Genomic DNA, 113,200 nt, shown 5'->3' with positions numbered 1-113,200 from the left:
TCGAGTGTTCCACCGGCCGCGCGCACTGCCTCCCGGGTGGACGGCTCATCCATGGCAGTTGCCACCAGCGTCGCCAGATAACTCACTCCGCCGGCATCGACCAACCCGTTCGAGTTGACCTGAACCGACCCCGTACTCGACGTCTGCTGAGTTTTCGTGCTCGGTGCGGTCAACCCGACCGAGACGTTGCCGAAGAACACCGGGGTGACACCCGAATAGTTGTTGTAGGCGATCGCAATGCTGATGGCCACCAGTGGAATGAAGACAAACCATCGGCGTGCGCAGGCGCGCAAGACGTCGAACAAATCCACGCGGGAAGCCTCTCAATACGTTCGTTCAGCTGATGCCGAGAATAGCCTGCTCGGGTAGCCTCACGTGAGGTCCGATCAGCTGTATTGGATCACGTGACGCACTGGCTCGCATGTCGATCCGTTAACGGACAGTATCGAAGAAACTCCGATCGTTGATCCGCTCAACCGTTCGTCATCCGTTCAAAGGACAGCATTTACATGACGGTTACATTGCCGCCGAAAAAGATTCAACTCCTGGGCGTGACCGTCGATGCATTGGATCATTCGGAAGCATTGCGTACCGTGGAGAAATTGGTTGCACGTCCCACAACCGACCTTATTGCATTTGCCAATGCACACCTTTTGAATACTGCATGGCGAAACTCGGCGTACCAGACCGCACTGGCCGGCCACGCACTAGTGCTGAACGACGGGATCGGCGTGTCGATGGCAGCCCGGATGTACGGTTTCGAGTTCCCCGTCAACCTCAACGGCACCGACTTCAGCCCAGCGGTGCTGGCCATGGCGGCCGAGCGTGGGTGGCGGGTCGCCTTCATCGGCTCACCCCCCGGTGTGGCGGAGAATGCGGCACGGGTCCTCGCTGGCCGTATCCCGGGGCTGAACGTGGTTGCGACGCATCATGGTTTCGTCGACGACGCACAGTCCATGACGGTGGCTGACGGTTGGGCCGATGCCGACATCGATCTGCTGCTGGTCGGGATGGGGTGTCCGCGTCAGGAGTTGTGGGCCGCCCGCTTCTCGGCTCGGTGCGGTGCTTCCGTGACGATGTCGATCGGCGCCTTCTTCGACTTCGCCTCTGGCACCGTCCCCCGCGCACCCGAGCTCGTGCGCGATTTGCACCTGGAGTGGCTGTACCGGTTGCGGCAGGAGCCGCGCAGACTGTTCCGTCGGTATGTCCTGGGAAACCCCGTCTTCCTCTACCGGGCGGTGCTCTGCAGGTTGCGACTCCAGCCATCTCGCCATTCGGCGCGGCGCGCGTAGAGCTCCCCCCACTGCAGGCCCCTGTCGGCGACACGCTCCATCAGCGCGCGAACGGCGACGCCAATGATGAGACACCGCTTCTGCGCGGCGCGCACGGCTCCCGTGGTGTTCTTGTCGATGAGTGTGACTTTGCCGCGGTACATCATGATCTGCTTGTCCACCAGCCGGCTCGACGATTCGCCGAGCGCATGGGTCGCGCACGCGTCGTTCGTGACCGAGGGACGAAATCCCATCGTTCGAGCGCGCTTACACAGATCGGCGTCCTCGCCGTACATGAAGTAGTCGCTGTCGAACCCGTCGAGGTGGCGCCACAGGTCGTGGTCGACGAGGAGCATGCACCCGGTGACCACGCCCACCTCCCTCGGCGTGCTGCGGTCCCACCGTCCGAGTCCCTCGGGGTTCAGCAACCCACTGTGCGGGAACAGTGCCGACAGGCCTGTGGCGTAGCAGAGCAGGCTCCACGTGGTCTGTTCGCCGAAACACGACCCGCGGTCGAGGTCCCCCTCCGGTGTGAAGATCCGGCCCCCGACGATCCCGCGTCGTGGATCCTCGTCGAGGTAATCGAGTAGCTCGTCTATCGCGCCCTCGGCGACCTCGGCGTCCGGGTTGAGAAGGAGTAACGTCCGTCCTCGCGCCAATCCGGACGCGTGATTGACTCCGCGCCCAAACCCGATGTTCTCGGTGAGGAATTCGACGGTCGCGTCAGGGCCGGCCCACTCGAGCAACTGCTCGGGCTCGACTTCCGGCGACGCGTTGTCGACGACGATCAGCTCCCACGAATGACGCTTCACCCCGGCCGGTACCGCGGCGAGCGAACGTCGTGTCCAGTCCGCGGCGTTGTAGGTCACCATCAGGATCGACACGTCGACAGAGCCTGTCGGCTCGTCGCGGGAAGCCAGGGCGGGGTTCGTCATTCGTGCTCCTGCAGGACTCGTGAGGTGACGTCTGTCGACCACTGCGCGTGTGTTCCGCGAAGGCGTCGAACTCGGGCCACGGCGAAAGCGGCTGCCGTGATCCACACGTAGGCAGCGACTTCGCCGACCGTCGCTTCCCGCCTCCGGACGATGCGGAGCAGAGCCGAACGCGTGGTGGAACGTCCGGAACCCGTCACCATCTCTTCGACGGCCTCGTTCCCGATGTGTACCCGCGCGCGGCGCCGGACCAGCGCGGCGACCGTTCGTGGCGCTGCGACGATGAACACCCCCGGAGTCGTCAATCGCTGGTCCGGACCGAAGACACCGCGAACGTACGCATCGTCGTTCATCACGTCGGGGAAAGTGCCCTTGACGGCTCCACCCGCTTCGTTGACCGCATAGATCCCCGCGCCGATGACCCCGTCCTCGGCGTAGGGGAGTCGCGTCCACACGTTGTGATATGCCCTCAGCGCCCAACCGCATCCGCGGGTGTCAACGACCATACGCGGAGCTCCGACCGCCGGCTCAGCGTGGTCGGCGAGCACGCGGGCGAGATCTGTCAGTGCGCGCGCCGACACCTGGATGTCGGCATCGAGGTACACCCTCGGGTATGTCTGCGCGATCTCGTCCCCGCGGCGCAGAGCCGCGATCTTCGACGCAGTCGGGATGACCTCCACCACCGCTGCCGGGTGATGCCGCAAGTGGTCGACGGCGACGTCGCCGGTGCGGTCGGAAGAGCCATTGACGACCACGACGACCTCGAAGCTCGCCTGCGAATCCGACCGGATGCGGTCGAGGCATCGTCCGATCACCGTGTCCTCGTTGTGTGCTGGGATGATGATAGACGCGACTGGCAGGAACGACTCTGAGTGGTCGGCAGCGTTCATGGGCGGATCCGGTGGCCGTAGTCCCAGATGCCGGCGCCGGCGTCAGGCTGAGGAGCCGCACCCGAGATGTCTGTCACCGCAATCCACGATCGTCCTCGCGCGATGGACATCCCGCTCACAGGTGACGCGTGCCAGGCGATCACGCCGACCTCCTGTTCGGGCCACACGCCTGTCGTCGTTCCGTCCATCCGGCCCTGCTCGTACAACCCCACCCGAACCGAAGCGCTGTCGTACTCCTTCGCGAAGTCCTCGACACCGGTCTCGCCGACGAGAATCGCAAGACCCTTGCTCCGTGTCTCGGCGACATAGGCGCGCATCCTCGCGGCGAGCTTCTCGTCGCTGATCCTCTCGTTCGTGGTGTAGTCGCGGGGCCAGCGACTGTAGACGTGGATGGAGAAGATGACAGGACCGAAGCCCCGCGGTTCACCGAACTGCTCGACCAACGATCCACCGTGGCGGAGGACGAAAGAATCGACCTCGCGAATCGGCCCGTCGCCGATGTCGGCGTCGTTGGGGATGTCGTTGGCGAAATTCGCTGCGTCGAGGACGACTGGTGTGAGAGGGGCGACCGCCCGGATCCGGGTCAGCATCCGCGTGTACTGGGCGGCGAGCCCGTCGATGTCGCGCTGGGGTTCGTTGATCGGGTTGATCCACACCCGCGGGTTGTCGCGATAGCGTCGGGCCACCTCGATCCACCAGTCGGTGGTCGCATCCTCGACGCTGCGTCCGGTTCCGTCCGGTGCGCTACCCGACCGCGTGGACAGCAAGCCACCAGTAGAGTCGTTCGGCGACGCGCCCAGCCCCTTGTTGAACTGGGCCAGGATGACCACGATGCCGGCGCGGGTGTATTCGTCGACGATGCGGTCGAGGTCATTGTTCGTGAAGAACAGGTGGCCCTGCGCCCCGCTGACCGCCCCCCAGTCACGAAAGCCGCATCCGACGCGGACAGCCGTCATCCTCCAGTTGTCTCGTGCGTCATCCGCGCCGCCGAGAACTGTTTCATTCCAGAAGAAGTCAGGACCGGACACGTTGACGCCGACAGGAATGAACTGTCTCCCGTCCGGATCCAGGATCTTGCCTTCGCGCGTGGTGAAACCTGGTGGTGAAGCGGTGCCGGCCAACACCCGTCCTGTCTCCTGCGTCGTCGTCTTTCCCCACGCGCTCACCGCCTGCAGCGTGAGCTTCTGCTGAATCTGGCCTGCCGGCAAGTCGATCGTCGTCCGCGGCCACGGCGCCTGCGCGGCGAACTTCCCGTCGACGAAGACGTTGACATCGCACCTCGACCGAGCTGACCAGGACACGGTGGTGTCGTCTACCGAAATTTTGTCGAGGGCATCGGGGCCCGGGTAGGACCGCGGCCACGAACGGTAGTACGCCGCAGCGCGGACCGAGTTGATACTCCGTCCGAGAGTCGACCCGGTTGCGTCGACGGCTTCCACGAAATACTCCCCGACCGCGTCCGGAACGACAGGACCCGCGAGGCACCACATGGCAGCGGGCGCGTCAGCGGTCCTGGCGGTTGTCGCTACCGGGCGCTCGAGGCCTTCTTTGCGGAGCCGGTATGAGTCGGGGTCGGGGCCGGAGTAGCTCTGGTCGAGCGTCCAACGAAACTGGATCCTGGTCGCGGCGGGAACGGCCTCGACGACAAGAGGTAGTGACGCGACCGCAGCCTCACCCACGCTGAACACCGACTCCGGCGTACGACGCGATGTCGAGCCGTCGGCGTCCAGTGTGGCGATGGCTATCGAGTGCGGACCGTCGGACAAACCGCTGATCGTCACCGCCAAACTCTTCGATGTCGGTCCGGGGCGGCCGTCGACGAAGAGTTGATAGGTGGGAGACCCACCGCGAGTACTTCCGCCAATCCACGACGCGCGAACAGTCCGCGCCCCGTTCTGACGTACCCGGAATTGCGTCGGAGGCTGAAGCGGATCGAAGAGGTCAGAGAGGGGAAGGGCGTCGGAATCCGGGACGGGTGGCGCATCTGTCGACGCGACGGGTCCTTTCGATCCTGTGCAGGCTACGGCGACGGCGCCGACAGCCGCAGCACCGACCCCGACAACGAAGTGCCGACGGGTGATCGGCCCGAAGCTGGACAGGTGGTCGGTCATCCCGTGAGACCCAACAGATCGGCGAAGACGGCCGCGCGATTGCCCCAGCTGTTGTCAGCCGCGATCGCCTTGCACTCTTCCGCCCGCGTACCCCTCGACCGACACGCGGCGATCGTCGCCCTCACGAATGCTTCGGTTTCTCCCTCGATGTGGATGACGTCATGCCCGAGCCACGCCATCGCGGGCAGGGGCGTGGACACTATCTGCAAGCCGGCGGCCAGGTATTCGAACGCCTTCAGGGGGAAGCTCGAATCGTTGAACTCCGAGCGCACGTAGGGGATGAGTCCGACGTCGCAGTGCTGCAGCACGGCATGGAGTTCGGTGCCTGTACGTGAATTCAGGTGATGAAATGCTGGTCGCAACAGGAGGTCTGCGAGTTCGGCGTGTTTGGTGAACGTGTTCTGTACCGGTCCGACGACCACGACCGAGATGCCTGCCTCGAGCAGAGCGGCCATCAGCGCGAGATCGATCCGGTCGGAGACCATTCCGATGAAGACAGCGCGGGGGTTCTCGACCCTCACGAGATCGGCCGGCTCGGGGTGCGTCGTCTCGTCCGGAGAACACCCTGCCGGGACGACCGAGGACCGGATCCCGCGGCGGACGAGAATTTCCCGGAGGTGCGGAGACACCACGCACACCGCGTCGGCTTGTGCCATCCGTGCGGTGAATCGTCGTGACACCAGGGCCGCGTCAATGCCGATCAGGTCTGCTCCTGCGATGTAGTTGTCCTTCACCAGGTGGACGCTCCGTGCACGCGGGAGGGCGCGCAATGTCATGGCAGATGCCGCGATGACGACGTAGCGAACCTGTCGTCGGTTCTTCGTGCGTTTGCGCATCTCCCAGCGAACTCCGACGCCGACCAGAAAGCCGGTCAGCGCGAAAAGCGGACGCCGTTTGCCGAACGGAAGCATTCGCGGTGAGACGACGGCCGTACCACCTCGTTCGGCAACGCCTCTCCCGCCCGGCCGGGGGCGTCCGAACGCCCGCGGCGGGTCGACGTAGACCACGTCATAGTTGGTGGCCAACGCTCTTGCCAGGCGTTGATCGTAGAGTTGGTGCCCGTCGAACGGGGTCGACGCGAGGATCACCACCAGCGGTCGTGTCGTCACGCGCCGACCAAGAAGTCGATGAGCGGTGCGTGACGAGTTCGCCAACTCATGGCCTCGACCAACGCGAGACGTTCTGACTCAGATAGCCGACCCCGCGATGCCGCGGCGCGTGCGCGTTCACCGAAATCGTCTTCGGGGTTGACCAATACGAGTTTCCCCGCGAGGTCGGGGTCGTTCGCGAAAGGGGGCAGCGCGGTCGCGACGACTGGAGTTCCGGAGCAGAGATATTCGAACAGCTTGAGCGGGGACATCGCCTCGGTGAGTGGTGTTCGGTGGTGCGCCAAGAAGCAGACGTCTGCTCCGGAGAGCAGACCTGGGATGACGTCTCGGCTGAGATTGCCTGTGAGGGTCAGTCCGGTGATTCCCCGGAGGTCGCGAACGACTTCCTCGTCTCGTACCGGGCCAGCGAGCGTCACGCAGAACCCGGCCTCGACGAGTGACCGCACTGCGTCGGTGTCCAGACGGCTGTCGACCGTTCCCACGTAAACGGCACGAGCTTTTCCACCGGCGTCGAACGATGTGCTTGGTTGTGCCGGTTGCTCCCATAAGGTGGGGTCGACGCCATTCGGTATCACGTGGCCGACGCCGTCAGGAACGATGCGCGCCAGCAGTTCCGCACTGACAGCGCACACCGGGATGCCCCGCGCAGCGATGGCCCGGTAGGCGTCTGTGATCCGATCGCGGAGATGACGCAGGCGAGGGATCTCACGCTCATCATCCTGAGCGTAGAAGACGACGCGGGAGTAACCCGTCAAGTCGCCATAAGCCGCATGCCACAGGTTGAATGTCACCAGGGCCGGTGCGGAGGTCTTGCGCTTGGCTGCACAACGCTGAATCTGCCTGTCGTAGAGGCGATAGCGAAGTGTGACCGCGCGAGACGTGTTCGGCAGACCGGTGCGCAACGTCAGTGGTCGTACACCGTCGACCGTCGGGGTGTGCGGGGCCGGCCGGTCTCCTCGGAGGCGGCGAACAGCTTGAGACAACAGGCCGCGAGGGTGGTCTGCGACCACGATTCGCGAAACCCTGCTATCCGCCATCATGGAGAGGAACAGCTGATCGGCGGTTGAGTAGAAGCCGCGCCGAAGAGTGTCGGTCCACGTGTCCGAGACCATCGCAAGAACGACAATCCGTTCGGGCACCGCAGAACTGTTCACCTCTTGACCGTCCCCCTGTCCGATTGGCATCAGTATGCGGTGACATCAGGTCTCCTGCATTCTGACCGTGACCGGCCACCCGCAGAATGCGGCTTCCACGGCCATATGCTGGGACTCCTGGTGCGGTCAGCAGCCAGGATCATCCATTCGGACCACATTCTTCACGGCCGAACCGCTCGATCTGACGAGTCCGACGGGGTCGGTTATCGTTCGAGCCATTCAGTCAGTCGTGGCGTCCCAGCGAGCGCGAATGGAGTTTGGTGTGTCTGCAGTCTTCGGTGTCGCTTTCACGGGAGATGCTGAGGATCGAACTGCGCGATCGGGCACACCGTACGGCGTTCTCAGCGGGTTGCGGTCCCTCGGCGTCGAGGCTTTTGCTTTGAAGGCGACGATGCCGACGAACGTCGACCGCGCGCTCGCTGCACTGGATGGCATCACCCACCTGGCGCAGAGACGAGAGTGGCCCTCTCAGGGGAAGTTCAAAGCGGCCTATCAGGGAGCCCACCTCGGCCGGGCAACGTCGATCACGCGCAGTCTCGCAGCGCGTGCGCGGACCGTTCGCCGCGATGTGACCGGCGTGATTGCTCTGGGAAGCGGTTACACCGTGGGCATTGATGTTCCCTACGTGATCTACGACGACATGACCGTCAAGCAGGCAATTGATCTCGGGTATCCGGCGTGGAGGGCCATGCGCGAAACCGATCGCCAATATCGTCTTCGGCAACAGGTTTCCGTCTACTCCAGGGCCGTGAAGTGCTGCATGACCACGCAATGGGCCGCGGATTCCGTCGTATCCGACTACGGAATCCCTGAGTCGAAAGTGGTGGTCGTCGGTGCTGGTACACATGAAGAGCGAAGGAACAAGGCGCGCGACTGGTCGACACCGCGTTTTCTCTTTGTCGGCAAGGATTGGCAGCGCAAGAACGGTCCGCGGGTTGTCAGAGCCTTCGGGTCAGTTCGTGACCGCTTCCCCGACGCGACGCTCGACGTCGTAGGAGGGCACCCAGTGCTCGACGAGCCGGGTGTCCGCACCCATGGAATGCTCTCGCGCGACGACGCCGGGGACCGTGCCACGCTTGCCGGGCTGTACGAAAAAGCCACGTGCTTCGTGATGCCGTCGATCCACGAACCAGGTGGTGTGGTCCTTGTGGAGGCAGCGGCTTCTGGAGTCGGGTGCATCGCCGGGTCTCGCGGCGGATCCAGGGATTTCGTGGGGGATGGGGGACTTGTCGTCGACCCCTTCGATGACGCGCAGATCGTGGCCTCCATGGAGCGATTCGCGGATCCTGAATTCGCTGCTTCCCATGGCTCTGCGGCGTTCACGCGGTCCGCTCATTTCACGTGGCCGCGCGTTGCCGAGAGGCTGCTCCACGCTCTTGTGGAGGACGGGGGAGTCACCCGGTCGACGGCTTCGAGATGAGGGCGCATTGACCGCAGCCCTCGGTCGCACCGCCACTCGGGGCGTCGTCGTCACCCTGGCATCGCGGTGGGGCAACACCGTGACGATGTTGTTGTCCTCGGTGTTGCTGGCCCGCCTCCTCTCGCCGGAGGACTTCGGCATCGTGGCGATGGTCACCGCGATCAGCGGATTCGTGGTTCTCTTCCAAGATCTGGGGTTGACCTCGGCTGCGGTGCGGGCCAGGGAGCTCACGCGTCCGCAACAGACCAGCTTGTTCGGGCTGAACGTCCTCCTCGGGTTGACGCTCGCACTCACGATGTTGTTGATCGCTCCGCTGCTCGCCGCCTTCTACAACCGACCAGAGGTGGCGGATGTCGCCCGGGCGTTGTCGGTCACCTTCGTGATCACCTCCCTCGGCGGTCAGGCCCGGGCTGATCTCCTCCGCGACCTCCGTTTCGGCGTCCTCGGAATCACGCAGGTCCTGGGAGGGATCCTCCAGCTCGGTGTGACCCTGGGATGCGCTCTGGCCGGTCTCAACTACTGGTCGTTGGTGATCGGCAGCATCGTGGTGAGCGTCTGGTGGGCGTCGTCCCTGGTCGTCGCCTCACGCTTCAGACCGACGCGACCTGCCCCGTTCTCCGAGGTGTCCGAGCTGATGGTGCAGGGTGCACAGATCACGTTCATCCAGGCGACGACGTTCTTCTCCCGCAGCCTGGACGTGATTGCGATCGGCCGATTCCACGGTGCCTCCGAAACCGGTCTCTACAACCGCGCTTCGCAGGTCGTCAGCCTGGTCGAGCAGCAGCTCATCGCCGCGGTGAATGCGGTTGCTCTTCCGGTGCTGTCTCGGTTGCAGGACGACGAGACCGCCTTTCGGTCGGCGCTCAGAAGAGGCGTCTCGGCGATGGGCCACGTCCTGTCTCCCATGTTCACCATCCTCAGCCTGCTTGCGGTGCCGGCAGTTCAGCTCGTCTACGGCGCGCAATGGAGTGCCGCAGGGCACCTGCTCGTCGTGCTCGCGCTCGCAGGGACTGTTCGCGGGCTGTTCGGACTGGTGGAATTGGCAGCAACTGCGTTGAATCAGATGAAGAGGCAGATCGTCGCCGCGCTCACCACTCAGGTCGCGACCGGTGTCGCCGTGTTCATCGCGTCGGCGCACAGTGTCTACGCGGTCGCGGTCACCTACGTCGTCAGCATATTCGGCTCGGTACTCCTGAGCGTCTGGTGGATCTCGCGCGGCAGCTTCATCAGGATGAGTGATGTGGTCAGTTCTTTCGGTCCGACCCTGGTGGTATGGGGTGTCGCCTACGCGGTGGCGCAATTCGTCTCCAGCACAGTGGTATCAGCGAGTCCGTGGGCCAGTGCCGGTATCGCCGTCGTCGTCGAGCTGGCGGTGGCTGCGGTCCTGCTGCTGAGTATTCGTCGGCTGCGACGTGAGCTCTTTGATTTGGTGGCCATGGTCGCGGTCGCGGTCCGACGGGGGACCTCAGAGGCAGAGGACCGGAATCGGGCGTGAATGGCTGTGGAGAACGAACGCCGCAGTCCGCCGCTGAGGTCACGGTGCTCCGCCAAGCCTTGCGATCGATTGCTCATGATCGGAAGCCCGCGGACGGCGTCGATGACGCAGCAGCCCTTGCCGACCTGCTGCTTCTCTACAGGTTTGCGCAGCGCGATGTGGGTTCGAGGAGGTCGGTTCAGACCTCACGTGAAGTCGGCGAGGCCCAGCTCCGTGTGGTGGAGAGACGTCAGATCTTGTTTGCCGTGAAGCGCGCACTCAACGATGCCGATGTGCGGTGGATGGTGGTGAAGGGACCCGTCATCGCCGCACGTTTCTATCCCGCCGAGTGGACTCGGCAGTACAACGACATCGACATCGTCGTCCATCCTGACGACGTCGGCGGCGCCATCGATGCGCTGTGCGACGCGGGCGCGAAGATGCTCGATCGGAACTGGGGGATGATCGCGCGCAAGCGACAGGGAGAGGTGTCGCTTGTCTACGGGTCGACGCTCCTCGATCTCCATTGGCATTTCTATTCGTCACCCTCGATCCGCCGTCGCTGTGGCGTAAACATGCGTGCGGTGCTGAACCGCCGCCGAGAGACGAACCTCTCGGGCCTCACCGTCCCGATCATGGACGATCTCGATGGGCTGATATTCCTGGCGACCCACGCCGTCCTCTCGGGTGGGCACAGAGCCAAATGGATGCTGGATTTCGCTTTCGCGTTCCGGACGCTGAATCCACCGCTGGCGGAGCTTTTCGTGAGGGCGCGCGAGCATGATGCCGCGCTTCAACTGGCAGTGATGATTCAGCGTGTCGAGGATTCGCTCGGAGTCGCGATCGGCAATCCCCAGCGGTTCCTGAGCCGCCCCGAGAACCTGTGGATGTGCCTCTGCGCCACCACCGGCCGGTATGCCCCCGTGGAGAGTTCGCTCTCCGGCCGGGTCACCGGGCGTGCCGTGTTCAGTGCGACGCGTGATTCGCTGACGACCAGCGTCCTTGCAATGGTCGAGAACCTGATCGACGCGGGAGAGGGGCGCCTTCGTGGTCGATCCGAGGCTGACGTCGACCGCACCGTCCTCCACAGCCCCGGTGGGACCGAGGAAGATCGTGAAGAGTGGCTTCGGGTAGCAAGTGCGGAGGGCGGCGGCGTGACCCGGTGGTCCCGCTGAGCGTGCGTGCCAGGTTCAGTGGGTGGCGTCCCACAACCCGTTTCCTGTGTCCGGCATCGGACTGGTGTCGGACCGGCCGGTGACCGACGACCAGAGCGTTCTGTCGGCTGTGATGGGCATTCCGCTCAGTGTCGATGCATGCCATGGGAAGAATCCGATGCCCTGTTCGCGCAAGACGCCAGTTGTCTGACCGCCCACCGTGCCCTTCTCGTACAGGGCCACCCGAACGCACGCCGAATCTGCGGTGCGCGCGTACGCCTCGACGCCGAGCTCTCCGACAAGTAGGGGTAGACCTGCCGCTTTACAGCGTTGGATGTAGTCCCTCAGCCGCGTCGCCAGCTGGTCGTCGGTGATCATCCCACCCGGTCCCCAGTTCACCGTCCACCGAGCGTAGAAGTGGATCGAGAAGACGATCGGCCCGTAACCTGCTGCGGGGCCGAAATCGTCCATGAGGGCCGGTCCGTTGGAGAGGACGAATGAGAGGGCGGGGTCGACAGGTCCTGAACCCATCGTCGTGTTCGTGGGGATGTCATTGGCGAACGCCGCTGCATCAAGGACTACCACGGAGGTTGGAGCTATCGCTCTAATGCGCGCGAGCATTCGTCGATACTGAGCCTCGAGTGCCGAACGGTCGGTCCCGGGTTCGTTCACCAGGTTGAACCAGGCTCGTGGGTTGGTGCGGTACCGATCCGCGACGGCCACCCACCAATCGGTGATCGCCTCCTCGGCGGAGCGTCCGGTCGGGTCGCCGGCGCTCCCGGCAACAGTCGGTAGGTTCTGGCCTGCTCCGCCGCCGAGGTGAGAGTGCTGATCGATCATCACCACGATCCCGGCGGCGGTGTAACCGGAGACGATCGCATCGACTTGGTTGTTCGTGAAGTAGAGGTAGCCGCCGGACAGTGCACCGCCGTCGCGCATGCCGCAGTTGAGTCGCAGTGCCGACCACATCCACGCGTCGCGCGCAGCGGCCTGCATCCCTGTCGTCCTCTCGGACCAGATGAAGTCCGACCCGTTCACGTTCGCGCCATGCGGGATGAACGTGGAACCCGAGGGGTCGAGAATCGTCCCGTCGGTGCCCACACGGAACGGCGTTGTCGGGGTCTCAGATGCTCGCGTGCCCGATCCTGAAGGCGTCACCCGCACGCCATTCGACAGTGGGGAGCTGTACCCCCATGTCGACACGGCAACAGCGGTGATGGTCTTCGGGTTGCCTGCGGTCATCCCGCTGATCTCTGCCGGAGACGTCCGCACCTGCCCCAAGAACTTGCCGGAGGAGAACACATTCCATCCGGCCACACCCGCGGCGCCGGGCTGACTGACGCTGATTCGGATTCCTCGGTTGAGCGCGGTGACCGTGATGGTCGGCGCCGCGGGACTCGAGCGATCAGTCGGTACAACGCGCGTGTAGGGCAGGACGACTACCGAATTCTGTGGCGTGATGGTCTGTGGACCGCCACGACCCTCGAGTCTGAGCCGAGTGGGTTGAGTCGTGCTCAGGCCGGTCACCAGTGCGCTGGTTTCCCCACCATCGACGGTGACGAGTTCCCGTCCGCTGTCCGCGTCCACGACGACGAAGGAGCTCGGAGCTGTCGTGGGTTTCGGCCACCTCAATTGGGCTCCGCCGAAGGTGTTCTCGGCCGACAGCCATTGCAGTCGAGAAGTCGATGCGGAGTCTGCTGCAGCTACCGAACGAAGAAGCTGCGCGGTGGACTCGGATTCGACGCCGGTGCTCGTGTCGACGCTGGTGAGCCGGACCGATATCGGTCGCGAGATGGTCAAACCCGTGAGTGTGCGCAACGCACCGGCTGTCGTGGCGACCAGCGCGTCGTCGACGTAGATGCGAGTGGACAGATTTCCGCTTTGCGCGACCCCGGGGAACCAGTACAGCGTGAGAGACCCTGCCGCAGCGCATTTCTGCGTGACCTGCGAAGGCGGGAGGCACGCGGTGAAGTCCGAGAGCAAGGAGAGCGCCGGCCCCGCGGTCGGCGCGCTGCGAGCGGGCCCGATCCCGCGGATGCCAGCGAGCGCGGTCGCCGCTGCTGCGCCGAGGACGCCGACGAGGAATGTCCGCCGTGAAGTTCCTGCCGATCGATCGGCATTGCGTCGCATTAGGGGACTCCTGTTCATCCCCCCGGAGAACGAATTTTCACGAGTAAATCACGGCACCGGATGAAGTGCTCAATCCACAAGAAAGTCAACGATTGGAAATTACTGCGACATGTAATTCATCGACTGCAAGCGGAACAACTCGGAGTAGCGTCCGCCGGTCTGCATCAGCTCGTCATGCGTCCCACTCTCCACGACACGCCCCTCGTGGAGCACATAGATCCGGTCGGCGAGTCGCACGTTGGCGAATCGATGGGAAATGATGAGCGCGGCTCGGCCGTCCAGTGTCGCTTTGACGTCTTCGAACAGTTCGCTTTCCGCGCGAGGGTCGAGGGCGGCGCTCGGCTCGTCGAGAACCACAAGCGCGCTGTCTTTGTACAACGCACGTGCCAAGGCGAGCCGCTGCCATTGCCCGCCGGACAGGTCGACGCCGGTGTCGATGTCGCGACCCAGGACCGTGTCGAACCCGTCCGAGAGACCCTCCGCCGTGCGGAGGAAGTTTGCGCGTCGCGCCGCGGCTCGGATTGGCCAGTCGTCCGTTTTCGACCAGCCGGACACAGCAATGTTGTCTCGGACCGAGAGGTTGAACCGTCCGAAATCCTGGAAGAGTGTCGCTACGGACGCCCGCATGTCATCGGGCTCGATGGGGGCTCCGTTCCACAGGACATCCCCTGAATCAGGCCGAAAGAGTCCGCCGACGATGCTTGCGAGGGTGGACTTTCCGGAACCGTTTTCTCCCACCAGTGCGACGATCTCGCCCGCGCCGATGTCGATTGAGACACCGTCAAGCGCGGGACCCTCATTCTGTGGGTAAGTGAAGCTGATGTCCCGCAAAGCCATTCCGCCGCTCAACTCGGTCGGTGCGCCTGTCCGCAATGGGTCTGCCGGTGTGACCACGAACTCGCGTAGCTGGGTCAGGAACGGTGCCGCCTCGATGAGGCCGCTGTAGGCAGCGTAGAGAGACGACAGCTGACCACCGAGCATCCGTGCCGCCACCGCGGCCGCCCCGGCGGAGGCGAGGGTGATCGACCCGTTGTCAACCATTATCGCGATTGCGATCAGTGCGGCGAGTAGGGCGACGGTCGTACCCACGATCTGGAAGAAGGCGAGCCACGACCGCCGTCGCACGTGGACGAGAAGCATGTCGAGGAAGCTTGCGTCAAGGCGGTCGTGGATGTGCATGAAGTGGTCGGCGGCGTCGTATGCGCGTACCTCGGCGGCGAATTCCCGCTCGGACAGGACGCGTCGGAGGCGTTCGCGTCCGATATACGTTGCTGTAGCAGTTTTCTGAAAAGCGAACTCGTGTCGGCTCGCCAGCCGGGAGACGACGATCGCCGGAATTGCGCCCAGTGCAAGGATCGGTATCAAAATCGGAGCTATCGTCGCAACTGCTGCTACGAGAAGGGCGGTCGACAAGACGGACCCGACGAGTGAGAACAGGGATCGTGTCATGGGAAGCGGTTGCATCAGCCCGCCGCGCTCGACCTGTGCATAGCGCGTGATGAAGCCGCGTTCCTCGAACCGGATCAGCGGAACCCGAGCGACGACTGCAAGAACTTCTCGCCAGACTCGTTGGCTGACTGCCTCGGCCAGTCGCCGCTCCTGCTGGGTTCGGATTGCTGCGAGCCCTGAGATCAGGGAAGCCGATGCCGCGAGGATCACGATCGGCCAGAGAGACGATTTTCCCGCGGACAGAAGAGCTTCGGCGACGTATTTGACAGACACGACGAGCATTGCAGTCGCAACCGCACCCATCACCTGTCCCACGCCGATGACATAGGTGCCGCGGCGATCAGATTCCACGCACAGGCGTAGCGCATACCGGGAAGCGCTTGCCACCGATCCGACCGAACCAGCTCTCAGCCGGCTGCGGCCGGTCTCATTGCTCGTCTGCAAATTGGTCACCTGACGATGGCACGCGAACACAGCAACGGCCTGACCACGTTTGATGTGGTCAGGCCGTTGTGTAAGGGCTCAGGACGGAACGGCGACAACGCTACCGTTCTCAGTGAACGCGTCGCTGCCTCGGCCGACCTTGAGGGTCAATTCTTGCAGCGAACCCAAATCGATCACCGTCGGCCGGGTGTACGCGCCGATCAAGACGGGATGATGATGACGTTGCCGGCCAGTCGACCACCCATGCCGTCGATCTTGCGGCCTTCCTTGTTGATCTTGTCGAGGGTGAGGCCGGCCAGCGAGCCGAGCTCCGTCAGGGTGGGTGCGGTGTAAGGCATATGTTTGTCTCCTGGGTCTGTTGTAGGAATGCTGGAAGCGTACCCGCTCATCAACCTCAGCGCAGTACTCCGACTGAACTATAAAATGGCTGAATTTCCAACGATGCGGCATTGTTAGTCATCGTTGCGAATTGAGCCACGCACTTTGCAGCAGGGCAATAGATGAAATGGTGCGATCGACCGGCGGCAGGCGCCATTGCGCATGAAGAATTGTCGGATTGACGAAACGAAGATCTACCCCGGACCCATCCCAGTGAGCGATGAAGTTCTCCGCCTCCGGACCCCATGGTGTTGCGGTGAAGTCCGCCTTGGTCGTCCGGCGTGTGACCTCAATCGGCAGCAGGCCATCAGCTAGTTCTTCGAGAATCGACGACCGGGTGGGATAACCCTGAAACGGTCTCGAAGCTGCCAACGCCGCCAACGTCCGGCGCTCCCACAGCGGATGAAGCACATCGACGCCGTAGGGTGCCGCTAGCGCCGACAAAGAACGGGTCGTCAGGACCAGGTGCTTGCTACGAGCGAATCCTGATATACGTCTATCCCACCGGATCGACTGGCCGCCTTCGAGAGTCGCCAACTCGCGGCGGAGAGCGAGATCAGCCCGCCGGGTGAGCCACGGCGAGACGAAAAAGTAATCAGTCGGCTTCTTCGCTAGTGTTCGGACCCTCCGTGCAGCCGACGCCGCCACGGGCAGACGGGCGGCCAATCTCGTCCGCCATGGTGCAGTGCCCGTCGAAAGCGCACGCGCCGCCCACTGTGAGTTCGCCGCGTTGCCCAACTCGTCGCCGCCGCTGCCGGTGAGAAGGGTGCCGCCCGATGTCTCTCTGGCGAGGCGTACTACAGAACTCGCCGCGGCTGGGTACGTGACTCCGATCCGTTGCAAGGCTTCGATTCCGTCCGGGCCGAAGATCTCTTCGTCGCCAGCGTGCACCTCCATGATGATTCGCTCAGTCACCCCCAGGTGATCGAGAACAAGTTCCTGCCATTCTGATTCGTCGGCGCTTGGGAGGTCCGGCATGATTTTTGAGACCGGGATCGGCAAGGCGAGATCGGCCTCGCGCGCGACGTCCACTGCTATCGCGAGAATCGTCGATGAATCACGGCCCCCTGAGAATGCAACAAAGCACGGCCCATGCTCCAATGCCCCACGGATGACGGCGCGGACCGCGGTGCGAGGCGTCTCGGGACCGAACTCATCGAGTGCGATCGCCGGTGTTCCGGGGTCTGTGCCGATCACTGATCCGAGTGCGAGTTCGAGATCGGTCAGCGGCGAAGGAGGAACCGTGATCACACGGGGCCTTTCAAACGCGAAGGGACTCGGTGGATCTCTCGGTAGACAGCAGTGACCTTAGGGTCGTCGGTACTGAGCCATGCGTGGGCGGTGAAGCCGTCGGACGCGTCGACGCCGATCACGACCTCCACTGGTCGGTCGTGGGCTCGCCACCATTCCTGTCGGATCAGTGCGCTTTCCAGGCATGTCGCCCGCGTCCGGCGCAGGACGGCTTCCATCCCGCGCGACGCCGCCGACGGCAGTCGATGCGGGGCGGATGGGCATCGCGTGCGAACACCATCACGCTTGAGTCGCCGCTGGACGATCGGGTAGGTGACCGCCGTCCATACGGCGGCAGCGATGTTCGCGGGACCGAAACGACGTGCCTTCGTCTCTCGAACGGGATTCAATGCGTCGCTCCCGCTTGCGCGGTCACGGAAGTCGCGATCTCGCTCATCAACTCGCCCATCGCCACATCGATCCGCGCCCACGATTGTGGGCGGGCAAAGTGAATCAGCCGCTTGGCGAGCACGCCCATCCACGCGACGGGGTGTTGCTGTCGGACGAAAATTGCCCTGTGTGGACTTATGACTGCGGCGCGATCAGCCACAGCCGCGTCGTCGATCCATATCTCTGAACTCCAACGAGGGACGATCCATCCACCCAGGGGATACGCCGGCTCGCACATGTCGGTCCGTACCCGCCAGCGGCGCCGTCGTCCCACCACGCCGATATCGATTCCCAGGCCGAAATGCTTTGCGGCGCCGGCTCGAAGATCGAGGCAGCGCGGCCCAGCCAACACCTGCGCGCCGTCCGTGACGACGATGTCGTCGGTGATGACGGGCAGGCCGTTCTTGACGCACCAGCCGACAAGCGAACTCTTGCCGGCGCCGCGATCACCGAGAACGCCCCACGCTCGTCCGTCCGGAGCGACGAACGCCCCGCCATGCAGGGCGACGCGCCCCGACCAGTCGGCGGTCACGATCGCCGTCGACGCCAGCAGCGGATGCGCCATCGCATGGTCGCCGCGTTGCGCGTTGACGATGGTCGTCGAGCGCGTCCGACGGTCGATCTCGGAATGTCCTCGGGGAAGATGAGGAATCAGGGCGGTCTCTTCATCGACGTGGGCGGTCACCTGGCCTCGTTCGGGATCATCAATGCGAACGACAGACCACTGCGGCCAGGTAGCCGGGACGTCGGCGACGAGGTCGTCCTCGCAGACGTCGGGCAAACGGAGTCCATATGCCCCGAACGTCATCTTTCGTTCTCACTCATCTGAGGCGTCACCCCGCGTCTGCGGCGGAGCCGGAACCCAGCCGCACCAGTCCCCGCTCGGCGAGGTGGTTGAGCAATGCCGCCACGTCAGCGCGCGCGGTCTCGACTGGGATCTCCCACTTGTCGGCCAACGAGGTCGCGAGTGCTTCCTCGTCTGAGCCCTCCGTGATGAGCGGCCAGATCGACGCGGCCGAGTCGTTGATGGAGTAGTACTGCGACCCGGCCAGGTCGAGGATCACATAGCCCGTGTCCGACTCCGTCCACGTGATGTCGAGACCGTCGACCGACACCGTTCGTGACACCTGATTCCCCTCGATCACTCTCGCGCCCCGACCGGTGTCCCCGTCACACCTGCGGCTTCGTTCGCGACGAAGAAGCGCACAACGGATCAAGAGTGCTGTGCATCACGCACTCGCGCAAGCCGAACGTGCAGTCCACCGTGAAATCGTCCGGTCGGACGACGCGGGCTCGGACGCTCAGCAGCCTCCCTGCAGCCACGCTCGCACAAAGCCCGCGGTCTGGTAGGCGTACATCCAGGCCCTATATGGCACGGACAGGTGCGTCCGGAAGTCGAGCATGGTGACCTGTCCTGAGAAACAGCGGCCGACGATGTAGCCCGCGCGCACCACGTGGGGGGTGTTCGTCACTACGAGAATCGACTTCCAGCCGCGACGTGCCGCCTCCTGACGGACAGACCGCGCTTCGCCGCGCGTGGTTCGTGGCGAGGGGTCGAAACAGATCACCTCCACGCCGTGTGGCTTGTCGCAGACCGATCGGATGTAGGCGGTCGGGCTGTTGTAGGGGTTCGACACAAAGACAGTCGGCGCGAAGCCCTGCTGAGCGAGGGACAATGCGTAGTACTCGCGTCCGTCCTGAAGGCCTCCGAGAACAACTATTGCGTCGGCCTTGTGGGGCTTTCCCGCCGTGGCGGGGTACACGTACAGAGGAAGGCCGGCGAGGGCGAGGAAGACGACGACCACAACTGAGACGAGAACGGTCCGTCGCAACACGCGCATGGGCTCAACCCAACCACCCAGCGTGGGGACACGCCGGTCGTGATGGCTCAGCAACCGACCTGCAAGAAGGCCCGCACGAAACCTGCTGTCTGGTAGAGGTACATCCACGCCCAGTAGGTGATCGAGAGCCTCTCCCGATAATCGACCATGACGAGATCGCCTGTGAAGCAACGGCTCACGATGTAGTCGCTCCGAGCGATGTGCGGGCTGAATGTGACCACCATCGCCGAGTTCCAGCCATTCATCTTAGCCTCGTCGCGAAGGAAGCGAGCCTCCCCTCGCGTCGTGCGCGGCTGTGGGTCGAAACAGATGACGCGGACTCGATGCGGAACATCGCAGACCGCCTCCATATAGGGATCGGGACGCGTGTACGGGTCAGAGACGAGGACCGTCCTGGCGAATCCCTGTTCGGCGAGTCGGATCGCGAACTGCTCCCGCCCGTCCTGCCGGCCGCCGAGGACCATGATGACGTCGACGGATCGTGGGCTTTGTGCAGCTGCGGGGAAGACGTACAGCGGCAGACCGCCGAGAACAGCCAGCATCAGCATCACGAGGCCGCCCGCCAGAGCCCGTCCGATGGTGCGCGCCACGACATGAGACTAGGCACTCGGCGGCAATCGGCCGTGCCTCGGCGTACGTTCGGCGCACTTCTGCGGATCAGGGTTCAATGTTGGTGCCGAGAGGGGCGACGCACGAGGTTCACCGGGGGTCAGCACAGTGACAGGAGTTCACGACACCACTTCGCAGCGCTACGCGGATGCGCGACTGAGTGGCCGCGAAATCGAGGTGCTGCGGGTATGGGCGATCGCGCCATCGAGGTGTGACGCCGCGCGTCGTCTCTCGGTCTCAGAAGCGACGGTGGCCACGCACGTGTCGCGTATCCGGGCGAAGTACGCCTCTGTGGGCCGACCGGCCACCTCTACCTGCCAGCTCCTCGCTCGCGCGTTGCAGGACGGCCTCGCCGACCTTCGAGACCTCTGACGTCGGTTTCGTGCGCGGTCCGGCGACGCACCGTCAGTAGTAGTACGGGAACGCGGTCCAGTCTGGGTCGCGCTTCTCGAGGAAAGCGTCGCGGCCTTCGACGGCCTCGTCGGTCATGTAGGCCAGGCGGGTGGCCTCGCCGGCGAAGACCTGCTGGCCCATCAGCCCGTCGTCGGTGAGGTTGAAGGCGAACTTCAGCATGCGCTGGGCGGTGGGGGATTTGCCGTTGATGGCCCGCGCCCACTCGACGGCGGTGTTCTCCAGGTCGGCGTGGTCGGCGACCTCGTTGACCGCGCCCATCCGCTGCATGGTCTCGGCGTCGTAGCTGCGGCCGAGGAAGAAGATCTCGCGGGCGAACTTCTGGCCGACCTGCTTGGCGAGGTAGGCGCTGCCGTAGCCGGCGTCGAACGAGCCCACGTCGGCGTCGGTCTGCTTGAACCGCGCGTGCTGGCGCGAGGCGATGGTCAGGTCGCAGACGACGTGCAGCGAGTGCCCACCGCCGGCGGCCCAGCCTCCGACCACCGCGATGACGACCTTCGGCATGGTCCGGATGAGCCGCTGGACCTCGAGGATGTGCAACCGCCCGCCCTCGGCGGCCACGCGTGCGGAGTCGACGGAGTCCGCAGTCTCGCCGCCGGCGTACTGATACCCCGACCGCCCGCGGATCCGCTGGTCACCACCGCTGCAGAACGCCCAGCCGCCGTCGCGCGGACTCGGTCCGTTCCCGGTGAGCAGCACCGTCCCGACATCCGGTGTCCGGCGGGCGTGGTCGAGGGTGCGGTACAACTCGTCGACGGTGTGCGGGCGGAAGGCGTTGCGCACCTCCGGACGGTCGAACGCGATCCGCACGATCCCGTTCTCGCGACCGTCGCCGGTGTGTCGGTGATAGGTGAGGTCGGTGAGGTCGTCGAACCCCTCGACGGTCGCCCACTGCTCGGGCACGAACGGGGACTCGGTGGCGTCGCTCATCCTGCCGAGCCTAATGACGCGCCTATCGGGCCCCTGACGCGCTACCGATAGCGTGAGGCGATGAGTGACAGCGGTGCGACGACCACCCCCGACGAGTCCCATGAGGGCGGCTTCCGCAGCGACATGGCCATCAACACCGACCGCGGTGGCCCGCGGTACGGCGAGTTCATCGATTCCGTCCGCCTGTTCATGGACCGGGTGCGCGCGGCCGAACCGGGCGAGGAACTCGTCGACCGTGTCATCGCCACCCTCGCGGAGTTGAACGACGAACTGGGTGCCGTGGCGATCGACGAGTGGAACGCGCCGTCGGGCACACGGATCGACCTGCCGGCGCGCGGCAACCTGACCCTCCCGCCCTACGAGGTCGTCAAGGCCGACGAGAACGGCGTCGAGGCGATCGTGCGGTTCACCCGCTTCCACCTCGGCGGCAACAACGCCGCGCACGGCGGATACATCGGTCTCGCATTCGACGATCTCCTCGGAATGACCGGCGCACTCTCGTCGGGAAAAGTGACACGAACCGCATATTTGACGGTGAATTACCGATCGATCACGCCGCTTTATCGCGATCTCACCGTTCGTACCGGAATCGACCGTATCGACGGACGTAAAATCTTCGTCACGGCGACAATGCATGACGGTGACCGGCTGTGCGCCGAGGCCGACGGGCTGTTCGTCGCACTCAAGCCCGGGCAGCCCTAGCAGCGGTTTTCTTCATCCTCCGTACATCTTGCAGTCCAGCGGACGACGTCCGCCCGAGACTCGCTGTCCCCCCAACGGATGGCTTCCCGCACACCTGTTGCAGCGATGGTTGTCAGCCGTTACCGTCATCCTGTCAGGCTTCGGGCAGGAAGCCGTGAACTGAGCGAAGCGCAACGCAGCGCGGCATTAACGACTTTAGCGGCATTAATTTTCGCTAGAGTTCGCGTTATTGGTAACGCCCGCGGTGCCGGGCGGGGGGGAACACATGACCGCGGAAACGGAATCGCGGACCAGGTCGGTCGGTCGTCTCTCCCCACGCCGGGTGGTTCGCCCGCGGACCCGGGAGCGGTTGTCCACCTGGGCGGATCTCTACCGCCGCAGACTCCTCTTCACCGACGCCGTCGTCGTCGTGGTGGCGGTCGTAGCTGCAGAGCTCGCGCGGTTCGGCACGGAGTTGATGATCCCCGTCGCGCGCCTTGAGATCCCGGCGGTCTTCGTCGCGGCGGCGATCGCCGGCTTGTGGTTCGTGCTTCTGAACATCATGCGGGTGGCGGATCTGCGCATCATCGGGGCAGGGCCCACCGAGTTCAGCCGCGTGGTCAGTGCCAGCGTCACTCTGTTCGGTCTCCTGGCTATCGTCGACTTGCTCTTCAAGCTGAACATCGCGCGAGGTTTCATCGCGCTGGCTCTGCCACTGGGCACGTTCGGACTGCTGCTGTCGCACTTCCTCTGGCGCGTCAACCTCAAGGCTGCCCGGCGTCGCCGCGCCTGCCTCGACCACGTACTCGTCATCGGCGGCGAGCGGTCCGCGCGTCAGCTGATCGCCCACCTGAATCGCAACCCCGAGTTGGGCTTCGAGGTCGTCGGTGTGTGCCTCCCCAGTCCCGGGATGCGCACCGAGATCACCATCGGCAACCATCGTGTGCCGGTCCTCGGGGAGTTCGCCGATGCCGGCGACGCCGTGGTCGCATCACGGGCGACGACGGTCGCGGTCACCTCGGCCGAGGTCCTCGGCCACTCGGCGATGCGCGAATTGTCCTGGCAGCTCGAGGGTCTGCACGTCGACATGGTGGTCGACCCCGGTGTGATCGACGTCGCCGGTCCGCGCATGCTGGTGCGGCCTGTCGCCGGCCTACCCCTGCTGCACGTCGAGAAGCCGACCTACCAGGGCGCCAACCGCATCATGAAGGCCACTGTCGACCGGTGCGGCGCGCTCGGCGCGCTGCTGGTCGCCGCGCCCGTCCTCATCGCGTGCGCGATCGCGGTCAAACTCGACTCGCCCGGGCCGGTGTTCTACCGCGCCCAGCGGATCGGGCTGAACAACGAGCCGTTCTCCATGTGGAAGTTCCGGTCGATGTGTGTCGACGCCGACGCGAGACTGGCTGACCTGCAGGCGAAGAACGAGGGCGCCGGACTGCTGTTCAAGCTGCGCGACGATCCCCGCGTCACCCGCGTCGGGAAGTTCCTGCGCCGCTACAGCCTCGACGAGCTACCGCAGCTGTTCAACGTGCTCGGCGGGTCGATGAGCCTCGTCGGGCCGCGGCCGCCGCTGCCGTCGGAGGTCCAGCGCTACACCGGCCCCATCGCCCGCCGCATGCTGGTGCGTCCTGGTATCACCGGGCTGTGGCAGGTGTCCGGCCGCTCCGACCTGAACTGGGAGGAGTCGGTCCGGCTCGATCTCAGCTACGTCGAGAACTGGTCCATCGCACAGGATCTCGCGATCCTCTGGCGCACCGTGCGGACCGTGGTGTCGAGCCGCGGGGCCTACTGACGCCGGAGCCCGATCAGCCAGTCGGCGAGACGCTCGACGAGCGGGCCCAGTTCACTCGCGACGCGGTCGAAGTCCGCGCGCGGGCGACCCATCGGGTCGGCGATGTCGAGTTCAGGGCGGTTGCGGTCCCCGGGGAATCGGGTCGCCGCGAGATCAGCGGTCCCGGCCACGATCGCCTCGTCGAACTCCCGGGCCACAGCGATCCGCTTCCACCGCACCGGCGCCTTCGTGGTCGCCGCGTCGCGGTGCTCGCGGGACATGCCCAGCACGATGTCGGCGTCGGCCAGCATCGCCGGGGTGAGGTAGCGCGCCGCGAACCCGTCGGTCGCGATGCCGCGGTCGGCGAGGACCTCCGCGGTCAACGGGTGCACCGGGTGATCGACGAGGGCCGCCACGCCTGCGCTGCTGACCTGCGCCGCGTCGGGGTGGTCGCGAAGGCGGTGTCGTAGCAGGTATTCGGCCATCGGCGACCGGCAGATGTTGCCGGTGCAGACGAACAGGACGCGGGGCGTCACCGCGCTCAGGCCGCGGTGCCGGCGCCGACCGGTCCCGCGGTCAGCGTCATCCCGGCGTTGCGCAGGCGATCGACGAGCGCATCGCCCATCGCCGCGGCCGGGGTGAGCACGCCGGTGCGGTTCGGCAGCTCGTCCCGGTCGAGGGCGAGGGTCAGCGCGCTCTCGGCGAGCATCACCGCAGTCGCCTTGTAGCCGGGATCGCCCTTCGCCGACACCCGCGACGAGAACCGCTTGCCCGTGGTCGTCGTCGTGAACACGTCACACGTGAAATGGCCTGTCTCGCGAACCTTCTCGCTGGGACCGGAACCGGGGGAGGGGAGGATGCGGTCGAGGATCTTGCGCGTCGGCGTGAACGCCATCGCCGCGAGGAACGCGCCGAGCCCGCCGGCGACCGCACCTGCCGCGATGGTGGAGACGACCGGTAGGGACCCCACCGACATGACCTCCGAGTACCGGAACTTCTCGCCGTAGGCGTTGTCCAGCAACGCATTGCTGCGTCGGACGATGCGGGTGTTGTGCGACGCCATGACGAACGGCGCCAGCGTCCCCTTCAACGACGGGTCGACGCTCGACGCGGCGACCAGCTTCGTGTCGCTCGGCTCACCCGCGCGCCGCAGACGCGGCTCGCCGGGGCCGGTGGACAGCGCGTGCTTGTCCAGCAGGGTGCGCCGCGTCTCCGGGTCCTTGGCCTCCTGCGCGATGACGCGCATCGAGTCGATGGTGCCGCCGGAGACACCGCCCTTGAACGACTTCACGACGAGGGTGGTGTCCGTCAGCTCGCCCGCACCGGCTTCCTCGACAGCGCGGTGCAGGACGTAGACGCCCATGTCGGACGGGATGGAGTCGAAGCCGCAGGAGTGGACGATGCGGGAACCGTTCGACGCGGCCTGCTCACCGAACTTGTCGATCGACAGGCGCACGAACGGGACCTCGCCGGTCAGGTCGACGTAGTCGGAGCCGGCGTTCACCGTCGCGGCCAGGACCAGTTCGCCGTACTTGAGGTACGGGCCGACCGTCGTACACACGACGCGGGTGCGGGCGGCCATCGCGTCCAACGACGACGCGGAGTCGGCGTCGGCGACTATCAGCGGCCAGTCGTGGGCGGATTCCGGCAGAGTCCGGCGGACCGAGGCGAGTTTGGTCTCGCTGCGACCGGCGAGCGCGACCCGGGTTCCGGCGGGGGCGTTGCGGGCGAGGTAGTCGGCGGTCAGAGCGCCGACGAAGCCGGTGGCTCCGAACACGACGACGTCGAATTCCCGGGACGAATCGGTCATGGGCCGACCCTACTCGGGACGACCGTGCACCCGGGAGGGCCTCAGAGGTGGGCGGGCTCGCGGACGTCGCCCGTGCTGCGGGCCGCTCGTGTGGTCCGCCAGCGGTGGTACGCGCGGGCCGCGAACGGCGCGACGAACAGCATCATGAGCACTCGCACGATCTGTGACGCGAGCACGAAGGTGATGTTCGAACCGGACGCTGCCGCGGCCGCGAGCACCGCGTAGATGCCGCCCGGCGTCGTCGCGAGGTAGCTGTCGAACATGCTCTCGCCGGTCCAGACGCTCAGTGCCGCACCGAGTCCCGCGGATCCGACCCCGATCAGCAGGATCAGTGCGACCGCGTACGGGAGGATCTTCCCGATCGCCTTCATCGCCGACATGGTGAACCCGAGTCCGGCCTGCCACCCGATGACGGCGTACGCGACGGTGACCAGGATCGTCGGGACTGCGGCCGGTCCCGCCCATCCGGTGAGCTCGGCGACGACGGTCACGATCAGCGGACCGAGCAGTCCGGCCGCGGGCAGCCTGATGAGACGTCCGACAGTGAGCCCGATCCCGATGCCGACGGCCAGCAGCACCAGACCCCACGCCTGATCGGTGAGACCCGCGCCGGCCTTCGGTGACGATCCACCGGACGTGTGCGCGCCGAACACGAGCGTCGCGACGATCGGCATGGAGACGGTGACGAGTCCGACGCGCACGTACTGCACGACGGCGACCACGCGCTCGTCGCCGCCGAGTTCACGGGTGAGTGCGACGAGGCCCGACGCGCCGCCGGCGACGAGGGCGAGCGATCCGGTGAGGGAGTCGACGCGGCGGTTCAGGCCGAGCAGAGCGCCGCCGCCGACAGAGAGGACCAGCGTGCCCAGCGCGATCACCACGACGGGCAGCCACGAGTCGGCCAGCCCGCCGAGGACGTCGGGCTGGACCATGGTGCCGATGTAGACGCCCAGAACGCCCTGACCGGCGATGCCGCAGGCGCGCGGCATGGGCGGCTTGGCGGGGGAGTCGTCGTCGCGACCCGGACGGGCTGTCGGGGCCCAGCCGAGCAGCGCCAGGGCTGCTGCGACGACGAGTCCGGCGAACAGTGCCGCGGACGGGACGTCGAGCTGGTCCAAGCCGAGGGTGGCGACCGCCGTGACGGCGATCAGGACACCCCAGCGGATCAGCATGATGCCAAGACTACTCTTGGTATCTCCCCGATGTGCACCTGGTGGAGGCGGGTGATTCTCGCAGAATTGTCGTCTATCCTCTTGCCATGTCCGACTCCGACGCCACCCGCCTGCGCGAGGCCGTCATGGGCGTCGCCCGAGCGGCGCGCCTGCACCGGCCCGACCACGGGCTGACCCTGACGCAGGTCACCGTGCTCGGGTACCTCGACCGTCTCGGCACGACGACCGTCGCCGAGCTCGCCGACCGCATGCACGTCCGCGTGCAGTCGCTGACGGTGAGCATGAACAAGCTGACCGAGGCCGGACTGATCGAGCGGACCACCGATCCCGACGACCGTCGTCGCCAGCTCGTGTCCCTGACCAGCGACGGTGTGAACCTCCTCACCGAGGATCGGGCGCTGCGCGACGTGTGGCTGGCGCGTGCCGTCGACGAGCAGCTCGACGAGACCGAGCGTGGCCTGCTCATGCTGTGCGTTCCCCTGCTGGAGCGGCTCGCGTCGACCGAGGCGATCGGTGTGCCGAAGCACATGGGGGATTCGTCACGACGGACCGGCCCCCGGTCGGGGGTATCTACCCTGGACTGATGAACCCGTCCACGCTGCAAGCCCGCGTCATCGTCGACGAGATGGTGCGCGGCGGCGTGCGGGAGGCCGTTCTGTGTCCGGGGTCGCGGAACGCGCCGCTCGCCTTCGCCCTCCACGCTGCCGATCGTGCCGGGAAACTCCGTTTACACGTCCGGATCGACGAGCGGACCGCGGGCTTCCTCGCCCTGGGTCTCGCCGCGGCGTCGCGGAATCCCGTGCCGTTCGTGATGACCAGCGGGACCGCCGTCGCCAACGTCAGCCCCGCGGTGTTCGAGGCCAACTACGCCCGGGTGCCGCTCGTCGTGATCAGCGCGAACCGGCCCTACGAGCTGCTGGGATCGGGTGCGAACCAGACCATCGAGCAGTTCGGCATCTTCGGCACGCAGGTCCGCGCGGCCATCAGCCTGGGCCTCGCCGAGCAGGACCTCGACACCAACTCGCAGTGGCGGTCGGGGGTGTGCCGCGTGCTGGCCGCCGCCCGCGGGGCGCGCACCGGCAACGCCGGTCCGGTGCAGTTCGACATCCCGCTGCGGGAGCCGCTGGTGCCGGAGGCCGGCGTACGCCCCGACGACGACCTCGGCGCGTTCGCCGGTCGCGCCGATGGCGCCCCCTGGACCACGGCAGCCGTCGGGCGGCTCGACGTCCCGCTCGACATCGACCTCACCGAGGACACCGTCGTCGTGTCCGGGCACGGCGCGGGTGTGCGGCCGGAACTCGCCGGAATCCCGACCGTCGCCGAGCCCACCGCGCCGTCCCCCGAGACGCCGCTGCATCCGCTCGCGCTGTCGGTGCTGCGGCCCAAGCAGGCCATCATCTGCGGTCGGCCGACGCTGCACCGGCAGGTGTCACGGCTGCTCGCCGATCCCGAGGTACGCGTCTACGCGCTGACCACCGGGCCGCGGTGGCCCGACGTGTCCGGCAACGTCCTCGCGACCGGCACCCGCGCCGTCGTCGCGGGGACGCCGTCGGAGGAGTGGTTGAAGGCCTGCGACGACGCGCAGCAGCGGGCGGTCGCGTCCGTCGATGCCGAACTGGACCGCGAGGGTCTCGCGACCGGGCTGCACGTCGCGCGGACGGTGAGTGCGGCGATGCGACCCGGGGAGCAGCTGCTGGTGGGGGCGTCGAACCCGATCCGCGACGTCGCGCTGGCCGGGCGGGTGTCGTCGGAGGTGCGGGTGATGTCCAACCGTGGCGTCGCGGGCATCGACGGGACGATCTCGACGGCGATCGGCACCGCGCTGGCCCACGACGATCGCCGGACCGTCGCCTTCATGGGCGACCTGACGTTCCTGCACGACGCGTCGGGCCTGCTGATCGGGCCGGGCGAGCCGCGGCCGCGGGACCTGACGATCGTGGTCGCCAACGACGACGGCGGCGGGATCTTCGGGCTGCTCGAGCAGGGTGAGCGGCGGTTCACCGGCAAGGACTGGGACGGCGCGTTCGAGCGGGTCTTCGGCACCCCGCACCACGCCGACATCGGTCGTGTGTGCGCGGGCTTCGGCGTCGACCACCAACGCGTCGACCTCGCCGACCTGCCCGCCGCCCTCGGCGAGCCGGGCTCCGGCATCCGGGTGATCGAGGTCCCCACCGACCGCGACCGCCTCCGCGACGTCCACGCTGCCATCGCCTCCGGCATTCGGTAGTTTCCGCCCACTCGGTGGTGATTTTCGGCCCACTCGGCGGTGCTTTAGTGCCCGCTCGGCGGTGATTTTGTGCCCGCTCGGCGGGGTTGCCCGGGTGACCCCGCCGCCGAGTGGGCCAACATCCTCCGCCGACTGGGCAGTAGATCTCGCCGAGCGGGCAGAAAAGTCACTCCGAGCGTGCACAGGGTGCGCCGGTATCGTGTCGCGCATGCCGACTGCGCTGCGACGGACGCAGATCACGCTGCTCATCGTCGGCGCGATCGTCACCGTCATGATGTGCGTCGTCGTCGCCGGGTGTTACCGCGACGACGCCGCGATCGACGCACACAGGGGCACGGCCATCGCCGACGTGGTCACCGCCGGCGCCACCAAGTCGACCGTGCGGTTCTACACACCCGACGGCGAACTCCGCAGCCCCCGGCTCGGCGTCTTCTATCCGACCGACCTGACGGCCGGCCAACGGATCAGCGTCGAATACGACACCCGCAACCCGGACACTGTCCGCGTCGCCGGGCGCGACGCGAGCCTGTCGATCATCCCCGCGCTCTCGGTGGTCGGGTGGACCTGGGCGGTGCTGCTCGCCGCGATGGTCGGGATCGCGGAGTACGCGCGACGGCGTCGGCGCCGCGGCTCCGACGACGTCGACGACACCGGCGGGCAGACAGCGGGTGAACCGCGCACGGACAGTTCACCGTCCATTACGGGCGGGGTCACGTCGGAGAGCGATCCGGGTCAGGTGCACTCACCACACTGAGGCTCGTGCGTACAGCCATCGTGACGGAGAGTTTCCTGCCGAACACCAACGGCGTCGTGAACTCGGTCCTGCGGGTCCTGGAGCACCTCGACCGTCGCGGCCACGACGCCATCGTCATCGCGCCCGACACCCCACGGGGTTCACAGCCGGCGCCGCGTGAGATCAACGGTGTCCCTGTCCATCTCGTGCCGTCGGTCAACGTCCCGAAGATCTCGTCGCTGCCCGTGGGGATGCCGCATCGCACGCTGTACCGGGCACTCGCCGACTTCGGCCCCGACGTCGTGCATCTCGCGTCACCGTTCGTCGTCGGCGCGGCCGGAGCGCACGCGGCCAACCGCCTCGACATCCCGACGGTGGCCGTCTTCCAGACCGACGTCGCCGGATTCGCCGCGAGCTACGGCATCGGGCTCACGACGCGCGCCGCGTGGGCGTGGACCCGACGACTGCACGCCTCATGCGATCGAACTCTCGCGCCGTCGTCGGTGTCGGTGAAAGCCCTTCAGGATCACGGTGTTCCGCGCGTCTTCCGGTGGGGCCGCGGTGTCGACGCCGAGAAGTTCGCGCCCACCCGCCGCGACGACGCGCTGCGCGCGCGGTGGAGCCCGACGGGTGCACCGATCGTCGGGTTCGTCGGCCGGCTCGCCCCCGAGAAGCACGTCGAGCGGCTCGCCGTGCTCGCGGGTCGTCGTGACCTGCAGATCGTGATCGTCGGTGACGGTCCGGAACGTGCCCGCCTGCAGCGGCTCATGCCGAATGCGGTGTTCACCGGCGAGCTGTCGGGACTGGACCTCGCCGCGGCCTACGCCAGTTTCGACGTGTTCGTCCACGCCGGCGAGCACGAGACGTTCTGCCAGGCCGTGCAGGAGGCGCTCGCGAGCGGCGTGCCGGTGATCGGACCCGACGCGGGCGGACCGAAGGACCTGATCGCGCCGATGCGGACCGGGTACCTGCTCGACGTCCCGTCGTTCGAGCAGCGACTTCCCGCGGCCGTCGACGCCCTGCTCGACCCGACCGTGGGACCGGCATTCGGCGCCGCTGCCCGTCGTAGCGTCGCCGGCCGCACATGGCCGTCGATCTGCGACCAGCTGCTCGGCCACTACGAGGCCGTCGTCGATCGCGCCGGCAGCCTCGCCGTCTCCCGCCGCACCGCCTGATCTACACGGTCGACGGGATGTACCGCACGGTCGACGGGATCTACCGCCCGCTCGGGGGTGGGTTTCGGCCCGCTCGGCGGTGAGTTTCGGCCCGGTCGGGGGTGAGGATCGGCACGCTTTGGCAAGGGACCGGGGGCAGTACCGTGGTGGCATGAGTGCAGCCACGTCCCGGGCCGGTCTGGACAAGCAGCCGTCCGAGGTCGCCGCGATGTTCGACGGCGTCGCCCGCCGGTACGACATCACCAACACCGTCCTGTCGTTCGGTCAGGACCGGTTGTGGCGCAAGGCGACCCGCGAGGCGCTGGCACTGACCCCCGACGACGTCGTCCTCGACCTCGCGGCCGGGACCGCCGTGTCCACCGAGGAACTCGCGACGTCGGGGGCCCGCTGCGTCGCCGCCGACTTCTCGCTGGGCATGCTGCACGCGGGGTCGTCGCGACCGGTCCCGAAGGTCGGTGCGGACGCGCTGCACCTGCCGTTCGCCGACGGAGCGTTCGACGCGGCGACCATCTCGTTCGGACTGCGCAACGTCAACGACGTCGACGTCGCACTGGAGGAACTGCGCCGCGTCCTGCGGCCGGGTGGACGGCTGGTGATCTGCGAGTTCTCGACGCCGGTGTTCTCCCCGTTCCGCACGGTCTACATGGAGTACCTGATGAAGGCGCTCCCGGCCGTCGCGACGCGGGTCTCCAGCAACCCCGACGCGTATGTCTATCTCGCGGAGTCGATCCGGGCGTGGCCGGACCAGGAGGCACTCGCCCGCCGCATCGCCGACGCCGGGTTCACCGGGGTCCGCTGGCGCAATCTGACCGGCGGGATCGCCGCGCTGCACAGCGGCATCGCGGACTAGCTGAACGGCGGGCGCTGGTCGACCACCGTCGACACCTTTCCGGCGGCGTGCCACGCCCGCGCGACGAGGTCGCGGTCCTCGGCGGTGATGAGGTTGCCCATCACGCGCACCACCATCGACATCAGCGTCTGCGACCGGATCCCCGGGCGTCCCAGGACGGGTACCGCCTTCGGCACGGTCAACACGCCTGCGAGCCGACGCGCGGCGGAGAACGCGGTGCCGTAGTGGTCGGTGAGCAGCGCCGGCCAGTCCAGGGTGTGGTCGGGCTCACGCAGACGGTCGGCGGCGAAGCGTCCCGTCTCCAGTGCGTAGTCGATGCCCTCGCCGTTCAACGGGTTCACGCACGCCGCGGCGTCACCGACGAGCATCCAGTTCCGCCCCGCGACGTTGCTCACCGCGCCACCCATCGGCAGCAGCGCCGACGCGATGCGCTGCGGCGCACCGTCGAGCTGCCACCGATCCCGTTGGGACACCGCGTACTGCGTCAGCACCGACCGCAGCGCGATGTGCGCCGGTCGACGCGATGTCGCGAGCGCACCCACGCCGAGATTCACCGTGCCGTCGCCGAGTGGGAACACCCAGCCGTACCCGGGCAGCAGTTCGCCGTCGGCGCCGTGCAGTTCGAGATCGGAGCCCATCCACGCGTCGTCGGATCGGTCCGACGTGACGTACGACCGTGCGGCGACGCCGTAGGCGGTCTCCCGGTGCCATTCCCGACCGAGGGCCTTGCCCAGCGGTGATCGCACCCCGTCGGCCACGATGACCTGCTTCACCCGGATCGACGACGGGCCGGCGTCACCGACCACCTCGACGGACCGGACGCGGCCGTCGCGCACATCCGCGCCGACGGCCCGCACGCCGGACACCATGCGGACGCCGCGCTCGAGAGCCACACGGCGGATGGCGTCGTCGAGTTCCGTGCGCGCAACAGCGCTGCCGTGCGCGGGGAATCGGCCCGACGGCCACCGAACTCGTTGCGACGCACCCCAACCGCGCATCGCCAGCCCGACGATCTGCGGGCGCTCGGCCAGGTACCCGCCCAGACCGAGGTGGTTCATCTCCGCGACGGCGCGCGGCGTCAGACCGTCGCCGCAGGTCTTGTCGCGGGGGAACGTCGCGGCGTCGAGGAGGACGACATCGTGGCCGGCTGCGGCCGCGTACGCGGCGGTCGCGGAACCTCCCGGCCCGGCGCCGACGACGAGCACGTCGGCGGACTCGGGGACGGCATCCCCGCCGCGGGAGTCGGTCTGCGCCGGTGCGACATCGCTCACCTGATCCAGTATCACCGACAGCGCGCGTGACCCATTACCCTCGAACACAGGTGCCCGGCGGGCCCGGGCCGCGCCGCGGCGGGCCGCCACCGCAGCCGGGCCGAGGAGATGGAGCCGTCCGTGTACAGGGGCAAGGCGCGCCGATGAAGACCACGTTCGCCGGCATCGAGATGGGCTCGGCCGAGTTCGCCGACGAGGTCGCCGGCTCGCTGCGCCGCGTCGAGGACCTTCTGATCTTCGAGCTGTCGTCGGGCGAGGACTTCCTCACCGAGGCCGCCACCCACCTCGCCAAGGCCGGCGGCAAGCGGTTCCGACCGCTGTTCGCGCTGCTGTCCGCGCAGTTCGGGTCGAACCCGCGCGCCGACGAGGTGATCACGGCCGCGACGGTGATCGAGCTCATCCACCTCGCGACGCTCTACCACGACGACGTCATGGACGAGGCGACGATGCGCCGCGGTGCGGTGAGCGCGAACGCACGCTGGGGCAACAGCGTCGCGATCCTCGCCGGCGACTTCCTGTTCGCGCGGGCGTCGCGGCTCGTGTCGACGCTGGGCCCGAACTCGGTGCTGATCATCGCCGACACGTTCGCCGAACTGGTGACCGGTCAGATGCGCGAGACCATCGGCAGCACCGTCGGTGCGAGCGCCGTCGACCACTACCTGAAGGTGGTGTGGGAGAAGACCGCCGTGCTCATCTCCGCCGCCGGGCGGTTCGGCGCGATGACATCCGGCGCCGACGACGCGACCACCGATCGCCTCGCGCGGCTCGGCGGGATCGTCGGCACCGCCTTCCAGGTGTCCGACGACATCATCGACATCAGTTCCGTGTCGGGCGATTCGGGCAAGACGCCCGGAACCGACCTGCGGGAGGGTGTTCACACGCTGCCCGTGCTCTACGCGCTGGACGATCCCGAGTGCGTCCGGCTGCGCGAGCTGTTGCTCACGCCGTCGGGGGAGCGGCGGCCGGTCACCGACGACGCCGAGGTCGACGAGGCGCTGTCGCTGCTGATCGCGTCGTCGGGCATGGGCCGTGCTCGTGAGACCCTCGCCGACTACGCCGAGCAGGCGCGTGCCGAGCTCGACGCCCTGCCCGACAACGACGCCAAGGCCGCGTTCAGCTCACTGGTGCGCTACACCGTCGAGCGCAGCGGCTGACCGGCGGGAACCGCCGGCCGGGGTGACTCGTTGACCCGGTGACAGGACCCTGACCCGCGAGGAGCTCACGACATGCACGGCCACGCCAACGGACTGAAGACCGTCCTTCTTCTCGGCGTCATGTCGGCGATCATCGTCGCGATCGGTGCCGCGTTCCGCAGCCCTGCGATCCTGCTGGTCGCGGTGCTGTTCGCGGTCGGCATGAACGCCTACGTGTACTTCAACAGCGCGAAGATGGCGCTGAAGGCGATGCATGCGCAGCCGGTCACCGAGGTGCAGGCGCCGGTGATGTACCGGATCGTCCGTGAGCTCGCGACCACCGCGCGCCAGCCGATGCCCGCTCTGTACATCAGCCCCACCGACGCGCCCAACGCGTTCGCGACCGGCCGCAACCCGAAGAACGCGGCCGTCTGCTGCACGCAGGGCATCCTCGGCCTGCTCGACGAGCGCGAACTGCGCGCGGTGCTCGGCCACGAACTGAGCCACGTCTACAACCGCGACATCCTCATCTCGTCGATCGCCGGTGCGCTCGCCGCCGTCGTCTCGGGTCTGGCCAACTTCGCGATGTTCGCCGGCATGTTCGGCGGGAACCGCGAGAACGGTGCCAACCCGTTCGCGCTGATCCTCATCGCGCTGCTCGGTCCGATCGCGGCGACCGTCGTCAAGCTCGCCGTCTCGCGATCGCGGGAGTACCAGGCCGACGCCTCCGGCGCCGAGCTGACCGGTGACCCGCTGGCGCTCGCATCGGCCCTGCGGAAGATCTCCGGCGGCGTGCAGGCCGCGCCGCTGCCGCCCCAGCCCGACCTGGCCGCGCAGAGCCACCTGATGATCGCCAACCCGTTCCGCAACGGCGAGCGCATCGGTCAACTGTTCTCGACGCACCCGCCGATGGAGCAGCGGATCGCGCGCCTCGAGGAGATGGCGCGCGGGCGCTACTGACCGCTCAGCGGTAGTTCACGAACTGCAGGGCGATCTCGAAGTCCTTGCCCTTCAGCAGTGAGATGACCGCCTGCAGGTCGTCGCGCTTCTTGCTCGACACCCGCAGCTCGTCGCCCTGGACCTGCGCCTTCACGCCCTTGGGGCCCTCGTCGCGGATGGCCTTGGTGATCTTCTTGGCCTTCTCGGTGTCGATGCCCTGCTTGATCGAGCCGGTGATCTTGAAGCCCTTGCCCGACGACTGCGGGTCCCCGGCCTCGAACGCCTTCAGCGAGATGTCGCGGCGGATCAGCTTCTCCCGGAACACCTCGAGCCCGGCCTGCGCGCGCTCCTCGGCGTCGGAGGAGATGACGATGTTCTCCTCGCCGGACCACTCGATGGCGGTGTTGGTGCCGCGGAAGTCGTAGCGCTGCGAGAGCTCCTTCGCCGCCTGGTTCAGGGCGTTGTCGACCTCCTGCCGATCGACCTTGCTCACCACGTCGAACGATGAATCAGCCATGGCGTCAGCGTAACGACCACCCCGCACCCGTCTCGACGCAGTTCGCACGCGATGTCGTGGATTCGCCCGCGTCGTGGGCGGTTCGCCACCACATGGCTGGTCCGCCCGCCGAATCCCGCGGGCGAATCGTCGACGGAGTGGCGAAGCGGCCGTCCACAGGTGAGCGCGCACCCACAGGGCGGCGATGTCCCCGCCTCTCGCGCCGGGTGCGCGTCGCGTGCCGCGGCGACGCTGCCACGATGACCGTCGATCTCGTCTCCCTCCCGGCCGCCGTCCGTCGCAGCCGCCTCCTGGAGCTGGGTGCCGGCCCGGCCGACATCGCCGCCGCTGTGTCCGCACGTGAACTCGCCGCCATCGGCGGCGGGTACTACGCGCCCCGCCGCCTGCTGAACGGGTTCCCCGAGGAGCGTCACCTGGTGCTCGCACGGGCCCTGGCGACGGACTCGACCCCCGGGGTGGGACTGGCGAACGTGAGCGCCGCGGCGCACCACGGGCTGCCCATCCCCGACGCGGATCTGTCGCGTGTACAGCTCGGCAGGCCCGGTGTGGGTGCGTCCGGGAGCAGGGCCAGCGGGGTCGCGCTCATGCACCGCAACGTCGAGGAGTCCGACCTGGTCTTCGTCGACGGCGTACTGGTGACGACGGCCGCGCGCACCGTCGCCGATCTCGCACGTACGGCGCCGCGGCTGACGGCGATCGCCGCGGGAGACGCGGCGCTGCATCGCGGTCTCTGCACGGTGGAGGAGATAGCCACCCAGCTGGGTCGAGGGCGACACGGCTCGCGCCGCGGCCTCATGCTCCTGAGACGGATGGATGCGGCCTGCGAGAGTCCGGCCGAGACCCGCAGTCGGCTCCTCGTCATCGATGCCGGCCTGCCCGTGCCGCTCACCCAGCAGGACATCTGCGACCGGGCGGGAACCTTCCTCGGTCGGTGCGACTTCCTGCTCGACGGCGACCTCATCGGGGAGTGTGACGGCGAGGGCAAGTACTTCGGGCGGTACTCCGACCGCACCGTCGAGGAAGTGCTCGAGGACGAGAAGTATCGGCAGCAGCGGTTCCTCGACGCGGGTCGCCGGTTCGTCCGATGGAGCGCCCGGGAGGCGCGTGATCAGCCCCGCCGCGTGGTCGCCCGGATCGCCCGGGCCCTCGGTTGGTGAGTCTCGCCACCGGATGACTGTTTCGCCCGCCGAATCCGGCGGGCGAAATCGGACCACGGTGGCGACGAACCCAGAACGCAGGCGAGGCCGTCAGATCGCGGGCGAAACCCGACAGATGGTCGCGACGTGCGGTTTTCGCGGGGGCGGGGGTCACGTTGTACTGTTTCCAGTCGTCGCGCGACAGCGTTCGCGCGGTGCACGGCACGTTGCCCGAGCGGCCAAAGGGAGCGGACTGTAAATCCGTCGCGCAAGCTACGAAGGTTCGAATCCTTCACGTGCCACCACCGAGGTCACAGCGATTTGGTCACCCATCGCAGCGGTGTGTAACCTCGACACGGCTCTCAGGGCGGTTCGCTGCCCTGCGGGACCGGCCCCCTTAGCTCAGTCGGTAGAGCGTTTCCATGGTAAGGAAAAGGTCAACGGTTCGATTCCGTTAGGGGGCTCGCTGGACTCCCGGGACCAACCCCCCGGGGTGCCATGGCGGTGTAGCTCAGTTGGTTAGAGCGAACGACTCATAATCGTTAGGTCGCCGGTTCGAGTCCGGCCATCGCTACCCCCTGACAGACATGCGAAAGGCGAGAGAACAATGGCTTCCTCGACCGATGTGCGGCCCAAGATCACCTTGGCCTGCGAGGTGTGCAAGCACCGCAACTACATCACCAAGAAGAATCGTCGGAACGACCCCGATCGTCTCGAGATCAAGAAGTTCTGCCCGAACTGTGGCAAGCACCAGGGTCACAAGGAATCGCGCTGACGTAGCCCACCACGTGGCCATCGCCGTTCTCGGCGGTGGCCACTTCGGCTAGGGAGAACAGCGAGAGACAGGGGTTTCGGGTGACCAACACGAGCGAGCAGTCGATCAACTCGGTCGAGGACCGGTTGGCCATCATGGCCAACCAGAACAGCCTGTCGGCCGAGGAGATCGCCCAGCGGACGGCCGCCCAGGTGGGCTTCCACTACACGGTGGAGGACTACTACGAGGTGGGCCGCGAGAAGGTCCGCGAGTATGCGCGTGCCGTCCAGGACGGTCACCCCGTGCACTGGAACGAGGCCTCCGCGAACGCGAACGGTCACCCCACCCTGATCGCCCCGCTGTCCTTCGCCGCGATCCCCGGCATGATCGCCCAGCGCCGTCTGTTCGAGGAGATGGTGGAGGGCTGGGACCTGTGGAAGATGATGCAGACCGATCAGCGTCTGGTCTTCCACAAGCCCGTCGAGGTCGGCGACCGCCTGATCTGCGTCGTGTCGCTGGACTCGTACCGCCAGATGGGCGGCGCGGACATCATGGTGACGAAGAACCAGATCCACAACCAGCACGACGTGCCGGTGATGACGACGTGGACGACGCTCGTCGCGCGCGCCGGTGAGGCGCCCGACCCGTCGTTCATGACGACCGTCGCCCACACGATGCTGGTCGAGGGCGCCTTCTACGACCACGGCCGCACCGTCCCCGACCACAGCGGGTTCTTCACCGAGCCCGACCCCGTCGTCGACCCCAAGCCGTACGGCGCGATCAGTTTCGACGACGTGCACGTCGGGCAGGAACTCGCGCCGCGCACCGTCAAGCTCACCCGCGGCAACCTGATCAACTACGCGGGCGTGGCCGGCGACCCGAACCCCATCCACTTCAGCGACGAGATCGCGAAGATCGCCGGGCTCGAGACCGTCGTCGCGCACGGCATGCAGACGATGGGCATCGGTGGCGGCTACCTCTCCGCCTTCATCGGCGACCCCGGTGCGGTCTACGAGTACAACGTCCGCTTCACCAGCCCGGTGTACGTCCCGGCCGACGGCTACGGGCAGATCGACCTCACCGCGAAGGTGAAGTCGCTGGACCCGGAGACCCGTCGTGGACAGATCGCGATGATCGCCAAGTCGAACGGCAAGAAGATCTTCGGACGCGCGTTCGCCAACGTGCAGTTCTCCTGACACGGCCCGGCGCTTCTCCACCCCTGCTGACATGGGCGGATTGGAGTTGGCGGGATCGGGTGTCGTACACTCAAGTGTCTGTGGTCCTCACGCTGCGCGCTGCCATCATGGCGGCGCGTTGGTCGTGTGAGGGCCCGAGATAGAGGGGCGTAGCTCAACTGGCAGAGCAGCGGTCTCCAAAACCGCAGGTTGCAGGTTCAAGTCCTGTCGCCCCTGCACCCGGTCGGCACCGTCCGGCCGTCACGCCAGACGACGGAGAGGAACACGGTGAGCAAGCGCGATAGGGCTGCCCGCGCCAAGGGGGCCGCCGATGCCGACGCCACCGACGTCGAGGCATCCGAGGTGGGCACCGACGCCACCGAGTCCGCCGACGACCTGCGCCCGTCGGGCAAGCGGTCGTCCACCCCGCGCGGCAAGCGTGGGGCGGCGACGGTCGGCGGCGACGCCGATGACGACAGCACGGGCGGAGGTGTCGCTCTCAAGGAGCGGCCCGACGCCGCGCCGGAGAAAGAGCGCCGTCGCAACCCGTTCGCGCGACTGTGGGTGTTCCTCACCCAGGTGGTCGCGGAGATGCGGAAGGTCATCTGGCCGTCGCGTCAGGAGATGATCCAGTACACGATCATCGTGTTGATCTTCGTCATCGTGATGACCGCGTTCATCTCCGGGATCGACCTCGGGTTCGCCCGGCTCGTCCTGTGGTTGTTCGGCTGACGCGACCCGCGCGCGACACCACGACGAGAGCGCACGCACGCCGCGTGCGAGCGAGCACGACCAGCAAGGAAAGGGAGCGTGGGCTGCAGTGAGCACCCCCGAGAACGATCCGGCCACGGCCGGTGAGGACGTCGTCGAGACCGAGGCGATCCAGGACGCCGATCGCGAGATCGTCGAGTCCGACGCCGATCCGACACAGGCCCCCGTCGACCCCGAGGCGGCCGCCGAGCTGACCGACGCGGTCGCCGGGTCCATCACCGAGCCCGTCGAGTCGGCCGACGCCACCGACGAGCCGGCCGAGGAGGTCGACCCCGTCGAGGAGCTCAAGAAGGAGCTCCGCCGCGCGCCCGGTGACTGGTACGTCATCCACTCCTACGCGGGGTACGAGAACAAGGTGAAGGCCAACCTCGAGACCCGCGTGCAGAACCTCGACGTCGGCGACTACATCTTCCAGGTCGAGGTGCCGACCGAAGAGGTCACCGAGATCAAGAACGGCCAGCAGAAGAAGGTCAACCGCAAGGTGCTGCCGGGCTACATCCTGGTGCGCATGGAGCTGAACGACGAGTCGTGGGGCGCCGTGCGCAACACCCCGGGTGTCACCGGGTTCGTCAGCCAGGTCGGCAACAAGCCGTCGCCGCTGTCGCTCAAGGAGGTCCTGAAGTTCCTCCTGCCGCGCGTCGAGGCGAAGAAGTCGACCGCCGGCAAGTCCGGTGCGGGCGCCGAAGGCGTCGAGGCCGCCGCGGCCGCGTCGACCATCGAGGTCGACTTCACCGTCGGCGAGAGCGTCACCGTCATGGACGGCCCGTTCGCCACGCTCCCGGCATCGATCAGCGAGGTCAACGCCGAGCAGCGCAAGGTCAAGGTGCTGGTGTCGATCTTCGGTCGCGAGACACCGGTCGAACTGGGCTTCGGTCAGGTCGAGAAGATCTGATCGGGCCTCCCACACTTCGCGTCTCCAGCGGACGCGGACGCCCGTCGAGTCACCCGGTGCGATCGGGTGGATGACACGGGCACACACGAGGACAACAAAAGGTAAGAGAGATGCCCCCCAAGAAGAAGAAGCTCGCCGGGATCATCAAGCTCCAGATCCAGGCCGGCGCGGCGAACCCCGCCCCGCCGGTGGGTCCGGCGCTCGGTCAGCACGGCGTGAACATCATGGAGTTCTGCAAGGCCTACAACGCGGCGACCGAGTCGCAGCGTGGGTCGGTCATCCCGGTCGAGATCTCGGTCTACGAGGACCGCTCGTTCGACTTCAAGCTGAAGACGCCGCCGGCGTCGAAGCTGCTGCTGAAGGCCGCCGGCCTGCAGAAGGGTTCGGGAGAGCCGCACAGCAACAAGGTCGGCAAGGTCACCATGGACCAGATCCGCGAGATCGCCCAGACCAAGCAGGAAGACCTCAACGCCAACGACGTCGAGCAGGCCGCGAAGATCATCGCCGGCACCGCCCGGTCGATGGGCATCACGGTCGACGGCTGAGCGCAGCGAAGCCGTCCACCAGGACACCGTCGGCTGTCCGCCGACACCAGAAACCACACGTGGGAGGGCCGGCTCGGCCCGTCAACCACCGATCCGCGTGAGCTGCGGAGAAGGAACTGAGCAATGAGCAAGAAGAGCAAGGCATATCAGGCCGCGGCCGAGAAGGTCGATCGCGACAAGCTGTACAGCCCGCTGGAGGCTGCAGCGCTGGCCAAGGAGACGGGGTCGGCCAACTACGACGCCACCGTCGAGGTCGCGATCCGTCTCGGTGTCGACCCCCGCAAGGCCGACCAGATGGTCCGCGGCACCGTGAACCTGCCGCACGGCACGGGCAAGACCGCCCGCGTCATCGTATTCGCCGTCGGTGACAAGGCCGCCGAGGCCGCCGCTGCCGGTGCCGACGAGGTGGGCGCCGAGGACCTGATCGAGCGGATCCAGGGCGGCTGGCTCGATTTCGACGCGGCCATCGCCACGCCGGACCAGATGGCCAAGGTCGGACGCATCGCACGCGTCCTGGGCCCGCGTGGTCTGATGCCGAACCCGAAGACCGGCACCGTGACGCCGGACGTCACCAAGGCCGTCAACGACATCAAGGGCGGCAAGATCAACTTCCGCGTCGACAAGGCCGCCAACCTGCACTTCGTCATCGGCAAGGCCTCGTTCGACGAGACCAAGCTGGCCGAGAACTACGGCGCCGCGCTCGACGAGATCCTGCGCGCCAAGCCGTCGGCGGCGAAGGGCCGGTACCTGAAGAAGATCACCGTCTCGACCACGACGGGCCCGGGCATCCCGGTCGACCCGTCGATCAACCGCAACTACGCACTGGCGTCGGAAGCCTGATCTCCGCTCCGCGGAGGGAGGCCTGAGTCTCCAGCGTCGCGACAGCCGCGTCGGATCCCCGTGATCCGACGCGGCTGTCGTCGTCTCACCGGTTCACCAGGCTGTCGAGGTACCCGGCGATCTCCGACGGATGCGACAGCATCGCCATGTGTCCGCCCGGGACCTCGTCGGGGACGACGCCGGGCAACCGGTCCGCGACGACCTCGCGGATGAGGGACTCGGGGAAGAAGCGGTCGTCGCGGAAGATCAGGAACCGGGTCGGGACGTCGGGCAGCGCGGCCCCCGGCCAGGGCAGCTCCGACGGGGTGTCGGACTGCCTGCGTTCGACCTCGGTCGCCACCACCTCGGGGGGGACACCGTTGTAGAACAAGCCGTCGATGTCCTCGAGGTCCCACCCACCCTCCCGGGCGGCACGTGCCTGGTGGGCCTCCGCGCCGGTGTCGTGCCACCAGTCACCCGGGCGCTCACCGGGCCGGGGGATCATCGCCTGGGCGAAGACGAGCGCAGAGGCGCCCAGGCGCTCGGCGAGCAGCGGGCCGGTGAATCCGCCGAACGAGTGGGCGACCACGACAGGCGTGTCGACGTCGTCGGGGGTCTGCGCCACCGCGGCGTCGACGTACTCGGCGAGGCCCGCGTCGTCGTCGTCGCAGGGCAGGTCGATCGCGACGCATCGATGGCCGAGGTCGGACAGAGCGTCGACGACGAACCGCCAATAGCGTGGGTCGGAGCCGGCGCCGGGTATCAGCACGAAGGTGGCCACGGCCGCCACCCTAATGCCGCGAAACGGACAACGCCGGGGTTCGTGGCCATCCACGAACCGCCCGGTCGGTGGAACCGACCGGCGTCTGACAGAGTCGAATGGACATGCGAGACGACAAGAACCTGACCCGCATCGCGAACCTGCTGCGGCAGGCCGAGGGCACCGACAACGAGCACGAGGCGGCGACGTTCCTGCAGGCGGCGCAACGCCTGGCGACCGCGGCGTCGATCGACCTCGCGGTGGCCCGCGCGCACGATCCCGCCGGTGCGCCGTCGGGGCCGACCGTGCGGCAGATCGCGATCGGGACCGCGGGCAAACGCGGACTGCGCACGTACGTGGCGCTGTTCGTCGCCATCGGACACGCCAACGACCTCAAGGTCGACGTGGCCCACAACTCGACGTTCGTGATGGCCTACGGCTTCCCGGGGGACATCGACGCGACCGAGACCCTGTACTCGTCGCTGGTGGTGCAGATGGTCACCGCCAGCGACGCCTACCTGAAGTCCGGTGCCTACAAGGAGGAGGTGGCGGCGAAGGTCGTCACCGACCGCGACGGGTGGCGGGCGCGCCGTCGGGTGGAGTACACGCCGCTGTCACCGATCACGGCGCGGCTCAACTTCCAGTCGGCGTTCGCCGAACGGATCGGGACGCGTCTGCGGGAAGCCCGGGACCAGGCGCGCGACGAGGCGCAGTCGGCGGAGAAGGGGCGGTCGACGTCGACGCAGATCGCGCTGCGCGACAAAGAGATCGAGGTCGTCGACTACCATCGCTCGGAGTCCACGGCGCGCGGCACCTGGCGGGGGTCGAGTGCGTCGGCCGGCTACTCGGAGGGTGCGCGACGTGCGGGCGACCGTGCCGGCCGCCGCGCCCGGATCGGGGAGCAGGAGCGTCTCGGCGGCCCGCGCGCGGCGCTCGGGGAGGGCTGATGCGGCCGTGACCACCGGCGATCGCGACGCCGGTCGCGCCGCCCTGTACGCCGCGGAACGCATGGCGCACCTCGTGTTCGAGGCGCCGGGGACCAGCACGCGGATCGGCGGTGTCACCATCACGGTCCCGCCGGAGGCGCGATTCGCGTCCGTGGACTCGGTGGCCGACCACGTCGGACGAGTTCTCGCCCGGCCGTCGATCCGGGAGCGGTTCCCGCGCGCCGTCGAGCCGGTCGCGGTGCGGGTGCGTCGGGGACCGGTGAGCGCCCACTACGAGGCGGGCCCACCCGCGGTGATCGCGGTGCCCGAGGACGGCGACGGGCGGTGGGCGTTACGGGAACTCGTCGTGCTGCACGAGCTGGCCCACCACCTCGACGACAGCGGGGGACCGGCCCACGGTCCGGGTTTCGCGGCGACGCTGATCGACCTCGTCGCCGACGTCATCGGTCCGGAGGCGGGTCTGATCTACCGGGTGCTGTTCAGCGAGAGCGGCGTTCTCATAGTTTGACCGCGAGCAGACATGTGACCCACACCAGAGCGGTGTCGCCATGTCGGCGTCTCCCCGAACCCGCTGCTAACGTCAGACCGTGCCGAGTGCTGGGGGAACGACGACGGGTCGAGTAGGCCGCCGCATCCGACGAATCGGCGTGGTCGCCTGCGTCGCCGTCTGCCTCGTCGTGGCCCTGGCGGGCCCGGCAGCGGCAGCCCCGACCTATCCGGTGAGCTACGACATCGCGCGTGCGGTGGTGACAGGGTTCTTCCGACCCGATGTCCCGCCACCGGGCGCCAACAACCCTCGCTGCCGGTCGACGACGCACCCGACCCCGGTCGTGCTGGTGCACGGGACCGGTGTCAATCAGAACAGCAGCTGGCAGGCGATCGCGCCGGAGTTGGCGAACCGCGGATACTGTGTCTACACGACCACGGTCGGCTACCTGTACGGGGCGCGGAACGTCGGCGAACTCGACTCGGTCACCACGTCGGCGACCCAGCTCGCCGCATTCGTCCAGAAGGTCCGAGGGTGGACCGGCGCGGAGAAGGTCGACCTGGTGGGGCACTCCCAAGGGGGCACCGTCAACCTGTTCTACCTCCGCTATGACAAGGGCTACGAATACGTTCGGCGCGTCGTCGGTCTCGCTCCGGCGAACAACCCGCCCACCTTCTACATCGACCTCGTCGACCTCATCCCGGGGCTGAGAGCTCTGCTCCCGAAGGTCATCCCGGCGACAGGGCAGCTGTTGTCCCCGGCTGCGTTCCAGGCACTCGTCCCGAGAACCTATCCCGGAGTGGAGTACTCGAACATCGTCAGTCGCTACGACGAACTCGCCGTTCCGCCCACGGTGGCGTTCCTCCCCGCGGGACCGAACGTCCGCAACATCCTGGTGCAGGACATCTGCCCCGCCGAACACGTCGGACACCTCGGCATGATCGCCGACCCGAACGTGACCCGGATGTTGATGAACGAGCTGGACCTTGAGAACGCGACGCCGGTGAAATGCGGCCCCAGCGGCATTCCGTTCTGACGCGCGCGCCGGTCGGTTGAGGCCGAACCGTCCGTCGTGGTGGGGCGACGTCGGACTTCACCAGCCCGGGGCGCCGATCGCCAGGAACGACAGGTAGCTGGGGTGCGCGGCGTCGAGGACGAGTTCCTGGCGCCGCCCGCGCGCGCGGATCAGATCCGGCACGACGGTCAGGTACCGGGGGAAGCTGGACGCGTACACGTCGACGCGCAGCCGGTGACCGATCTCGAGCACCGCGTCGGTGGGGACGAGGTCGATGTCGATGGGAACCGGCACGTCGGCGGGGACCGGCAGCTTCCGACGGCGGCTCAGGTGGTGGTACGGCGAGAGCAGTGTGCCGTCGGCGGCGTACTCCGATCGCGACTTGTCGAACGCGCGGTTCGAGACGGTCAGCGCACCGTTCGACAGCACCGTCGAGGTGCCGTCGGGGGCGACGTCGTTGACGGTCACCGCCCAGGTGCCCTCGTTGCCCGACGTCTGCACGTAGAGGTGCAGGTTCATGGATCCGGAGATCTGCGTGCGCTCGCGCACCGGTGTGGTGGTGAACGTGAGGCCGCCGGCCTCCTGCTCCCGCGAGTCGACGGTGTAGTCGCGGCCGAGCATCGCGGTGATGCCCGCGGTCACCTGGGACATGTCGCGCGAGCGGAGTCCGCGGGTGTCGGGACGGACCCCGAGCGCACGGCGACCCCGCGGTGCGTCGGTGCCGAGCGCGCCGTCGAACACGGCGTGGTCGGCGGTCGACGAACACGCGTCGGTGAGGTCGAGGCGGCGGACCGTCGCGCCGGGACGGGGGAAGCTGTCGCCCGACGTCCACGACCCGCCCTGCTGCTGCAGGGTCACCGGTCCGTACCGCTCGACGCCGTTGTCGATGTCCTTGAGCCAGCGGTCGAACCATGCGCGCTCGAGCACGTCGACGCGCGGCGGGCTCGCCGCTCCGCCGAAACCGGCACCGGCGTCGATGTGATAGCCGTCGGCGACGACGAGCTGCTTGTGGCCGGGCGCCATCCGCAGGTGCTGGTACACCGACGTCGCGCTGCGGCCGAAGAGGTCGTGCCAGGCGCCGAACAGGAAGGTCGGCACGTCGATCCGCTCGACCTCGGGATCGCGCTCGTCGAAATACGGGTCGTCGTAGATGCGGTCGTCACGACCGGTGAGGAATCCCCATGCGAGGGAGCCCATCTCGGTTGCCGGCGACGCCGTGCGGTGCCGCAGCCAGCGCAGCGTGTTGCCGTCGAGGAGATCCCGCGCCGCGGTGGCCGGGTTCGGCACCCACTTCAGCGCGTTGACGACGCCGAGCCAGATGGGGATGAACAGCGACGGCATCCCGCCGGTGATGTAGATGTCGCGGACGATGTCTTCGCATCCCTCGACCGCGAACACCGCCTTGAGGCCGGGCGGGCGCTTGTCGGCGGCCTGCAGCGAGTTGATCGCCGAGTACGACCAACCCGCCAGCCCGAAGGTGCCGTCGCACCAGGACTGGTCTCGGACCCACTCGCAGATCTCGACCGAGTCCTGCTGCTCCCGGGCACCGAGGATCTGCCACTTGCCGTGCGAGGTGCCGGTGCCGCGGACGTCGACGATGACCTGCGTGTAGCCGCTGCGGACGAGGCTGCGGTTGATCCCGAACACCTCGAGCGCGCCGCCGGACAGGGTCTGGGTGATGCCGGTGACCCCGGCGAGCGGGGTGCCGGCGAGGTCGACGGCGCCCGCGAGCCCCCGCAGGCCGCGGCCGAAGACGGGGTTGTGCAGCGCCATGTCCAGTGCGTCGAGCGCGGCCCTGTTGTAGGGGTTCACGCTGATGATCGCGGGGTGGGCGGTGGACACCGCGCTCCGCATGGCGTCGGCGGGACGGATGACGGTGGCGCGCAGGGTGATGCCGTCGGACATGACGATCTCGACGTCGCGGTCGATCGAGACGTTCGGGTAACGCTGCGGACCGTCGACCAGCTGCTTCCAGCGCATCGCGTCGGAGCCGCCGGTCGGGTCACCGAGGGGCAGGGTGGGCAGCGGACTGGTGGTCGCCCGCGAGGTGGGGAGCGCCCGAGACGCGGGCGTCGGGACGGATCGCACAGCCGGCATGTCGCCGGGTTCTGCTGGCACAGACATCGCACACACCTCCGCTGAGACGAGGCGAGCACACGTCTGCGTCCCCAGCCGATGCTGGTCGCAGCGGACGCATCCTCGGGTCCACTCCGTCGGCCGTCCCATACCCCCGCGCAATGTGGCGCAGGTCACGGCCCGTTCTCCACGAATGTAACCGAACCTATTGCGCACGGACGAGGGGGGCGGACGCTTCGTGACAACAGTGGGACCGCAGTCCGATCCCGTTATCGGACCGAGATTTTCCGCACACGCGGCGCGGGCCGCGCGGCGGCACCGGCGACGATTTGGAAGCCCGGCCCACAGCCCCGTACGCTGGGACACCAGTGCGTTCGTCGCCTCGGCGACACGCTCTGACCGTTCAACCAGAGACCGTCGGTCGATCTCTCCGCACGGAGGGTTCCGAAGGCCCGGTGTACACGCCGGCGACCCACGCAGGTGGACGAGGTGTGACCGTGCTGCCGACCACGTCGGCCTGCCTCTCTCGCGCCCCGGACAGCTGCGTCCGGGGCGTTCGTCGTCTCACGGGACCCGCGGACCCCTCGGGGAGTCGCCCGGCACGAGATGCACAGAGAGGAGGCGAGACATGGCCAAGTCCGAGAAGGTCGCCGCGGTCGCGGAGATCGCGGAGCAGTTCCGGGGTTCGACGGCCACCGTCATCACGGAGTACCGCGGTCTGTCGGTGAAGCAGATCTCCGATCTGCGTCGTTCGCTCGGCGAGGGCGCGACGTACTCCGTCGCCAAGAACACCCTGGTGAAGCGTGCCGCCGGTGAGGCGGGCATCGAGGGCCTCGACGACCTGTTCGTCGGTCCCACGGCGATCGCCTTCATCGAGGGCGAGCCCGTCGTCGCGGCGAAGGCGATCAAGAACTTCGCCAAGGACAACAAGGCGCTCGTCGTCAAGGGCGGGTACATGGACGGCCGCGCGCTGTCCGTCGCCGAGATCGACCAGATCGCCGATCTCGAGACGCGTGAGGTCCTGCTGGCCAAGATGGCCGGCGCCATGAAGGGCAACCTCGCCAAGGCCGCCGGGCTGTTCAGTCAGCCCGCGGCGCAGGTCGCACGTCTCGCCGCGGCCCTGCAGGAGAAGCAGTCGGGAGCCGCGGAGTAACCCTCCGCACACCCACACACCCGGCGGCATCCGCCGCCACCACAGAAACGTCCCCGCGGGGATCGACACCCCCACCGGGGTCTGACAGGAAGGACGCCATCATGGCGAAGCTCAGCGCCGACGAGCTCATCGATCAGTTCAAGGAACTGACCCTGCTGGAGCTCAGCGATTTCGTGAAGAAGTTCGAAGAGGTCTTCGAGGTCACCGCAGCGGCTCCGGTCGCCGTCGCGGCCGCGGGTGCGCCCGCCGCCGGCGGTGCCGCCGAGGCCGCCGCCGAGCAGGACGAGTTCGACGTCGTCCTCGAGGGCGCCGGCGACAAGAAGATCCAGGTCATCAAGGTCGTCCGTGAGGTCGTCTCGGGCCTGGGCCTGAAGGAGGCCAAGGATCTCGTCGAGTCGGCCCCCAAGGCGATCCTCGAGAAGGTCGACAAGGACGCCGCCGAGGCTGCCAAGGCCAAGCTCGAAGAGGCCGGTGCCAAGGTCTCGGTCAAGTGATGTCGGCTCGCTGACGCGAGCTACTCACGCGTAGGTTCTCTGCGCGAGAACGGCGAGCCCACCCCGTCACGACGGGGTGGGCTCGCTGTCGTCTGAGTCCGATTTCGGGCCGTCTTCCCAGCTAGATGCCGTATTTTGCTTGACTGTCACGAAATGGGGCGTTGATGTTCGGCGATCACGAACCGTGGGTTACAGTGACTCGAACCACAAGCGGGGCGGGAACAGAAGAGGGAGACCGATAGTGGGTGTCGAGGTCAGCGTCGAGGGGCTCACCAAGTCCTTCGGCTCCCAGAACATCTGGCGTGACGTCACCCTGACGCTCCCCGAGGGCGAGGTCTCGGCCCTCCTCGGCCCGTCGGGTACCGGCAAGTCCGTCTTCCTCAAGGCCCTCATCGGTCTGCTCCACCCCGAGCAGGGATCGGTCATCGTCGACGGCACCGACATCACCAAGTGCTCCTCGAAGGAGCTCTACGAGATCCGCAAGCTCTTCGGTGTCCTCTTCCAGGACGGCGCACTGTTCGGGTCGATGAGCCTGTTCGACAACACCGCCTTCCCGCTGCGCGAGCACACCAAGAAGGGCGAGAGCGAGATCCGTGACATCGTCATGGAGAAGCTCGACCTCGTCGGACTGGCCGACGCGGGGGAGAAGCTCCCCGGCGAGATCTCCGGCGGTATGCGCAAGCGTGCCGGACTGGCCCGCGCGCTGGTGCTCGACCCGCAGATCATCCTGTGCGACGAGCCCGACTCCGGTCTCGACCCGGTCCGCACCGCCTACATCTCGCAGCTGCTGATCGACATCAACGCCGAGATCGACGCGACGATCCTCATCGTCACGCACAACATCAACATCGCCCGGACCATCCCGGACAACATCGGCATGCTGTTCCGCAAGGAACTGGTCATGTTCGGGCCGCGTGAGGTGCTGCTCACCTCCGAGGAGCCGGCGGTCAAGCAGTTCCTCTCCGGTGACCGTTTCGGTCCGATCGGCATGTCCGAGGAGAAGGACGACGCGACCGCGGCGCAGGAGCAGGAGCTCGCCGACGCCGGTATCGGTGGTGGCGGTACGAAGGACGACTTCTCCGAGATCATCCCGCAGGTGCAGCCCAACCCCGGCATGCCCGAGCGGAAGGCGGCCGAGCGTCACCGCCAGCGCGTCGAGGAGATGATGCACGAGCTGCCGGAGAGCGCCCAGAAGGCGATCCGCGAGTCGCAGCAGGCCGAGGACGAGATCCGCGAGGAACGCGCCAGGGTCACCTCCGATAACGGCAACGGCAACGGCGACCAGAACCGGTCGGACGACCGTCAGGAGCAGTTCGCCGGGTCCGAGGCGAACACCGAGCAGTTCCCGGCGTACCGGGCCGGCAACGCGTGAGCGAGACCTTCGCTCCCAGCACGACCCTCTCCCACAGCACCATCCCCACCGACAGCACGACGACAAGGGCATCTCGATGAGCTCAGCCACCACGCGTGGCGTCGAACGGGTGAACCAGGCCGGTAGCGCGGCGTTGACACAGACGGGCAACATCGTCCAGCTGTTCGCCGACGTCATCCGGAACATCTTCGTCCGCCCGTTCCAGCTGCGTGAGTTCGTCCAACAGGCGTGGTTCATCGCCAGCGTGACGATCCTGCCGACCGCGTTGATCGCGATCCCGTTCGGTGCCGTCGTCTCGTTGCAGACCAGTTCGCTGATCCGTCAGCTCGGCGCCGAGTCGTTCACCGGTGCCACCAGCGTGCTGGTGGTGGTGCAGCAGGCCGCCCCTGTCATCACGACGCTCCTCGTCGCGGGTGCGGCCGGCTCGGCCGTCGCCGCCGACCTCGGTTCGCGGACGATTCGCGAGGAGATCGACGCGATGCGGGTGCTCGGCATCAACCCGGTGCAGCGCCTCGTCGTTCCGCGCGTCCTCGGCATGGTGCTCGTCGCCGTCCTGCTCAACGGCCTGGTCTGTGTCGTCGGCATCGGAGGCGGCTACTTCTTCAACGTGATCGTCCAGGGCGGTACGCCCGGCGCCTACCTCGCGTCGTTCTCGACGCTGGCGCAGCTGCCCGACCTGTACATCGCCGAGGTCAAGGCCGCGATCTTCGGTCTCCTCGCCGGTGTGGTCGCCTCCTACAAGGGCCTCAACCCCGCGTCCGGCCCGAAGGGTGTCGGCGAGGCGGTGAACCAGAGCGTGGTCATCACCTTCCTGCTCCTGTTCTTCGCCAACCTGATCCTCACCGCCGTGTACCTGCAGATCGTCCCTCCTCGGGGCTCGTAGAGGGGATCGACGATGACCATCGCCAAGAGCAGGGCAGACCTGCTCAACTACCGCCTCCGCCAGGGCGCCAACGCACCACTGAAGGTGCTCGACGGCGCCGGCGAGCAGATGTCCTTCTACGGCCGCGCCGTGGGCTGGGCGCCGCGCACCATCACCCACTACCCGAAGGAGATGCTCCGTCTCCTCGCCGAGGTCGCCTTCGGTGCGGGCGGCCTCGCCGTCATCGGCGGCACGATCGGCGTCATGGTGCTGCTCACCGGCTTCACCGGTGTCGTCGTCGGCCTGCAGGGCTACGCCGCACTCGACCAGATCGGTTCGCAGGCCCTCACCGGGTTCCTCTCCGCCTACGTCAACACGCGTGAGGTGGCGCCGCTGGTCGCGGGGCTCGCCCTCTCGGCGACCGTCGGCTGCGGCTTCACCGCGCAGCTCGGCGCGATGCGCATCTCGGAGGAGATCGACGCCCTCGAGGTCATGGCGGTCCCGTCGGTGCCGTTCCTGGTGACCACCCGCGTGCTCGCCGGCTTCATCGCCGTCATCCCGCTCTACGTCCTCGGGTTGTTGGCGTCCTACCTGGCGACGAGAACCGTGACGACCGTCTTCAACGGACAGTCGACGGGGTCGTACGACCACTACTTCAACCTGTTCCTGCCACCGGTCGACGTGTTGTGGTCCTTCGGCAAGGTCCTCATATTCGCGTTCGTCATCATCCTGGTGCACTGCTACTACGGCTACTACGCCTCCGGCGGCCCCGCGGGCGTCGGCGTGGCAGTCGGACGTGCCGTCCGTGCGGCACTCGTGCTGCTGGCCGTGCTCGACTTCTTCCTGGGCCTCGCCATCTGGGGCACCAGCACGTCGGTGAGGGTGGCGGGCTGACATGGGCGGGAAAGTGCGTATCCGTCTGCTCGGTCTCGTGTTCTTCGTCGTCGTCGCGTTGTTCGTCGGCGGCACGATCCTGAAGTTCAACGAGACGTTCACGAGCTTCACCGACGTCGACCTCACGACGGACTCGGCGGGCAACAACCTGCCGCCGAACGCCGACGTGAAGGTCCGCGGTCTGATCGTCGGTCAGGTCCGCAACGTCAAGGCCTCCGACAACGGTCGCGTCACGGTGGTGCTGGGCCTCGAGCCCGACAAGGCGAAGATGCTGCCCGCCAACACCACGGCCCGCATCCTGCCGAAGACGCTGTTCGGCGAGCGGTACGTGTCGCTGCAGCTCCCGCAGGACGCGGAGAACAAGACGCTGGAGAACGGCGACACCATCCGCACCGACTCCAGCGGCAACGCCCTCGAGCTGCAGACCCTGTTCGACAGGCTGCTGCCCGTCCTCGACGCGATCCCGCCGCAGGACCTGTCGGTCACGCTCGGCTCGCTGTCGAAGGCGTTGCAGGGCAACGGCGATCGCCTCGGCGCGACGTTCGACGAGCTCAACAACATCTTCTCCCAGATCAACGCGAACATGCCGGAGCTGCAGGGCACCATCCGCGGCCTCGCGACGTTCTCGCAGACCTATTCGCAGGCCCTCCCCGACGTGATCGACGCGCTCGACACGTTGCGCACCACCTCGAACACGCTGGTGGAGAAGCAGGGTGATCTGCGGGCCTTCATCTCGACGGTGCAGAAGGCGACGGTGGAGACCACCGACTTCCTGACCACCAACCGTCGGGACCTGCTGGACCTGTCGATCGAGTCCGAGCCGCTGCTCACCGCACTGGCCACGCAGTCCCCGGCGTTCGGGTGCACGTTCAAGAACTTCGCCGGTCTGATCCCGGAGGTCAACAACATCGTCGGCAAGGGCACGAAGAACCCCGGTGTGCGCGTCACCCTGACGTTCTCCAACCCGAAGGGTCGGTATCTGCCGAACCAGGACGAGCCCCGTCTGCTCGACGACCGCGGGCCGCGGTGCTACCCGAAGCACTACGAGCAGGGACGTCCCTTCCCGCAGTACCCGGGCGGCTCGATCAACGACGGTTCGTACCAGCCGCCGTCGCGGAACCCCGGCCCGAGGCAGGTCACCCAGTTGCCGATCCCGGACTTCTCGACCACCCCGGCCGGCACCATAGCGCCGAGCGTCTACGACGACCCGCAGAACAAGGTCGCCCTCAAGGCGATCATGGCCGCCGAGGCCGGCACCGACCCCTCTGACGTCCCCGGCTGGATCGCGCAGATCGTCGCCCCCGGACTGCAGGGAGCGCAGGTGACGGTCAAATGAGAGGTGGGTTCCTCGGGCCGCTCATCCGGCTCGTGATCTTCGCTGTCGTCACCGTTCTCGCGACCGGTGCGCTGGGTCTGACGATCGCCAACTCCGGCACGTCGGGTGACAACAAGTTCTCGGCGATCTTCACCGACGCCGCGCTGCTCAACCCCGGCGACGACGTCCGCATCGCCGGCGTCCGCGTCGGGACGGTGCAGTCGGTGCAGGTGCACGACCACACCCTCGCCAAGGTCGACTTCTCGATCAACCGTGGGCGCCTGCCCGACGGCGTGCAGCTCTACATCCGGTTCCGCACCCTGACCGGCGTCCGCTACCTGGCCCTGGAGAAGGGCCCCGGCGACCCGACCCAGACCATCGGCACGGGCACGACTATCAGCCAGGCGAACACGCACCCCGCGGTGAACCTGACCGACCTGTTCAACGGTTTCCGGCCGCTCTTCCAGGAACTCAGCGCCGACGACGTGAACAAGCTGTCGGAGGAGATCATCAAGGTCTTCCAGGGCGAGGGCGGCACCATCACCCAGCTCGTCTCCGACACCGCGGACCTGACCAACACGATCGCCGACAAGGACCAGGTGATCGGTGACCTGATCACCAACCTGACCAAGGTGCTCGACACGGTCAACCGCAACGACGATCAGCTGACGGACCTGCTCACGACGACCGAGAAGTTCGTCACCGGGCTCGCCGCGCAGCGGAACTCGGTCGGGTCGGCGATCACCTCGGTCGCGAACCTGACCGCGGTGACCAGTTCGATCCTGACGCCGACCCGCCCGGCCCTGCAGGGCAGCATCGCGTCGATCAACGACCTGTCGAAGATCATCACCGACCGCCGCGGTGAGGTGGAGAAGACGCTCGAGACGCTGCCGATCAAGGCGCAGAAGATCGGCCGGGCCGCCACCTTCGGCTCCTGGTTCCAGTTCTATCTGTGCGGCATCGACATCGTCGCCGGCAACGGCAAGAGCACGCTGCTGAGCCAGCCGCTCATCCCGCTGCCCGACATCAACCACGTCCTGTACACCAACGTCGCGACGCGATGCTGGGCCGACGACAAGCCACCGAGCTAGGGAAGGAGGCAGACATGGCACCCAAGAACGAGAACCGTCGTCCCGACGCCCCTCGTCGCAGCCCGATCACCGTCGGTGGTCTCGGCCTGCTCCTGCTCATCATGGTGACGCTGTCGGCGTTCTTCCTCGGCAGCCTCCCGCTGGTCGGTGCGGGCACGGTCTATCAGGCCGACTTCACCGAAGGCGCGGGCATCAAGGCCAACGCCGAGGTCCGTGTGGCCGGCGTGAAGGTGGGCAAGATCCAGTCCGTGAAGATCCACGGCGACAAGGTGCGGATCGCGTTCCAGGTCAACAACACCTGGGTCGGGGACCAGACCACCGCGTCGATCCAGATCAAGACGATCCTGGGGCAGAAGTTCCTGCAGATCGACCCCCGCGGCGACAAGCTGGCCGACCCGAAGAAGGTCATCACCGCGACCACCTCCCCCTACGACGTGATCGAGGCGTTCCAGGACGCGTCGCGGCAGATCACGAACGTCGACACCGACCAGCTCGCCACGAGCTTCCGGACGTTGTCGTCGGCGTTCGCGGGGACACCGAGCGAGATCGGCAACTCACTCGACGGGCTGAGCCGGTTGTCGCAGACCATCGCCTCGCGTGACCAGGAGGTCCGTCGACTCCTCGAGGCGACGAAGGGCACCAGCAAGATCCTGGCCGACCGCAACCGCGAGTTCACCCGGCTCATCGCCGGTGCCGGTGACCTGCTCGACGAGTTGAACAACCGTCAGCAGGACATCAGTCGGCTGCTGCAGTCGACGACGACGCTGTCGGTCACGTTGACCGGCATCGTCCGCGACAACGAGCAGCAGATCGGGCCGGCGCTGGAGTCGCTGAAGGGTGTCACCGACCTCCTGCAGCGCCAGGACAAGAATCTGCGCGACTCCATCACCTACCTCGCACCCTTCTACCGGCTCTACGCCAACGTGCTCGGCAACGGCCGCTGGTTCGACTCGGTGATCAAGAACCTTCTGCCGCCCGGCCTGCCGGCGCAGAACACGACGCGGCCGCCGAACAAGTACCGGCTGCTCAACAACGGCGGAACGGAGGCGACCGGATGATGTCCGACCAGTCCGCCAACGACCTCCGGGACACCTCCGGTCCCGGTCGGTGGTTCACCCCGCGCCACATCGCGGTCCTCGTCGTCACGGTCATCGCGGCGTTGATCGTGGCCGGCGTCCTCTGGTGGGTGTTCACGTCCATCTCGAAGACGCACGTCACCGCGTACTTCAAGAGCAGTGTGGGCATCTACGAGGGCACCGACGTCCGCATCATGGGCGTCAAGGCCGGCTCGGTCGACTCCGTGGAGCCGCAGGGCGACCAGGTGAAGATCGAGTTCAGCGTCGATTCCGGATATCCGTTGCCGGCCGACGTGCGGGCCGTGCAGATCACCCCGTCCGTCGTCGCCGACCGCTACATCCAGCTGACGCCCGTCTACCACCAGGGCGACCGCAAGGCCGGCAAGGACATCACGCTCAGCCTGAACCAGACGATGGTCCCGGTCGAGGTCGACCAGCTCTACTCGAGCGTGGAGAAGCTGTCGAAGTCACTCGGTCCGGAGGGCGCCAACCGCCAGGGCGCGCTGAGCGACCTGATCACCACCGGCGCGAAGAACCTCAGCGGCAACGGTGACAAGCTCGGCCAGACCATCGAGAAGTTGTCCGCCGCAACGCAGACGCTGTCGGACTCGCGCGGGAATCTCGTCGACACGGTGAAGAACCTCGACGTCTTCGTCGGCGCGCTGGCCGACAACGACGCCCAGGTGCGGCAGTTCAACACCCAGCTGTCGTCGTTCTCCCAGTTCCTGGCCGGCGAGCGTCAACAGCTCGGCGAGGCCCTGAACAAGCTGTCCATCGCCCTCGGCGACGTGGCCACGTTCGTGCAGGACAACCGGATCGCCCTCGGTGACCGGATCCGCGAGCTGCTGCCCACCACGCAGACCCTGGCCGACACGACGAACTTCCAGAAGGAGATCCTCACCGTTCTCCCCGTCACGCTGAGCAACCTGGTCAACGCCTACAACGCGGAGTCGGGCACCCTCGACCTGCGCGTGGTGCTGCCCGAGTTGCAGAGCCTGGCCGGCACGAGCTGCAAGCTGCTCGACCTCGGCCAGCTCAAGCCCGGCGACCCGGCGTTCCGGCAGTTCAGCAACACGTTGCGGCCGATCCTCAACCAGTGCGCGAACATCACGTCGCAGATCGACGAGGGCATCAAGACGCCGACGCTGAACCTGCCGTTCGGCATCCTCAGCACCGACAACCAGCAGCGTCGTGGCGCCGTGCCGGGCACCGTCCCGGGCACGCCCGCACCGGGGCTCTCGAACGGTCCGTCATGAAGGGGCTCTCGATGAGACGACCGTCCGGTGCGCGGGGCGTCCGCGCCGTCGCGGCCGGTGCCGTGACACTGGCGGCCGCGATGCTGATGACCGCGTGCTCCGGGGGCATCTACTCGGTGCCGCTGCCCGGTGGTGCGGACACCGGCGACAACCCGCGGACGTACAAGATCCAGTTCGACGACGTGCTCGATCTCGTGCCCCAGTCGGCGGTCAAGCTCGACGGCGTCAACGTCGGCAAGGTCACGAAGATTGAGATCGCGCCGGACCAGTGGTCGGCGCAGGTCGAGGTAGAGGTCAAGAACAAGATCGACCTGTCGGACAAGGCGCAGGCCAACGTCGAGCAGACCAACCTCCTCGGTGAGAAGTTCGTCGCGCTGGTGGACCCGCAGTCGAATGCCGGCGCACCGCGGCAGCCGGAGAACGTGGCCATCCCCACCGACCGCACACGGACGGCGACGACGATCGAGCAGGTCCTCGGTGCGTTGTCGATGCTGTTGAACGGCGGTGGGATCGCCCAGATCACGCCGATCATCCAAGAGCTGAACAAGGCGTTCGACGGCCGCGAGGGAACGGTCAAGTCGCTGCTCAACCAGACGCAGCGTCTGATCTCCTCGCTCGACGACCAGAAGAACGACATCACGCGGGCCATCGACGGTCTCGCGACACTGTCGGACCGGACGTCGCAGCAGACCCAGCAGATCGACCGCATCCTCAACCAGCTCCCCGCCGGTGTGAAGGTGCTCGAGGACCAGCGTCCGCAGTTCGTGACGCTGCTGCAGAAGCTCGACTCGCTCGGTCAGGTCGGTGTGGACATCCTGGGCCGCGCCCGGGAGGAGATCATCACCGATCTCCGTGCGCTGCGCCCGACGTTGTCGGCGCTCGCCGGGGCCGCACCGGACCTCATCACCGCGGCGCCGCTGTTGTTCACCTACCCGTTCCCCGACAACCTGCTGCCGGGTGTCCGCGGTGACTCGACCAACCTGTTCCTCTCGGTCGACCTGCGGCTGCTGAACCAGCTCGAGGCGCTCGGTGTGGGTCAGCCCGCACCGCGGTACCAGCCGGTCGGGGGTGGTCCGCCGCCGAAGATCGACCCGCGCAACCCGTATTACAACGGCAACGGGCCGCGTCTCGGGTTCCCGACGATCACGCTGCTGCCGCTGCTCAACTCGCGGCCGGGGCCGAACACCCCGCCGTCGGGCGGACAGTACAGCCTGCTTCCCTCGCCCAAGCAGGGTCAGACGGCGCTGACCGCGCCGGCGGCCATGCTCAAGCCCGGAGCGACGGGGGCGGTCAAGTGATCCCGAAGATCGCGAAGTGGCAGCTGATCGTGTTCGCGGTCATCGCCATCGTCGCCGTCGCCTACGTGGGTGCCACGTATGCCCGCCTGGACAAGCTGTTCGGCATCGGGACGTACACCGTCCACGCGGACTTCCCCGACTCGGGTGGCATCTTCACCAACGCCGAGGTCACCTACCTCGGCACCCCGGTCGGTCGCGTCGGCTCGCTGCAGCTGCGACCCGACGGCGTGCGGGTGAACCTGACGATGAACTCCGGTGACTCGAAGATCCCGGCGACCGCACAGGCCGTCGTGGCCAACCGCTCGGCGATCGGTGAGCAGTACGTCGACCTGCGTCCGTCGTCGACGGGTGGGCCGTACCTCAAGGAGGGGTCGGTCATCACCAACACCTCCATCCCGGTGCCGGTGCAGGACGTCATCCAGTCCGCGGTCGACTTCACCGGGTCGGTGCCGCTGAACGACCTGCGGACCGTCGTCACCGAGCTGGGCAAGGCGTTCGACAACAACGGCGAGAACCTGCGCACGCTGGTCGACTCGCTGGCGAACCTGTCGAAGTCGGGCAACGACAACCTGCCGCAGACGATCTCGCTCATCCGCAACTCCGACACGGTGCTCACCACCCAGGCGGCGCAGTCGGACGAGATCCTCAACTGGTCGCAGAACCTCGGGCTCATCACCGCGCAGCTCGCGACCAGCGACCCCGATCTGCGTCGACTGCTCACCACGGGTCAGACGTCGGCGTCGCAGCTGTCGGCGTTGCTCGAGCGGAGCGGGGGCGACATCACCACCGCCGTCCGCAACCTCGCTCTCGACGTCCGGAACGTGAAGGGGACGTACTCGGGGGTCTCACCGGCCCTGGCGTTGCTGTCGGCGGTGTCGTCGGCGAGCTACACCCCGGCGCCCGGCGACGGGACGATCCACTTCGGTGCCACGCTCGAGACCAACAACCCGCCGTCGTGCACGTTCGGGTACGAGGGAACGCAGCAGATCATCGCCGAGGAGAAGCGGAAGAACCCGAACTTCGACATCAACTACGACGACTTCCCGTTCAACACGAACGCGAAGTGTTCGTTGCCGCAGGGCAGCCCGATCGGGGTCCGTGGTGCGCAGAACGCCGTCTACGCCGATCCGTACACCACGCAGCCCTGGGACAACATCCCCAAGAAGGATCCGGACAAGCTGGACCTGAACCCCATCGCCACCCAGCTGGGTGCCCTCCTGGGCGTCACCCCGCGCTGACCTCGCCGGCCGCGCACCGCTCTGTCGGTGCGCGGCTGTCGTGTGTCCGGCGGTGTGGGGGAGCTCTCAGAGTCCATGACTACAGTGACGAGGCGATGAACACTCCCGACCCCACGGATCCCGCGACGGAACCCCCGGCCTCCGAGGACTCCGACGCCCCCACGGCCACGGAGTCGACGTCGACTCCCACCGCCGAGACGACCCCGGCGACGCCCGCCGCCACCCCGCCCGGCGCGGGCGAATCGGCGGACGCGATGTCGAAGGCCGACCGCGCACGACGCGTCGCACGCACCGCGGCCCTGCCGGTCGCCGGTGTGGTCGTCGTGGCCGGGCTGATCGCGGCGATCGTGTTCGCCGGCATCTACGGCTACCGCTGGTACGACGACGCCGAGAACAAGGTCTCCGTCCAGACCGCCCGCGACGACGCCCTCGGCGGCGCGGAGCAGGCGATGCTGAACATCCTCAACATCGACCTGAAGAACGGCGACGAGTACCAGAAGCGCCTGCAGAACTCGGTGACCGGCAACGCCCGCACCCAGCTGCTCGGCAGCACCGGCCTCGGCGAACTGCAGAAGCAGGCCGGCGACCCGGCGAACGCGGCGACCCTGACCGCCAAGCTGCAGCGCAGCGCCGTCGTCTCCCTCGACGACGACAACAGCGATGCGACCACGCTGGTGTTCCTCAACGTGACGTCGTCGCGACCGAACCAGGCGTCGTCGTCGCAGACGATGGGCTTCCAGGTCGCGGTGACCAAGGACGGCGGTGTCTGGAAGGCGAGCAACATCCAACCGCTCGACTCCGTCGCCATCGACTCGACCGACGCCGGCCAGACGGGAGGCGCGGCCCCGTCCGCCGCCCCCGCGAGCTCCGCGCCCGCCCCCGGAGGGAACTGATGACCACGCCCCGCGGACCGCGCGGCAACCGTCGCCCCCGCGTCGCCGGACGTCCGGTGACCCGTCCCACCTCACCGGATCGCCCCACCTCGCGGCCCGGTGACGACGACGCGACCACCACGTCGGAGTCGACGACACCGGAGGTGACCGAACCCGCCCCCACGGCGACGCCGACCCCGGACCCGACTCCCGAGAAGGCAGCCGAGACCGCAGGCGACGACGCGGACGCCACCGCGTCGCCCGTCGACCTGGGCAAGGCACCGACGCCGCCGGCGGCCCCTCGCGGCAAGTCGCGACCCGCGGTGAAGGTCTCGACCATCAAGCCGCAGTCGACACGGCCCGCGCCGAAGCGTCCGTCGGCCACCGTCACCGACAGCGCGACCCGGCCGTCGCGTCGCCGTCGGTTCCTCGGCTGGCGGACGGTCGGGGTCCTCGCCGCGATCGCCGTGGTCATCGGCGTGGTCGCCGGTGTCGCCGCAGCGAAGCCGGGTGTGGACCTCTCCGACAACCAGGCCTTCGTCGACCCGTCGCTGACCAGCCAGGTCGCTGCGCAGGCGAAGTCGCGGATCTGCTCGGTGTTCGCGGTCAACTACGCCAAGCTCGACGACTGGGAGCGCACGGCGAAGGCCAACGTCACAGGTCAGGCGTCCGCCCGCTTCACCCAGTACGCGGGCGCCGTCCGCGACGCGCTCGGGCAGACGGGTCTCACCGAAGGCGGGGTCGACTGCCGGGTCGACACCGTCGGTGTCCGCTCGATCCAGGGCGATTCCGCGACGCTCGTGGTGAACCTCATCCTCAGCCAGACCGAGGGACAGCAGGCTTCCGGCAGCGGCACGAAGCGCTACCAGGTGGCCATGCAACGGGTGAACGGTCAGTGGCTGGTCGCGGACTTCGCCGACTTCTGAGCCGTCTGTACGGAATCTCCACGCATCGACCTGCGCGTTCCTCTTGACTCGCACGCCCGGTGGTTGCACGCTGTTCCCAGCGACGGACACCGGCAGCCACTGGTGGTCGCACCCAGGCGCGGAGGCCCTCTGACGGCCTCGGACCGATGTTGACATCGGACCGGTTTTTTCTGATACAGTTGGACGTTGCGCTGGCTGCCTTCTGTCCACTTCACGATCTCCCACGCGGGCCACATCTGTGCCCGTCGGTGGCGATCGCGTGGGACGACCTCGAGGGAAGTCTCAGCGCCGCCGACAACAACGCCCACGGTGTCCTCCGTCTTCCCGCGGATGACGCTCCTCGTCGGGCACACAGAGATCCGTGTTGGAAGGACGTATCTTGGCAGCCACCCGCCAGTCCACCTCAACAACCGACGGCGCGCCGCGCCGGACCATCCCGGGAGCGCCGCACCGCGCCTCCTTCGCCAAGCTCACCGAGCCCCTGGAGGTCCCCGGCCTCCTCGACGTCCAGCTCGAGTCGTTCGAGTGGCTGATCGGGTCGCCCGAGTGGCGTGAGCGGGCGAAGGCCCGTGGCGACGAGCACCCCTCCGGTGGTCTCGACGACATCCTCGCCGAGCTGTCGCCGATCGAGGACTTCTCCGGGTCGATGTCCCTGTCCTTCTCCGACCCTCGCTTCGACGAGGTGAAGGCCTCCGTCGAGGAGTGCAAGGACAAGGACATGACCTACGCGGCGCCGCTGTTCGTCACCGCGGAGTTCATCAACAACAACACCGGTGAGATCAAGTCGCAGACCGTCTTCATGGGCGACTTCCCGATCATGACCGACAAGGGCAGCTTCATCATCAACGGCACCGAGCGTGTCGTCGTGAGCCAGCTCGTCCGCAGCCCCGGCGTCTACTTCGACTCCACCATCGACAAGACCACCGAGAAGACGCTGCACAGCGTCAAGGTGATCCCCGGTCGCGGTGCGTGGCTCGAGTTCGACATCGACAAGCGCGACACCGTCGGTGTCCGCATCGACCGCAAGCGCCGCCAGTCGGTGACCGTGCTGCTCAAGGCGCTCGGCTGGACCACCGAGCAGATCACCGAGCGGTTCGGCTTCTCCGAGATCATGATGTCGACGCTGGAGAAGGACAACACCGCCGGCACCGACGAGGCCCTCCTCGAGGTCTACCGCAAGCTGCGTCCGGGCGAGCCCCCGACGAAGGAGTCGGCGCAGACCCTGCTCGAGAACCTCTTCTTCAAGGAGAAGCGGTACGACCTCGCGCGCGTCGGTCGCTACAAGTTCAACAAGAAGCTCGGCCTCACCGACAACCCGATGACGGGTGCCTCGGTGCTCACCGAGGACGACATCGTCGCCACCGTCGAGTACCTGGTGCGCCTGCACGAGTCGGAACAGAACGTCACCTCGTACATGACCGTCCCCGGTGGCGTCGAGGTCCCGGTCGAGGTCGACGACATCGACCACTTCGGCAACCGTCGTCTGCGCACCGTGGGCGAGCTGATCCAGAACCAGATCCGCGTGGGCCTGTCCCGCATGGAGCGCGTCGTGCGCGAGCGCATGACGACCCAGGACGTCGAGGCGATCACCCCGCAGACCCTGATCAACATCCGTCCCGTCGTGGCGGCGATCAAGGAGTTCTTCGGGACCAGCCAGCTGTCGCAGTTCATGGACCAGAACAACCCGCTGTCGGGTCTGACCCATAAGCGTCGTCTCTCGGCGCTGGGCCCGGGTGGTCTGTCCCGTGAGCGCGCCGGCCTCGAGGTCCGCGACGTGCACCCGTCGCACTACGGCCGCATGTGCCCGATCGAGACCCCCGAGGGTCCGAACATCGGCCTCATCGGTTCGCTGTCGGTGTACGCGCGGGTCAACCCCTTCGGCTTCATCGAGACGCCCTACCGCAAGGTCGTCGACGGCCAGGTGACCGACCAGATCGACTACCTGACCGCCGACGAGGAGGAGCGCTTCGTCAAGGCCCAGGCCAACGCCGAGCTCGACTCCGACAACCGTTTCACCGAGGACCGCATCCTCGTCCGCCGCAAGGGCGGCGAGGTCGAGTTCGTCGGACCGGACGCGATCGACTACATGGACGTCTCGCCGCGACAGATGGTCTCCGTCGCGACCGCGATGATCCCGTTCCTCGAGCACGACGACGCCAACCGTGCCCTGATGGGTGCGAACATGCAGCGTCAGGCGGTGCCGCTGGTCCGCAGCGAGGCGCCGCTGGTCGGCACCGGCATGGAGCTGCGTGCCGCCGTCGACGCCGGCGATGTCATCACCTCGGCCAAGGCCGGCGTGGTGGAGGAGGTCTCGGCCGACTACGTCACCGTCATGGCCGACGACGGCACCCGGGACACGTTCCGGATGCGCAAGTTCGCCCGGTCGAACCACGGCACCTGCGCCAACCAGCGTCCGATCGTGGACGAGGGGCAGCGTGTCGAGGAGGGCCAGGTCCTGGCCGACGGCCCCTGCACCGACAGCGGTGAGATGGCGCTGGGCAAGAACCTGCTCGTCGCGATCATGCCGTGGGAGGGTCACAACTACGAGGACGCGATCATCCTGTCGCAGCGCCTCGTGGAGGAGGACGTCCTCACCTCGATCCACATCGAGGAGCACGAGATCGACGCCCGCGACACCAAGCTCGGTGCCGAGGAGATCACCCGGGACATCCCGAACGTCTCCGACGAGGTCCTCGCCGACCTCGACGAGCGCGGCATCATCCGCATCGGTGCCGAGGTCCGTGACGGCGACATCCTCGTCGGCAAGGTCACGCCGAAGGGCGAGACCGAGTTGACCCCCGAGGAGCGCCTGCTGCGCGCCATCTTCGGTGAGAAGGCGCGGGAGGTCCGCGACACCTCGCTGAAGGTGCCGCACGGTGAGACCGGCAAGGTGATCGGCATCCGCGTGTTCAGCCGCGAGGACGACGACGACCTGCCCCCGGGCGTCAACGAGCTCGTCCGCGTCTACGTCGCGCAGAAGCGCAAGATCCAGGACGGCGACAAGCTGGCCGGCCGCCACGGCAACAAGGGCGTCATCGGCAAGATCCTCCCCGCGGAGGACATGCCGTTCATGCCCGACGGCACACCGGTCGACATCATCTTGAACACCCACGGTGTCCCGCGTCGTATGAACATCGGTCAGATCCTGGAGACCCACCTCGGGTGGATCGCCAAGACCGGCTGGAACATCGACGTCGCGGGTGGGACGCCGGAGTGGGCGTCGCGTCTGGACGAGAGCATGCTCTCGGCCGGCCCCGACACCCGCACCGCGACCCCGGTGTTCGACGGCGCGCGCGAGGAGGAGCTGACCGGACTGCTGTCCTCGACGCTGCCCAACCGCGACGGCGAGGTGATGGTCAACGGCGACGGCAAGGCGACTCTGTACGACGGTCGCTCCGGCGAGCCGTTCCCGTACCCCGTGTCGGTCGGCTACATGTACATCATCAAGCTGCACCACCTCGTGGACGACAAGATCCACGCGCGGTCGACGGGTCCGTACTCGATGATCACGCAGCAGCCGCTGGGCGGTAAGGCACAGTTCGGTGGACAGCGCTTCGGTGAGATGGAGTGCTGGGCGATGCAGGCCTACGGTGCGGCGTACACGCTGCAGGAGCTGCTCACCATCAAGTCCGACGACGTCGTCGGACGCGTCAAGGTGTACGAGGCGATCGTCAAGGGCGAGAACATCCCCGAGCCCGGCATCCCCGAGTCGTTCAAGGTGCTGCTCAAGGAGCTGCAGTCCCTGTGCCTGAACGTCGAGGTGCTCAGCTCCGACGGCGCGGCGATCGAGATGCGTGACGGTGACGACGAGGACCTGGAGCGCGCAGCGGCCAACCTCGGGATCAACCTGTCCCGCAACGAGTCCGCCACCGTCGACGATCTCGCCAACTGACAAGAGCTAGGAAGGTAACCACATGCTCGACGTCAACTTTTTCGACGAACTGAAGATCGGTCTCGCGACCGCCGACGACATCCACCGGTGGAGCTACGGCGAGGTCAAGAAGCCGGAGACCATCAACTACCGCACCCTCAAGCCGGAGAAGGACGGGCTCTTCTGCGAGAAGATCTTCGGCCCCACCCGGGACTGGGAGTGCTACTGCGGCAAGTACAAGCGCGTCCGCTTCAAGGGCATCATCTGTGAGCGCTGCGGCGTCGAGGTGACCCGCGCCAAGGTGCGTCGTGAGCGGATGGGCCACATCGAGCTGGCCGCACCGGTCACCCACATCTGGTACTTCAAGGGCGTCCCGTCACGCCTGGGGTACCTGCTGGACCTGGCGCCGAAGGATCTCGAGAAGATCATCTACTTCGCCGCCTACGTCATCACCTCGGTCGACGACGAGCTCCGCCACAACGAGCTGTCGACGCTGCAGGCGGAGATGGAGGTCGAGAAGAAGGGTGTCGCCGACACCCGTGACTCCGACCTCGAGGAGCGCGCGAAGAAGCTCGAGGAGGACCTCGCCGAGCTCGAGCGCGAGGGTGCCAAGGCCGACGCGCGTCGCAAGGTGAAGGACGGCGGCGAGCGCGAGATGCGCAAGATCCGCGACACCGCGCAGCGCGCGCTCGACGAGCTCGACGAGATCTGGGACAAGTTCACCAAGCTCGCCCCGAAGGACATGATCATCGACGAGCGGCTCTACCGTGAGCTGCAGGACCGCTACGGCGAGTACTTCACCGGCGCGATGGGTGCCGAGGCGATCAAGAAGCTCCTCGAGACCTTCGACATCGACGCCGAGGCCGACATCCTGCGGGACACCATCCGCAACGGCAAGGGCCAGAAGAAGCTGCGCGCGCTCAAGCGACTCAAGGTCGTCGCGGCGTTCCAGCAGTCGGGCAACTCGCCGCTGGGCATGGTCCTCGACGCGGTGCCGGTGATCCCGCCGGAGCTGCGTCCGATGGTCCAGCTCGACGGTGGCCGCTTCGCCACGTCGGACCTGAACGACCTGTACCGCCGCGTCATCAACCGCAACAACCGCCTCAAGCGACTGATCGACCTCGGTGCGCCCGAGATCATCGTCAACAACGAGAAGCGGATGCTGCAGGAGTCGGTCGACGCCCTGTTCGACAACGGTCGTCGCGGCCGTCCGGTCACCGGACCGGGCAACCGCCCGCTGAAGTCGCTGAGCGATCTGCTCAAGGGCAAGCAGGGTCGTTTCCGTCAGAACCTGCTCGGCAAGCGCGTCGACTACTCGGGCCGTTCGGTCATCGTCGTCGGCCCGCAGCTCAAGCTGCACCAGTGCGGTCTGCCGAAGCTGATGGCGCTCGAGCTGTTCAAGCCGTTCGTGATGAAGCGTCTGGTCGACCTGAACCAGGCGCAGAACATCAAGTCGGCCAAGCGCATGGTCGAGCGTCAGCGCCCCGCCGTGTGGGACGTCCTCGAAGAGGTCATCGCCGAGCACCCGGTGCTGCTGAACCGTGCGCCGACGCTGCACCGTCTGGGCATCCAGGCGTTCGAGCCGCAGCTCGTCGAGGGCAAGGCGATCCAGCTGCACCCGCTGGTGTGTGAGGCCTTCAACGCCGACTTCGACGGCGACCAGATGGCAGTGCACCTCCCGCTGTCGGCGGAGGCGCAGGCCGAGGCCCGCATCCTGATGCTGTCCTCGAACAACATCCTGTCGCCGGCGTCGGGTCGTCCGCTCGCCATGCCGCGTCTGGACATGGTCACGGGTCTGTACTTCCTGACCACCCAGAAGGACGGGGCGATCGGCGAGTACTCGGCGTCGTCAAGCGACGACGTCGAGCGTGGCGTCTACTCCACCCCGGCCGAGGCCATCATGGCGATGGACCGTGGCGTGCTGTCGGTGCAGGCGAAGATCAAGGTGCGGCTGACCGATCAGCGTCCGCCGGCCGACATCGAGGCCGAGCACTTCCCGGACGGCTGGACCCTCGGGCAGGCGTGGACGATCGAGACCACCCTGGGTCGTGTGCTCTTCAACGAGCTGCTGCCGCGGGAGTACCCGTTCGTCAACGAGCAGATGCCGAAGAAGCGTCAGGCCGTGATCATCAACGATCTGGCCGAGCGCTACCCGATGATCGTGGTCGCTCAGACCGTCGACAAGCTCAAGGACGTCGGCTTCTACTGGGCCACCCGCTCGGGTGTCACCGTGTCGATGGCCGACGTGCTGGTGCCGCCGAACAAGAAGGAGATCCTCGACAAGTACGAGGAGCGGGCCGACGGCCTGGAACGCAAGTTCCAGCGTGGTGCCCTCACCCCGGAGGAGCGTCGCGACGCCCTCGTCGAGATCTGGAAGCAGGCCACCGAAGAGGTCGGCGCCGCGATGGAGGCGTACTACCCGGAGGACAACCCGATCGCGATGATCCCGAAGTCGGGTGCGACGGGCAACATGACCCAGGTCCGCAACCTGTCGGGCATGAAGGGTCTGGTCACCAACCCGAAGGGTGAGTTCATCCCGCGTCCCATCAAGTCCTCGTTCCGTGAGGGCCTGACGGTGGCGGAGTACTTCATCAACACGCACGGTGCCCGCAAGGGTCTGGCGGACACGGCTCTGCGTACCGCTGACTCGGGTTACCTGACCCGTCGTCTGGTGGACGTCAGCCAGGACGTCATCGTCCGCGAGACCGACTGTGGCACCGAGCGCGGCATCGTCGTGACGCTCGCCGAGAAGCAGGCCGACGGCTCGCTGATCCGCGACCCGCACGTCGAGACGTCGGCGTACGCACGGACCCTGGCGACCGACGCGGTCGACGCCGACGGCAACGTCGTCGTCGAGCGTGGCCACGACCTGGGCGACCCGGCCATCGAGGCACTCCTCGCGGCCGGCATCACCGAGGTCAAGGTGCGGTCGGTGCTGACCTGCACGACGGGCACCGGCGTGTGCGCGATGTGCTACGGCCGTTCGATGGCGACCGGCAAGCTCGTCGACATCGGCGAGGCGGTCGGCATCATCGCCGCCCAGTCGATCGGTGAGCCCGGCACGCAGCTGACGATGCGTACGTTCCACCAGGGTGGCGTCGGTGACGACATCACCGGTGGTCTGCCGCGTGTCCAGGAGCTGTTCGAGGCCCGTGTCCCCAAGGGCAAGGCCCCGATCGCCGAGGTCGCCGGCCGGATCCGTCTCGAGGACGACGATCGGTTCTACAAGATCACCATCGTCCCCGACGACGGTTCGGAAGAGGTCGTCTACGACAAGATCTCGAAGCGTCAGCGCCTGCGTGTGTTCAAGCACGACGACGGCTCCGAGCGTCTGCTGGCCGACGGCGACCACGTCGAGGTCGGACAGCAGCTCATGGAGGGCGCCGCGGATCCGCACGAGGTGCTGCGCATCATGGGCCCGCGTCAGGTGCAGGTGCACCTCGTCAACGAGGTGCAGGAGGTGTACCGGAGCCAGGGTGTGTCGATCCACGACAAGCACATCGAGACGATCGTCCGTCAGATGCTGCGTCGCGTGACGATCATCGACTCCGGCGCCACCGAGTTCCTGCCCGGTTCGCTCACCGAGCGCGCCGAGTTCGAGGCGGCCAACCGTCGCGTCGTCGGCGAGGGCAACGAGCCCGCCGCCGGTCGTCCGGTGCTCATGGGCATCACGAAGGCCTCGCTGGCCACCGAGTCGTGGCTGTCGGCGGCGTCGTTCCAGGAGACCACGCGTGTCCTGACCGACGCGGCGATCAACAGCCGCAGCGACAAGCTGGTGGGTCTGAAGGAGAACGTGATCATCGGCAAGCTGATCCCGGCCGGCACCGGCATCAACCGGTACCGGAACATCCAGGTGCAGCCGACCGAGGAGGCGCGTGCCGCCGCGTACGCGGTGCCGTCCTACGACGACACCTACTACAGCCCGGACGGCACCTTCGGTGCCCCGTCGGGTGCTGCGGTGCCGCTCGACGATTACGGCTTCTCCAGCGACTACCGGTAACAACTGATCGACAGAACGGCCCCCACCGGAAGGTGGGGGCCGTTCTGCGTCCGTGCCAACTCGCCGAGTGGGCCGAAACCCGCCGCCGAGTGGGCCGAAATTAACCGGCGACCGTGCCAAAACCAGCCGCTCGCTCACCCGAGCCCGCCCGGTCCGCCGACCCGACCCATCTCGCGTGAACCCGCCCACCGTGCACCAGATCCCGTCCCGCGTGAACCCGCCGACCGTGCACCAGATATCGCCCACCGTGCACCAGATCTCGCCCACCGTGCACCAGATCTCGCCCACCGTGCACCAGATCTCGCCCACCGTGCGGTAGATGCAGGAGACCGTGCACCAGATATCGCCCACCGTGCGGTGGATCCTGCCGAGTGTGCACTCAGCGCCCTCGTCGGCGCCCGCGGGAGTCGAGCAGACCGCGAAGACAGGAGAGAAAGCCGATCGGGTCACCCGACAATTGCACGCTGTTCCGTCGCTCGGTGTGCCACCCGAGGCCGGAGGTCTGTCGGTCACGTGTGGCGTTGGAGAGCCGTTGGTCGTCGCTGTAGTGGTATTCGAAGCCGTCGAACTCGACGCCGATCTTCTCCCGGCGGTATGCCAGGTCGAACTTCGCGATGATGGTTCCGTGTTCGTCGTAGACCTTCACCTGCGTCTCGGGCCTGGGCAGTCCGTCGGCGAGGATGAGGTGGCGAGTCCAGCTCTCGCCGGATGACTCCGCGCCGGCGTCGATCCACGGCACGAGCCCACGAAGCTGTCGGATGTTGCGCACCGCGGGATGGGCGACGACGAACCGCCACAGTTCCATGTGATCGAGGTCGGTCGCGCGTGTGAGATCGTCGAGATGCGCCAGGGCAATCCAGGCGGGCGAGCGCCGTCCGAGATCGAACGCAGTCCTGATCGGCGACGTCACCGGCATGCCGTCGACGACGACCACATCGGCCGGGTTCAGCTCTGTGCGATGGACGCGGACATCGTTGAATCGCCGTGCCTGACCGGTCGGCGGCCGGATCAGCTCGACGGTCGCACCATGATCGAAGAAGGTCGCGCCGTGAAGGACTGCTGCACTGATGCCCCCGACCACGGAGTCGGGTCCGGCCCGCAGCCACGCAGCGCGAATCGTCTCGACGGGGGACAGCGGGACCGCCGCCTCCGCGTACACACCTCGATGCACCATGCGGAAGTCTCTGCGGATGTCGCGCGGACGGATGTGGCCCGGCAGGCTGTGGTCGCCAAGTGCGAACGGCCGGTTGTCGATGCTCATGTTTGTTGGACGCACGTGGTCGTCGAACGGTTCACTCGGGTTTGGACTGCACGGTGGGTGGGATCTACCGCACGGTGGGCGGGATCTACCGCACGGTGGGCGGGATGGACCGCACGTTGGGCGGGATCTGATGCACGCTCGGGGAGTGTCGCGCGGGGTCAGAGGCGGTAGACGCGGCGGGCGTTGCCGTGGGCGATCATGTCGGCGACACCGACGGCGTCGTCGAGCGACCACTCGTCTGCGTCGACGAAACCCGACAGCACCGACGCCATCCCGTCCCGCCACAGCGCGGCGCCGAGGTAGTGGAACTCGGCCGGGCCGCAGCCGTCGGAGGAGTAGAGCACCTTCGTGAACGGCGCCATCTCCAGCAGTCGCCCGACGAACGGTCCCGACCGCGCGCCGAGGTGGTGGATCGACAAGCCGCCGTCGAGATGGACAGACGGGAACGCCTGGGCGAGGTAGCCGGCCTGCCGTTCCCAGGGGTAGCAGTGCAGCAGCATGATCGGCACATCGCCTGCGCCACGGAGGAACTCGTCGAGCAGCAGGGGATCGGTCTGCGACAACCGCGCGTCGCGGTCACCGAACCCGACGTGGAACTGCAGCGGCAGCCCGACGTCGAGCGCGCGGTGCAGCCCGAAGCGCAGCAGCACGCGATCGGTCAGACGGGTGCCGCCCTCCGATCGCCACCGGTCGGCAGCGAGATCGACGAGTCGTTCCGGCGGGTCCGACAGGTCCCCGCCGAACCCGCCGCGGTAGGCCAGAACCGACTTCGTCGCCACGGCGGCACCCGTTCTGCGGCGCAGGATCTCGACGAATTCGTCGGCATAGTTCCGCGGGGCGGCGGCGGCCTGCTCGGCGATCTCCTCGAGCCGAACCACCTCGTGCGCGGCGCCGCCACCGAGGGCGGCGAGGTCGTCCGGATCGGTGAGTCCGGCGTGGAACCCGGTGTCCACCAGCCACGTCGAGACGCCGGCCGCGGTCAGGAACCGCCGCGACACCTCGTCCTCACCGAGTTCGGCGCGGCGGGCACAGTAGTCCGACGGTGACGCGTGGCGGGGAAGGTCCAGCAGAGGTGCACACCGGGCGCGGACCGCGAACCCGAGTTGGGTGTCCCAGCCCGACGTGGCGGCGGTGACCGGGTCGGGGTCCGCCTCGTTCAGCGCGGCGGCGAGCCGCGCGGCGTCACCGTCGGCAACCCACCGCCCGTGGACGTGGTGGTCGACGAGCTCGACCCGGGAGACATGCTCCCGCAGCGTCACAGGACACACGCGCTCAGATACTCCATGCCATCCGGAACATCTCGGCGAGCTCGGCGGGGGAGCGGTCACCGTAGGTCGACGCCTCGTACCGGCGGACCGCGAGCGTCGCCTCCACCACCTCGTCACCCAGCACCGATCGCGCCGTCGACGACGCCTCCAGCGCGTCGAGCATCGCCGTCTGGTCGCCGGTCAGGAGCACGGTGCCGGCGGCGTCCAGCTCCGCATCCGACAGCGACGCCGGGTCGACGGTGGTCTCGGGCGGCAGCGCTGTGCCGCGTTCGATCCCCTCGGCCGCCAGGCCCAGGATCGCCGCGGACGCGAGGTACGGGTTGGCCGAGGGGTCGACGATCTTCACCTCGACGTTGGCGCCCAGCGGGTTCGCAGGCCCACCCTCGATGAAGCGCACCGATGCCTCGCGGTTCTCGGTGCCCCAGCACGCGTAGGCGCCGGCCCAGAAGCCCGGCAGCACGCGCAGTCCCGACAGGATCGACCCGCACAGCAGGGCCTGCACCTCGGGCAGTCCGGCGACCACGCCGCCGATCGCGGCGCCACCGGCCGCGGTCAGACCGCGCGGCCCGTCACCGCCGGAGAAGAGCGGACCGTCACCACCGGACAACGAGAAGTGCTGGTGCGCACCGTTGCCGACGCCGTCGTGGAACGGCTTCGGAGAGAAGCAGGCGCGCAGACCGTGTCGGCGGGCGGCGCGCCCGATCACCATCCGCGCAGCGACGAGCTGGTCGGCGGCGGCCACCGGGGACAGCGGTGCCAGCGACACCTCGAACTGGTTGCTGCCGTACTCGGGGTGCATCTGCGCGACCTCGACCCCGGCACGCCGTGCGGCCGCGATCACGTCGCGCACGAACCCCTCGTGCTCCAGCACGCCCGCCAGTCCGTACTGCGCCCACATCGTCGACGGCACCGGCTCGGCAGCGTCGTCGAGGAGGGTGAACTCCAGCTCGTGCCCGACGAGCGCGGTCAGCCCGGCCGCGCGGAGCCGCTCCTCGACCCCTCGCAGGGTCGTCCGGGTGCACGCACCGACGGCCTCGAAGGACTGGTCCACGAAATCGGCCGGGGCCCAGGCGATGTGGTCACCGATGATGCGGACGGCCTCGAGGTCGACCCGGATGCGCTGGTCACCGACGGCGCCGAAGCGGTCGGTGTAGGCGATCCCGGTCCGGTCGATGGTGAAGACGTGCCACACCGGGCTCACGCCGAGACCGGCGTCGGCGAACGCGGGGACGCGGGCGACGTCGACGACCTTCGCGTGGATCAGTCCGGCGGGGTTGACAACGGTGCCCACGAGCATCTCGACCCCCGCGCTCTGCAGGTGACCCAGGACGTCGGTGCGGATGGTGGCCATGGGGACACAGTGTGCCCCACCGGGGTTGCTCAGGCGTGGCGATAGGGCAGGTACTGCACCGACCACTCGTTGCCGTCGGGGTCGGCGAAGTACACGAAGTGGCCCCACGGCTGCACGTCGACCGGACCGACCTCGACCCCGGCGGACAGCAGGTGCTCGCGCGCAGCCTCGATGTCGGTCACGCAGATCATCAGGCCCTTGACCGACCCGGGCTCACCGTCGACGAGACCGTCACCGAACGCGATGGAGCAGTTCGAGCCGACCGGCGTCATCTGCACGAAGCGGATCGGGGTGTCGCCGTCGTTGCCGGGTGCGCCCGGCGGCACGACGTGGTCGTGGTCAGGAGTGAAGCCGATCCGCGCGTAGAACTCCTTGGCGCGCTCGGCGTCGCTCACGGGGAGCATGACGACCTCGAGCGTCCAGGGGCCGCCCGGGATCGTGCCGGCGGTGGTCGTGGAGGTCTCGGTGCTGGTCATCGGTTCGTTCCTCTCGTCGGGTGTGTGACGAGAAGGACGATGTCACCCAACGCGGACAATGACGGTCCGCATTGTCCGATCAGCCGTTGCGGAACCAGCCGGCGCGATCGATGCGCCAGATCTCGTCCTGCCAGAACTGCCAGGCGTGGATGCCGACGGGCCAGAAGCTCGAGCGGACGTTCGCGCCGGCGGCGCGCGCGGCGAGGGCGAAGGTCTGCGACTGCTCCTGCGACACGACCTCGAGCGCCGACCCCGACAGGCCGGTGCCGAAGGTCGCGATGTTGGTCGGCGGGCCGTTCCAGATTCCGGCCGCCGCGTACACCCAGAGGTGCTTGCCGCGCATGGCGCCGAGGTTGAGCCACGGGTCGTTCTGGAACGCCTTCACGTTCGGGAAGATGCCCCACATGTCGTTCAGGTCGTAGCGACCGGAATCGAACGCGGCCGCACGCAGCATGGTCTGCATGCCGGGTGCCGTCGGGTGCGGGAAGCCCGACATCGACACCGCGCGGGTGTAGAGGTCCGGGCGGGTGGTGGCGAGCATGATCGCGGGCGCCGCCGACATCGACAGACCGACGAGCGTGCGGTTACGGGAGAACCCGAGGCTGTTCAGGTAGGCGGGCAGGCTGCCGGTGAGGACGCTGTTCCAGCGGTACGGGCGGGTCTGGCCGGCCGAGGGGCTCGGGGCGTCCCAGTCGGCGTAGAAGCTCGACTGGCCGCCGACGGGCATGACCACGTTGTAGCCGTGCTGCGAGAGGAACGGGACGTTCGTCTCCTTCTCCCAGCCGTTCACGTCGTTGGTGGCCCGCAGCCCGTCGAGGAAGATGACCGTCGGCGCCTGCGCCGGGTTCGTCGTGGTCGACGCCCAGGTGCGGATCACCGGGTTCGGCATCCCGTAGCCGTTGATCTGCGCGGACTTGAAGGTCGGCGCGGGGCGAGGGCCCCACGCGTTCGCCGCCCCGGTGCCCACGGTGACCAGCCCGAACGCCGCGATCATGGCGACGATCAGGGTGGACAGGGCTGCGCGTACGTGGGGCGCACGTCGGCTCGCGTAGGTCATGCGGATACCACTTCGTCTCGGGCCCGGGAGGGCGACTCGTCGTGCCGGCGCACCACACAGCACGCGTGAGCTGCGCAGACACGCGTGGTCACGTCCCCTGACGCCCTGTGTCTGTGCGGCACCCGACACCTTCCCACACGCGGGACAATGGCTCAATGTCGACGAAGGCGGGCGAGGGCCAGGTCACACCCGAACGCGTCGAATCGCCCGCGACGCACAGGCACCGGTGGATCCTGCACGTCGACCTCGACCAGTTCCAGGTGTCGGTGGAGCGGCAGCGCGCCCCCGAACTCGTCGGGATCCCGGTCATCGTGGGCGGGACGGGTGATCCGCAGGCGCCGCGGACCGTGGTGACCTGTGCGTCCTATGAGGCGCGCGACGTCGGGATCCGCGCGGGCATGCCTCTGCGGGCCGTGCACCGGAAGTTGCCCGACGCCGTCTACCTGCCCACCGACCACGAGACATATGACATCGCGTCCGACGAGGTGATGACGGTGCTGCGGGGCCTCGGTCACCCGGTCGAGGTGTGGGGGTGGGACGAGGCCTACGTCGGGGCCGATGTCGACGACCCCCACGCCCTCGCCGCGACCATCATCCGTCGCATCCGCGACGAGACCGGCCTGACCTGCGCCGTCGGCATCAGCGACAACAAGCAGCGCGCGAAGATGGCGACGAACTTCGCCAAGCAGCAGCCGCCCGGCGCCGACCGGGTCGACATCCTCACCGCCGACAGCTGGCTGCCGCGGATGGGGGATCGGCCCTGCCGGGACCTGTGGAGCGTCGGGCCGAAGACGGCGCAGAAGCTCACCGCCATGGACGTGCACACCGTCGCCGAGTTGATCGCGACACCGCGGGACACCCTCGTCGAGCGGTTCGGCAACCACCAGGGGACGTGGCTCTACGTCCTGGCGCGCGGCGGTGGGGACTCGACGATCACCGAGGCGCCGCACGTCGCGCGGTCGCATTCGAAGGTGCAGACGTTCCCCACCGATGTCACCGACGTCGAGGAACTGCACCGCCGGGCGTCCGACCTCGCGGCGGACGTGCTGGCCCTGGTGCGCGCCGAGGGTCGGGTGGTGTCCCACGTCGCGGTGACCGTGCGGACGTCGACGTTCTTCACCCGCACCAAATCGCGCAAACTGCCCACCCCGACAACCCACCTCACCGACATCGAGCCGTCGGTGCACACTCTTCTCGACCGCTTCGAGCTCGACCGGCCCGTCCGGCTGCTCGGTGTACGCCTGGACCTGGTGCTCGACGACTGAGCACCGTGGGTCTGCGACGAGAGGATCTCCCGTGAGCTCGCTGACCTACACCCAGTCGGTGGTGATGGGCCTGCTGCAGGGCGTGACCGAGTTGTTCCCGGTGTCGAGCCTCGGGCACTCGCTACTGGTCCCGGCGTGGATCGGCGGCAGCTGGGAGACACTCGTGACCCAGTCGAACAGCAGGGGACACACACCGTTCCTCGCGTTCCTCGTGGCGCTGCACGTCGCCACGGCCCTGGCCCTGGTCGTCTGGTACCGGCGCGACTGGGTCGCCATCGTCCGCGGGTTCGTGCACAGCGTGGTCCGCCGGCGCATCGACACCCGGGAGGCGAAGCTCGCCTGGCTGCTCATCGCCGGCACGGTGCTGGTCGGGATCGTCGGACTCGTGGCGGAGAAGCCGTTGCGCCAGGTGTTCGCGACGCCGCTCGCGTCGGCGGTGTTCCTCGTCGCCAACGGGTTCGTGCTGCTGGCCGCGGAACTCCTCCGACGTCACGCGGCGACGGGCGCGCACGCGGTCGCCGTCGCGTCGGGTGATCCCGACGCCGAGATCGACGACCTGCGGTACCGCGACGCCGTCGTGATCGGTGCCGCGCAGATCCTTGCGCTGCTGCCGGGGATCTCGCGGTCGGGGGCGACGATCTCGGCGGGACTGCTGCGCGGGATGAACCACGAGTCGTCGGCGAAGTTCGCGTTCCTGTTGGCGACGCCGGTCATCCTCGCCGCCGGCGTGCTGAAGATCCCCGAGCTGTTCGGGCCGGAGGGGCAGGGCATCGGTGGACAGGTGATCGTCGGTGCGATCTGCGCGTTCGTCGCGGCGCTCGTGGCGGTCGCGTTCCTGGAGCGCTTCTTCCGGACCCGGACGATGTACCCGTTCGTCGTCTACTGCCTCGCCGCGGGCGTCGTCAGCGTCGTGGCCTTCGCCTGACCGTCGGGTCAGTCCTGCAGCAGCCCGCCGTCGAGGACGCCGTCGAGCAGCCGGGCGCAGCGGGCGGCGAGGGATGCCCGATCGGCCTCGATCCGGGCGGCGAGGTCGTCGACGTCGATGCCGAAGTCGCGCTGCACCTCCCGTTCCGACTCACGTGACCAGCCCAGCCGCCACGCAGCGAACGACGCCGCGGTGATCTCCGGGTGGAACTGCGTCCCGACGACGCGTCCCCGCACGAACGCCTGCAGGCCCGCGTCGTTGTGGGCCAGGCGTCGGGCTCCCGGCGGGAGGGAGAAGTGGTCGAAGTGCCATTCCATCCACGGTCCGTCGTCGATCCACGACGCGGCCGCGTCCTCGGGGGTGACATCGACGAAACCGATCTCGGGGTGCGGTGAGCGTTCGACGACGCCGCCGAGCACGCGGCTGATGATCTGCCCGCCGAAGCACACCCCGAGGGTGGGTGTCCCGGCTTCGACGACGCGGTCGAGGTAGGCGCGCTCGGCGCGCAGCCAGGACAGCGAGTCGTCGTAGGCGGAGTCGACCGACCCCAGCACCACGACGGCCTCGACCGTCGCCGGGTCGGGGAGGTCGTCGGCGGGATGGACGACGACCGGCGTGAGCCCGCGGGCGCGGATCGCGTCGGCGAGCGACCCGGCCTCGGTGCGGCCGCGCTCGCGGTCGTCCTCGTGAGCCAGGACCAGGGCGGTGCTGGAATGTGGACGCGTCATCACCGGCGAGGGTAGGACGGATGACCCCGTACGGCCGATCGGGTGGGTGCTGGTGACCTCGGCTGTGATGGAGGACACTGACGGTCATGGCAGACACCCACTCCGTGTTCAACCAGGTCCCGCCGTTCGTCGGGCACAACCCCGCCGATCATCCTGCGCTCACCGAGGCCCTCGTCCGCGAGGGCGGCGAGTGGGGGCTCGGCGAGGTTCAGGCGCTCGGGGCGCTCGCGGGCACCGAGGAGGCGATGCGCTGGGGCGAGCTCGCCGACCGCAACCGCCCGGTGCTGCACACCCACGACAAGTTCGGCCACCGCGTCGACGAGGTCGAGTACGACCCCGCCTACCACCGCCTCATGCAGACGGCGACCGAGCACGGACTGCACTCGGGCCCGTGGACCGATCACCGACCCGGTGCGCACGCGGTGCGGTCGGCGAAGCTGGCCGTGTGGAACGTCGAGGCCGGTCACCTGTGCCCTGTCTCGATGACCTACGCGGTGGTGCCCGCACTGCGGCACGCGCCGGATCTCGCGGCCGTCTACGAGCCGCTGCTGACCGCGCGTGACTACGACCCGGTGCTCGCCGTCCCGGCCGGCAAGCGCGCACTGACCGCCGGCATGTCGATGACGGAGAAGCAGGGCGGGTCCGACGTCCGCGCCAACCAGACCGCGGCGACGCCGAACGGCGACGGGTCGTACACGATCGTCGGCCACAAGTGGTTCACCTCGGCGCCGATGAGCGACTTCTTCCTCACCCTGGCGCAGGCGCCCGGCGGGCTGTCGTGTTTCTTCGTCCCGCGCGTCCTGCCCGACGGCACCCGCAATCGACTGCGCCTGCAGCGGCTGAAGGACAAGCTCGGCAACCACGGCAACGCCTCGTCGGAGATCGAATACGACGACGCCACAGGCTGGTTGGTCGGCGACGAGGGTCGCGGCGTCAAGACGATCATCGAGATGGTCAGCCTCACCCGGCTCGACTGCGCCGTCGCCAGCGCGTCGGTGATGATGACGGGCCTGTCGCGGGCAATGCACCACGCGCAGCACCGCAGCGCGTTCGGCGACTACCTCATCGACCAGCCGCTCATGCGGAACGTGTTGGCGGACCTCGCGATCGAGGCCGAGGCGGCGATCGCGGTGTCGATGCGGATGGCCGGTGCGACCGACGCCGCCGAACGCGGGGACGAGCGCGAGGGGCTGATCCGGCGGATCGGGTTGCCCGCCACCAAGTACTGGACCTGCAAGCGCGCGCCCGCGTTCGCGGCGGAGGCGATGGAGTGCCTCGGCGGCAACGGCTACATCGAGGACTTCGGGATGGCGCGGCTGTTCCGGGAGTCGCCGCTCGCCGGCATCTGGGAGGGCAGCGGCAACGTCAGCGCCCTGGACATGTTGCGCGCCATGGCCACCGCGCCGAAGTCGGTGGAGGCGATCACCGACGAGCTCGACTCGGCGCTGGGTCTCGACGAGCGTTACGACGCGCACGTGGCGTCCATCAAGGCGCAGCTCGGCGATCTCGACCACATCATGATCGGTGCGCGACGCCTGGCCGAGTCGCTGTGCGTCGGGCTGCAGGGCTCGTTGCTGCTGCGGCACGGACACCCGGCGGTCGCAGAGGCGTTCGCGGCCACACGCCTCGCCCGCAACTGGGGCAGCGCGTTCGGAACACTGCCCCCGGGCCTCGACCTCTCGCCGATCCTCGAGCGCGCCCTGGTCAAGTAGCCGCCCCCCGTTCGTTGGGCGCCCGGAGCCGTCGAGTGGGCGGCAGGAACCGTTCGTTGGGCACCCGGAGCCGTTCGTTGGGCGCCAGGAACCGTCGAGTGGGCGGTTGGAGACGTCGAGTGGGCGCTCGCGGCGTCGGCAAGTCGTTGCGGGCGCGCGGTTACCGTGTGACATGAGCAGCGCAGGGGTGACCGTCGTCGGAGCCGGCATGTCGGGGGCGGCGTGCGCCGCGGAACTCGTCCGCGCGGGGGTCGAGGTGCGTGTCGTCGACCGGGGGCGGGCGCCCGGCGGTCGGATGGCGTCGCCGACGTTGCACGACCGCCGCGTCGACACCGGAGCCGGCTACTTCACCGTGCGCGACAGCGGCTTCCAGGCTGTCGTCGATGATTGGCACGACCGGGGACTGACGCGGCCGTGGACCGACACGTTCGGGGTGCTCTCGCCCGACGGGCCCCCCTCGACGAAGTCCGGACCCACACGCTGGGCGACGGACGGTGGCCTGCGGTCGCTGGTCCGCGACGTCCTCGGCGACATCCCGGTCGAGACCGCGTCGCTCGACGCCCTCCCCGCCGGCCACGTCGTCGTCGCCATGCCCGATCCGCAGGCCGCGCGTCTCGCCGAGGTGCCGGACCCCGTCGAATACGAGCCGGTCATCGCCGTCGTCGTCGGGTTCGACGGTCGACCGGACCTGCCCTTCGACCACGCCGCATTCGTCAACGATCACCCCGACGTGGCCTTCCTCGCCGACGACGGCTCGCGGCGCGGCGACGACGCGCCGGTGCTCGTCGTCCACACCACCCCCGACCGTGCGCGACAGCATCTCGACGACCCGGACGCCGTGATCGTGCCTGTCGTCGACGCGCTGCGGCGACTACTCGGGACCGGCGATCCCGCGTGGACGCACGCGCATCGATGGACATTCGCGAAACCGGCCGCGCAGCACGATGTCTCGTGTCACGTCGCCGTCGACGGCGATCGCGTCGTCGGACTCGCCGGCGACCAGTGGTGCCCCGAGGGTGCGCCGCGCGTCGAGAGTGCGTGGCGATCGGGCGTCGACCTCGCCGCGGCACTGCTCCCGCGCCTCTGAACCGCCCACTCGGCGGCTCCAACTGCCCACTCGACGGGTCCAAGCGCCCAACGAACGGTTCCAAGCGCCCGACGAACGGGTCCAGGCGGTCAGCGGGGGATGAACAGCCCCTGGAAGGTCGCGGGGTCGTCGGCGGACAGCCCGACGCGGTCCCAGGGGGCGGTCACCGACAGCACCGCGTAGGCGGAGGTCGGGAAGTGGCCGATCTCGGCCGACGGGTCGAGGGCGCGGGCGGTCATCGGCATGCCAGGTTCGTGTCCGACGACGAGGACGGTCGACGCATCGGCGGGCACGTGCGACCGGACGGCCGCGAGGACGTCCTCGGGCATGCCGCCGTAGACGTCGTCGACGAAGGCCACGCTCGACGCCTCGACGCCCGTCCGGTCGAGGGTCTGGCGGGTGCGGGTCGCCGTCGAGCAGACGACGGCGTCGGCGACGATCCCGTCGCGGCGCATCCAGTCGCCCGCGAGTGCGGCCTCACGTCGGCCGCGGTCGGCCAGGGGGCGGTCGTGATCGGACACGCCGTCGGGATAGCCGGACTTGCCGTGACGCATCAGCACCAGGGTGCGGGTCATGCCGAGCGACGCCCCGACTCCGCTGCGGCCCCGCGCCCGGCGCGCCGCAGCGCGGTCGCTGTCGCGCGCCATGCGGCGGCCTCCTGCTCGAGGTGGCAGGCCGTCTCCTCGTCGTCGACATCACGGGCGAGGTCGGCCTCGCGGCGCAGCTCGACATCCTCGTCGAGGGCGAGGGCGACCAACTCGGCACGGGCGGGGACGCTGTCGAGGGCGGAGCGGATCTGCGACTGCGACAGCGTCGCGAGCAGTTCCAGCTCGCGGATCAGCGCACCGTCATCAGACATGTCGACCACGGTAGGACGCCGGTCCGACACGTGGGAAACACCTGGCACGGCGCGGCGCGAACTCGGCGTCTGTGAGTTGCGTGAGGATTCCCCAGGGCGCCGCTCATCGACTGTCGACCGTTGGTCGCGGCCAGTACCGTTGGCCTGATGCACCTGATCCTGCCCGCGGTCCTGGCCGTGGCGTCGGCGCTGCTGGTGGCCACCGGCACGCTGATCCGGCAGCGGTCCTCCACACCGTCCGGCGGCATCACCCGGCGCTGGTGGCTGGGGGTCGCGGTCGCGGCCGTCGGGTTCGTCCTGCAGGCGGCCGCGCTGTCGCTCGGGACGCTGCTGCTGGTGCAGCCGCTCATCGTGCTCTCGGTGCTGTTCGCGTTGCCGATGGAGGCACACCTCGACCACCGACGCCTGAGCTTCCCGGAGTGGAAGTGGGGCATCGTCCTCACCCTGTGCATCGCGGCGTTCGTGTTGATCACCATGCCGACGCCGGCGAAGCACCGGCTCGACGCGGGTGTTCTCGCCGGGACCATCGTCACCGTCGTGGTGGTGCTCGCGGGCCTGGTGATCGCGGCCCGACTCGTCTCGCTGCATCACCGCGCGTTGCTCTTCGGATCCGCCTCGGGCCTGCTCACGGGCGTGCAGTCGTTCCTGGTGAAGTCGGTGATGACGCAGTTCGGTGAGGGCCTGGCCCGACCGTTCACGCATCCGGAGCTGTACCTGATCCTCGTGGTCGCGACGGGGTCGGTGATCACACAGCAACTCGCGTTCGCCGCCCACGACCTCCAGACGTCCTTCCCCGCCATGACGGTGATGGAACCCGCGGTCGCGATGGCGCTGGGCGTGTTGCTGCTGGGTGAACGCGCGAACGTGGACCTCGTCGAGGGCATCGTCGTCGGGATCGTGTTGCTGATCATGGGCTACGCCGTGGTGGTGCTGGCCAAGTTCGCCGCCGAGCGGGAGACCGAGTTCGAGATCCACTCCGACCACGACGCGCCGTCACCCGCGCTGAGCCCTGCCGCACGCGCGCCGGACCGTTAGCCTCGACCCAGTGCACACGTGGATCCCCGCAGTCCTCGCGATCGGCGCCGCCGCGCTCATCGCGCTGGGCACCGTGCTCCGACAACGGGCCTCCTGCATTGGCGGGGCCGTCTCCGTCATGTGGACGGTGGGTGCCGCGGTGGCCTTGCTCGGATTCGGGTTGCAGGCCGGTGCGCTGGGCCTCGGATCCATCCTGCTGGTCCAGCCGATCGTGGTGCTCGCGGTGCTGTTCGCCCTGCCCATGGAGGCCGTCCTCGACCACCGGCGCCCGACCCGCCACGAGTGGGGGTGGGGCGGCGTGCTCGTCCTCTGCGTCGGGCTGTTCCTGCTGCTGGCCGACCCGAAAGAGGTCGACCGCCGCCCCGATCACCTGTTGATCGCGGGCACCGTCGTCGCGGCGATCGCGCTGCTGGTCGGTCTCGTCGTCGTCGCGGAGAGGGCCGACGACCACTACCGCGCCCTCTGTTACGGACTCGTCGCCGGGACCTTGTTCGGCATCGGCGCCCTGCTGGTCAAGGCGGTCGTCTACCAGGCCGTTCACGACCCGCTGCACCTCTGGTCACGGCCGGAGGCGTACCTCTTCGCGGTGGTGGCCGTCGGTGGCATCGTCGCGCAGCAGCGCAGCTTCGTCGCCGGCGAGCTCCAGACGTCGTTCCCCGCCATGACCGTCATGGAGCCGGCCGTCTCGATGGCGCTGGGCGTCACCCTGCTCGGTGAGTCGGTGCGGGTCGGCTGGTGGCAGAACGGACTCATGGTGATCGCGCTGGCCGTGATGGTGGTCGCCGTCGTGGTGCTCGCTCGCATCTCCGCGATCCGCGGCACCGGTGCCACGGACACGCCCGACCCGATGACAAGCCCGCGCGTCCGTAGCACTGTGTGAGGGTGACCGATCCCCAGAACACCGCGCCCGACACCTACGACGTGATCGTCCTCGGCGGTGGTGCCGTCGGTGAGGTGGCCGCGCAGTTCGCCGTGGCGAACTCCGATCGCCGTGCCGCGATCGTCGAGAACCAGTTGCTCGGCGGCGAGTGCTCGTACTGGGCGTGCATGCCCAGCAAGGCGCTGCTGCGGCCGCTCGAGGTCGCGAACACCGCGCGACACCTCGACGGCATCACCGTCGCCGGCGGCACCGACGTGACCGCGCTGCTGGCCCGACGCGACACCTGGGTCAGCCACTACTCGGACAGCTCACAGCGGAAGTGGGCACAGGACACCGGGATCGACGTCATCACCGGCACCGGCCGACTCGCGGGGGAGAAGACCGTCACCGTCGAGACCGGCGACGGGCCGCGCACGCTGCACGCCCGCCACGCGGTGATCGTGGCGACCGGCAGCACCGCGTCGGTCCCCGCGCTGTTCGCCGACGTCGCACCGTGGACCTCGCGCGACGCCACCGGTGTCCGTCAGGTGCCGGAGTCGCTGATCATCGTCGGCGGGGGTGTCGTCGCGTGCGAGGCGGCGACGTGGATGAACGCCCTGGGCAGCACCGTCACCATGCTGGTCCGCAGCGGGCTGCTGGGCTCCCTCGACGACTTCGCCGGTGAGGCCGTGGCCGAGGCCCTGCGCGATGCGGGCGTCGAGATCCGCCTCGGCGTCGACATCACCGCCGCGCACCGTGAGTCGGTGGACGAGGCGGGCGGCGCCACCGGCGTGCCGCACGGCGGACCGGTCACCGTGACCGTCGACGGCGACGAGATCACCGCGGCGGAGATCCTCGTCGCCGCCGGCCGTCACCGCACCGTCGACGACATCGGGCTCGACACCGTCGGGATCACCGATCCGTCGCAGGTGTCCGCGCCCGACGGCTACGACGGCGTCGACTGGCTGTACTCGGTCGGCGACGCGTCGTTCGGCCCCATGCTGACCCACTGGGGCAAATACCAGTCGCGGATCGTCGGGCAGCGCATCGCCGCGATCGCCGAGGGTCGTACCCCGCCGACGGTCCCGGCCGACCCGCCGGTGCCGCAGGTGGTGTTCACCGACCCGGAGGTCGCGTCGAGCGGGCTGTCCGAGAAGGAGGCGCGCGAGAAGTACGACAGCGTCACCGTGATCAGCAGACCGATCACCGCGGCGGCGGGCATCGGACTGCTGCGGGACGACGCGTCGGGGACCGCACAGATCGTCGTCGACGACGCCACCCGCACGCTCGTCGGTGCGACGTTCGTCGGGCCCGAGGCGGGTGAGTTGATCCACGCCGCCACCGTCGCGATCGTCGGCAGGGTCACCGTCGACGACCTGTGGCATGCCGTGCCCAGCTACCCGACCCCCGCCGAGATCTACCTACGACTGCTCGAGGGGTACTTCGGCTACTGAGCCGGCGAGCGCCTCAGTCGGTCACTCGCCGAAGCGGAACCCGACCTTGAGTGTGACCTGGAAATGGCCGATCTCGCCGTTCTCGATGTGTCCGCGGGTCTCGACGACCTCGAACCACTCGAGGTTGCGCAGCGTCTCGTTCGCCCGCGAGATCGCGGTGCGGATGGCGTCGTCGATGCTCGTCGTGGACGAACCGACGATCTCGGTGATGCGGTAGACGTTGTCGCCGGCGCTCATGGGTGTCTCCTGACTCGTGGTGAGGCGTGGTCCCGTCGACGCTATGCGGGCCCGACGCCCACCACCTCGCTTTGCCGCGGCGTGATCGGATCGGAATACGCAGTCGCGGCGGCGCCAGGAGGGGTCAGAACATCGCGCCCGGGTTGAGGATGCCGTCGGGGTCGAGTGCGGCCTTGACCTTGCGGGAGATGTCCATGACGTCCTCGCCGACCTGGTTCGGTAGCCACGCCTTCTTCATGCGGCCGGTGCCGTGCTCGCCGGTGATGGTGCCGCCCAACGCGATCGCGAGGTCCATGATCTCGCCGAACGCGAGGTCACCCCGGGCGCGCTGCTCGGGATCGTCGGGGTCGACGACGATCAGCGGGTGGGTGTTGCCGTCACCGGCGTGCGCGATGACGGAGATCATCACGTCCCGGTTCTCGGCGATGGCGGCGATCCCGTCGACGAGGGCGGGCAAGCTCGGAAGCGGCACGCCGACGTCCTCGAGCAGCAGCGTGCCCTTCTTCTCGACCGCCGGTATGGCCATGCGGCGTGCGACGGTGAACGCCTCGCCCTCCTCCGGGTCGTCGGTGGAGAACACGTCGGCCGCACGGTGGGATTCGAACGCCTCGACGATGATCGCGATCTCCTCGGCGGCCGCGGCGCCGGGTGCGTCGCTCTGCGCGACGAGCAGCGCGCCGGCGTCGCGGTCGAGACCCATCTTCAACTGGTCCTCGACGGCGTTGATCGCGACGGAGTCCATGAACTCGAGCATCGCGGGACGGATGCGGTTCGTGATCGACAGGACGGCCTCGGTCGCGTCGTGGACGGAGGCGAAGCTGCCGACGACGGTGCACGCGGGCGGCTGCGGTGGCAGCAGGCGCAGCGTCAGCTCGGTGATGATGCCGAGCGTCCCCTCACTGCCGACGAACAGCTTCACCAATGACAGGCCCGCGGAGTCCTTCAGGCGCGGCCCTCCCAGTTTCACGACGCGCCCGTCGGCGAGGACCACCTCCATCCCGAGGACGTAGTCGGTGGTGACGCCGTACTTCACGCAGCACAGGCCGCCGGCGTTGGTGGCAGCGTTGCCGCCGATGGAGCAGATCTCGAACGACGACGGGTCCGGCGGGTACCAGAGGCCGTGTTCGGCGACGGCCGCCTTCACCTCGGCGTTGAGCAGGCCGGGTTGCGCGGTGGCCGTTCGCATCACCGGGTCGACGTGGATGTGCCGCATCTTCTCGGTGGTCAGCACGATGGCGCCGTCGACGGCGCTGGACCCGCCCGACAGGCCGGTACCGGCGCCGCGCGGCACCACGGCCACCCGGTTCGTCGCGCACCAGCGGACCGCGGTGGCGACGTCGTCGGTGCTGGTCGCGCGGACAACCGCCAGCGGGGTCCCGGCGTGCGGGTCGAGCGCCCTGTCCTGCCGGTACCCGGCGACGATGTCGGGGTCGGTGACCACGGTGCCGTCGGGCAGCGCGGCGATCAGGTCGTCGAGAGCGGCTGTCATGACATCAGACTATCCGTCGTGTCAGATGCGGTGGGCGCCGTTGCGCGGACGTCCTCCTCGCGGAATTCGATGACCTCGCCGGTGGACTCGGCGGCGCGGAGTTCGACACGACGGATCTTGCCGCTGATGGTCTTGGGCAGCTCGCCGAACGTGATCCGACGGACACGCTTGTAGCCGGCCAGGTGGTCGCGGCTGTGGGCGAAGATCGCGGCGGCCGTCTCGGCGTCGGCGGCCCAGCCCGCGGCGAGAACGATGTATGCCTTCGGGACCGACAGGCGCAGCTCGTCGGGTGCGGGGACGACGGCTGCCTCGGCGACCGCGTCGTGTTCCAGCAGAACCGATTCCAGTTCGAAGGGGCTGATGCGATAGTCGCTGGACTTGAACACGTCGTCGGTGCGCCCGACGTAGGTGATGTAGCCGTCGGCGTCGCGGCTGCCGACGTCACCGGTGTGGTACCAGCCGCCGGACATCGCCGCGGCCGTGCGGTCGGGGTCGCCGTGATAACCGACCATCAGCCCGAGTGGCCGCGTCGAGAGGTCCACGCAGATCTCGCCCTCGTCGACGCCGGACTCACCGGTGGCCGGGTCGACCAGCCCGATCGTGTACCCCGGACACGGTCGGCCCATCGACCCGTCCTTGATCGGCTGCCCAGGGGTGTTCGCGATCTGCACCGTGGTCTCGGTCTGGCCGAATCCGTCGCGGATGGTGACGCCCCAGGCGTCGCGGACGCGGTCGATCACCTCGGGGTTGAGGGGCTCGCCCGCGCCGACGGCCAGTCGCGGGGGCGTCGACAGTCGGCTCAGGTCGCTCTGGATGAGCATGCGCCACACCGTCGGCGGCGCGCAGAAGGTGGTGACCCCGCACCGCTGCATCTGCGCCATCAGGGCCGCGGCGTCGAAGCGGGTGTAGTTGAACAGGAAGACGCACGCGCCCGCGTTCCAGGGCGCGAAGACGTTCGACCACGCGTGTTTCGCCCAGCCGGGCGACGACACGTTGAGGTGCACGTCGCCGGGCTGCAGACCGATCCAGTACATCGTCGACAGGTGCCCGACGGGGTACGACGCGTGCGTGTGCTCCACCAGCTTCGGACGCGAGGTGGTCCCGGAGGTGAAGTACAGCAGCAGGGTGTCGTCGGCGCGTGTGTCGTGCTCGACGAACCCGGCCGGGTCGGGGAGTGCGCCGGCGTCGGGATAGGCGGTCCAGTCCGCATCGGTCGTCGCGCCGACGGCGATGCGGGTGGGGGAGCGGCCGTCGTCGAGGGAGGCGATGGCGTCGTCGATCGTCGCGGTCAGCTCGCCACGCACGATGACGTGGTCCACGCCGCCCCGGCCGATGCGGTCGGCGGCGTCGGCCCGCGAGAGCTGCGTGGTCGCGGGGATCACGACCGCGCCCAGTCGGATCGCGGCGAGCATGACCTCCCACAGCTGGACCTGGTTGGCCAGCATCAACAGGATGCGCTCCCCGGGGGCGACGCCCTGCTCGGCGAGCCACGCGGCGACGCGCACCGACCGGTCCCGCATCTGCGGGAAGGACCACCGGTCCTCGCTCCCGTCTTCCTCGACCAGCCACAGCGCCGGTCGGTGGTCGTGGTCGCGCTCGCGCTCCGCGGCCAACACGTCGAACCAGTCCCGCGCCCAGTTCCACCGGTCGAGCTCCGGCCAGGCGAACGCGGTGCGCGCCGCGTCGAGGTCGTCGGCGTTGTCGAGCAACGCGGCCCGCGCCGCCCGGAACCGCTCGGTGGGAGCACCCTGCTCGGTGGGATCGGTCGCGGTCATCGGAACCTCCGCCTCGTCTCGACAAGCACGTGCCGGCCTTCGCCGGCTAATACTAGGAGTTCCTAGTGTACGGTGAAGCGCGTCACTCCCGGTGCCGGTTCGCCGGTTCCCATCCACGCGAGAAGGACCCACGCATGACCTCCGAGATCCCCCACTTCGTCGACGGTGTCCGCACGCCCGGGACGTCGGGGCGCAGTGCCGACGTGATGAACCCGAGCACCGGTGAGGTGCAGGCGACGGTGCCGCTGGCGTCGGCGGCGGAGGTCGCCGAGGTCGTCGCGTCGTCGGTCGCCGCGCAGCAGGTGTGGGCGGCGTGGAACCCGCAGAAGCGGGCGCGGGTGATGATGCGCTTCGTCGACCTGGTGAACCAGAACGCCGACGACCTCGCCGAACTGCTCTCGATCGAGCACGGCAAGACCATCGCCGACGCCCACGGCGACATCCAGCGCGGCGTCGAGGTCATCGAGTTCGCGATCGGCATCCCGCACCTGCTCAAGGGAGAGTTCACCGAGGGTGCCGGCACCGGCATCGACGTGCACTCTGTGCGTCAGCCGCTCGGCGTCGTCGCGGGGATCACCCCGTTCAATTTCCCCGCGATGATCCCGCTGTGGAAGGCCGGTCCGGCGTTGGCGTGCGGCAACGCGTTCATCCTCAAGCCCAGCGAGCGGGATCCGTCGGTGCCGGTGCGGCTGGCCGAGCTGTTCCTCGAGGCGGGTCTGCCCGCAGGGGTGTTCCAGGTGGTCCACGGCGACAAGGAGGCCGTCGACGCGTTGCTCGAACACCCCGATGTGCAGGCGCTCGGGTTCGTCGGGTCCTCCGACATCGCGCAGTACATCTACTCCACCGCCGCGGCCCACGGGAAGCGCTCGCAGTGCTTCGGTGGCGCCAAGAACCACATGATCATCCTTCCCGACGCCGACATGGACCAGGCCGTCGACGCGTTGATCGGCGCGGGCTACGGCAGCGCCGGCGAACGGTGCATGGCGATCAGCGTGGCCGTGCCCGTCGGCGAGCAGACCGCGAACCGGTTGCGCGATCGGCTCGTCGAGCGGGTCACCGCGCTGCGCGTCGGTCACAGCCACGACCCGAAGGCCGATTACGGCCCACTCGTCAGCGCCGCCGCGCTCGAGCGGGTCCGGGACTACATCGTCCAGGGCGTCGACGCCGGTGCGGAGCTCGTCGTCGACGGACGCGACCGGGCCGCCGACGACCTCACCTACGGCGACGCGGCGCTGCAGGACGGGTACTTCATCGGTCCCACACTGTTCGACCACGTGTCGAAGGACATGTCGATCTACACCGATGAGATCTTCGGTCCCGTCCTGTGCATGGTGCGTGCCGACGACTACGAGGAGGCCCTCGCGCTGGCCTCGGATCACCAGTACGGCAACGGTGTCGCGATCTTCACCCAGGACGGTGACGCCGCCCGCGACTTCTGCGCACGGGTGCAGGTCGGCATGGTGGGCGTGAACGTCCCGATCCCGGTTCCGGTGGCCTACCACACCTTCGGTGGCTGGAAGCGGTCCGGATTCGGTGATCTCAACCAGCACGGGCCCGCGGCGATCCAGTTCTACACCAAGGTCAAGACGATCACGACGCGGTGGCCGTCGGGCATCAAGGACGGCGCCGAGTTCGTCATCCCCACGATGCAATGACAGCCGTCGCCGATCCCCTCTCTGACGAGGAGCGCGTGATCGTCGACACCGCAGCGGCGTTCGCGGCCAAACGGATCGCGCCGCACGCCGCGCGGTGGGACGAGGACAAGCACTTCCCGGTCGAGGAGTTGCGTGCGGCCGCGGAGCTGGGCATGGCGGCGATCTACTGCCGTGAGGAGTTCGGCGGCAGCGGCCTGACCCGTCTCGACGGTGTGCGCATCTTCACCGAACTCGCTGCCGCCGACCCGACCACCGCGGCGTTCCTGTCGATCCACAACATGGCGACCTGGATGGTGGACGCCTACGGGACCGATGAGCAACGGGCACGGTGGATCCCGCGGATGGCGACGATGGAGCTGGTCGCGAGCTACTGCCTGACCGAACCCTCGGCCGGCTCGGACGCGGCCGCGCTGCGGACCCGCGCGGTCCGCGAGGGCGACGAGTTCGTCCTGAACGGAGTGAAGCAGTTCATCTCCGGTGGCGGCGTCTCCGACGTGTACGTCGTGATGGCGCGGACCGGTGGCGACGGGCCGGGCGGGATCTCGACGTTCGTCGTCGAGAACGGCACGCCCGGTCTGTCGTTCGGTGCGCAGGAGAAGAAGATGGGGTGGAACGCCCAGCCGACGGCCGCGGTGATCTTCGACGACGTCCGGGTCCCGGTGGCGAACATGCTCGGCGGTGATGCGGGTGAGGGCACCGGGTTCCGGATCGCGATGAACGGCCTCAACGGTGGCCGCATCAACATCGCGGCCTGCTCGCTCGGGGGCGCCCGTTCCGCGCTGGACCGTGCACGCAGTTATCTCGCCGAGCGGGAGGCGTTCGGCGGCAAGCTCATCGACGAGCCGACCATCCGGTTCACCCTGGCCGACATGGCCACCGATCTCGAGGCCTCGCGGCTGATGCTCACCCACGCCGCCTCGGCGCTCGACGCGGACGCGCCCGACAAGGTGACCGCCTGCGCCATGGCCAAGCTGTTCGTCACCGACCGCTGCTCGGAGATCGCCGACCGGGCGCTGCAACTGCACGGCGGGTACGGCTACCTGCACGACTACGGTATCGAGAAGATCGTTCGCGACCTGCGGGTCCACCGGATCCTCGAGGGCACCAACGAGATCATGCGGATGGTCGTCGGACGGGCCATCGCCAAGGACGCCGCAACCGGAGGGACACCATGACCCCGAACCCCGCTGTCACCGTCGCGTTCCTGGGACTGGGCAACATGGGCGGCCCGATGGCGGCCAACCTCGTCGCGGCCGGCCACACGGTCCATGGGTACGACCCCGTGGCCGACGCGGTGTCCCGTGCGCGGGAGGCCGGCGTGACCGTCGAGGCATCGGTCGTCGACGCGGCGCGCGGCGCCGACGTCGTCGTGACGATGCTGCCCAACGGCGCTCTGGTGTCGGCCTGTTACGAGGAGATCCTCGGTGTCGTCGAGCCCGGCACCCTTCTCGTCGACAGCTCCACCATCTCCGTCGACGACGCCCGCGCGGTCAATGCCCGCGCCACCGACGCCGGCATGCTGCAGATCGACGCGCCGGTGTCCGGCGGGGTGAAGGGCGCCACCGCAGGCACGTTGGCGTTCATGGTCGGCGGCACCGACGCGGCGTTCGCCGCCGCGCAGCCGGTGTTGGACCCCATGGCCGGCAAGGTCATCCACTGCGGCGACACCGGCAGCGGGCAGGCCGCCAAGGTCTGCAACAACATGATCCTCGCCGCACAGCAGATCGTCGTGGGTGAGGCGTTCGTGCTCGCCGAGAAGCTCGGACTTTCGGCGCAGTCGCTGTTCGACGTCGTCACCGGGGCCACGGGGAACTGCTGGTCGGTGCACACGAACTGCCCTGTCCCGGGGCCCGTCCCCGGCTCGCCCTCGTCGAACGACTTCCGGCCCGGTTTCGCGACCGCTCTGATGGCCAAGGATCTCGGTCTCGCGATGGCCGCGGTCGAGTCCACCGGGGCACACGCGCCCATCGGTGCCCACGCCGCCGAGATCTACGCGGAGTTCGCCCGGGAGAACGGCGGTCGCGACTTCAGCGCGATCATCGAGACACTGCGCTGAGCTACCTCGCGGTGTAGCGCTCCTCGACCCGGGCGAGCTTCCAGTAGGCCACCGCCGACGCCCACGCCACCGCGAACATGACGACCACACCGATGCCCACGGTGTTCAGGTCGATCCCGCTGATCCAGTCGGTCACCGGGTCGACCAGGCCGAGGTCGTCGTGCAGCACCGAGATCAGCTCGATCGACCCGATGACCACCGCGACCGCGATCGAGAGCACGGTGATGGTCAGGTTGTAGTAGATCTTGCGGATCGGGTGGGCGAACGCCCAGTCGTAGGCGACGTTCATGAACAGGCCGTCGAGGGTGTCCATGAGGCTCATGCCGGACGCGAACAGCAACGGCAGCACCAGGATCGCGTACCAGGGGAGGCCTGCTGCGGCGCCGGTCCCGGCCAGGGCGAGCAGCGCGACCTCGGTGGCGGTGTCGAAGCCGAGGCCGAACAGGATCCCGACGGGGTACATCTGCGCGGCGTGGGTGATGCGCCGCATGATCGGCCGCAGGATCCGGGCCAGGAACCCGCGTCCGTCAAGTGCCTCGTCGAGTTCGGACGCCGAGAACGAACCGGCGCGCAGGCGCCGGAAGACACGCCAGATGCCGATCAGCGCGACGATGTTGATCGCGCCGATGACGTAGAGGAACCCGCCCGAGGCGAGGGTGCCCGCGACGCCCAGCCCGTGTCGTAGGGGCGAGTCCCCGTCGAGAAGTGCGTTGGCTGCGTGGGCTCCGGCGACCACGAGGACGGCGAGGACGAACACGATGGTGGAGTGCCCCATCGCGAACCAGAAGCCGACCGATTTCGGTTTCTCGCCGTCCGCCATCAGCTTTCGGGTGGTGTTGTCGATCGCCGCGATGTGGTCGGCGTCGAACGCGTGCCGCATGCCGAACACGTAGGCGGTCAACCCGAGGCCGACCCCGAACACGGCGGTGCCGGCCGTGTAGTGGTGCGGTGCGATGGCGATGACCAGAACGCCGAACCCGACGAGATGCATGAGCGCGACGACACCGAGCAGGCCGGACGCCTGCCACCAGTCGCGGCGGGTCCAGGAGGACAGGATGGAGGTCATGGAGGGCGGCGTGGTGGGCACCGGCACGAGCGTCTCGCTTCTGGGAGCATCGCGTCCCCGTCGAGGTGACGACGACGCCGCAGGTCTGACTCCCGACGCCGTGACGGCGCCGGACACAGTGGCGCGACCGCGCCGGGTTCCCACCGGCTTCCACGACGTCGTCCGAACTCTCGGACAGTAGCCCCTCAGGACGGGGTGCGGTCGCCGTCCTCGCCGGGTGTCCGATCTGCGGAGAGCGACCGGACCATGGTCCGTAGCAGTCGTCCCACCTGCGCGCGGTCGGTGTCGGTGAGGTCGCCGAGCATGCGCACCTCGACCGATCGCACTGCTGCGCTGGCCTTGTCGAGTCGGCGACGACCGGCGGGCGTGAGACGTGTGGGGAGGGCCCTGCCCGAGGCGGGCGCATCGGCGCGCGTGACGAGGCCGTCGCGGTCGAGGGCCTGCAACAGCACGTTCATGGACTGGCGGGTGACGAACGCCCCCCGCGCCAGCTCGGAGTTCGACAGGCCCGGTCGCTGGGCGAGCAGTTCCATGCACGAGTACTGGGTGATGGTCATCCCGAGGGGGCGCAGGACGTCCTCCATCGCCGTCCGCAGCGCGGCGGACGCCTCCTTGAGCAGGTAGCCCACCGACACCGACAGATCGATCTGCTCCTCGCCTTGACTCATGTCAGTATCCTGACATACGGTTCTGGATGTCAGAAAACTGACATCCAACGAAGGAGCTCAGCGATGGCCGTGACCGGTCCCGATTTCATCTCCGTCCAGGTGCGCGACCTCGTTGCGTCGCAGGCGTTCTACGAGCGGCACCTCGGCGTCGTGCGGTCGCCGGCAGGGCCGCCCCACGCCGTCGTCTTCGACACGACGCCGATCGCGTTCGCCCTGCGCGACATCGCGCCGGGGACCGACCTCGACGCCGCCGCGCAGCCGGGTGTCGGGATGGCACTGTGGCTGCACGCGACCGATGTGCAGGACATCCACGACTCGCTGGTCGCCGACGGCGCGACGATCGTCGTCGACCCGTTCGACGGACCGTTCGGGCGTACGTTCACCTTCGCCGACCCGGACGGCTATCACGTCACCCTGCACGACCGCGCGTGACGCGCACGCCACGTCGTCGTGGGGTCAGAAGTCGCCGGCGCTGCGGCGCAGTGACTCGATGATCTCGGCGAGATGCGTGGCGTCGTCGGGCGAGATGCCGATGTCGGCGAACACGTCTCGGTTGAGGACGGTGGTCGCCTCCTCCACCGTCGACCGGCCGATGTCGGTGATGGCGACGAGTGTGGTGCGACCGTCGGTGGGGTGCGGTGTCCGGTGGACCAGCCCGACGGACTCGAGTCGACGGATCGCGTGGGTCACGCTGGTGACGTGGACCTGGAGTCGCACACTGGCTTTCGTGATCGGCAGTGCGCCTGTCCGGCTGAAGGCGAGCAGGCGAAGCAACTCGAATCGGGAGAAACTGAGATCGAAGGGGCGCAGTGCGGATTCGACCCGGGCGAGCAGGATCTGGTGCGCACGCATGACCGACGTGACGGCGACCATCCCCGGGACGACGTCGCCCCACCCGGCCGCGACCCAGTTCTCGCGTGCACGGGCGATCGGGTCGAACCCGGGGCCGTCGGTCATGCGCGTCGCAACGGGAGATGTCGCACGGAGGTCATCGCCACATTCTCACCGATGTACGACGACGACTGCTCACAACCCCGTGAACTCAACAGCCGTCGAGAGGACCTCCTCGAGCATCGCCGGGGTCAGGCGCCCGGTGAAGGTGTTCTGCTGACTGACGTGGTAGCAGCCGAAGAGGCGGATCGGCGGGACGTCGTACCCGGGAGCTGCGACGAGGTCGACGTGCGCGCCATGACCGAACTTCGGGCGGGGTACCGGGACGGCGTACCCGTGGCCACGCAGCGCGGTGAGGGCGGCCTGCCACCCGAATCCGCCCAGAGTCAGCACGGCGCGGGTGGTCGGTGCGAGCAGGGTGAGCTCGCGGTCGAGCCACCGACTGCACGTGTCCCGCTCGTCGGTCGTCGGCTTGTTGTCGGGCGGGGCGCAGTGCACCGGTGCGGTGATGCGGACGCCGCGCAGCGTGAGTCCGTCGTCGGCGCTGACGGCTGTCGGCCGGCTCGCGACGCCGACGGCGTGCAGTGCCGCGAACAGGACGTCGCCGCTGCGGTCGCCGGTGAACATCCGTCCGGTCCGGTTGGCGCCGTGTGCGGCCGGGGCGAGGCCCACGATGATGAGCCGGGCGTCGGCGGGCCCCAGGCCGGGAACGGGCCTGCCCCAGTAGGTCTCGTCGGCGTAGGCGCGTCGCTTCTCCCGCGCGACGCGTTCCCGCCACTCGACGAGACGCGGGCAGGCGCGGCAGTCGACCACTGCGGCGTCGAGGGCGGCGATGTCCGGCGCGGTGGCGGGGTCGATCGGCAGCGTCATCGCGACCAACGCCCCGGGATGTGCAGCTCGGTCACGGGTCCATCCTGCCCAGGGTCGGCGTCCTCAGGGCGAGCGGGCCGTGCGCGTCGCGGAGTGCGTCCAGGCACTCGTCGGCCCAGGTGCGCAGACCCGGGACGTCGATGCCGTCGGGTGCGGCACCCGCCCCGTCGGAGATGGCGTCGCGGCCGCGCTCGATCAGTCGTCGGGCGCCGGCCGGGTTGCCCCGTTCGGCGTGGGTGACGCCGACCGCGAGCTGGGCGAGTCCCTTCCACACCGCGCGCTCGGCGCCGTCCGTCCGCTTCCACGTCGCCTCGAGGATCTCGTGGGCGCGGAACGGCCAGCCGGTGTCGAGCAGTTGCTGCGCGAGGGCGAGCGACTCCGCGGGCGTGAGGACGACGTCGTCGCCGGGGCCGGGTGGCGTCACCCCGACGGAGCCGCGCGCCAGGGGGCGGCCCAGGCGGTCGCGTGGCCGGGCGTTGTGGGCGCGCCCGTCGTCGTCGCGGTCGCGGTCGGTCGTACGGGGCGCGTCCACCCTCACCTCACGCTCGTGTCGGGTCCTGGCTACTCAGGGTGTCACGGCCGTCCGGGGTCGAGGTCAGCGCAGGGCCCGCCGCGCCTCCGGCCAGAACGCGGTGCCCGCGATCGCCACGCCGCCGGCGCCGATGATCGTCACCGCGGCGTCGACGCTCTCCCGGCCCTGGCTGGACCAGTAGACGTCCTCGAGGTCGAGGAGAAGCGCGAGCTCGTCGACGATGAGCGCCGTCCCCACCCCGTAGCTGATCGCGGTGAGCGGGTGGCGACGGTGGTGCTCGGCGCCGCGGACGGCGATCGCGCCGACGCCGCCGAGCATGGCGATCCCGATGTTGTAGTGGTGGAAGTGCTTCCCGTTGAGGCTCATCCCGCCGCCCGCGGGACCGTGCCCGGCCTTGATCCAGTGGGTCAGTGCGCGCACGAACGCGAACGTGACCGTGAACGACGTCCACGAGAGCAGCGCCGACTGCTGTCCCGGATCGAGCGAGCGGCGCCATGCCCGACGCAGGCGATGCGCCCGCGCGCGACTCGCTGTCAGGTCCGCGTCGCCGGGCTCGCCGTACCTGCGAGCCGACGGAGCGTCGTCGGGATGGTCATGGGGCGGTACCTCCTGCATGTCGACGACGATGGCAGGCCGCGGACGCCCCGCCCACCGGGTTTGCCGCATCCGGCAGGATCGGATCTCCCGCGATCCGGACGAAACCGTCAGACCGGCTGGTCCACCGGTGGGCCGACGTACGTGGCGCGTGGCCGGATGATGTGGCGGTCGAGGGCCTGCTCGAGGACGTTGGCCGTCCACCCGACGACACGGCTTACCGCGAAGGTGGGGGTGAACATGTCGCGGGGCAGTCCGCAGCGGTCCATGACGACGCCCGCGTAGAACTCGACGTTGGCGTACCGCGGGCGATCGGGACGCGCCTGAGCGAGGACGTCGACGACGGCGCGTTCGACCTCGACGGCCACCGCGGCCGTCCGGCCACCGAGGCGGGTCGCGACCTCCCGGAGGAGGTCGGACCGAGGATCGCGCGTGCGGTAGACGGCGTGCCCGAAGCCCATGAGGCGCCGCCCCGCGGCGAGCTCGTCCTGCGCCCAGCGGCGGGCGACGTCACCGGCGTCGGCGACCGTCATCGCCGGCCCGCCGCGGGTCACGATGGCGTCGAGGGCGTCGAGTGCCCGGTCGGGTGCGCCGCCGTGCAGGGGACCGGAGAACGCTCCGATGGCGCCGCAGATCGCCGACGGCAGATCCGCGCCCGTGGACGCGATCACGCGGGCGGTGAACGTCGAGGCGTTGAAGCCGTGTTCGACGGTGGCGATGAGATACTGCTCGATCGCGCGCGTCTCGTCGGGCCCTGCCACCTCACCGGTCACCGCATGCAGCCAGTGACCGGCGGTGTCGAGGTCGTCGCGAGGGGTGACGGGCTCGAGGCCGTGTGCGGCTCGATGCACCGCCCCGAGCAACGTGGGGACCATCGCGCAGAGACGGACACCGTCCTCGCGGCGGGTGTCGGCGTCGGAGTCCCACAGCGGTCGCATCCCCGTGTACTGGGCCGCTGCAGACAGGACGGTGCGCAGGTCGACGAGTGCCCGGTGGGTCCCGGGTGTCGCACCGATCGTCCGCGCCAGCGACAGGAGATCCTGCGGGACCACCCGTTCGGCCCGGACGCGGGCGGTGAAGGCGTCGAGTTCCGCAGCCTCCGGCAGGTGGCCGTGGACGAACAGGAACCACACCCGCTCGAACGTCGACGACCGCGCGAGGTCCGTCGCCGGGTACCGGTTGTAGTGGTAAAAGCCCTCGTCGCCGCGGACGTCCCCGATGGTGGTCTCGGCGACGGAGACATCGGACAGGCCGGGTGCGGCGTCGATCAGTGTCATGTCGGCTTCCCGTCACGAATCATGGTCATGGCGACTACGTTCGGCGCGTACGGATGCATCGTCAATGTTGATCGGATCAACATCAGGAGGACTCATGCGTCGCCACACACGGCGGTGGCCCGCCGCGATCCACCACGACGGCAGGGAGTACCTGACGACCGCGCAGGCGGCGCGGGTACTCGGCGTGCGCCCGGCCACGCTGTACGCCTACGTCAGCCGGGGACAGCTCACGAGCGTCCGGATCGACGGCCTGCGGGGCAGCCTGTTCGCCGTCGCCGAGATCGAGGCGTTCGCCCGCCGGACCGAGCGGCGACCACCGGCCGGCGTGGTGGAACGCATCCGCACCGAGCTGACCCTCCTCGAGCGGGACGAGTTGTATTACCGCGGACGGCGAGCGGTCGACCTGGCATGGCAGATGGACGTCACCGAGGTCGCGGGTCTGCTGTGGGACAGTCCGTGGCCGGAGACGCGATGGGGTGCGCCTGAGGTGACCGCAGCTCCGCGAGGCGTCGACACCATCCGCGCGGTGGTCGACGCACTCGGTGCGAACGACGCACTGCGCCACGACACCGCTCGCGCGGTCGTGAGCGCTGCCGCCGCCGGGATCATCGACACTGTGGTCGAGGTGCTCCCGTTGCGGGGACCTGCCCCGCCGGACGACGGAACCCTGGCCCGTCGCCTCTGGCCGCGCCTGTCGCCGATGGCCGGCACGCCCACGCGCGTGGCGATGCTGAACGCCGCACTCATCCTGCTCGCGGATCACGACCTGTCCTCGGGCGCCGTGGCGGCTCGCGTGGCCGCGAGCGCCCGGGGGAGCATCTACGCCGTCGTGTCTGCCGGGCTCGGAGCCTTCGACGGTCCCCTGCACGGCGGCGCTGCGCAGGCCGCGCAGGACTTCCTCCGCGAACTCCACCGGTCGACCGACGACCCCGCCACGGCTGTCTCCTCGTCGAGTCAACTACCGGGGTGTGGCCATGTGGTCTATCGCGACCACGACCCCCGCGCCGAAGCGCTGTTCTCGGCGCTCGAGGAGGAGGGGATGCCCGCCGGCCTCCGCGCGGTTCTCGACGCGGTCCATGCCGAGGCCACGCGACGGTCCCTTCCCGTGACGTCCGACCTCGCACTGGCCGCCCTGGCCGTCCGCTATCGCATGGGCGATGACGCCGCGATGACGATGTTCGCGCTTGCGCGCATCGTCGGATGGGTCGCCCACGCGCTCGAGGAGTACGCGGAGACGCCCCTGCGATTCCGACCCGAGGGTGTCTACGTCGGCGTCCGGCCGTCGTGAGACGTTGGGGCCGACGGAGGGCTCACACTGTGGAGTTGTCAAGGTTCTGTTGCGGTCCTGGCGGGTGGTCAGGTGCGGGGAATGTGCTGTCGCTGATGGGTTCTCAGGCGGCGATGGTGTCGAGTCGCAGGGTGCGGCGGTTGTAGGCGGGTTGCAGTTCGCGTCGTGGGTCGACCGATGCTGGTGGTCGGATCCAGGGGTGGCGGTCGGGGCCCATGACGATGTCCCAGCCGTGTTGGTGGACCGCGATGTGACAGGTTCGGCAGAGCAGGCACCCGTTGTCGCAGGTGGTGGGTCCGCCGTCGGAGTGGAAGACGATGTGGTGGACGTCGGTCCACGATGCGGGGTTGCCGCACATGACGCACGACTGATCGCGGGCCACGATCGCCTTTCGGGTGCGGCCGGTGAACAACCGCGCCGTCGGGGAGATGTCGACGGGTGCTGCGTCGACGTCGACGGCGATGCGGGTGACCGAGGCGTCGCACGACAGCAGCGACACCGCCTGATCCGTGACGGTGCCCATCCACTGCAGATGCGCCGGTCCCGCCGGTGAAATTCCGCAGCAGTCGGTGGTGGTCGCGGGCACGGTCAGCAGGATCTCGGTCTTCGCCGACCCCACCAGCCCGTCGACGCCCAGCGCGCGGGACGCAGCTTCGACGACTTGTGCGAACGCGTCGGCTCGGCGTTGCGGCGCCGACCGCGGATCTGGTGAACCATCCGGCAGTGGTCGTGGACGCGATGCCACATCCAGGCTCGCGATGAGGCGTTCCCCGGTGACGACGTCGAGGTCGAATGTATCCTGCCAGTCGGCCGTCGTCGCGTTGCGCCCACGACACCTCATTCAGCGTGGTGTCCTCCGCGACCGGGGTGGCCGGCTCATCGCCGTCGACCATCTCGGGTTCGTGCGCGAGTGCGATGGCCCGGGCCCGGTCGTCGATCTCGACCGGTGTCCGGCCGGCGAGGGCGTGTCCGATCAACGCCGCCTCGGTCTCGACCGCCACCTCCGATCCCAGCGGTGAGCGGGTGCGCAGGGCGACGTGGCGGACTCCGCGGGCGACGGCGTCGGCGAACTCCGCCGACAGTGACCCGTCCCGCAGGTGTCGGGCCAGTGCGGGCAGGTGCCCGATCGCCCGCCCGAGTCGGATCGCCCGCGACGCCACCACCGGGACGCAACCGTTGCGGCGCAGCAGTTCCCGCACCGAGAACCCCAGGCGCTTAGCAGTGCCCCGGCACTCGATCTCCCCGGTCACCCGGGCCAGCAATCCGTCCGCGGCGTTACGCGCGGCCACCGCGGCACGCACTCCCGCCAGCAACACATCATCGTCGGCAGGCACCTCGCACTCGCGGACGGTATCGGCGAGGCGGTCAGCCGCCTCGAGCACGTCGTCGAACATGTGTACGACACTAGCCAGGCCCACCGACACGGCCCACGAACTCGGTTCGCGACCCGAGGATCTGTGGGATCAGCGTGAACTGTGCGCAACGGCCTTTCGTCCGCGGAGGAAGTACGCCGCGGTGACGCCGGCAAACCACACGACACCGACGACGATCGCGGTGCGGCCGGAGTCGCTGAAGAACAGCAGCACCACGACCAGAGCGAAGAAGGCGAGGGCGATCGCCGTCGACCAGGGCGCCCACGGCAGCCGGTAATCCGACGCCTCGACCTCACCGCGCGCGACACGACGGCGATACACCGTGTGTGCGACGAGGATCGAACTCCACACGAAGATGATCCCGATGGTCGAGACGGAGGTGATGTAAGCGAACGCCTTGTCGGGACTGACGATGTTCACGATGACACCGATGACCATCACGCCGGCCGACAGCAGGATGCCCCCGATCGGCACGTGGCGACCGGAGAGTGCGGTGAGCCGACGCGGGGCTTCACCGCGCTGCGCGAGGCTGCGGACCATGCGGCCGGTCGAGTAGATGCCGGAGTTGCACGACGAGAGCGCAGCCGTCAGCAGGATGAAGTTCACGATGCCCGCGGCGGCGGGGATGTTGATGTAGGAGAACACCTCCACGAAGGGGCTGTTGCCGTCGGAGAAGTTCCTCCAACCGCGCACCGACAGGATGACGAACAGTGCTCCGACGTAGAACAGTCCGATGCGGAAGGGAAGCGTGTTGATCGCCTTGCGCAGCGTCACCTTCGGGTTGGCGGCCTCGCCGGCGGTGACGCCGACGAGTTCCACACCGACATAGGCGAACAGCACGATCTGCAGACTCAGCAGAGCGGAGTCGAACCCGGTGGCGAAGAAGCCGCCGTCGTTCCACAGGTTCGTCACCGACGGGTCCGTGTCCGGGCCGAGACCGGTGATCGGCAGCAGCACCAGGGCGCCGACGATGATCATGCCGACGATCGCGGTCACCTTGATCATGGAGAACCAGAACTCGGCCTCGCCGAAGACGCCGACGGAGATCAGGTTGACACCGAACAGGACGATCAGCACGACGAGCGCGGTGACCCACACGGGGATCGACGGCAGCCAGTAGTTGACGTACTTCCCGGCGACGGTGATCTCGGCCATGCAGGTGGTTGTCCAGACGGCCCAGTAGGTCCAGCCGTTCGTGAAACCCAGGAAACGCCCGAGGAACTCGTGGGCGTACTCCGAGATCGACCCGGCGACCGGTCGGTAGATCAACAGTTCGCCGAGCGCGCGCATCACGACGAAGATCGCGAGCCCCGCCACGAGGTAGGCGAGGATCAGTGCGGGTCCTGCCTGTTCGATCGCGCCGCCGGCGCCGTAGAAGAGGCCGGTGCCGATCGCGCCACCGAGGGCGATCATCTGGACGGTTCGGGCGGACAGACCGCGCTGGTAGCCGTCGTCCGGGTCGGACTCGGGCCCCGGCGCTCCGGGAGTGGTATGGGTCACCATGCCTCGGACGATAACGGTGACGCCACCGCCTTCGGCAGGCGCACGGCCCTATCCCTTCGTGGCACTGTTCGGTGATTCGTGGCACGATCGGCGCATGAGTGACACGATCGTGGTCGGTCGGCAGGGCCGCATCGTCATCCCTGCGCATCTCCGCGATGAGCTCGGACTGCATGCCGGCGAAACGGTCCGAGTCGTGCGTGACGGTCGTCGACTGGTGATCGAACGACCCGACGACGCGGTGTCCGACCTCCGAGGTGTGTTGAGCGCCGCCACGCAGGGCCGTTCGCTCGTCGAGGAGCTCCTCGCCGAACGGCGCGCCGAGGTCGACGACGGGGCGCGGTGAGAGTTCTCGACGCATCCGCACTCCTCGCGCTCCTCAACGACGAGCAGGGCGCGGATGTCGTGAGCACGGTGATCGACGGCGGAGTGCTCAGCACGGTCACTCTCGCAGAGGTGCTCGGCAAGGCTGTCGACGTCGGAGTGGACCCGCGGACGGTGCAGGCTCGGCTCGCCGCCGCAGGAGTCGTGGTCACCGAACTGACCCCGACCGATGCGGTGATGGCAGCTGGGCTTCGCCGGTCGCCGGGCGGGACCGCGCTGTCGCTGGGTGACAGGTGTTGTCTGGCAGTCGCTCTCCGCGAGCCGAACGCGGAGGTCTACACCGCCGACCGTGCGTGGGCGATGCTCGACCTGCCGCTCAGGACGGTGCTCATCCGCTAGGTCGCGACGTACGCACTTCGGTCGACCGCGCGCGCACCATCACGTCGATCTCGTCGACGAGGTCGCGCAGCATCGCGACGTAGGGCGCGTGGTCGGGGTCGAGTTCGTCCAGCGACGACAACGCGGCACGCGCCTTCTCGAGGTGTGCAGCGGCGTTGTCGAACGACGCGAGCTGCCGCAGGTCGTCGGCGATGTTCAGATGCAGCGACGGGTACAGCGCGGTGACCTGCACGCCCGGGGCGCTCTGTTCGAGGCTCCTGGCATCGATGCCGTCGGCCGCGGACAACGCGCGTTCGTCCCACACGAGCGCGTCGGCGGGGTCGTCGTACATGTCGGCGAGGTGGTGGGCTGCGACGCAGCGATGGAGCGGATCCCCGCCCGTGGTGAGGGACGACCAGAGCTCGACGAGGTCGTCGCGATCCCTGGCACCCACCGCGGCGACGATGCGGTCCATGGTCGGGTCGGAAGTGGTCACGCCCGTACTGTTCCGTATTCCTCCGACACGATCAGAAGCGCAGATCCACCCACACCAATCGGTGGTCGCTGCTGACCGTCGGGGGGATGAGGTCGCGGCCGGACTCGCCGGGCGCGGGCCAGAAGACGCCCGCACCGGCGACCGGCAGTCCGCGCGACGGCAGCACGTAGTCGACGCGGAGGTTCCCGGGGTCCGGCTTCGAGAAGTCGGCGGTGCGCAGCTCCGGCAGTGTGCGGTGCCCGTCTCCTGTGCTGTCGACCGCCGCGCCGCGCGAGGTCGGACGGGTGTCGGTCACCTGCGGCAACGACAGCACCTGGTTGATCGCACCCACCCCGGGTCCGGGCGGTCCGCCGTCGGCGGGGTCGCTGTTCTGGTCACCGACCATCACGAAGGACGAGCCTGGTGCGAGACCGCCGCGTCGGCCGGAGTCGTCGACGATGTAGGACGCACGTGGACCGCCCGCGATGTAGTCGGCGGACAACCGCACCTCGTCGTGGTTGCGGCGACCGTTGCGGTCCTCGGGGCCGTCGAAGCTCGGCGGGGTCGGGTGCGACGCGAGCAGGTGGACGGTGCGACCGCGAACGGAGATGGGGACGTCCCAGTGCGACTTGCTCGACAACCGGAGGATGTCGGCGTTCGCGCCGTAGTAGTCGCGGGGGATGAGGTTGCCGGGCTGGTCCTTCCACAGCAGCTTCTGGAACGTGCGGACCCGGGCGGTGTCGATGGGGAAGCGCGAGTAGACCACCATCCCGTACTGCCCGGGGAACGCTCCGAACCCGTATGCGTCGTCGGGGCCGGTGGTCGACCCGTCCCGGTTCAGGTCCCGGCCGGTGGGTACGCCGGTGTTGACCGGGGCGGTGAACGAGTACGGGTAGTCGATCGACGGCTGCCCGCGCTGGCCGACCTTCAGATACCGATCGGAGAACGCGCGGACCGCGGCGCCGCCGGCGACGTGGTCGAACTCGTTGAGCAGCAGGATGTCCGGACGGTTGCGCTGGACGATCTCGGCGATCACCTTCGCCTGCGCGTTCGTGTCCGACTGGAGGTCGGTGAGCAGCTGTCCCTGCGTCGGCCGGTTCAGGCTGGCGTTGAAGGTGGCCACGCGCACCACCGACGGCTCACCGGACGAGCCGAAACCGGGTGAGCCGAACCCCGGCGCCGCGGTCGCCCCGGAGACGGCGGCGCCCATCACCACCGCCGCGACCAGCAGGATGCGCAGACCTCGCGTGAGCATCCCGCGATGCTAGGCGCGGTAGGCGAACACCACACTGCCGTGTGGTGAACGGTCATCCCACGACGACGGTCGGCGACGTCCCCGAGATGGGTTCCACGCGTCCGTCGGGCCGGCGCCGGTCGCCGGTGTACCGGATGCGGAACGTGCCCCGCGTGCCGGTCGGGACGGTCCACCGCACCGAGATGACCGACGCGGTCGACGATCCCGGCGGGCGACTCCAATGCATCTCTGTGCACCAGTCGTCGTCGTCGAACACCGTGGTCCATCCCGACGCCCCACGACGCTCCACACGGAAATATGTGTCGTCGGTGCGGAAGTCGACAGTCGGATGCGCACCGACGAAGTCGACCCGCACCGTCTCTCCGGCTTCGTACCGCGGGCGGGGGGTGAGCAGGACGTCCCCGAACCGGTGTCCGACGACGGGCGTGTCCAGCGGGACCGGCGGCAGCAGGTCGGGCTGACGCGACGACTTGTCGAGCGGGGCGGGACCGCGGCCGATCGACGACCCTGCCGCGAACGCCCGTGCGAGACGGTCGAACTCCTGCAGATATGCCGACAGCGTCCACCGGCCGAACTGCGTCTCTCCGCCCTCGTACTGCTGCGCGTCGTACTCCTCGGGTGTGGTCACGTACTGGCTGTAGCCGTTGGCGTACCCCTGCAGCAGGACGTCGTCGACGCTGATCCGCAACGCATCGGCGACGACCCGTCGGACGCGGAGACCGGCGACGACCGTGAACTCGGCAGGCGCCGCGGCGAGCACGAGATCCCCGATGCGCATCAGTTGGATCGGCAGCACCTGGGGGATCCACGGCCACGGCGGGAGCAGACCGAGCGGCGCGACGATGAGCTTCGGTGCCTGGATGTCGGCCAGGCCCGGCGGGATCGGCGTCTTCTGGCCCTCGTCGAACAGCGGTACCGGTAGGTTCCAGTTGTCCTCCCGGCTCGTCCCGAAGGCGGCCGCGCCCATGCAGGCAGGCCCGGTCCGCGCCGTCCGACCCTCGGGGGTCCAGCGGCCGTCGATCGTCACGGCGGAGAAGTCGACGTAGCGGACCATCGCGTCGACGCCGCTGCGGCGCATCGGGCGTGCGTCGTCGGCGGCGCGTGCGCCCGCGTGGAACTGGCGGTCGCCGATGATCAGACAGTTGGTGCGGTTGTCGGCCGTCGGCCCACCCGGGTGCAGCGGCCGAACCCAGAGGTTCGGTGTCATGTCGCCGGCGTTGGTCTGCGGGAACGCGGTGATGCATCCGGGATCCCGTGATTCGGCCACGTAGCTCGCGTATCCCTTGTTGTCACCCGAGATCAGCGTGTTCCGATCGGTGAGGGACGTGCCGTGGGTCGCGAACCAGCTGATCTGGCCGATGTCCGCGCCGGTCGACGTCCGTCGCAGACGCAACGTCGTCACGGCGGGGTCGATGGCGTTCGGGAACTCTCGCCGCTCCGCGACGGGGTTCCGATCGAAGGCGACACGCGAGCGGTTCGCGCTGGCGTCGTGAAGTTCGCTGCGGCCCAGGCTGATCGTCCCCGGGGCGAGATCGTCGTGGGCGCGGGCGATGGCGGTGACGATGCCGCGCACCTCGGCCTCGTACGACCGCTTCTTGAACCCGTATGCGGCGAGCGTGTACGCGTAGTCCCATGCCGTCCCGCCGCACGAGTTGTGGTTGTGGGTGGCGTTGAGGTTGACGTTGCGCTCGGTGTAGAGATCACCGAAACGACTACGGAGAGCGGCCATCACGCCCAGGTGCACCGACTGGAAGAGGCAGGCGATGTCGACGGTGACGAAGGCGACCCGGTTGCCCGTCGCGCGGTCGACGACGACGTACGCCCGTGCCCAGCACCGCGAGAGCAGTCCCGTCGACACCTGATCCTGTTCGGAGTAACCCATCATCCCCTGGCCGGCCACCGCTCCCGTGGCGTCCGCGCGGCCCGCACCCACCAGGAGTCCCGAGGGCGCCGCCTCCGCCCGGGCTCCGACGGTGGTCGCCAGGGCCGCCGTCGCCGCGGCGCCGGCGAGGACGGACCGGCGCGAGATGTCCGTCACCGGCCGAGGACCTGGGTGAGGTAGGAGTTCGCGAACACGCGGTCGGGGTCGAGACTGTCACGGACCGCGAGGAACTCGTCGAAGCGCGGGTAGACGGTCCGCAGGTGTTCGGCGGTGCGCGTGTGCATCTTGCCCCAGTGCGGGCGACCGCCGCGTCGCGTCAGGATCTCCTCGACGGAGGTGAAGTAGTCGTCGGGGGCGTCGCGGTGATAGCGGTGGACGGCGATGTAGCCGCTGTCCCGGCCCGACGCCGTCGACAGCATGAGGTCGTCGGCGGGGGCCGCCCGGACCTCGATGGGGAAAGAGATCCGCCACCCGCGGCGGTCGATGAGCAAACGGATCTCGTCGACGGCGTCGTGGACCTCCTCGAGTGGGATGGCGTACTCCATCTCCCGGAACCGCACGCGGCGCTGGGACACGAAGACCGCGTTGGAGGCGTCGACGAACCTCCGTCCGGACTGTGCCGCGCCGGCCACCTTCGCGAGAGACGGTGCGACGCCGGGAAATCGTGCGCCCGCCTCGCACATCGCGGCGAACACGCCGTTGCTGAGCACCTCGTCGGAGAGGAACCGCGCGACGCGGCCCGGGCCCTGCGCGGGTGTACCCGCCGGCATCCGGGTGTTCGTCTTGGTCAGCGCGACGTCGGTGTGCGGGAACCAGTAGAACTCGTGGTGGTCGTGGCGACGGACGGCGTCGTCGAAGTCGGCGGCGGCGTCGTCGACCTGCACCGCGGCCTCGACCGCCTCGAGACAGAACGCGGGCACGCACTGCAGCGTGATCTCGGTGAGCACCCCGAGCGCGCCCAGTCCCAGCGCGACGGCCTGCAGCGTGGCGGGGTCGTCGTCGCCGACGGTGAGGACCTCGCCCGTCCCCGTCACGAGGGTCACCCCGACGATCTGGGTTGCGAGACCGCCGAAACCGAGACCGGTTCCGTGGGTGCCCGTCGACGTCGCGCCCGCAAGGGTCTGCGCGTCGACGTCACCGAGGTTCGGCATCGCGAGGCCGAGCGGTTCGAGGATGGCAGGCATCGCGTGCAGGGGTGTGCCCGCGCGGACGGTGACGCGGCTGCGCTCCCGGTCCGCGTGGACGAGGCCGGTCATCGCGCCGAGGTCGAGGGAGATGCCGTCGGGCACGGCGATCGCGCTGAAGCTGTGGCCGGATCCCGCTGCCTTGACGGTGATCCCGTCACGCCGCGCGCGGTGGACGGCAGCGGCGACGTCGTCGGCGTCGCGGACTGCGATCACCTCGGCGGGGACGGCGGACTGCGTACGTCCCCAGTTCCGCCAGAGAGCCGGCGACGCGTCGGCCTGTGTGGCTGTCGGTCGGGTGGTGGTCACAGGAAGCATTTCCCTTCGCCGCGGTAGGTGGGCACGGTGTCGACGACGGTCCCGTCCTCGACGATCACGACGTGGTCGGCGTGCTCGGAGACCTCCCCGGACTTGGTGTGGCGGAACCACACCCGGTCACCGATCACGAGATGGTCGGCGGCATCACCGAGCAGTGGTGTCTGCACCTCGCCGGCGGCCTCGCGCGGCTCGTAGCGCAGCCCCGACGGCCACACCGGTAGCGGGAGCCGGTCCGGAGCGGGCGGGCCCGACGCGATCCATCCGCCGCCGTGGCAGGTCACGACGCCGGGTCCGGGGCGACGGACCACCTGGAGCCCGAACCCGACCGCCGGCGCGGGCCGGAAGTGGGAGTACGTGTCGAAGAGGTGTCCGCCGAAGAAGCCACTACCGGCCGCGATGTCGGTGACGGACGTGTCCTTGGCGGTGGCCTCCAGTGATCCGGTGCCGCCGGCGTTGACGAACTCGAGGTCGGCGAGCTCGCGCAGCGCGCTGATCACGGTGCCGCGGCGGCGCCGGAGTTCGGTCATCGAGACCCGCTGCATCCCCCGGATCATGCTGTTGCGCATCGTGGTCTGCCATCCGCCGTCGACGCCGTCGCCGACGCCGGCGACCTGCGCCTCGTAGGACATGACGCCGACCAGGCGCAGTCCCGGCCGCGCCACGATCGCCCGCGCGAGCCCCACCGCGTCGTCGAGCGAGTGCACGGGGGAGCGGCGGACACCGATGTGCCCCAGCACGGGTGCGTCGAGCGACGCGTCGAGATCGATCGCCACCCGCAGCGGCGGGCGGGATCCCGGCGGCGCGGCCGCGTCGATGAGGTCGAGGTGGTCGACGGAGTCGACGAGCAGTGTCACGCGCGCGGCGGCGACCTCGTCGGCGCCGAGCGCGGCGATGGAACCCCGCCGCGCGCTGGGGTATCCGACGAGCACGTCGGTGATGCCCGAGGCCGTCGCCAGCCAGATCGCCTCGTCGAGGTCGTAGGCGAGCACACCGGCGAACCCGTCGCGGGAGAGGATGTCGTCGATCACCGACCGCACCCGCAGCGACTTCGACGCGACCCGGATCGGTACACCGCCGGCGCGGCGCCGGAGGTAGGCGACGTTGGACTCGAAGGCCGCGCGGTCGAGGGCGACGACCGGCCCGTCGAGATGCCGGACCGCCCTACCGATCGCCGCCCAGTCGACGTCGCGGACGGCGGGTGAGCGCTGCAGCGTGGCGGTCATCGGACGCTCCGCACCCGCAGGACCGAGGCCCCGCCGGCGATGCCGAGGATCGCGGAGACGGTGAAGAGTGCAGTGAACCCGCCTGTCGCGGCGACGATTCCGGCGCCCAGCAGGGGTCCGAGCGCCTGGGGGACGGCCATGGCGATGTTCATGATGCCGAGGTCCTTTCCGGTGTGGTCGGCGTCGGGCAGGACCTGGGTGGCCAGGGCCTGGTCGACACCGAGGAAACTGCCGAAGCCGGCCCCGAGCAGGGCGGCGGCGACGATGGTGGTGGGCAGGGACGCGACGAGCGCGATGACGAGGGCCGCGAGTCCCTGCAGGACGCCGGCGGCCAGCACGAACGGCTTGCGACGGGCGATCCGGTCCGACAACACACCCGAGGCGAGTGCCGCGCCGATGACGAACACCATGTAGACGGCGGTGAGGATCAGCAGGTCGCCGTCGGCGTCGGGGACGCGCAGACCGAACTGCAGGAAGTAGAGCAGCAGCGACGTGCCCAGGGCGTTGCCGAGGTTGACCAGCACCCGTCCCAGCAGCGTCCACCCGAAGTCGGGGTGCTGTCGCGGCGACACCCACAACTCCGAGACCACAGCGCGGATCGTCAGGGCGCCTCGTCCGTGGTCGGCGTGCGGCGGGTCGTCGACGACGAGCACGAACGGCAGGACGCAGACGACGAGAAGCGCTGCGACGAGCAGGTTCCCGCCGACGCTGCCCAACCCGAACGCGGCGATGAGCGCGACGCCGAGGATGACCCCGATCGCCTGCGGCGCGGACACCCAGCTGGACACCACGCCCCGCTGGTCGACGGGTACACGGTCGCCGATCAACGCGGTGAGCGCGGCCGAGGCGGCGCTGAACCCGGTCAGCGCCACGCACCACCAGATCGTCAGCCCGACGAGTCCGTGACGGGTGCCGAGCACCCCAAGGGCGACGGCGAACACCAGGACCCCTCCGGCGATCCACGGGCGCCGTCGGCCGAACCGCCCGGTGGTGCGGTCGGAGAGCGACCCGGTGAGCGGGAAGGCGATGAGTGCGCAGATCGCCGAGATCCCCGACACCACACCGAAGGTCGTCACGCTGGTGCGCCACTGGGTGTCGTCGGTGCCGAGGAGATCGACCACCTGCTGGGGCAGCGTCAGCTGGAAGGGGGTGAGCTGCGCGAGCCAGATCCCGGTCCAGGCCAGGGCGAACAGGGCGATCCAACGGGTGCTCACCCGTGTCGTCGTCGCGGTCGTCATGCGACCTCCACATGGGTCAGCAGCATGCTCACGCACGCGTCGACGATGCGATGGGCGACGTCGAGGTCCCCGGTGTTGAGGTAGGCCAGCGTCAACCCGTCCGTCGCCGCGACCACCAGCGGCGCGAGGGTGTCCGGGCTGGTCCGCCACCGTGCACCGGACGCGTCGGCCGCGGCCGTGAGCGCCGTGGCGGCCAGTTCGTAGTACCGCCGGTAGACGTCGGCGGCGAAGCCCTCGAGACCGGGCGTCTGCCGGGCGTACTGCGACAGTGCGATCAACGCGTGTTCGCGCGACGGGTCGGACACGACGCTGTCGAGGTAACCGCGCAGACCCCCTCGCAGGAGCGACTCGATGTCGGAGGAGTCGGCGGGCACGTCGGCGAGCACCGCGTGGATCGCGGTGTCCTCACTGGTGAGCCCCGAGACGACCAGGGCCTCGAGAAGCGCGTCGCGGGAGGAGAACGCGTAGTGGAAGCTCGCCTGCGACATCCCCGCCTCCGCGCAGATGCGACGGGTGGTCGCGGCCTCGACACCGTCGGTGGCGACGACGCGGAACGCGGCCGCGACGAGTCGTTCGCGGCGTTGGTCGACCGGTATCCGGGGGATGATCGGCTCCTCGTCGCCAGAAGTGGGTCGATTGACCCACTTGGGTGGGAGAACGCTAACCCACGGCCCCGTGCCGCGCCAGGGATAGGAGTGAACACGCAGGGAGCCGGCGATACCGTGGAGCCATGGCCGAGCCCAGCGTGCGCGTCGACAGCTGGATCTGGGCTGTCCGGCTCACCAAGACGCGGTCGCAGGCCGCCGCGGCCTGTCGGGGTGGGCACGTGAAGGTGAACGGCACGCCGGCGAAGCCCGCACAGCACGTCACCGTCGGTGACGAGGTACGCCTGCGGATCGCCGGCCGCGACCGGATCGTCGAGGTGGTGCAGGTGCTGACCAAACGCGTCGGACCGCCGGTCGCCGCGACGGCGATGATCGACCGCAGCCCACCGCCGCCCCCGAAGGAACTGCTCGCGGCGATCCCGCTCCGCGAGCGGGGAGCGGGTCGCCCGACCAAGCGCGAGCGGCGCGAGACCGACCGGCTCCGGGGTCGCGACTGAGCGGTCGACTGCACGCTCGACGCGATCGACCGCACGCTCGACGGCGTTTTTCTGCACGCTCGGCGAGGTGTTTCGGTCCGCTACGGAGGGGTCGGTTCTCTACACTCGGGCGCGTGCAGAGCCGTGTCGCCCGTCGCTCGACCTGGGTTCTCGTCGTGGTCGTGGTGATCGCGGTGCTCACCGCCTGCTCGGACTCCTCGGGCGGCGGCGGGACCACCGGCGCGGCCGGACAGTCGGCCGCCGCGGGCTCCGGACCCTTCTTCGGGAAGTGCGGCGGGGTCAGCACCGACGACGTCGCACGGGTGACGGGGACCTCGGGGCTCATCGCCGCCAGCGACAACAGCGCCGGATGCGAGTGGGTGACGAGCGCCGACGTCCTCGGTCCCCAGTTCTCGTTCAACTGGTACCGCGGCAGTCCGATCGCCCGGGAACGGGCGACCGAGCAGCTCTCACGCGACACCGTCTCCGACCTCACCATCGACGGCCACAGCGGGTTCATCGCGTCGAGTGCGGGCATCTGCGAGATCGGCATCGCGTTCGGCGGCGACTTCTTCGAGTGGTCGGTCAGCTACGGCACGGCCGAACCCGGCCAACAGCAGCGCTCCGCCGACGAGGTCTGCCAGGCCACGAAGACCCTGTCCACCATGTCGATCGAGCGGGCGAAGTGATGCGCAGGGTCGCGGCCGCACTGACGGCATTGCTGGCCGTCGTCCTTCTGGTGGCCGGCTGCACTCGATCGGTCGACGGCGACGCCCGGCCGCTGGGCGGGGGCACCGCACAGGGCGACGGCTCCGACAACGGCTCGGTCGACACGAACCAGTTCGACAAGCTGCTCCTCGAGTGCACGCTGCTCAGCCCCGAGCAGATCGCGACGGCCGTCGGCGGGACCGCGGCGGAGTCGACGTTCAACGGGGCCATCTGTCGGTGGGTGGTGTCCGGCGCGGTGCCGCTCGGCGTCACGTTCACGTGGTTCGAGACGGGCACGATGGCCGTCGAGAAGCAGACCGTCGAGAAGCTGGGCTACACGACCGACACCATCCGTGTCTCGGGGACGTCGGCGTTCACCTCGCGTGACCCGCAACGCCCCGGCGTCTGCGGCGTGACCGCGAAGTCGCCCGACCGCGGCATCTACACGTGGTGGGTGGAACCGCGCGGGACCGGCGGCGCCGCCGCGGATCCGTGCGCGGCACCGACGAAGCTGATGGAGCTGGTCCTGCGCGGATCCGCCTGACGACGGAGTCGCTCAGCGCGGCGAGCGGGTGACGCTGACGGTCGCGGCGACCTGCTCGTCGACGATCATCCACAGCAACAACTCGTCACCGACACGACGGCGACGCAGGATGATCGACGCTCCTGGGGTGATCGGCCGCAGGTACTCGATGACGGCGCGGTGGGGCGCGTCGACGATGTCGGTGTGGTCGAGGAGTTCGTCCTCGACGGCCTCCCAGTAGGCGGCGTTGTTCAGGTGACGGAACGGGTCGAAGTCGGTGCTGCGCAACACGTGCGCGCGGTCCGTGCCGTCGTCCTCCGGAAGCGGCGTCGGGTGCATGGTCTTCCACCGAAGCCGGTGCTCGTCGGTCATCGCGGCGAGCATCTCGAACGCCTCGTCGGTGATGCGCGACGGCATGCCCTGGTCGTTGACGTTGATCCAGAACGCCTCGGTCTCGATCAGTCCGGGCGGCCGCATCTCCGGGTTGAACCGGTTCGTCTCGTGCTCGGCGGTGATCCGCACGCGCATGTTCGTCCACCGGGTCGACAGCGCCGCGCACCAGCGCTGCAGCGTGACGGTCGCCGGCCACGTGATCGGCTCGATCACGTCGATCACGGTCCGCCGGACGATCCAGAACGGGTCGCTGTCGTGGAAGTCCGTCGCCTCGATGTTGTCGTTGGCGATGTCCTGGAGGTACCGCGCGGTCCCGTCGAGACGGACGCGCATCTGCTGGTCGACGTCGCCGGTCCGGACGCGGTAGGAGGCCTCGTAGTACCGGGCACGCTCCAGGCGGTCCTCGAGCGCCGGGCTGAACGGATAGGTCGACGTCACGGCGACAGCATCGCACGCTCGCCGGACGGCGGTCCGTCCCCGGCCGGGGCGGGATAGAGATGTGGCACTGGATGCAGATATCGTTGTGACAACGCTTACAATCTAGAACACGTTCCAGTTTTTCGGCGGGGCGTGGACGAGGACGAGTCGAGGTCTGACACCCATGGCGCATGTGATCACCCAGCCGTGTTGCAACGATGCGAGTTGTATTGCTGTGTGTCCGGTGAATTGCATTCATCCGACGCCGGATGAGCCGGAGTTCCTGACCGCGGAGATGTTGTACATCGATCCCGACACCTGCATCGATTGTGGCGCGTGTATCGACGAGTGTCCTGTGGAGGCGATTTTCCCCGACGATCAGCTCGACGAGAAGGGCGAGCGGTACCTGCAGATCAACGCCGACTACTACAC

109 protein-coding genes, 4 tRNA genes and 1 riboswitch (1 of these 114 cut by a window edge) are annotated in these 113,200 nt (G+C 68.5%); of the genes, 62 read left to right on the top strand and 51 right to left on the bottom strand.

What is annotated here, in order from left to right:
• On the bottom strand, positions 1 to 311 hold the 5' end (the start) of the coding sequence (locus tag Q1A98_RS18465; RefSeq protein WP_299576146.1) for a hypothetical protein. 406 nt of this gene lie to the left of the window's left edge; the window shows 311 of its 717 coding nt (coding positions 1-311); it begins with the start codon at positions 309 to 311; its stop codon lies off the left edge, out of view.
• Between the two features lie 198 nt (positions 312 to 509).
• Between Q1A98_RS18465 and Q1A98_RS18460 the strand changes: the two genes are divergently transcribed.
• Positions 510 to 1,292 (top strand): WecB/TagA/CpsF family glycosyltransferase, encoded by a 783-nt coding sequence (locus Q1A98_RS18460; protein ID WP_299576144.1) that lies wholly within the window; start codon positions 510 to 512, stop codon positions 1,290 to 1,292.
• Here the strand turns inward: Q1A98_RS18460 and Q1A98_RS18455 are convergent.
• The 5 genes from Q1A98_RS18455 to Q1A98_RS18435 are packed head-to-tail and all read right to left on the bottom strand — an operon-like array spanning position 1,229 to position 7,467.
• On the bottom strand, positions 1,229 to 2,206 hold the full coding sequence (locus Q1A98_RS18455) for a glycosyltransferase family 2 protein (RefSeq protein ID WP_299576142.1): 978 nt from the start codon (positions 2,204 to 2,206) through the stop codon (positions 1,229 to 1,231). The genes Q1A98_RS18460 and Q1A98_RS18455 overlap by 64 nt on opposite strands.
• A complete protein-coding gene (locus Q1A98_RS18450) occupies positions 2,203 to 3,093 on the bottom strand; it encodes a glycosyltransferase (protein WP_299576140.1) in 891 nt (296 codons plus the stop codon). Before Q1A98_RS18450 ends, Q1A98_RS18455 begins: the two co-directional genes overlap by 4 nt.
• Positions 3,090 to 5,204 carry a cellulase family glycosylhydrolase gene (locus Q1A98_RS18445; RefSeq protein ID WP_299576138.1) on the bottom strand — a complete coding sequence of 705 codons (2,115 nt, stop codon included), beginning with the start codon at positions 5,202 to 5,204 and terminating at the stop codon, positions 3,090 to 3,092. Before Q1A98_RS18445 ends, Q1A98_RS18450 begins: the two co-directional genes overlap by 4 nt.
• Positions 5,201 to 6,313, bottom strand: coding sequence for a glycosyltransferase (locus Q1A98_RS18440; protein ID WP_299576136.1), 1,113 nt, complete (start codon positions 6,311 to 6,313; stop codon positions 5,201 to 5,203). Before Q1A98_RS18440 ends, Q1A98_RS18445 begins: the two co-directional genes overlap by 4 nt.
• The gene (locus Q1A98_RS18435) at positions 6,310 to 7,467 is read right to left on the bottom strand and encodes a glycosyltransferase (RefSeq protein WP_299576134.1); all 1,158 of its coding nucleotides are present in this window, start codon (positions 7,465 to 7,467) and stop codon (positions 6,310 to 6,312) included. Before Q1A98_RS18435 ends, Q1A98_RS18440 begins: the two co-directional genes overlap by 4 nt.
• Before the next feature lie 262 nt (positions 7,468 to 7,729).
• Here Q1A98_RS18435 and Q1A98_RS18430 point away from each other — a divergent pair, with 262 nt between their 5' ends.
• Genes Q1A98_RS18430 through Q1A98_RS18420 form a run of 3 tightly spaced genes read left to right on the top strand, consistent with a single transcriptional unit; the run spans position 7,730 to position 11,536 of the window.
• Positions 7,730 to 8,887 carry a glycosyltransferase family 4 protein gene (locus Q1A98_RS18430; protein ID WP_299576132.1) on the top strand — a complete coding sequence of 386 codons (1,158 nt, stop codon included), beginning with the start codon at positions 7,730 to 7,732 and terminating at the stop codon, positions 8,885 to 8,887.
• Positions 8,772 to 10,382 carry a lipopolysaccharide biosynthesis protein gene (locus Q1A98_RS18425; RefSeq protein ID WP_299576551.1) on the top strand — a complete coding sequence of 537 codons (1,611 nt, stop codon included), beginning with the start codon at positions 8,772 to 8,774 and terminating at the stop codon, positions 10,380 to 10,382. The genes Q1A98_RS18430 and Q1A98_RS18425 overlap by 116 nt, the downstream gene beginning before the upstream one ends.
• Positions 10,383 to 10,426: 44 nt before the next feature.
• Positions 10,427 to 11,536, top strand: coding sequence for a nucleotidyltransferase family protein (locus Q1A98_RS18420; RefSeq protein WP_299576130.1), 1,110 nt, complete (start codon positions 10,427 to 10,429; stop codon positions 11,534 to 11,536).
• A 15-nt stretch (positions 11,537 to 11,551) separates the two neighbouring features.
• Here Q1A98_RS18420 and Q1A98_RS18415 read toward each other — a convergent pair whose 3' ends face one another.
• The 9 genes from Q1A98_RS18415 to Q1A98_RS18380 form a co-directional block, all read right to left on the bottom strand.
• Positions 11,552 to 13,645: a cellulase family glycosylhydrolase gene (locus Q1A98_RS18415; RefSeq protein WP_299576128.1), complete on the bottom strand. Its 2,094-nt coding sequence runs from the start codon at positions 13,643 to 13,645 to the stop codon at positions 11,552 to 11,554.
• A gap of 99 nt (positions 13,646 to 13,744) precedes the next feature.
• A complete protein-coding gene (locus Q1A98_RS18410; RefSeq protein WP_299576126.1) occupies positions 13,745 to 15,547 on the bottom strand; it encodes an ABC transporter ATP-binding protein in 1,803 nt (600 codons plus the stop codon).
• A gap of 191 nt (positions 15,548 to 15,738) precedes the next feature.
• Positions 15,739 to 15,876 carry a hypothetical protein gene (locus Q1A98_RS18405; protein ID WP_299576124.1) on the bottom strand — a complete coding sequence of 46 codons (138 nt, stop codon included), beginning with the start codon at positions 15,874 to 15,876 and terminating at the stop codon, positions 15,739 to 15,741.
• A 118-nt stretch (positions 15,877 to 15,994) separates the two neighbouring features.
• On the bottom strand, positions 15,995 to 17,167 hold the full coding sequence (locus tag Q1A98_RS18400; protein ID WP_299576122.1) for an asparagine synthase-related protein: 1,173 nt from the start codon (positions 17,165 to 17,167) through the stop codon (positions 15,995 to 15,997).
• Positions 17,164 to 17,637, bottom strand: a complete 474-nt coding sequence (locus Q1A98_RS22390; RefSeq protein ID WP_366943478.1) for a lasso peptide biosynthesis B2 protein — start codon at positions 17,635 to 17,637, stop codon at positions 17,164 to 17,166. Before Q1A98_RS22390 ends, Q1A98_RS18400 begins: the two co-directional genes overlap by 4 nt.
• Positions 17,553 to 18,281: a hypothetical protein gene (locus Q1A98_RS18395; RefSeq protein ID WP_299576121.1), complete on the bottom strand. Its 729-nt coding sequence runs from the start codon at positions 18,279 to 18,281 to the stop codon at positions 17,553 to 17,555. The genes Q1A98_RS22390 and Q1A98_RS18395 overlap by 85 nt, the downstream gene beginning before the upstream one ends.
• A 148-nt stretch (positions 18,282 to 18,429) precedes the next feature.
• Positions 18,430 to 18,711, bottom strand: coding sequence for a PqqD family protein (locus Q1A98_RS18390; protein ID WP_299576119.1), 282 nt, complete (start codon positions 18,709 to 18,711; stop codon positions 18,430 to 18,432).
• Between the two features lie 186 nt (positions 18,712 to 18,897).
• Positions 18,898 to 19,437 carry a YdcF family protein gene (locus tag Q1A98_RS18385; protein WP_299576117.1) on the bottom strand — a complete coding sequence of 180 codons (540 nt, stop codon included), beginning with the start codon at positions 19,435 to 19,437 and terminating at the stop codon, positions 18,898 to 18,900.
• Positions 19,438 to 19,484: 47 nt separating this feature from the next.
• The gene (locus tag Q1A98_RS18380) at positions 19,485 to 20,027 is read right to left on the bottom strand and encodes a YdcF family protein (RefSeq protein ID WP_299576115.1); all 543 of its coding nucleotides are present in this window, start codon (positions 20,025 to 20,027) and stop codon (positions 19,485 to 19,487) included.
• Between the two features lie 127 nt (positions 20,028 to 20,154).
• On the opposite strand from Q1A98_RS18380, the gene Q1A98_RS18375 reads away from it, so the two are divergent.
• Positions 20,155 to 20,418: a LuxR C-terminal-related transcriptional regulator gene (locus Q1A98_RS18375; RefSeq protein ID WP_299576113.1), complete on the top strand. Its 264-nt coding sequence runs from the start codon at positions 20,155 to 20,157 to the stop codon at positions 20,416 to 20,418.
• Positions 20,419 to 20,451: 33 nt separating this feature from the next.
• Here the strand turns inward: Q1A98_RS18375 and Q1A98_RS18370 are convergent, their stop codons facing one another.
• Positions 20,452 to 21,387, bottom strand: a complete 936-nt coding sequence (locus tag Q1A98_RS18370) for a 1,4-dihydroxy-2-naphthoyl-CoA synthase (RefSeq protein ID WP_299576111.1) — start codon at positions 21,385 to 21,387, stop codon at positions 20,452 to 20,454.
• Positions 21,388 to 21,447: 60 nt separating this feature from the next.
• On the opposite strand from Q1A98_RS18370, the gene Q1A98_RS18365 reads away from it, so the two are divergent.
• Positions 21,448 to 22,089 (top strand): PaaI family thioesterase, encoded by a 642-nt coding sequence (locus Q1A98_RS18365; RefSeq protein WP_299576109.1) that lies wholly within the window; start codon positions 21,448 to 21,450, stop codon positions 22,087 to 22,089.
• A 322-nt stretch (positions 22,090 to 22,411) separates the two neighbouring features.
• Positions 22,412 to 23,860, top strand: a complete 1,449-nt coding sequence (locus tag Q1A98_RS18360; protein WP_366943477.1) for a sugar transferase — start codon at positions 22,412 to 22,414, stop codon at positions 23,858 to 23,860.
• On the opposite strand, the gene Q1A98_RS18355 is transcribed toward Q1A98_RS18360, so the two are convergent.
• From Q1A98_RS18355 to Q1A98_RS18345, 3 genes are read right to left on the bottom strand one after another with little or no spacing between them, the layout of a single operon-like run.
• Positions 23,854 to 24,375 carry a low molecular weight phosphotyrosine protein phosphatase gene (locus Q1A98_RS18355; RefSeq protein ID WP_299576105.1) on the bottom strand — a complete coding sequence of 174 codons (522 nt, stop codon included), beginning with the start codon at positions 24,373 to 24,375 and terminating at the stop codon, positions 23,854 to 23,856. The genes Q1A98_RS18360 and Q1A98_RS18355 overlap by 7 nt on opposite strands.
• A gap of 5 nt (positions 24,376 to 24,380) precedes the next feature.
• Positions 24,381 to 25,649, bottom strand: a complete 1,269-nt coding sequence (locus Q1A98_RS18350; protein WP_299576103.1) for a saccharopine dehydrogenase NADP-binding domain-containing protein — start codon at positions 25,647 to 25,649, stop codon at positions 24,381 to 24,383.
• A gap of 41 nt (positions 25,650 to 25,690) precedes the next feature.
• Positions 25,691 to 26,821, bottom strand: coding sequence for an AbrB family transcriptional regulator (locus tag Q1A98_RS18345; RefSeq protein WP_299576100.1), 1,131 nt, complete (start codon positions 26,819 to 26,821; stop codon positions 25,691 to 25,693).
• An 86-nt stretch (positions 26,822 to 26,907) separates the two neighbouring features.
• Between Q1A98_RS18345 and Q1A98_RS18340 the strand changes: the two genes are divergently transcribed.
• The 5 genes from Q1A98_RS18340 (at position 26,908) to Q1A98_RS18320 (ending at position 31,806) form a co-directional block, all read left to right on the top strand.
• Positions 26,908 to 27,405: a MarR family transcriptional regulator gene (locus Q1A98_RS18340; RefSeq protein WP_299576098.1), complete on the top strand. Its 498-nt coding sequence runs from the start codon at positions 26,908 to 26,910 to the stop codon at positions 27,403 to 27,405.
• Positions 27,405 to 29,048, top strand: a complete 1,644-nt coding sequence (gene menD, locus Q1A98_RS18335) for a 2-succinyl-5-enolpyruvyl-6-hydroxy-3-cyclohexene-1-carboxylic-acid synthase (protein WP_299576096.1) — start codon at positions 27,405 to 27,407, stop codon at positions 29,046 to 29,048. Before Q1A98_RS18340 ends, menD begins: the two co-directional genes overlap by 1 nt.
• A gap of 208 nt (positions 29,049 to 29,256) precedes the next feature.
• A complete protein-coding gene (locus tag Q1A98_RS18330; RefSeq protein WP_299576095.1) occupies positions 29,257 to 29,802 on the top strand; it encodes a DUF3592 domain-containing protein in 546 nt (181 codons plus the stop codon).
• A 5-nt stretch (positions 29,803 to 29,807) separates the two neighbouring features.
• Positions 29,808 to 30,956 carry a glycosyltransferase family 1 protein gene (locus Q1A98_RS18325; RefSeq protein WP_299576093.1) on the top strand — a complete coding sequence of 383 codons (1,149 nt, stop codon included), beginning with the start codon at positions 29,808 to 29,810 and terminating at the stop codon, positions 30,954 to 30,956.
• Between the two features lie 151 nt (positions 30,957 to 31,107).
• The gene (locus Q1A98_RS18320) at positions 31,108 to 31,806 is read left to right on the top strand and encodes a demethylmenaquinone methyltransferase (protein ID WP_299576091.1); all 699 of its coding nucleotides are present in this window, start codon (positions 31,108 to 31,110) and stop codon (positions 31,804 to 31,806) included.
• Here the strand turns inward: Q1A98_RS18320 and Q1A98_RS18315 are convergent.
• Entirely contained in the window at positions 31,803 to 33,077 is a 1,275-nt protein-coding gene (locus Q1A98_RS18315; RefSeq protein WP_299576089.1) for a geranylgeranyl reductase family protein, read from the bottom strand. The genes Q1A98_RS18320 and Q1A98_RS18315 overlap by 4 nt on opposite strands.
• Positions 33,078 to 33,220: 143 nt before the next feature.
• Between Q1A98_RS18315 and Q1A98_RS18310 the strand changes: the two genes are divergently transcribed.
• Together Q1A98_RS18310 and htpX are read left to right on the top strand one after the other, a co-directional pair.
• Positions 33,221 to 34,231 (top strand): polyprenyl synthetase family protein, encoded by a 1,011-nt coding sequence (locus tag Q1A98_RS18310; RefSeq protein ID WP_299576087.1) that lies wholly within the window; start codon positions 33,221 to 33,223, stop codon positions 34,229 to 34,231.
• A 72-nt stretch (positions 34,232 to 34,303) separates the two neighbouring features.
• On the top strand, positions 34,304 to 35,170 hold the full coding sequence (gene htpX / locus Q1A98_RS18305; RefSeq protein WP_299576085.1) for a zinc metalloprotease HtpX: 867 nt from the start codon (positions 34,304 to 34,306) through the stop codon (positions 35,168 to 35,170).
• Between the two features lie 4 nt (positions 35,171 to 35,174).
• On the opposite strand, the gene Q1A98_RS18300 is transcribed toward htpX, so the two are convergent.
• Positions 35,175 to 35,666 (bottom strand): YajQ family cyclic di-GMP-binding protein, encoded by a 492-nt coding sequence (locus tag Q1A98_RS18300; protein ID WP_299576083.1) that lies wholly within the window; start codon positions 35,664 to 35,666, stop codon positions 35,175 to 35,177.
• Positions 35,667 to 35,905: 239 nt separating this feature from the next.
• On the opposite strand from Q1A98_RS18300, the gene Q1A98_RS18295 reads away from it, so the two are divergent.
• The 11 genes from Q1A98_RS18295 (at position 35,906) to rplA (ending at position 41,779) form a co-directional block, all read left to right on the top strand.
• Entirely contained in the window at positions 35,906 to 36,823 is a 918-nt protein-coding gene (locus tag Q1A98_RS18295; protein WP_299576081.1) for a hypothetical protein, read from the top strand.
• Between the two features lie 200 nt (positions 36,824 to 37,023).
• Positions 37,024 to 37,107, top strand: a tRNA-Tyr gene (locus Q1A98_RS18290).
• A gap of 86 nt (positions 37,108 to 37,193) precedes the next feature.
• Positions 37,194 to 37,266 (top strand) — tRNA-Thr (locus Q1A98_RS18285).
• Between the two features lie 36 nt (positions 37,267 to 37,302).
• Positions 37,303 to 37,376, top strand: a tRNA-Met gene (locus Q1A98_RS18280).
• Positions 37,377 to 37,409: 33 nt separating this feature from the next.
• Complete coding sequence (gene rpmG / locus Q1A98_RS18275) at positions 37,410 to 37,577, top strand: 50S ribosomal protein L33 (protein WP_045823858.1); 168 nt, start codon at positions 37,410 to 37,412, stop codon at positions 37,575 to 37,577.
• A 134-nt stretch (positions 37,578 to 37,711) separates the two neighbouring features.
• Positions 37,712 to 38,752 (top strand): fused (3R)-hydroxyacyl-ACP dehydratase subunits HadA/HadB, encoded by a 1,041-nt coding sequence (locus tag Q1A98_RS18270; protein WP_299576549.1) that lies wholly within the window; start codon positions 37,712 to 37,714, stop codon positions 38,750 to 38,752.
• Positions 38,753 to 38,895: 143 nt separating this feature from the next.
• Positions 38,896 to 38,968, top strand: a tRNA-Trp gene (locus Q1A98_RS18265).
• Positions 38,969 to 39,019: 51 nt separating this feature from the next.
• Positions 39,020 to 39,463, top strand: a complete 444-nt coding sequence (gene secE / locus Q1A98_RS18260) for a preprotein translocase subunit SecE (protein ID WP_299576079.1) — start codon at positions 39,020 to 39,022, stop codon at positions 39,461 to 39,463.
• 88 nt (positions 39,464 to 39,551) lie between these two features.
• Positions 39,552 to 40,394: a transcription termination/antitermination protein NusG gene (gene nusG, locus Q1A98_RS18255; RefSeq protein ID WP_299576077.1), complete on the top strand. Its 843-nt coding sequence runs from the start codon at positions 39,552 to 39,554 to the stop codon at positions 40,392 to 40,394.
• A 110-nt stretch (positions 40,395 to 40,504) separates the two neighbouring features.
• Positions 40,505 to 40,939, top strand: coding sequence for a 50S ribosomal protein L11 (gene rplK, locus Q1A98_RS18250; protein ID WP_299576075.1), 435 nt, complete (start codon positions 40,505 to 40,507; stop codon positions 40,937 to 40,939).
• 123 nt (positions 40,940 to 41,062) lie between these two features.
• Positions 41,063 to 41,779: a 50S ribosomal protein L1 gene (gene rplA / locus Q1A98_RS18245; RefSeq protein ID WP_299576073.1), complete on the top strand. Its 717-nt coding sequence runs from the start codon at positions 41,063 to 41,065 to the stop codon at positions 41,777 to 41,779.
• Between the two features lie 85 nt (positions 41,780 to 41,864).
• Here the strand turns inward: rplA and Q1A98_RS18240 are convergent, their stop codons facing one another.
• Positions 41,865 to 42,539: an alpha/beta hydrolase gene (locus Q1A98_RS18240; protein WP_299576071.1), complete on the bottom strand. Its 675-nt coding sequence runs from the start codon at positions 42,537 to 42,539 to the stop codon at positions 41,865 to 41,867.
• 104 nt (positions 42,540 to 42,643) lie between these two features.
• On the opposite strand from Q1A98_RS18240, the gene Q1A98_RS18235 reads away from it, so the two are divergent.
• The 3 genes from Q1A98_RS18235 (at position 42,644) to Q1A98_RS18225 (ending at position 44,988) form a co-directional block, all read left to right on the top strand.
• Positions 42,644 to 43,465 carry a DUF2786 domain-containing protein gene (locus Q1A98_RS18235; RefSeq protein WP_299576069.1) on the top strand — a complete coding sequence of 274 codons (822 nt, stop codon included), beginning with the start codon at positions 42,644 to 42,646 and terminating at the stop codon, positions 43,463 to 43,465.
• A gap of 7 nt (positions 43,466 to 43,472) precedes the next feature.
• Positions 43,473 to 43,973 (top strand): TIGR04338 family metallohydrolase, encoded by a 501-nt coding sequence (locus tag Q1A98_RS18230; RefSeq protein ID WP_299576067.1) that lies wholly within the window; start codon positions 43,473 to 43,475, stop codon positions 43,971 to 43,973.
• 79 nt (positions 43,974 to 44,052) lie between these two features.
• Positions 44,053 to 44,988 (top strand): alpha/beta fold hydrolase, encoded by a 936-nt coding sequence (locus Q1A98_RS18225; protein ID WP_299576065.1) that lies wholly within the window; start codon positions 44,053 to 44,055, stop codon positions 44,986 to 44,988.
• A gap of 57 nt (positions 44,989 to 45,045) precedes the next feature.
• Here the strand turns inward: Q1A98_RS18225 and Q1A98_RS18220 are convergent, their stop codons facing one another.
• Positions 45,046 to 47,091, bottom strand: coding sequence for a CocE/NonD family hydrolase (locus Q1A98_RS18220; RefSeq protein ID WP_299576063.1), 2,046 nt, complete (start codon positions 47,089 to 47,091; stop codon positions 45,046 to 45,048).
• Positions 47,092 to 47,671: 580 nt separating this feature from the next.
• On the opposite strand from Q1A98_RS18220, the gene rplJ reads away from it, so the two are divergent.
• The 16 genes from rplJ to Q1A98_RS18140 all read left to right on the top strand — a co-directional run bounded on the left by rplJ (position 47,672) and on the right by Q1A98_RS18140 (position 69,080).
• Entirely contained in the window at positions 47,672 to 48,196 is a 525-nt protein-coding gene (gene rplJ, locus Q1A98_RS18215; protein ID WP_299576061.1) for a 50S ribosomal protein L10, read from the top strand.
• A 101-nt stretch (positions 48,197 to 48,297) separates the two neighbouring features.
• Positions 48,298 to 48,690, top strand: coding sequence for a 50S ribosomal protein L7/L12 (gene rplL, locus Q1A98_RS18210; protein WP_299576059.1), 393 nt, complete (start codon positions 48,298 to 48,300; stop codon positions 48,688 to 48,690).
• A 241-nt stretch (positions 48,691 to 48,931) separates the two neighbouring features.
• Positions 48,932 to 50,062 carry an ATP-binding cassette domain-containing protein gene (locus tag Q1A98_RS18205; protein WP_299576058.1) on the top strand — a complete coding sequence of 377 codons (1,131 nt, stop codon included), beginning with the start codon at positions 48,932 to 48,934 and terminating at the stop codon, positions 50,060 to 50,062.
• A 76-nt stretch (positions 50,063 to 50,138) separates the two neighbouring features.
• Complete coding sequence (locus tag Q1A98_RS18200; protein ID WP_299576056.1) at positions 50,139 to 50,945, top strand: ABC transporter permease; 807 nt, start codon at positions 50,139 to 50,141, stop codon at positions 50,943 to 50,945.
• Between the two features lie 12 nt (positions 50,946 to 50,957).
• A complete protein-coding gene (locus Q1A98_RS18195; RefSeq protein WP_299576054.1) occupies positions 50,958 to 51,818 on the top strand; it encodes an ABC transporter permease in 861 nt (286 codons plus the stop codon).
• 1 nt (position 51,819) lies between these two features.
• The gene (locus Q1A98_RS18190) at positions 51,820 to 53,154 is read left to right on the top strand and encodes an MCE family protein (protein ID WP_299576052.1); all 1,335 of its coding nucleotides are present in this window, start codon (positions 51,820 to 51,822) and stop codon (positions 53,152 to 53,154) included.
• Positions 53,151 to 54,224, top strand: coding sequence for an MlaD family protein (locus Q1A98_RS18185; RefSeq protein WP_299576051.1), 1,074 nt, complete (start codon positions 53,151 to 53,153; stop codon positions 54,222 to 54,224). The genes Q1A98_RS18190 and Q1A98_RS18185 overlap by 4 nt, the downstream gene beginning before the upstream one ends.
• Before the next feature lie 14 nt (positions 54,225 to 54,238).
• Positions 54,239 to 55,282: an MCE family protein gene (locus Q1A98_RS18180; protein ID WP_299576049.1), complete on the top strand. Its 1,044-nt coding sequence runs from the start codon at positions 54,239 to 54,241 to the stop codon at positions 55,280 to 55,282.
• Positions 55,279 to 56,556 carry an MCE family protein gene (locus Q1A98_RS18175; protein WP_299576046.1) on the top strand — a complete coding sequence of 426 codons (1,278 nt, stop codon included), beginning with the start codon at positions 55,279 to 55,281 and terminating at the stop codon, positions 56,554 to 56,556. The genes Q1A98_RS18180 and Q1A98_RS18175 overlap by 4 nt, the downstream gene beginning before the upstream one ends.
• A gap of 11 nt (positions 56,557 to 56,567) precedes the next feature.
• On the top strand, positions 56,568 to 57,854 hold the full coding sequence (locus Q1A98_RS18170) for an MCE family protein (RefSeq protein WP_299576044.1): 1,287 nt from the start codon (positions 56,568 to 56,570) through the stop codon (positions 57,852 to 57,854).
• Entirely contained in the window at positions 57,851 to 59,092 is a 1,242-nt protein-coding gene (locus tag Q1A98_RS18165) for an MCE family protein (RefSeq protein ID WP_299576042.1), read from the top strand. Before Q1A98_RS18170 ends, Q1A98_RS18165 begins: the two co-directional genes overlap by 4 nt.
• 95 nt (positions 59,093 to 59,187) lie before the next feature.
• Positions 59,188 to 59,985, top strand: a complete 798-nt coding sequence (locus Q1A98_RS18160) for a hypothetical protein (RefSeq protein ID WP_299576040.1) — start codon at positions 59,188 to 59,190, stop codon at positions 59,983 to 59,985.
• The gene (locus tag Q1A98_RS18155; protein WP_299576038.1) at positions 59,985 to 60,890 is read left to right on the top strand and encodes a hypothetical protein; all 906 of its coding nucleotides are present in this window, start codon (positions 59,985 to 59,987) and stop codon (positions 60,888 to 60,890) included. Before Q1A98_RS18160 ends, Q1A98_RS18155 begins: the two co-directional genes overlap by 1 nt.
• A gap of 361 nt (positions 60,891 to 61,251) precedes the next feature.
• Positions 61,252 to 64,782, top strand: a complete 3,531-nt coding sequence (locus Q1A98_RS18150; RefSeq protein ID WP_299576037.1) for a DNA-directed RNA polymerase subunit beta — start codon at positions 61,252 to 61,254, stop codon at positions 64,780 to 64,782.
• Positions 64,783 to 64,804: 22 nt separating this feature from the next.
• Complete coding sequence (locus tag Q1A98_RS18145) at positions 64,805 to 68,761, top strand: DNA-directed RNA polymerase subunit beta' (protein ID WP_299576035.1); 3,957 nt, start codon at positions 64,805 to 64,807, stop codon at positions 68,759 to 68,761.
• A 175-nt stretch (positions 68,762 to 68,936) separates the two neighbouring features.
• Positions 68,937 to 69,080, top strand: a complete 144-nt coding sequence (locus Q1A98_RS18140) for a hypothetical protein (RefSeq protein ID WP_299576034.1) — start codon at positions 68,937 to 68,939, stop codon at positions 69,078 to 69,080.
• Positions 69,081 to 69,140: 60 nt separating this feature from the next.
• Here the strand turns inward: Q1A98_RS18140 and Q1A98_RS18135 are convergent, their stop codons facing one another.
• The 5 genes from Q1A98_RS18135 to Q1A98_RS18115 form a co-directional block, all read right to left on the bottom strand.
• On the bottom strand, positions 69,141 to 70,022 hold the full coding sequence (locus Q1A98_RS18135; RefSeq protein ID WP_299576033.1) for a type IV toxin-antitoxin system AbiEi family antitoxin: 882 nt from the start codon (positions 70,020 to 70,022) through the stop codon (positions 69,141 to 69,143).
• 158 nt (positions 70,023 to 70,180) lie between these two features.
• Complete coding sequence (locus Q1A98_RS18130) at positions 70,181 to 71,290, bottom strand: amidohydrolase family protein (RefSeq protein ID WP_299576032.1); 1,110 nt, start codon at positions 71,288 to 71,290, stop codon at positions 70,181 to 70,183.
• Positions 71,291 to 71,294: 4 nt separating this feature from the next.
• On the bottom strand, positions 71,295 to 72,641 hold the full coding sequence (locus Q1A98_RS18125; RefSeq protein WP_299576031.1) for a glutamine synthetase family protein: 1,347 nt from the start codon (positions 72,639 to 72,641) through the stop codon (positions 71,295 to 71,297).
• Between the two features lie 29 nt (positions 72,642 to 72,670).
• Positions 72,671 to 73,117, bottom strand: coding sequence for a VOC family protein (locus tag Q1A98_RS18120; RefSeq protein ID WP_299576030.1), 447 nt, complete (start codon positions 73,115 to 73,117; stop codon positions 72,671 to 72,673).
• Between the two features lie 79 nt (positions 73,118 to 73,196).
• Positions 73,197 to 74,174, bottom strand: a complete 978-nt coding sequence (locus Q1A98_RS18115; protein ID WP_299576029.1) for an alpha/beta hydrolase family protein — start codon at positions 74,172 to 74,174, stop codon at positions 73,197 to 73,199.
• A gap of 155 nt (positions 74,175 to 74,329) precedes the next feature.
• Here Q1A98_RS18115 and Q1A98_RS18110 point away from each other — a divergent pair, with 155 nt between their 5' ends.
• Together Q1A98_RS18110 and Q1A98_RS18105 are read left to right on the top strand one after the other, a co-directional pair.
• On the top strand, positions 74,330 to 75,439 hold the full coding sequence (locus tag Q1A98_RS18110) for a DNA polymerase IV (RefSeq protein WP_299576028.1): 1,110 nt from the start codon (positions 74,330 to 74,332) through the stop codon (positions 75,437 to 75,439).
• 31 nt (positions 75,440 to 75,470) lie between these two features.
• Entirely contained in the window at positions 75,471 to 76,364 is an 894-nt protein-coding gene (locus Q1A98_RS18105) for an undecaprenyl-diphosphate phosphatase (protein WP_299576027.1), read from the top strand.
• Positions 76,365 to 76,372: 8 nt separating this feature from the next.
• Here Q1A98_RS18105 and Q1A98_RS18100 read toward each other — a convergent pair whose 3' ends face one another.
• The gene (locus Q1A98_RS18100; protein WP_299576026.1) at positions 76,373 to 77,092 is read right to left on the bottom strand and encodes a type 1 glutamine amidotransferase; all 720 of its coding nucleotides are present in this window, start codon (positions 77,090 to 77,092) and stop codon (positions 76,373 to 76,375) included.
• Positions 77,093 to 77,178: 86 nt separating this feature from the next.
• Here Q1A98_RS18100 and Q1A98_RS18095 point away from each other — a divergent pair, with 86 nt between their 5' ends.
• Both Q1A98_RS18095 and Q1A98_RS18090 read left to right on the top strand, forming a co-directional pair.
• Positions 77,179 to 78,804 carry an acyl-CoA dehydrogenase family protein gene (locus Q1A98_RS18095; protein ID WP_299576025.1) on the top strand — a complete coding sequence of 542 codons (1,626 nt, stop codon included), beginning with the start codon at positions 77,179 to 77,181 and terminating at the stop codon, positions 78,802 to 78,804.
• A gap of 172 nt (positions 78,805 to 78,976) precedes the next feature.
• Positions 78,977 to 79,891, top strand: coding sequence for an FAD-dependent oxidoreductase (locus Q1A98_RS18090; RefSeq protein WP_299576024.1), 915 nt, complete (start codon positions 78,977 to 78,979; stop codon positions 79,889 to 79,891).
• A gap of 89 nt (positions 79,892 to 79,980) precedes the next feature.
• Here the strand turns inward: Q1A98_RS18090 and Q1A98_RS18085 are convergent, their stop codons facing one another.
• Positions 79,981 to 80,466, bottom strand: coding sequence for a histidine phosphatase family protein (locus Q1A98_RS18085; RefSeq protein WP_299576023.1), 486 nt, complete (start codon positions 80,464 to 80,466; stop codon positions 79,981 to 79,983).
• On the bottom strand, positions 80,463 to 80,750 hold the full coding sequence (locus Q1A98_RS18080) for a hypothetical protein (RefSeq protein ID WP_299576022.1): 288 nt from the start codon (positions 80,748 to 80,750) through the stop codon (positions 80,463 to 80,465). Before Q1A98_RS18080 ends, Q1A98_RS18085 begins: the two co-directional genes overlap by 4 nt.
• A 147-nt stretch (positions 80,751 to 80,897) precedes the next feature.
• Between Q1A98_RS18080 and Q1A98_RS18075 the strand changes: the two genes are divergently transcribed.
• From Q1A98_RS18075 to Q1A98_RS18065, 3 genes are read left to right on the top strand one after another with little or no spacing between them, the layout of a single operon-like run.
• Complete coding sequence (locus tag Q1A98_RS18075; protein WP_299576021.1) at positions 80,898 to 81,785, top strand: DMT family transporter; 888 nt, start codon at positions 80,898 to 80,900, stop codon at positions 81,783 to 81,785.
• Positions 81,786 to 81,795: 10 nt separating this feature from the next.
• The gene (locus tag Q1A98_RS18070) at positions 81,796 to 82,665 is read left to right on the top strand and encodes a DMT family transporter (protein WP_299576020.1); all 870 of its coding nucleotides are present in this window, start codon (positions 81,796 to 81,798) and stop codon (positions 82,663 to 82,665) included.
• A gap of 2 nt (positions 82,666 to 82,667) precedes the next feature.
• Positions 82,668 to 84,098 (top strand): NAD(P)/FAD-dependent oxidoreductase, encoded by a 1,431-nt coding sequence (locus Q1A98_RS18065; protein ID WP_299576019.1) that lies wholly within the window; start codon positions 82,668 to 82,670, stop codon positions 84,096 to 84,098.
• A 21-nt stretch (positions 84,099 to 84,119) separates the two neighbouring features.
• Here Q1A98_RS18065 and Q1A98_RS18060 read toward each other — a convergent pair whose 3' ends face one another.
• The 3 genes from Q1A98_RS18060 to Q1A98_RS18050 all read right to left on the bottom strand — a co-directional run bounded on the left by Q1A98_RS18060 (position 84,120) and on the right by Q1A98_RS18050 (position 87,599).
• Positions 84,120 to 84,335, bottom strand: coding sequence for a dodecin (locus Q1A98_RS18060; protein WP_299576018.1), 216 nt, complete (start codon positions 84,333 to 84,335; stop codon positions 84,120 to 84,122).
• 124 nt (positions 84,336 to 84,459) lie between these two features.
• A complete protein-coding gene (locus tag Q1A98_RS18055; RefSeq protein ID WP_299576017.1) occupies positions 84,460 to 85,824 on the bottom strand; it encodes an FAD-linked oxidase C-terminal domain-containing protein in 1,365 nt (454 codons plus the stop codon).
• A complete protein-coding gene (locus Q1A98_RS18050) occupies positions 85,821 to 87,599 on the bottom strand; it encodes an AMP-binding protein (protein ID WP_299576016.1) in 1,779 nt (592 codons plus the stop codon). The genes Q1A98_RS18055 and Q1A98_RS18050 overlap by 4 nt, the downstream gene beginning before the upstream one ends.
• A 134-nt stretch (positions 87,600 to 87,733) precedes the next feature.
• Here Q1A98_RS18050 and Q1A98_RS18045 point away from each other — a divergent pair, with 134 nt between their 5' ends.
• Genes Q1A98_RS18045 through mmsB form a run of 3 tightly spaced genes read left to right on the top strand, consistent with a single transcriptional unit; the run spans position 87,734 to position 91,310 of the window.
• The gene (locus Q1A98_RS18045) at positions 87,734 to 89,254 is read left to right on the top strand and encodes a CoA-acylating methylmalonate-semialdehyde dehydrogenase (RefSeq protein ID WP_299576015.1); all 1,521 of its coding nucleotides are present in this window, start codon (positions 87,734 to 87,736) and stop codon (positions 89,252 to 89,254) included.
• Positions 89,251 to 90,429: an acyl-CoA dehydrogenase family protein gene (locus Q1A98_RS18040; protein WP_299576014.1), complete on the top strand. Its 1,179-nt coding sequence runs from the start codon at positions 89,251 to 89,253 to the stop codon at positions 90,427 to 90,429. Before Q1A98_RS18045 ends, Q1A98_RS18040 begins: the two co-directional genes overlap by 4 nt.
• Positions 90,426 to 91,310, top strand: a complete 885-nt coding sequence (gene mmsB, locus Q1A98_RS18035; protein WP_299576013.1) for a 3-hydroxyisobutyrate dehydrogenase — start codon at positions 90,426 to 90,428, stop codon at positions 91,308 to 91,310. Before Q1A98_RS18040 ends, mmsB begins: the two co-directional genes overlap by 4 nt.
• Position 91,311: 1 nt before the next feature.
• Here mmsB and Q1A98_RS18030 read toward each other — a convergent pair whose 3' ends face one another.
• Together Q1A98_RS18030 and Q1A98_RS18025 are read right to left on the bottom strand one after the other, a co-directional pair.
• The gene (locus Q1A98_RS18030) at positions 91,312 to 92,376 is read right to left on the bottom strand and encodes a HoxN/HupN/NixA family nickel/cobalt transporter (protein WP_299576012.1); all 1,065 of its coding nucleotides are present in this window, start codon (positions 92,374 to 92,376) and stop codon (positions 91,312 to 91,314) included.
• 83 nt (positions 92,377 to 92,459) lie between these two features.
• Positions 92,460 to 92,528: riboswitch (cobalamin riboswitch) on the bottom strand.
• 33 nt (positions 92,529 to 92,561) lie between these two features.
• Positions 92,562 to 93,044, bottom strand: a complete 483-nt coding sequence (locus tag Q1A98_RS18025; RefSeq protein WP_299576011.1) for a MarR family transcriptional regulator — start codon at positions 93,042 to 93,044, stop codon at positions 92,562 to 92,564.
• A 63-nt stretch (positions 93,045 to 93,107) separates the two neighbouring features.
• Between Q1A98_RS18025 and Q1A98_RS18020 the strand changes: the two genes are divergently transcribed.
• A complete protein-coding gene (locus tag Q1A98_RS18020; protein ID WP_299576010.1) occupies positions 93,108 to 93,476 on the top strand; it encodes a VOC family protein in 369 nt (122 codons plus the stop codon).
• Between the two features lie 24 nt (positions 93,477 to 93,500).
• On the opposite strand, the gene Q1A98_RS18015 is transcribed toward Q1A98_RS18020, so the two are convergent.
• The 5 genes from Q1A98_RS18015 to Q1A98_RS17995 all read right to left on the bottom strand — a co-directional run bounded on the left by Q1A98_RS18015 (position 93,501) and on the right by Q1A98_RS17995 (position 97,208).
• Positions 93,501 to 94,001 (bottom strand): MarR family transcriptional regulator, encoded by a 501-nt coding sequence (locus Q1A98_RS18015; RefSeq protein WP_299576009.1) that lies wholly within the window; start codon positions 93,999 to 94,001, stop codon positions 93,501 to 93,503.
• A gap of 69 nt (positions 94,002 to 94,070) precedes the next feature.
• Positions 94,071 to 94,805: a uracil-DNA glycosylase gene (locus Q1A98_RS18010; protein WP_299576008.1), complete on the bottom strand. Its 735-nt coding sequence runs from the start codon at positions 94,803 to 94,805 to the stop codon at positions 94,071 to 94,073.
• A gap of 31 nt (positions 94,806 to 94,836) precedes the next feature.
• Complete coding sequence (locus Q1A98_RS18005; RefSeq protein WP_299576007.1) at positions 94,837 to 95,337, bottom strand: DUF309 domain-containing protein; 501 nt, start codon at positions 95,335 to 95,337, stop codon at positions 94,837 to 94,839.
• 63 nt (positions 95,338 to 95,400) lie between these two features.
• Complete coding sequence (locus Q1A98_RS18000) at positions 95,401 to 95,952, bottom strand: hypothetical protein (RefSeq protein ID WP_299576006.1); 552 nt, start codon at positions 95,950 to 95,952, stop codon at positions 95,401 to 95,403.
• 89 nt (positions 95,953 to 96,041) lie between these two features.
• Positions 96,042 to 97,208 carry a citrate/2-methylcitrate synthase gene (locus Q1A98_RS17995; protein ID WP_299576005.1) on the bottom strand — a complete coding sequence of 389 codons (1,167 nt, stop codon included), beginning with the start codon at positions 97,206 to 97,208 and terminating at the stop codon, positions 96,042 to 96,044.
• A 94-nt stretch (positions 97,209 to 97,302) separates the two neighbouring features.
• On the opposite strand from Q1A98_RS17995, the gene Q1A98_RS17990 reads away from it, so the two are divergent.
• Entirely contained in the window at positions 97,303 to 98,496 is a 1,194-nt protein-coding gene (locus Q1A98_RS17990) for a citrate synthase (protein WP_299576004.1), read from the top strand.
• Between the two features lie 103 nt (positions 98,497 to 98,599).
• On the opposite strand, the gene Q1A98_RS17985 is transcribed toward Q1A98_RS17990, so the two are convergent.
• Together Q1A98_RS17985 and Q1A98_RS17980 are read right to left on the bottom strand one after the other, a co-directional pair.
• Positions 98,600 to 99,337 carry a DUF222 domain-containing protein gene (locus Q1A98_RS17985; RefSeq protein ID WP_299576003.1) on the bottom strand — a complete coding sequence of 246 codons (738 nt, stop codon included), beginning with the start codon at positions 99,335 to 99,337 and terminating at the stop codon, positions 98,600 to 98,602.
• 622 nt (positions 99,338 to 99,959) lie between these two features.
• Positions 99,960 to 101,372, bottom strand: coding sequence for an amino acid permease (locus Q1A98_RS17980; RefSeq protein WP_299576002.1), 1,413 nt, complete (start codon positions 101,370 to 101,372; stop codon positions 99,960 to 99,962).
• Between the two features lie 94 nt (positions 101,373 to 101,466).
• On the opposite strand from Q1A98_RS17980, the gene Q1A98_RS17975 reads away from it, so the two are divergent.
• Both Q1A98_RS17975 and Q1A98_RS17970 read left to right on the top strand, forming a co-directional pair.
• Positions 101,467 to 101,715, top strand: coding sequence for an AbrB/MazE/SpoVT family DNA-binding domain-containing protein (locus Q1A98_RS17975; RefSeq protein WP_299576001.1), 249 nt, complete (start codon positions 101,467 to 101,469; stop codon positions 101,713 to 101,715).
• Positions 101,712 to 102,092, top strand: a complete 381-nt coding sequence (locus Q1A98_RS17970; RefSeq protein ID WP_299576000.1) for a PIN domain-containing protein — start codon at positions 101,712 to 101,714, stop codon at positions 102,090 to 102,092. The genes Q1A98_RS17975 and Q1A98_RS17970 overlap by 4 nt, the downstream gene beginning before the upstream one ends.
• Here the strand turns inward: Q1A98_RS17970 and Q1A98_RS17965 are convergent.
• Genes Q1A98_RS17965 through Q1A98_RS17935 form a run of 7 tightly spaced genes read right to left on the bottom strand, consistent with a single transcriptional unit; the run spans position 102,082 to position 110,242 of the window.
• Positions 102,082 to 102,567 (bottom strand): hypothetical protein, encoded by a 486-nt coding sequence (locus Q1A98_RS17965; protein WP_299575999.1) that lies wholly within the window; start codon positions 102,565 to 102,567, stop codon positions 102,082 to 102,084. The genes Q1A98_RS17970 and Q1A98_RS17965 overlap by 11 nt on opposite strands.
• 31 nt (positions 102,568 to 102,598) lie before the next feature.
• On the bottom strand, positions 102,599 to 103,801 hold the full coding sequence (locus tag Q1A98_RS17960) for an endonuclease/exonuclease/phosphatase family protein (protein WP_299575998.1): 1,203 nt from the start codon (positions 103,799 to 103,801) through the stop codon (positions 102,599 to 102,601).
• Positions 103,802 to 103,853: 52 nt separating this feature from the next.
• Positions 103,854 to 105,839, bottom strand: a complete 1,986-nt coding sequence (locus Q1A98_RS17955; RefSeq protein ID WP_299575997.1) for a neutral/alkaline ceramidase — start codon at positions 105,837 to 105,839, stop codon at positions 103,854 to 103,856.
• Positions 105,836 to 107,185 (bottom strand): D-arabinono-1,4-lactone oxidase, encoded by a 1,350-nt coding sequence (locus Q1A98_RS17950; RefSeq protein ID WP_299575996.1) that lies wholly within the window; start codon positions 107,183 to 107,185, stop codon positions 105,836 to 105,838. Before Q1A98_RS17950 ends, Q1A98_RS17955 begins: the two co-directional genes overlap by 4 nt.
• Positions 107,173 to 108,408, bottom strand: coding sequence for an alanine racemase (locus Q1A98_RS17945; RefSeq protein WP_299575995.1), 1,236 nt, complete (start codon positions 108,406 to 108,408; stop codon positions 107,173 to 107,175). Before Q1A98_RS17945 ends, Q1A98_RS17950 begins: the two co-directional genes overlap by 13 nt.
• A complete protein-coding gene (locus tag Q1A98_RS17940) occupies positions 108,405 to 109,646 on the bottom strand; it encodes an MFS transporter (RefSeq protein ID WP_299575994.1) in 1,242 nt (413 codons plus the stop codon). The genes Q1A98_RS17945 and Q1A98_RS17940 overlap by 4 nt, the downstream gene beginning before the upstream one ends.
• A complete protein-coding gene (locus Q1A98_RS17935) occupies positions 109,643 to 110,242 on the bottom strand; it encodes a TetR family transcriptional regulator (RefSeq protein WP_299576548.1) in 600 nt (199 codons plus the stop codon). Before Q1A98_RS17935 ends, Q1A98_RS17940 begins: the two co-directional genes overlap by 4 nt.
• Before the next feature lie 134 nt (positions 110,243 to 110,376).
• Here Q1A98_RS17935 and Q1A98_RS17930 point away from each other — a divergent pair, with 134 nt between their 5' ends.
• The 3 genes from Q1A98_RS17930 to Q1A98_RS17920 all read left to right on the top strand — a co-directional run bounded on the left by Q1A98_RS17930 (position 110,377) and on the right by Q1A98_RS17920 (position 111,979).
• A complete protein-coding gene (locus Q1A98_RS17930; protein ID WP_299575993.1) occupies positions 110,377 to 110,748 on the top strand; it encodes an RNA-binding S4 domain-containing protein in 372 nt (123 codons plus the stop codon).
• Between the two features lie 113 nt (positions 110,749 to 110,861).
• Positions 110,862 to 111,416, top strand: a complete 555-nt coding sequence (locus Q1A98_RS17925; RefSeq protein WP_299575992.1) for a DUF3558 domain-containing protein — start codon at positions 110,862 to 110,864, stop codon at positions 111,414 to 111,416.
• Entirely contained in the window at positions 111,416 to 111,979 is a 564-nt protein-coding gene (locus Q1A98_RS17920; protein WP_299575991.1) for a DUF3558 domain-containing protein, read from the top strand. The genes Q1A98_RS17925 and Q1A98_RS17920 overlap by 1 nt, the downstream gene beginning before the upstream one ends.
• A 12-nt stretch (positions 111,980 to 111,991) precedes the next feature.
• Here the strand turns inward: Q1A98_RS17920 and Q1A98_RS17915 are convergent, their stop codons facing one another.
• Entirely contained in the window at positions 111,992 to 112,789 is a 798-nt protein-coding gene (locus tag Q1A98_RS17915) for an acyl-ACP thioesterase domain-containing protein (RefSeq protein ID WP_299575990.1), read from the bottom strand.
• A gap of 163 nt (positions 112,790 to 112,952) precedes the next feature.
• On the opposite strand from Q1A98_RS17915, the gene Q1A98_RS17910 reads away from it, so the two are divergent.
• On the top strand, positions 112,953 to 113,200 hold a 248-nt coding region (locus Q1A98_RS17910), incomplete at its 3' end, for a ferredoxin family protein (protein WP_299573787.1).

This window comes from uncultured Williamsia sp., assembly GCF_947494875.1.
In the GTDB taxonomy this organism is placed as follows: Bacteria; Actinomycetota; Actinomycetes; order Mycobacteriales; family Mycobacteriaceae; genus Williamsia_A.
Note: the sequence above shows the minus strand (reverse complement) of the source record. Positions and strands in the feature narration are given on the sequence as shown.

Excerpts from the sequence above, each read along its gene's own strand:
- Q1A98_RS17980 (WP_299576002.1), bottom strand. The coding sequence starts at position 101,372 with ATGGTGACCCATACCACTCCCGGAGCGCCGGGGCCCGAGTCCGACCCG.
- Q1A98_RS18045 (WP_299576015.1), top strand. The coding sequence starts at position 87,734 with ATGACCTCCGAGATCCCCCACTTCGTCGACGGTGTCCGCACGCCCGGG.
- Q1A98_RS17990 (WP_299576004.1), top strand. The coding sequence starts at position 97,303 with ATGCGTCGCCACACACGGCGGTGGCCCGCCGCGATCCACCACGACGGC.
- Q1A98_RS18040 (WP_299576014.1), top strand. The coding sequence starts at position 89,251 with ATGACAGCCGTCGCCGATCCCCTCTCTGACGAGGAGCGCGTGATCGTC.
- Q1A98_RS18345 (WP_299576100.1), bottom strand. The coding sequence starts at position 26,821 with ATGCTGATCCGCTGGGGTGTCCTGATCGCCGTCACGGCGGTCGCCACC.
- Q1A98_RS18300 (WP_299576083.1), bottom strand. The coding sequence starts at position 35,666 with ATGGCTGATTCATCGTTCGACGTGGTGAGCAAGGTCGATCGGCAGGAG.
- Q1A98_RS18160 (WP_299576040.1), top strand. The coding sequence starts at position 59,188 with ATGAACACTCCCGACCCCACGGATCCCGCGACGGAACCCCCGGCCTCC.
- Q1A98_RS18180 (WP_299576049.1), top strand. The coding sequence starts at position 54,239 with ATGGCACCCAAGAACGAGAACCGTCGTCCCGACGCCCCTCGTCGCAGC.
- Q1A98_RS17945 (WP_299575995.1), bottom strand. The coding sequence starts at position 108,408 with ATGACCGCCACGCTGCAGCGCTCACCCGCCGTCCGCGACGTCGACTGG.
- htpX (WP_299576085.1), top strand. The coding sequence starts at position 34,304 with ATGCACGGCCACGCCAACGGACTGAAGACCGTCCTTCTTCTCGGCGTC.
- Q1A98_RS17940 (WP_299575994.1), bottom strand. The coding sequence starts at position 109,646 with ATGACGACCGCGACGACGACACGGGTGAGCACCCGTTGGATCGCCCTG.
- Q1A98_RS17960 (WP_299575998.1), bottom strand. The coding sequence starts at position 103,801 with ATGCTCACGCGAGGTCTGCGCATCCTGCTGGTCGCGGCGGTGGTGATG.
- rplA (WP_299576073.1), top strand. The coding sequence starts at position 41,063 with ATGAGCAAGAAGAGCAAGGCATATCAGGCCGCGGCCGAGAAGGTCGAT.
- Q1A98_RS18055 (WP_299576017.1), bottom strand. The coding sequence starts at position 85,824 with ATGACAGCCGCTCTCGACGACCTGATCGCCGCGCTGCCCGACGGCACC.
- Q1A98_RS18120 (WP_299576030.1), bottom strand. The coding sequence starts at position 73,117 with ATGACCAGCACCGAGACCTCCACGACCACCGCCGGCACGATCCCGGGC.
- Q1A98_RS18125 (WP_299576031.1), bottom strand. The coding sequence starts at position 72,641 with ATGGCCACCATCCGCACCGACGTCCTGGGTCACCTGCAGAGCGCGGGG.
- Q1A98_RS18450 (WP_299576140.1), bottom strand. The coding sequence starts at position 3,093 with ATGAACGCTGCCGACCACTCAGAGTCGTTCCTGCCAGTCGCGTCTATC.
- Q1A98_RS18385 (WP_299576117.1), bottom strand. The coding sequence starts at position 19,437 with ATGCGCGTGTTGCGACGGACCGTTCTCGTCTCAGTTGTGGTCGTCGTC.
- Q1A98_RS18060 (WP_299576018.1), bottom strand. The coding sequence starts at position 84,335 with ATGAGCGCCGGCGACAACGTCTACCGCATCACCGAGATCGTCGGTTCG.
- Q1A98_RS18270 (WP_299576549.1), top strand. The coding sequence starts at position 37,712 with ATGGCCAACCAGAACAGCCTGTCGGCCGAGGAGATCGCCCAGCGGACG.
- Q1A98_RS18425 (WP_299576551.1), top strand. The coding sequence starts at position 8,772 with ATGGCTCTGCGGCGTTCACGCGGTCCGCTCATTTCACGTGGCCGCGCG.
- Q1A98_RS18030 (WP_299576012.1), bottom strand. The coding sequence starts at position 92,376 with ATGACCTCCATCCTGTCCTCCTGGACCCGCCGCGACTGGTGGCAGGCG.
- Q1A98_RS18320 (WP_299576091.1), top strand. The coding sequence starts at position 31,108 with ATGAGTGCAGCCACGTCCCGGGCCGGTCTGGACAAGCAGCCGTCCGAG.
- Q1A98_RS18195 (WP_299576054.1), top strand. The coding sequence starts at position 50,958 with ATGACCATCGCCAAGAGCAGGGCAGACCTGCTCAACTACCGCCTCCGC.
- rplK (WP_299576075.1), top strand. The coding sequence starts at position 40,505 with ATGCCCCCCAAGAAGAAGAAGCTCGCCGGGATCATCAAGCTCCAGATC.
- Q1A98_RS18370 (WP_299576111.1), bottom strand. The coding sequence starts at position 21,387 with ATGAGCGACGCCACCGAGTCCCCGTTCGTGCCCGAGCAGTGGGCGACC.
- Q1A98_RS18405 (WP_299576124.1), bottom strand. The coding sequence starts at position 15,876 with ATGCCTTACACCGCACCCACCCTGACGGAGCTCGGCTCGCTGGCCGGC.
- Q1A98_RS18075 (WP_299576021.1), top strand. The coding sequence starts at position 80,898 with ATGCACCTGATCCTGCCCGCGGTCCTGGCCGTGGCGTCGGCGCTGCTG.
- Q1A98_RS17985 (WP_299576003.1), bottom strand. The coding sequence starts at position 99,337 with ATGAGGTGTCGTGGGCGCAACGCGACGACGGCCGACTGGCAGGATACA.
- Q1A98_RS18015 (WP_299576009.1), bottom strand. The coding sequence starts at position 94,001 with ATGACCGACGGCCCCGGGTTCGACCCGATCGCCCGTGCACGCGAGAAC.
- Q1A98_RS17930 (WP_299575993.1), top strand. The coding sequence starts at position 110,377 with ATGGCCGAGCCCAGCGTGCGCGTCGACAGCTGGATCTGGGCTGTCCGG.
- Q1A98_RS17975 (WP_299576001.1), top strand. The coding sequence starts at position 101,467 with ATGAGTGACACGATCGTGGTCGGTCGGCAGGGCCGCATCGTCATCCCT.
- Q1A98_RS18085 (WP_299576023.1), bottom strand. The coding sequence starts at position 80,466 with ATGACCCGCACCCTGGTGCTGATGCGTCACGGCAAGTCCGGCTATCCC.
- Q1A98_RS18025 (WP_299576011.1), bottom strand. The coding sequence starts at position 93,044 with ATGAGTCAAGGCGAGGAGCAGATCGATCTGTCGGTGTCGGTGGGCTAC.
- Q1A98_RS18185 (WP_299576051.1), top strand. The coding sequence starts at position 53,151 with ATGAGAGGTGGGTTCCTCGGGCCGCTCATCCGGCTCGTGATCTTCGCT.
- Q1A98_RS17920 (WP_299575991.1), top strand. The coding sequence starts at position 111,416 with ATGCGCAGGGTCGCGGCCGCACTGACGGCATTGCTGGCCGTCGTCCTT.
- Q1A98_RS18220 (WP_299576063.1), bottom strand. The coding sequence starts at position 47,091 with ATGTCTGTGCCAGCAGAACCCGGCGACATGCCGGCTGTGCGATCCGTC.
- Q1A98_RS17995 (WP_299576005.1), bottom strand. The coding sequence starts at position 97,208 with ATGACACTGATCGACGCCGCACCCGGCCTGTCCGATGTCTCCGTCGCC.
- Q1A98_RS18090 (WP_299576024.1), top strand. The coding sequence starts at position 78,977 with ATGAGCAGCGCAGGGGTGACCGTCGTCGGAGCCGGCATGTCGGGGGCG.
- Q1A98_RS18310 (WP_299576087.1), top strand. The coding sequence starts at position 33,221 with ATGAAGACCACGTTCGCCGGCATCGAGATGGGCTCGGCCGAGTTCGCC.
- Q1A98_RS18415 (WP_299576128.1), bottom strand. The coding sequence starts at position 13,645 with ATGCGACGCAATGCCGATCGATCGGCAGGAACTTCACGGCGGACATTC.
- Q1A98_RS18190 (WP_299576052.1), top strand. The coding sequence starts at position 51,820 with ATGGGCGGGAAAGTGCGTATCCGTCTGCTCGGTCTCGTGTTCTTCGTC.
- Q1A98_RS18445 (WP_299576138.1), bottom strand. The coding sequence starts at position 5,204 with ATGACCGACCACCTGTCCAGCTTCGGGCCGATCACCCGTCGGCACTTC.
- rpmG (WP_045823858.1), top strand. The coding sequence starts at position 37,410 with ATGGCTTCCTCGACCGATGTGCGGCCCAAGATCACCTTGGCCTGCGAG.
- Q1A98_RS18110 (WP_299576028.1), top strand. The coding sequence starts at position 74,330 with ATGTCGACGAAGGCGGGCGAGGGCCAGGTCACACCCGAACGCGTCGAA.
- Q1A98_RS18200 (WP_299576056.1), top strand. The coding sequence starts at position 50,139 with ATGAGCTCAGCCACCACGCGTGGCGTCGAACGGGTGAACCAGGCCGGT.
- rplL (WP_299576059.1), top strand. The coding sequence starts at position 48,298 with ATGGCGAAGCTCAGCGCCGACGAGCTCATCGATCAGTTCAAGGAACTG.
- Q1A98_RS18010 (WP_299576008.1), bottom strand. The coding sequence starts at position 94,805 with ATGACGCTGCCGATCGACCCCGCCACCGCGCCGGACATCGCCGCCCTC.
- Q1A98_RS18460 (WP_299576144.1), top strand. The coding sequence starts at position 510 with ATGACGGTTACATTGCCGCCGAAAAAGATTCAACTCCTGGGCGTGACC.
- Q1A98_RS18145 (WP_299576035.1), top strand. The coding sequence starts at position 64,805 with ATGCTCGACGTCAACTTTTTCGACGAACTGAAGATCGGTCTCGCGACC.
- Q1A98_RS18350 (WP_299576103.1), bottom strand. The coding sequence starts at position 25,649 with ATGACCGATTCGTCCCGGGAATTCGACGTCGTCGTGTTCGGAGCCACC.
- mmsB (WP_299576013.1), top strand. The coding sequence starts at position 90,426 with ATGACCCCGAACCCCGCTGTCACCGTCGCGTTCCTGGGACTGGGCAAC.
- Q1A98_RS18050 (WP_299576016.1), bottom strand. The coding sequence starts at position 87,599 with ATGACCGCGACCGATCCCACCGAGCAGGGTGCTCCCACCGAGCGGTTC.
- Q1A98_RS18115 (WP_299576029.1), bottom strand. The coding sequence starts at position 74,174 with ATGACCTACGCGAGCCGACGTGCGCCCCACGTACGCGCAGCCCTGTCC.
- Q1A98_RS18100 (WP_299576026.1), bottom strand. The coding sequence starts at position 77,092 with ATGACGCGTCCACATTCCAGCACCGCCCTGGTCCTGGCTCACGAGGAC.
- Q1A98_RS17950 (WP_299575996.1), bottom strand. The coding sequence starts at position 107,185 with ATGCTTCCTGTGACCACCACCCGACCGACAGCCACACAGGCCGACGCG.
- Q1A98_RS18295 (WP_299576081.1), top strand. The coding sequence starts at position 35,906 with ATGACCGTCGATCTCGTCTCCCTCCCGGCCGCCGTCCGTCGCAGCCGC.
- Q1A98_RS18340 (WP_299576098.1), top strand. The coding sequence starts at position 26,908 with ATGTCCGACTCCGACGCCACCCGCCTGCGCGAGGCCGTCATGGGCGTC.
- Q1A98_RS18020 (WP_299576010.1), top strand. The coding sequence starts at position 93,108 with ATGGCCGTGACCGGTCCCGATTTCATCTCCGTCCAGGTGCGCGACCTC.
- Q1A98_RS18095 (WP_299576025.1), top strand. The coding sequence starts at position 77,179 with ATGGCAGACACCCACTCCGTGTTCAACCAGGTCCCGCCGTTCGTCGGG.
- Q1A98_RS18235 (WP_299576069.1), top strand. The coding sequence starts at position 42,644 with ATGCGAGACGACAAGAACCTGACCCGCATCGCGAACCTGCTGCGGCAG.
- Q1A98_RS18170 (WP_299576044.1), top strand. The coding sequence starts at position 56,568 with ATGAGACGACCGTCCGGTGCGCGGGGCGTCCGCGCCGTCGCGGCCGGT.
- Q1A98_RS18455 (WP_299576142.1), bottom strand. The coding sequence starts at position 2,206 with ATGACGAACCCCGCCCTGGCTTCCCGCGACGAGCCGACAGGCTCTGTC.
- menD (WP_299576096.1), top strand. The coding sequence starts at position 27,405 with ATGAACCCGTCCACGCTGCAAGCCCGCGTCATCGTCGACGAGATGGTG.
- Q1A98_RS18155 (WP_299576038.1), top strand. The coding sequence starts at position 59,985 with ATGACCACGCCCCGCGGACCGCGCGGCAACCGTCGCCCCCGCGTCGCC.
- Q1A98_RS18080 (WP_299576022.1), bottom strand. The coding sequence starts at position 80,750 with ATGTCTGATGACGGTGCGCTGATCCGCGAGCTGGAACTGCTCGCGACG.
- Q1A98_RS18330 (WP_299576095.1), top strand. The coding sequence starts at position 29,257 with ATGCCGACTGCGCTGCGACGGACGCAGATCACGCTGCTCATCGTCGGC.
- Q1A98_RS18000 (WP_299576006.1), bottom strand. The coding sequence starts at position 95,952 with ATGCAGGAGGTACCGCCCCATGACCATCCCGACGACGCTCCGTCGGCT.
- Q1A98_RS18175 (WP_299576046.1), top strand. The coding sequence starts at position 55,279 with ATGATGTCCGACCAGTCCGCCAACGACCTCCGGGACACCTCCGGTCCC.
- Q1A98_RS18365 (WP_299576109.1), top strand. The coding sequence starts at position 21,448 with ATGAGTGACAGCGGTGCGACGACCACCCCCGACGAGTCCCATGAGGGC.
- Q1A98_RS18135 (WP_299576033.1), bottom strand. The coding sequence starts at position 70,022 with ATGAGCATCGACAACCGGCCGTTCGCACTTGGCGACCACAGCCTGCCG.
- rplJ (WP_299576061.1), top strand. The coding sequence starts at position 47,672 with ATGGCCAAGTCCGAGAAGGTCGCCGCGGTCGCGGAGATCGCGGAGCAG.